We start from the raw sequence: 82,189 nt of genomic DNA, 5'->3' as shown, positions 1-82,189 counted from the left end.
CTACAAAGAAATAGACAAATACCAAATTAAACAACTAACAAATAAAAACGGACTATTAATTTATGCCGTTTTTTTATTTAAAGCAATTAAGCTTGCTTTTTCAACTCATCACGAATTTCACGCAACAATTGAATATCTTCTGGTGTTGGTGCAGGTGCTGCTGGCGCTTCTTCTTCTTTTTTACGCATGCGGTTCATGACTTTCACCATTAAGAACACCACCCACGCTAAAATCAGGAAGTTGATCAAGATCGTAATAAAGTTACCATAAGCAAGAACTGTAAGCCCCGCCTCCTGAGCTTGAGCTAAAGTTGTGATGTTTTCAGGACTTGAACCGAGCACAACAAACTTATTGGTGAAATTCACTTCCCCACCAATAATAAAGTTGATGACAGGCATCAGAACATCTTTCACTAATGAATCAATGATCTTACCAAAAGCGCCACCGATGATTACACCAATCGCCAAATCCATCATATTGCCTTTTACAGCAAACTCTTTAAATTCTTGAATAATACTCATTGTTGACACTCCAGAAAATGAATCGAATTACATTTGTTTTTGTACTTAAATTACAAATGATAGGCATTTAGTTGTATGTAAATAATTTAATATTTTTCTCAAAAAAAGAAAGTTATTTCACACTTTAACAACATATTTTATTTTAATAAAAATATGAACTTATGCATGAAATAGACACTTGTTTTACTCAATAAAAAAACCGCCAAATAAATTTAGCGGTTTTCTTCATTTTTCAATTCAGAAAAATTATTTATCACGATTACGTTTACGTTCGTTTTCAGTTAAGTAACGCTTACGAATACGAATCGATTTAGGTGTTACTTCAACTAATTCATCATCTTCAATGAATTCAAGTGCTTGCTCAAGCGTGTATTCAATTGCAGGTGTTAAAGTCAACGCATCATCAGTACCAGACGCACGAACGTTAGTTAACTGCTTCGCTTTAGTTGGGTTTACCACCATATCGTCTGAACGAGAGTTAATACCCACGATCATACCTTCGTAAACTTCTAACTGTGGTTTAGCAAATAAACGACCACGGTCTTGCAAGCTGAATAGTGCATAGCCCAAGCATGTACCTTGAACCATAGAAATCAACACACCATTTTGACGCTTCGCTACTGAACCTTGTTTCACAGGGCCGTAGTGAGAGAAGCTTGATGTCATGATGCCTGTACCAGAAGTCATAGTTAAGAATTCTGAACGGAAACCAATTAAGCCACGAGAAGGAACAGTTGCTTCAATACGGATACGGCCTTTACCGTCAACTTCCATATTGGTCATTTCGCCTTTACGGTGACCCATTTGTTCCATTACAGAACCTTGGTGCTGCTCTTCAACGTCAAACGTTACGTTTTCGTAAGGCTCTTGTTTTTCACCATCAATTTCTTTGATGATTACTTGTGGACGAGATACGCCCATTTCGAAGCCTTCACGACGCATGTTTTCAATCAATACTGAAAGGTGAAGTTCACCACGACCAGAAACTTTGAAACGGTCTGGACTATCAGTATCTTCAACACGAAGTGCTACGTTGTGAATCAATTCACGGTCAAGACGTTCACGAATATTACGTGAAGTTACGAACTTACCTTCTTTACCAGCAAACGGAGAGTTGTTTACTTGGAATGTCATAGATACAGTTGGTTCATCTACAGACAATGCTGGTAAAGCTTCAACATTTTTCGGATCACAAACTGTGTCAGAAATGTTAAGTGCATCGATACCTGTAATACATACGATATCACCAGCAGATGCTGATTCAACATCTACACGCTCTAAACCATGGTAACCCATGATTTTTAAGATACGGCCATTACGTGTATTGCCATCTTTGTCAATTACAGTAACAGGAGTATTTAATTTTACTGAACCGCGTTGAATACGACCAACACCGATAACACCCACGAAGCTGTTATAGTCAAGTGATGAAATCTGCATTTGGAATGGACCATCAACGTCTACCGCTGGTGGTTCAACGATATCAACGATCGTTTCAAACAACGGTGTCATGTCTTCTGCCAACTCTTCAGGAGCTGGACCAGCAACACCACGTAAGCCAGAAGCATAAACGATTGGGAAGTCTAACTGTTCGTCAGTCGCGCCAAGGTTGTCAAACAAGTCAAATACTTGATCGATTACCCAGTCACAACGCGCGCTTGGTTTATCAACTTTGTTGATAATCACGATAGGCTTCAAACCACGAGCAAATGCTTTTTGAGTTACAAAGCGAGTTTGTGGCATTGGACCTTCTTGTGAGTCAACAAGAAGTAATACACAGTCAACCATCGACATCACACGTTCCACTTCACCACCGAAGTCGGCGTGTCCTGGGGTGTCGACGATGTTGATACGGTATTCAGTATCAGTACGTTTATCTAACCATTTAATTGCCGTGTTTTTTGCAAGAATGGTAATACCACGTTCACTTTCAAGCGCATTCGAGTCCATGACACGCTCAATCTCGCCTGCACGGTCACCCAAAGCACCAGATTGTTGAAGTAATTTATCGACAAGCGTGGTTTTACCGTGGTCGACGTGCGCAATAATTGCGATATTGCGGAGATTCTTAATATCAGACATAGAATTCGATACGCTTAAAATTTGAGGGCAGATTATACAGAAAAACACTACACTTTAGTAGTGACAGTTTATTGACATGTGACTTTTTTTCTGACGAAACGTTACAGAATCGTTGGTAAAGTAGACTAACTCTATTAGAATATTCCACTAATGCTTATCGCTTTTTCAAACTCCCATGTCAAATTCCCAACCTCAGCAACAGCTCGACTTAGTTTACGGACTGAATGATCGACCGAAACCTTTTGTTGCATTTTTAGCTGCACTTCAACATCTCCTCGCGATTTTAGTGCCAATCGTTACCCCAGGATTACTAATCTGTTTAGCACTTGGTGTCTCTCGTGAAGATACCAATATGATCCTTTCAATGTCTTTGATCATTTCAGGGATTGCGACATTTTTACAATGTAAGAAAGTCGGTCATTTCGGAGCAGGTTTACTGATTGTTCAAGGTACAAGCTTCAACTTTATTGGCCCGATCATTGGTATCGGAAGTGCAATGGTTGCTGCGGGAACGCCCGTAGAACAAGTTATGGCTGCTATTTTTGGCGTTGTGATTGCAGGTTCATTCATTGAAATGGGCGTTTCTCGCATTTTGCCTTGGGTAAAAAAGCTGATTACCCCGTTAGTCACAGGAATTGTCGTTCTGCTCATCGGTTTAACGTTGATTAAAGAGGGCTTGATTAGCATGGGTGGTGGTTATACCGCAATGCAAGATAATACTTTTGCCAATGCAGACAACCTGATCATGTCATGTACGGTTCTTGGGATCATCATTCTACTCAATCGTATTCGTATTATTTGGGTGAAAAGTTCAGCAATTTTAATTGCTTTAGTGATTGGCTATATCCTCGCTGGGTTTATGGGACATTTGAACTTTTCAGTCTTGAATGAAGCACCTTTAATTCAAATCCCAACGCCTATGCATTTTGGTTTAAGCTTCTCTTGGAGTTTGTTTATTCCAATGGCATTCATCTATCTCGTTACCTCTTTGGAAGCGATCGGTGATGTGACTGCAACCAGTAAAATTTCAAACCAACCTGTTGATGGTCCTATTTGGATGCAACGTATTAAAGGTGGTGTTTTAGTTAATGGTGCCAACTCGTTCCTTGCTGGTATTTTTAATACTTTCCCAAGCTCTGTGTTTGCACAAAACAATGGTGTGATTCAACTCACAGGCGTAGCTAGTCGTTATGTCGGTATTTGGATCGCCGTGCTATTGGTGATTTTAGGCTTATTCCCGGCTGTTGCTGCTGTGATTCAAGCAGTACCACAAGCAGTATTAGGTGGTGCAGTGATGGTGATGTTTGGCGCAGTTGCTGCATCAGGTATTAATATCCTTTCAAGTATCCACCTAGATCGTCGTGCCTTGCTGATTATTGCAATTTCACTTGCACTTGGCTTAGGTGTTGCGCAGGTTCCTCAGATTCTTGAGCATTTACCTGAATTATTCAAAAATATTTTTAGCTCTGGTGTCGCAACAGGCGGTATTGCAGCTTTGATTTTGAATATTGTTTTACCTGAAACACACAAATAGTCATCTAATAAATGATCATTGCCCAGTTTAGCAACTGGGCTTTGTTTTTGATGAGAGATCAATAATGGATCCACGTAGTGAAGTTGTCTTGAGACAACAAGATTATTTAAACGGGCAAGTTTTACTGATCAATGCCCCAAATGATCAACTCGCCAAAAATTTACCAACTCAAGTACAAGCATCAGTTTGGACTTGGAATTATGCTGATCACCAAAGCTTTTTAAGCTCAGGAATTGATTCAAGCTTTTCAGTGGAATTTCCTCAATCTAACTTTGATCAAGTCGTTATTTTCGTTCCAAAATCAAAAGAACTCCTCAGCTATATTTTGCATGTTGTGGTGAGCCATTTAACCATTGGTCAAAATATTTTTCTTGTCGGCGAGAAAAAAGGGGGCGTGGAACGCGCAGCAAAACAACTGCAACCCTATGGGAAAACACTAAAGTTAGATAGCGCACGTCACTGTCAATTATGGCAATTAAAAATAGAAAAAGCTGAGCAACTTAAACCACTTGAACAATGGTTAAAAACATATACAGTTCAAGTGAACCAAGATCAGTTAGAAATCTGTGCACTACCAGGTGTGTTTAGTCAAGCGCATTTGGATGTCGGAACAGCCGTATTACTTCCTTACCTATCACAAGTAAAATCAGGTAAGATTGCCGACTTTGGTTGCGGCGCTGGTGTTATCAGCAGCTTTTTAGCCAAATTAAATCCAGAGCAACATATTTTTGCGCTTGATGTTGATGCATTTGCATTACGATCAACTGAGATGACTTTCAAACGAAATGGCTTGGATTTAGCTCAGTTACATCTACAAGCTGTCACAGGTTTAAAAGATGCACCTAAAGAGTTGGATGCGATTGTGAGCAATCCTCCATTTCATCAAGGGATTCATACCAATTACGATGCAAGTGAAGAACTCTGTCAGCTTGCAAAATCCCACCTGAAAAGCTCAGGTGAGTTATGGATCGTGGCGAACCGTTTTTTAAACTACCCGCCTCTCATTGAGCAAAGTTTTGGTCAATGTATGATAAAAACCGATCAACAAGGATTTAAGGTACTCTTCGCGAGTGCTAAATAGGGTCAATTGACATGTTCGTCTACCCTACAACCTATGAGAAGTGTCAATAGACCCTTATAAAGTTTAAGGAATTTTTATGAGCGATACATCTGCTCCCCAACACCTTCAGCGCAAGCTCGGGGCTCGCCACCTCAATATGATTGCGATTGGTGGATCGATCGGTACAGGTTTATTCCTTGCATCAGGTTCAACTATTGCGACTGCAGGTCCTGGCGGTGCATTACTCGCCTATGCACTAATTGGTATCATGATTTATTTCTTGATGACTAGCTTGGGTGAACTTGCAACACATAACCCAAGTTCAGGTGCATTCTTTACCTATGGTAGCCGCTATGTTGAAGAAGGCTTTGGCTTCGCCTTAGGATGGAATTACTGGTACAACTGGGCAATTACCGTTGCATTTGAATTAGTTGCAGTTCAATTTATTATGAAATTCTGGTTCCCAGAAATTTCTGGCTTTTATTGGAGTGCGCTGTTCCTTGCCGTGATTTTTGGCATCAATGCAATGACCGTCAAAGGTTTTGGTGAAAGTGAATTCTGGTTCTCGATGATTAAAGTGATCGCGATTATTGTCTTCATTATTATCGGGATCGCCATGATCGCAAAAATCATGCTAACACCAGATGCATCAGTATTTACGAATTGGACTAAAGGTGACGCGCCGTTTGTTGGTGGTTTACAGGCCATGATCGGTGTTGCCATGATTGCTGGGTTCTCATTCCAAGGTACCGAAATGGTTGGGGTTGCAGCAGGTGAATCAAAAGATCCGAAGAAAACGATTCCGCTTGCGATTAAACAAATTTTCTGGCGTATTTTATTATTCTACATCCTGTGTATCTTCATCATTGGCACCTTGATTAGCTATGACAACCCACTGTTGTTACATGCTGCAGAAAGTGAAAATATCGCACTTTCACCTTTCACATTACTTTATGAGAAAGCAGGATTTGCATTTGCTGCTGGCCTAATGAATGCCGTGATTCTAAGCGCAATCTTATCCGCTGGTAATTCAGGCATGTACTCATCAACACGTATGTTATTTGACATGGCAAAAGAAGGCCGAGCACCAAAATGGTTCTCTCAGCTTGATCGTCGTGGTGTACCAATGAATGCACTTTACGCAACGACGGCTGTCGCTGCACTCTGCTTTTTAACCACTTTTATTGGTGAGCAACAAGTGTTTAACTGGTTGCTGAACATGTCAGGTATGTGTGGATTTATCGTTTGGCTTGGTATTGCAATTTCACACTACCGTTTCCGTAAAGGTTATCTTGCTCAGGGTCACAAACTTGATGACCTCGCCTATCGCGCAAAGTTCTTTCCTTTTGCACCGTGGTTTGCATTTATTCTGTGTTCAATCATTATCTTAGGACAAAATTATGAAGCTGTTCTAGGTGGAAAAGTGGATTGGATAGGCTTACTTTCGACCTATATCAGCATTCCATTATTCTTGGTGATATGGCTAGGGTATAAATGGAAACATAAAACCAAACTGATTGCCTACAAAGACATGAATGTTAAAGAAGGCGAATAAAAATCAGGTAAAACTTGACCCAAGTTGAAATATGAGTAAAATTCACGCTCATATTTCAACGGCAAACTTATACATTGTATAAGTATTTAAGAAAACAGGAGGATGACACGATGCTATTACTACAGGAAAACACACTTTAGATTTGGCACCGTCATCTCACGGACAAGTGACAAATCTTACGATCACTTGTCCGAATGCCTACTTAAGCCTAGCATTCGCTAGGTTTTTTTATGCCTATTCGGACAGAAGAATTAAAATGACCGAGATAAGAAAATGGGCATACAAAAAATACTCAATGCAGATGCACAATTTGGTGTACCAGTAAAAATATTCACCAATGACATTGATCGAGAAAGCATTGAACAACTCAAAAAAATGGCACAGCTACAGTTTGTACATTCACATATCGCAGTAATGCCAGATGTACATGTCGGCAAAGGTGCGACTGTTGGTAGTGTCATTCCGACCAAGCATGCGATTATCCCTGCCGCTGTCGGTGTGGATATTGGCTGTGGAATGAACGCAATTCGGCTGAATTTAAAAGCTTTGCAACTACCCGACAATTTAGCGCCATTGAGACATGCAATTGAGCGCAAAGTTCCTGTAGGTTTTGAGTTGCACAAACAAATCAAGGCAAAAGCCTCAAGTGTTATTCCACTGGAAAAGCGATTGCAACCAATCATTAAAAAGCATCCTGGACTTGTTAGAATGCTCAGAAAATTTGATGCTACATGGCAAAAACAACTGGGTACTTTAGGAGGCGGTAATCACTTTATCGAACTCTGTCTGGATGAAAACCAAGATGTCTGGATCATGCTGCATTCTGGTAGTCGTGGTTTAGGGAATGTGATTGGGACTTATTTTATCGAACTTGCAAAGAAAGAAGCGCAGCATCGGTTTGGACATGTTCCAGACAAAGATCTGAGCTACTTTGCTGAAGGTTCAAATAGCTTTGATGATTATGTTGAGGCAGTGGAATGGGCGCAAGAATATGCTTTTGAAAATCGACGTGAAATGATGCGCCTCATTTTAGAAGCGATTCGACCACTCCTGCCGCCATTTCAAATGACCAAAGAAGCAATTAACTGCCATCATAATTATGTCAGTCGTGAACATCATTTTGGTGAAGACTTGCTGATCACACGAAAAGGAGCAATTCGTGCAGGGAGAGATGAGTTAGGAATTATTCCTGGTTCCATGGGAGCTCGCTCTTATATTGTGAAGGGCAAAGCAAATCCAGAGTCTTTTTGCTCATGTTCACATGGTGCAGGAAGAAAAATGAGTCGTAGTAAAGCCAAATTACTCTTTAGCCAAGATGATTTGATTCATCAGACTCAAGGCATTGAATGCCGTAAAGATAGTGGTGTTATTGATGAAATCCCAAGTGCATATAAAGATATTGATCAAGTCATGGCAAACCAATCAGATTTAGTCGAAATCTTGCACACCCTTAAACAAATTTTATGCATTAAAGGTTAATGATATGAAACTTAAAGAGATGCCAAAAATCAAAGCTCGCAACCCTGTTGCAGTATCCCCTTTGTTAAAAAAAGGTGGAATACATGAAAGTGAAAAACCACGAGCACAGCATCGTAGAGATCGACAACAGGCAAAACAACAACTCAACAAAGGTATTTGGTAATTAAAATATTACCTTAAATACATCAATTAAATTAAGGAGAAAGCAAATGAATATATCTTGTCAAACCAACAATATAGCAATAAAAAAAGCGACTCAATTGAGTCGCTTTTTTATGTCATTTAAAACTCAAATTATTGAGCTTATTGACCAGGTTGTACAAGAACAGTACGGCTACCAGTGATCGCAGCGAATACGCGACGGTTCATAGCACGACCTTCTTTAGTTTTGTTGTCAGCAATCGGTTGATCCCAAGCGAAACCTTGAGTAGACAAACGAGAAGCATCAACGTTGTATTCGTTTACAAGAGCTGATTTAACAGAGTTAGCACGAGCTAATGATAAACGTTCGTTTAACTTACGTGGACCAGTGTTATCTGTGTGACCTTCGATACGAGCAGTCGCATTCGGGTACTCAGATAATTTCTCAGCTACTTTAGCAATTTCAGACTTGTACTGTGGCTTGATGTCTGACTTGTTAGTATCAAAGAATACACGAAGTTCCATGTTAAGGTCTTCAGTTAACTCTTGTGGTTGTGGAGCAACTGGAGTTGGTTCAACTGGAGCAACTTCTACTACTGGAGCAGCAGGCTTCAAGTGACCACCAAGAACTACGTTTAAACCAGCAAGAGCTGTATAGTTCCAGAAGTCTTCATCGATGTTATAAGTACCACGAGCTTCAGTACGAAGAGATAAAGCATCATTTAAGCGCCAGAAAGCACCAAAACCTGCATTACCTAAAGTACCTTCTTCTTTCAAGCCACGACCAGCACGACCTAATTGAGCATCAGTAGCATCGCTGAATGTATATTTATAGTGACCAGCACCTAATAAAACATACGGCTTGATTTTGCTGTCGTAGTTTTTAGTGATTAAATCAGAAGTAACATAAAAGTTACCATTGATTTGTTGTTGCTTATATTCAGAGTTCGGAGAAAGACTGTCTACATCACCTTTAACTTGGTTGTATTCAGCTTCAAAACCTAACCAAGGTGTTAATTCAACACCTAACGCAGCGCCAACGAATAAATCGTCTTGTAACTCACCGCCATTTGTTAGATTTTCGGTGCTATTGTTGTGCTTAGAATCTTGAAATGTGTAACCAAGCATTAATGGTGTTACTGTAACACCCGCATTAGCAGCAGCTAAAGGAGCAGCAACAAGCATAGCAAGTGCAATACGACTCAATTTCATGGATATCCTCCAGAGATAACAATTGTTTGTTGTTCAAGCTTAGCCTATGATTTTTGGCCCCATAAACACAGAAGTGTTCACAGTATTATTTTTAAGCTATTCACTTCACTTTGAATCATACAAACACTTGATGAATTTTCCAAGTGCTTGATAACTTTAACCTCGTAAATTATTGACAAAATTTCTTACAATTTCCGTTGTAGTTCAGTAAATTTTGATTCGCAATGAAAATTTGAATAGCTTATTGTTCGCTCACTTCAAGTTTAGCAGCATTTTTTACATGAAGTAATCGTTAGTTTTTCTAATACTAAACTTAATTTAATAAATACAGTAATTACTTAACACTTTGTTAATAAAAAAATTACAGAAATACATATAGGTCATATTATGTTTAAAACTTTAGGTTTCACAATGAGTGAAGCCATCATCACCATTGCCATTATTTCTATAATCGCAGCAATTGGAATACCCTACTTTAACAATATGCTCATCTCAAATGAAGTAAATCAGATCAAGAAAATTCTCACAATTTATATACAAAAAGCTAAATCTGATGCTCAAATTCATCATAAAAATGTGACTTTATGTGCAAGTACAGATCTCATAACATGCAGTAATGATTGGAGTCGAGGTTTTATTGGATTTTTTGATGAGAACCGAAATCGGACACGAGAACGTTCAGAACAAATTTTATATGCCAACACAATACCATCAAAATATGGAACATTAGACTGGAGAGGAACACTAAGGGTTAACTCAGTCACCTTTCAAGGAGATACGGGGTTACCAAGAGGTTCAAATGGTAGCTTTTTCTATTGTATGAATAACTCAAATAATCATTTAAAAGTTATTTTAAGCAATATGGGACAGATCCGCAGTGAAATGGTAACGACCTGCTAAAAACTCTACAGTCCAACCAGAAAAAAACCAAAACTCGTATTTTTGACTATACTGCATAGGTTTTGAACATTCTCTACAAATTATAAATCTGGAGACACATAATGACTGATATCGTAATTGTTAATGGTGCTCGTACTGCAATGGGCGGCTTCCAAGGCGCTTTATCAAGTGCAACAGCACCTGAACTTGGGGCGATCACAATTAAAGAAGCAATTGCACGTGCTGGCCTACAACCAACTGACGTTGAAGAAGTGATCATGGGTTGTGTGTTACCAGCAGGTTTAAAGCAAGGTCCAGCACGTCAAGCAATGCGTAAAGCTGGCTTACCAGATTCAACAGGTGCTGTAACAATTAACAAGCTTTGTGGTTCAGGTATGAAAGCTGTTATGCAAGCGTCAGACATGATCAAAGCAGGTAGTGCTGAAATTGTTGTTGCAGGCGGCATGGAATCAATGACTAATGCTCCTTACGTTTTGCCTAAAGCGCGTGCGGGCTATCGCATGGGTCATGGTGAAATTAAAGATCATATGTTCTTGGATGGTCTTGAAGATGCAGAGACAGGTCGTTTGATGGGTTCATTTGCACAGGATATGGCAAATAAACGTAGCTATACACGTGAGCAAATGGATGATTTTGCTATTCGCTCTTTGCAACGTGCTCAAAAAGCAATTACTGAAGGCTACTTTAAAGATGAAATCGTTCCAGTCACTCTTTCGACACGCAAAGGTGATGTTGTTGTTGATCAAGACGAACAACCTTTGAATGCAAAAATTGATAAAATTCCAAGTTTGAAACCTGCATTTGCAAAAGACGGTACAATTACCGCTGCAAATGCAAGCTCCATTTCTGATGGTGCTTCTGCACTTGTACTTACTTCAGCAGATGTTGCTTCTGCACGTGGCTTACAACCTTTAGCAAAAATCATCGCTACGGCTTCTAACTCTCAACACCCTTCTGAATTCACAATTGCTCCTGTTGGTGCGATTGAGAAAGTATTGAAGAAAGCAGGTTGGGATGCGCAAGAAGTGGATCTTTGGGAAATCAATGAAGCTTTTGCTATGGTTACAATGTGCCCGATTGATGATTTCAAATTAGATGCTGAAAAAGTGAATATCAATGGCGGGGCTTGTGCATTAGGTCACCCTGTCGGATCAACGGGTTCACGCATTATTTTGACACTGATCCATGCACTTAAACGTACAGGTGGTAAGAAAGGTGTTGCTGCGCTTTGTATCGGCGGTGGTGAAGCGACTGCTGTTGCAATCGAATTGATCTAAGATTTATTGTCTTATAAAAAATCCTGCCTTGTGCAGGATTTTTTTATGCTTAATAATTACAAAAAATAATTCACCTATTGTTCAAATAGAGCTACGTTATGCACTGTATAAAAAAAACAACAAGGAGCTTTAAAATGCAACTTAATCACTATCTAAACTTTAAAGGTCAAACAGAACAAGCTTTTATTTTTTATCAATCCGTTTTTGGTGGTGAATTTGCAATGCTTAGTCGTTACGCGGATATGCCACCAGCAGAAGGTGTCACTTTATCAGAAGCCGATAAAAGTTTAATTTTACATGTGTCTTTACCCATTAATGAATATACCGTACTAATGGGCTCTGACGTAACTGATCAATTCTGCGCTCCAAATAGCAGCTTTATTCAAGGAAATAATCACTATATTTCAATTAATATTGAAGATGATGAAATGGAAGCACGCCGCCTATTCAATCAATTATCTGTGGGCGGACATATTGAAATGCAATTAGAAAAAACATTTTGGGGGGCGCTATACGGTGCATTTACAGATCAATTTGGCATCAAATGGATGGTGAATTGTCAATTAGGCTAAAAGATTATAGCTAAATACTCATACGAACTAATAGATAGAAGAAATTCTCATATTAAGTTGAGTTTTTATGATTAGTTATTCTAAATGGTTTGATTTATTTACGACTAGGAAAAATATAGCTCCATAAAAAGCTGAACCTAAGTTCAGCTTTTTATTACAAAAAAATTTCTAAGCGCCTGTTTGGTAGCTTGCTTGCGGTACAGCGGTAGAAGCTTGATAAGGATTGGTAAAGTCCTGAAGCCCAGCAGCAGCCTCTTGAATATCCTTACCCTCTTTCACCACAAAAGTATCAAAGCCAGAACGTTTTAAATAATTTAGAACATCCTTAAAGATATCACCGACAGCACGTAACTCACCTTGATAGCCTTGGCGACGTAACAATGCTGCAAATGAATATCCTCGACCATCATTAAAACCAGCAAATTCGATAAAAATTGCATCAAATGCATCTAATGGAAACTGATGGGTCTCAGGAGAATCATTGACTGTAATATAGAGCGCTTTTTTACCTTGCACATTTGGTAATTGATCAAGCTGTGCTGTTGTTAAAACCACATCACCCGCTGGAACAACACCATCTTCAGCAATCACTTGATAGGTATTATCTGCAATTGTGCCATCTTTAAAAAGCACTTGTAGCGTTGTATTAAGCATAAGCACGCTCCTTAAATGGCTGAATGCCGACACGGCGATAGGTATCAATAAAACGCTCACCTTCATTACGCAAATCAAGGTAAGTATTTAAAATTTCTTCGATCACATCTGGCACAGCATCAGCAGCAAAAGATGGGCCTAAAATATCACCTAAAGACGCATCATGATCCGCATGTCCACCTAAGGTAATTTGATAGAATTCTGCACCTTTTTTATCAACACCAAGAATACCAATATTCCCTACATGGTGATGACCACAAGCATTCATACAGCCTGAAATATTCAGGTCGAGCTCGCCAAGATTATAGATCGTGTCTAAATCATCAAAACGACGGCTAATCGCTTCTGAAATTGGAATTGATTTCGCATTTGCCAATGAACAGAAATCACCGCCCGGACAGCAAATAATATCGGTAATAAAACCAATATGCGCACGCGCCATATTGTGATGTTCAAGCGTTTGCCACAATTCAAATAAATCTTTTTGTGGAACATCCACTAATGAAATATTTTGTTCATGCGTAGTACGGAACTCACCAAAGGTGTATTTATCTGCTAAGTCAGCAATTAAATTCATTTCCTCAGTAGTCATATCCCCTGGCGCAACACCTGCACGTTTCAAAGAAATCGTCACAATACGATAACCTTTAACTTTATGTGCATTGGTATTCACATTAAACCATTGTTTGAATTTAGGATGTTCAGCAAACAAAGTCGTGAAATCTTGATCTTCTAAATCTTGATAATCAAATGGCGTAAATTCTTCATCCAATTTTTTCAAGATTTCTGGTTGAATTTTCAATGCTTCACGTGTGTGTTCAAATTCAGCTTCAACTTTTTGCGCAAATACTTCGGGCGTAAGCGCTTTGACTAAAATCTTGATACGCGCTTTGTATTTATTGTCACGGCGACCATGTAAATTATAGACACGTAAAGTTGCTTCTAAATAAGCAATCAAATCTTCGCGTGGTAAAAATTCACGGATCACACTACCAATGATTGGAGTACGGCCTAGACCACCACCAGCCATGATTTTATAACCGATTTCACCTGCATCATTACGCACGATATAAACACCAATATCATGGAATGCTGTCGCGGCACGATCTTTTTCTTCTAGAGCAGAAACCGCGATTTTGAACTTACGTGGTAAGAAGGCAAATTCAGGGTGGAATGTACTCCACTGACGAATCAGCTCACATGTTGGACGTGGATCAGCAATTTCACCTGCAACCACACCTGCAAACTGGTCAGTGGTTGTATTACGGATACAGTTACCAGACGTCTGTACAGCGTGCATCTGAACCGTTGCTAGCTCGGCAAGGATATCAGGTACATTTTCTAATGCTGGCCAGTTCAACTGAATATTTTGGCGTGTTGAAACGTGCGCATAACCGCGATCATATTCAGTCGCAATCTCAGCAATTTTTCTGAGTTGTTTTGTATTCATTAAGCCATACGGCACAGCGATACGAAGCATCGGCGCGTAACGTTGCACGTATAAACCATTTTGCAAACGTAATGGACGATATTCGTCTTCGGTCAATTTTCCTGCTAAATAGCGTTCTGTTTGATCGCGAAACTGAGCAACACGTTGGTTGATCAGCTGCTGATCGAAGTCAGTATATAAATACATGGCGTATGGCTAGTAAATTCATTATAAAGAGGGCTAGCATAGCGAGCTTTTATTCATCAATAAAATGCTTTTTTTGCATATTTAATAACGGTTTTATTGATAAGCTTATTAAAGGCTATAAAAAGAAAAAGCCCAGATAAATCTGGACTTTTAACCTTCCCTAACCTCTCTTTATAAAAGAGGGGAACTCCTCCCTTTATGAAAGGGAGGTTGGGAGGGATTTAAGGTAAAGCATAAGCGACGAGATAGTCACCCATCTTAGTACCGAATGAGCCATGCCCACCTGCCATGATCACGACATATTGTTTACCATTGGCTTCATAAGTCATTGGTGTTGCTTGTCCACCTGCAGGTAAACGTGCTTCCCATAACTTATCGCCATTTGAAACATTAAATGCACGAATGTAGTTATCTTGGGTTGCACCCACGAACATCACATTACCCGCAGTTGAAATCGATCCACCAAGACCTGGTACACCAATTTTTACAGGTGGCAATTGGAACAATTGTGGCAAGCTGTCTCGAATCGTACCAATACGTTTTTTCCAGACCACTTCATGCGTTTTTAAGTCCACACCAGCAACAAAGCCCCATCCAGGTTGTTTACATGGTAAGCCGAATGGTGAAAGGAATGGACTAATATCAACACCATAAGGTGTACCATACATTGGTTGCATGCCCTGTTCAGTACCTGCACCACGTGCAACTGGCTCACGGTTTGGATCAGCAGGAATCAAACGACTCACGAACGGTAAGCCAATCGGATTCATAACTGCGACCTGACGATCAGCATTCACAGACATACCGCCCCACTCGAACACACCTAAGTTCCCAGGGAACACGAGGGTGCCATTTTCAGAAGGTGGTGTATAAATGCCATCGTAATTCAAACGTTTAAACTTCACCCGACACATTAACTGGTCAAACATTGTGGCACCCCACATGTCTTTATCTGTCAATTTATCTTTAGGCGCTAAGTTAAAATCAGAGAATGGTTGAGTTTTTGAATAGAACTCACCTTTAGTCTGCGGACCCCATTTTACAGTTTGTGGAACTGGCTTCTCAGTAATCGGAACAATTGGCTGGCCATTACGACGGTCTAATACAAAAGCATTCCCCGTTTTGGTTAAGACATAAATCGCTGGAACAGTTTGACCTGATTTATCTTGGACATCTGCTAATGAAGGTTGTGATGGTACATCCATATCCCACAAATCATGATGTGTGGTTTGGAAATGCCAAACAAGCTTACCAGTCGTTGCATTGATCGCTAGCATTGAGTTCGCATAACGTTCTTTTAACTCAGTACGATCTCCACCCCAAATATCTGGTGTACCGACACCTGTTGGAACATAAACGATATCTAGTTTTGAATCATAGGCAAGTGGCGCCCAAGCGTTTGGTGAGTTATGCACAAATGTTGTGTCTTGACCTGGCATTGCATTTGGATCAGCGGCACCAGTATCGAATACCCATAGCAATTTACCAGTATTCACGTCATAACCACGAATCACGCCCGATGGCTCTTTATTCGAATGGTTATCAGTAACCGAACCTGCAATGACCACTGTAGTACCTGATACAACACCCGGAGATGTCGGGTTATAGCCGCCTGGATAAGCATATGGCATGAATTCTTGTAAATTCACTTCACCATTTTGCCCAAAATCAGAACATGCTTTACCTGTATCAGCATTGACCGCAACTAAACGACCATCATTTACAGGAACGAATACTTTGCGTGGACATTCAGCAGAGCTAGACTTTTTCGCTTGTAAACTGGTAGCAAATTCAGTGGTATTCGCCGCATCGTAGTACATCACGCCACGACAAGTTAAATGTTGGAAGGTTTTATCCGTTTTGAGTTTTGGATCAAAACGCCATTTTTCTTTACCTGTCGCAGGATCAAGTGCAATCAAATGTTGATGTGGGGTACACATATACATATTGTTGCCAATCTTGATCGGTGTCACCTGATTGGTTGTTTCGCCTGAATCATTTTCAGTTCGGAAATCACCTGTACGGAATGTCCAAGCCACTTTCAAGTCTTTGACATTTTTGTCATTAATTTGAGTCAATGGAGAATAGCGCTCTCCACCTTGGCTACGACCATAAGCAGGCCAATCTTCTGGCGCAACGCCATCGACTGCTTTTGCTTGTTCAGGTTGAGGCGTTTCGATTACACCATTAATTTCTTGTGGATCATTAAAGATTGAATACACCATCACGACGATCGCAATTGCTAACGTAGATGATAGTGCAACTTTACTTGAACCTAGCTTATCAATACCACGCGTTACAGCAGGTACTAATAACCACAAGCCCAAAACACCTAAAACATCAAGACGCGGAGCAAGTGCCCAGAAGTCCGTTCCAACTTCCCAAACACCCCAAATCACACTCCCTAACATTAACGCGGCATAGACCCATAATGGGCCAGATGCGCGCTTATAAAGTTGTACTGCTACAATCAGTAGCAACACACCAGCAATTACATAATAATAAGACCCGCCAATTGTCGCGAGCCAGACACCGCCAATGAGCAAGAACAATGCAATCAGGCCAATAATAATGACCGTCAATGTTCTAAGCCCAGATTTTGAAGCAGATTGATTCATAAGATCACCTTGCATCTTTTGATTTTAGATCCATTAAAAGGACAAAAACCTTTCAATGGTCGAATTCAATTCATCAAGGAAACTTTGCAGATGTAATCTTATGCATTGACTAAATGTGCAAAGTTTCTCAACTTTTAGTTAGAAAATAGTTTGAAACTTAATCCCACCAACCCACGTTTTATCGCCATTTTTCAATGCACCAACATGATGGACATATTGAATATTTGGACGAATCGTCAGCCAGTTGGTTGCATGGACGCCGTAATACAACTCAGTGTTATATTCTTCATCCAAAAGATTGTTGTTTTTATCATTGGCGTGAATACGAGCCACACCTAGAGCAAGTTCATCTTGCGGGCGTTGATCAAGTAAGCCTTTGTAGACCAAACCAACATTTTGCATGTCTTTAACAGCATTGGTTTTTGAATCATGTACTGTGACATTTATAAAACCAGTTAAACCACGATCAGATTGACCATTATGTTGAGTTAACTGTTGCTTGGCTGAGAACCAACCACCTTGTTTGTGTCCTGTCTTACTTGGATTTTCGATTTCAGTTGCATCAGCTGTACTGTAGTAATAGCCAAAACGATATTCACCTGGGAGAGAAAGTGCGCCTAGTTTTGGAGTCCATACAACTTCAGCAGGAATGATTGCCCCACGAGAACCATCAGTACTCAAGTTAAAACCTTTACCGCGCTGTAAATTTTCAGGGTTGTATTCATAAGCCCCGATTTGTGCATAAAGATCAGGTTGAAGGTTGTACTTAACACGTAATGCCCACTGACTCACAGGCCAGTTATACCATTGATCACCAACCCAGTTCCCGACTTGAGAACCACATAAAGCTAAGTTTTGGAAATCACAGTCAAAACTATTAAAGTCTTCACCTTCACCAAAACGACCCACTTTAATATCTAAGGCTTGATCTAAAAATTTCTTTTTGATCCAGAGATCCGTGAGGCGCCATGTTTGACCACGTCCCCAAACCTCTTGCACTGAACTCAGATGCCCTTGCAGACCATCCGCTGTTTGAGAAAGCGACTGACCATCACGATAGGTAATCGTGATCTGAGCTTCTGTATCTTGCCAACCTAAAATTTTGTTTAGATCAAGATGTGTGCCTAAAGCCAATTGTCCAGTATATTCACTGCCATGACTTGAATGTTGTTTAGAATCTAAAACCCCTGCAAACTCACCCGTGTAATCCGCAGAAAATTTATAACCCTGTTCTTGCAACGCAGTGCGTTGACCGTTCCAATCCCCAAACAGCCATTGACCATTTGGGTCAAAAGCTTCGGCTGCTTGAGTTTGTTGTGCGAAAAGACTCAATGATAGAACGGATAAACAAGAAACAATCAATGATTTAGAGATTGTCATGTTTACGTAACCTTTTATGTTTTTGTATATAAAAGGTTACTCCGATTTTGAAATTACAATTTATTCAAAATGTTAATGATCTGTACAATATGTTAACAATCAGTGATTGAATGCACATATTTTCTACCATTTGCCCTCACCCAAGCCTTGCCCTATAAATGCATAGTTCATTTTCGAACGAGAAAACTTGATTGGACATGCAAGCTGCGGTTCAGTTTGCTCTGCATTTTCAGACAATGGAACATCGACCACCCAGCCACGTTGATCAGCAATTGGCGATACTAATGCCTCGTCAAGGCTGAGTACAGGCTCAACACAAATGTCGAGATTTTGGAATAGCTGTTGCCATGCTGCAAAATCTTGGGTCTTAAATTTCTCCTGCAATGCCTGCTTAACGGCTTGACGATCTTCAGGATCAAAGGATGCACCTTTTGCCAGCAGAATCGGTAAGTCTAATGCTGCTGCTAAACCCGCCATAAATTGCGGCTCTAAACTGCCTACTGAAAAATAGCGACCGTCTTTAGTTTCATAATAATCATAGAAACTCGCACCATTCAACATACCTTGTTCTGGTGCTTGAGGTGTCTGCCCAGCAAGACTGGCAGAAGCAGCCATGCTATTTAAGCTCGCCACACAATCTGTCATCGAAATATCAATATATTGACCCATACCACTACGTTGGCGCTCTACAACTGCTGCCAAAATCCCAATCACGGCATGTAAAGAACCTCCTGCAACATCTGCGATTTGAATCCCTAATGGAGGTGGTCCACTATCCTGACGACCGCTATGCCCAGAGACACCAGCAAGCGCAAGATAATTAATGTCATGCCCTGCCCGATCTTTGTATGCCCCTGTTTGACCATAACCCGTAATCGAGCAATAAATTAATCTCGGATTAATCTCAGCTAAAGTTTCATAATCCAAACCTAAACGGCGCATCACATCTGGTCGGAATTGCTCAACCACAATATCAAATTCAGAGATTTTATTTTTCAGCAACTCAATATTGGCTGCATCTTTAAGATCTAATGCAATCGACTGTTTATTTCTGTTTAAATAACTATGTGCAGTGGCCTGACCATTCGCATAGGGTGGCATAATCCTTACTAAGTCAGGGCGAGTCGGTGACTCAATATGGATAACTTCTGCACCCATGTCTGCTAGATACATACTCGCAAATGGACCAGGTAATAAAGTTGAAAAATCTAGGACTTTCAATCCCTTTAAAGCAGATGGCATAATAATTTTTACTCAATTTGTTCAAATTTTCTTTTATACTAGGTTTGGATAAACACAAAAACAATGTCATGTTCAGCCATTTACCTTGATAGTTTCGGCAATTTAACATGTACAGAATGAGCAATTATTTTTCTTGTCAATTGCCCAATTTGATATTTTAGACGGTTATTTAGGTCAATTATCGTGAACAGTAAAGAAACTGAAGGATTCAATATGAGCCGTGATACGATCAGCATCCACTTCGTGAATGCGGCTTTAACAGGTGTTAAGCGCCTAGGCATGGACGTTGAAACATTACTTTCACATGTCGGTATAGAAGCAGAATTACTGCGCCAACCTAAAGCTCGAATCTCCCCTGAGCAATACACTCGCTTTGTAAAAATGTTATGGATGGTCACTCAAGATGAGCACGTTGGCTTTGATGTCCAACCACGTCGTCTAGGTACATTCGCAATCATGTGTCAGTTGATTATTCATTCTAAGACACTTGGACAAGCACTTGAGCTTTCATCTCAATTCTACAAATTGTTTGGCGACGAATGGTCTGTAAGTTTAGAGCGCGATAAGCATGAAGCTCGTTTGGTTCCTCATATTCCAAAAGCACTCGATCCAGATCATTTCATTACTGAAAGTATGCTGATGATTTGGCATGGTCTTGCTTCATGGTTGATTGAGCGTCGATTACCTTTAGAACGCGTTCATTTTGGCTATGAGCGCCCAAACCACGCCGATGAATATGATGCACTGTTCTTTGCGCCAGTAATGCAATTTGATGCGCCACGCACAGAAATTACCTTTGCTGCAGATTATCTCGACTTACCAATTCGACAAGATGAAAACACTTTAGAAGAGTTTCTCAAAGCTGCACCAGCGCAATTGTTAGTGAAATTCAAAAATACTAATTCATTAACATCGCGTATTCGTGATGTATTGAAAAGTCAAATTGGCGAAGAAATGCCAACACTTAATGATGTTGCATCCATGCTTTATCTTTCACCACAGACTTTACGTCGTCGCTTAGCAGCAGAAGGTAAAAGCTATCAAGGTGTCAAAGATGCCTTGCGTCGTGACGCAGCAATTCACTTATTACTTACACCGAATCTTACGCTTGAAGATGTTGCTCAACAGGTTGGATTTAGTGAAACCAGTACTTTCCACCGTGCATTTAAAAAATGGACAGGTTTAACTCCTGGTTTGTATCGTCAGTTGCACGGACACCATAATTAATGTGTTCTATACAAGTGTTCAACTTTTAAGAGTTGAACACTGCTTCTTGTAATAAATAGCATTAATAATAAGTTTAATTTTTATGTTGTAAACAACCACTGATCAACACCTGTGGGATACACAGCATAATGATTATTTTCTATATCTTCTTTTGTAAACCACTGCGCCAAATAAGTTGATCCGTTCGTTTCATGTCCCGTTATTTGATGAGTTAAATACATCGACTCATCAACAAAATCAGCGCAATAAATAAAAACAACTTCATGCCCTTGCTGACCATCAAAAGTGAATAAGTTTTCTAACACGCCTAAGAGCTTTGGATAAATAATTTGCTTATCAATTTCCTCCATTACTTCACGGCATACAGCCCGTTCAGACAATTCACCATATTCAATCCCGCCACCAATCGGTCTTAAATAATTTTCATTTTTACTAGGATCATATCCTTTTGAAAGTAAGACCTTCTCCTTATAACGGAAAATACAAAGTGCCTTGGTTTTGATCTGATTCATTATTTCGTCTTCGCTAAACATAAATTATAAAATAGCAATTATTACAATGCTTTATAATAAAAAATCTTAAATTCGATAAGCTATCGACACAATCATCTCTTTTTATTTAATCTAAAATCTTAATTTCCCTAAAGACTTTCCGATATCTTATTTGTAGATTCATTCTAAGCAATCTAATATATCTAAAATCAAAACTAGCTCCAAAAAATCCAATTTAGCTTTAATTTTAAATATTTATGGGGAAATCGTATGAAATATTCTATGGTGTTGACTGCCTTATTATTAGCAGTATGTACATATTCATCACAAGCAAAAACGATATCTGCTGAGAAAGCAAAGCAATCAGTCATTCCTCCTGTAATCAACATTTCAGGTCAACAACTTCGCGTCAAAGATACAATTAATAGTGTCACCAAGCGATTTGGAAAACCTGTATCCACAGCAGATTATGGTGATATGTTCCACTATGTATATGCAACTCAAGATGAAAGATACGCCATACATGTTTATAGTGAAGATGGCAAAGTGGTTGATCAATATCGTGTCCAAGGTATCGACTGGGACAAACCTCTGGACCGTTATAAAAAAGACAACGTCAACATGGTATTCGATGGTCGTACTGTCGTATTAGGTGATGATATCCAACATACAGGAAGAACTTTTTCTAATACGTGTCTTGTATTCGGAGCAGATGTTTATATGTTCGCTGATCGTGGTGACTACACCGTAAATGCCACATTTGAGAAAAATAAAAATAGTGGCGGCGATCTCTACACCAATGTACTCGAAATTGGTTCACTCGGTCTTGGTTGGCAAGATGATCCGAACCAATGGTGCATTCCGTTAAAAGACTATAAAGCTGAAAGCTAATACAATTAAATTTAGAGTCTTAGCTGATTAATTAAGATCATCAACTAAGATTCTAAAACCCCCAATTAATATCATTTTATTAGATTGATTTCTAATGAGATAAATCATCTTCACTAAAATCAGAGTAGTTGATTCGAGCTTTTTATTTCTTTCATCTTGCAGCTAAAGAACAATCTGAACAATTGGCGAAAAACATCAAACTTGCCAACGTTTATCATCATTGCACTAGCACTTAAATTGAGTACACTCGATAAACAACAATTTTAAGGTGATACAAGGAAAACCTATGAGCGAGGCCTACATTATTGATGCCATTCGCACGCCACGCGGAAAAGGAAAAAAGACGGCTCACTTCATGAAGTAAAACCAATTACTTTACTGACTTCATTACTGAATGAATTACAACAACGCCATCAACTCGACACATCGAAAGTTGATGACATCGTATTAGGCTGTGTAACACCTGTTGCAGACCAAGGTGGTGATATTGCAAAAACTGCAGCAATTGCCGCGGGTTGGAATGATGATGTTGCAGGGGTACAAATCAATCGATTCTGCGCATCTGGCTTAGAAGCGGTGAACTTGGCAGCACAAAAAGTACGTTCAGGTTGGGAAGACGTTGTCGTTGCTGGTGGCGTAGAGTCAATGTCACGTATTCCAATGGGTTCAGATGGCGGTCCTTGGGCACTTGACCCTGAAACCAATTTAAAATCTTCATTTGTTCCACAAGGCGTTGGCGCAGATCTTATTGCAACGTTGGATGGCTATAGCCGTGCAGATGTCGATGCATTTGCTGTCGGCTCACAACAAAAAGCCGCTGCTGCTCAAGCAAATGGTTATTTCGATAAATCAGTTGTGCCTGTAAAAGATCATTCAGGTGTCATGATTTTAGAAAAAGATGAATTTATTAAAGGCAATACCACTGTTGAAGGCTTAGCAAAGTTAAATGCGAGCTTTGAAATGATGGGACAAATGGGCTTTGATGCAGTTGCATTACAAAAGTACCCTGAAGCTCAAAAAATCAATCATGTGCATCACGCGGGTAACTCGTCAGGTATCGTGGATGGTGCGGCGGTTGTACTACTTGCTTCTGAAAAAGCGGTCAAAGAACAAGGTCTAAAACCACGCGCCAAAGTACTCGCTACAGCATTAGTCGGTACAGATCCATCCATTATGTTAACAGGTCCTGCCCCTGCTGCTCGCAAGGCGTTGGCTAAAGCTGGTTTAACAATTGATGATATTGATCTTTTTGAAGTGAATGAAGCATTTGCTGCTGTAGTCATGCGTTTCATAAATGAACTTAAAGTACCTGCCGAAAAAGTCAATGTGAATGGTGGCGCGATTGCAATGGGTCATCCATTGGGTGCAACTGGTGCCATGATTTTAGGAACTTTACTTGATGAGTTAGAACGTCAAGGTAAAAAACGCGGTCTAGCAACATTATGTGTCGGTGGTGGTATGGGCATCGCTACCATTATCGAGTTGGTGTAAGGAGCACAACATGAGCGCTATTAAATACGAAAAAAACGCTGACAATATTGTAATTCTTACCCTTGATTCATCTGGTCAATCTGCAAATACCATGAATGCAGAGTTCCGTGATTCACTCGATGAAGTCAGTCAAAAATTAAAGGCTGAAACTGAACTGAAAGGTATTATTTTCCGTTCTGCCAAGAAAACCTTTTTTGCAGGCGGTGACTTGGATGAACTGATTCAAGTACAACCTGAACATGCGACTGAGTTCTTCAAAATGATTGAAAAACTCAAAGGTAACTTACGTACGATTGAGACTTTAGGTGTGCCTGTTGTTGCAGCTTTAAACGGTACTGCGCTTGGCGGTGGCTGGGAAATCGCTTTAGGTTGTCATTATCGTATTGCCATCAATGATCCGAAAACCAAATTTGGTTTACCTGAAGTAACTTTAGGCTTGCTTCCAGGCGGTGGTGGTATCGTGCGTATGGTACGTTTGCTTGGTCTACAAAATGCATTTCCCTTCTTGATGGAAGGAAAGCAGTTTGGAGTGGATAAAGCAAAATCGCTTGGTTTAGTACATGACACGGCTGAAAATGAACAAGAGCTTTTAGATAAAGCGATTGCTTGGGTTAAAGCCAATCCGAAATCACAACAACCATTTGATGTGAAAGGCTACAAGATCCCTGATGGCGATCCTAAAACGCCTGCGGTAGCTCAAGTATTAGCAATTGCACCAGCGATGCTACGTGACAAAACCAAAGGTTGCTATCCTGCTCCTGAAGCGATCATGGCTGCCGCGGTTGAAGGTGCGCAAGTCGATGTGGATACCGCTTTACGTATCGAGTCACGCTACTTCACTCAACTGACTGTTGGTCAAGTGTCTAAAAACATGATCGGTACATTCTGGCATGGCCTAAATGCGATTAAATCAGGCGCAAGTCGCCCTACTGATGTTGCAAAATGGCAAGCGAAGAAAGTCGGTGTGCTGGGTGCTGGGATGATGGGTGCAGGTATTGCCTACTCAACCGCAATCAAAGGCATTCCTGTAGTACTCAAAGATGTGTCTGTAGAAAATGCAGAAAAAGGTAAAGCGTATTCACAAAAGCTCCTTGATAAACGCGTTTCGCAAGGTCGAATGTCTGCTGAAAAACGTGATCAAGTCTTAGCACTAATTACTGCAACCGCTGATGCAGCAGATCTGCAAGGCTGTGATTTGATTATTGAAGCGGTATTTGAGAATCAGGAATTAAAAGCCAAAGTGACACAAGAAGCTGAACCGTATTTAGCTGAGGGTGGAATCTTTGCATCGAACACCTCTACTCTGCCAATTACGGGTTTAGCGACAGCAAGTAAAGATGCACAGAATTTTATTGGCCTGCATTTCTTTAGCCCAGTCGACAAAATGCAATTGGTCGAAATCATCAAAGGTAAAGAGACTTCTGCCGAAACATTGGCTAAAGCCTATGACTTTGTACAGCAAATTGCTAAAACGCCAATCGTAGTCAATGACAGCCGTGGCTTCTTCACCAGTCGCGTATTCGGAACCTTTATTCAAGAAGGTATGCGTCTTCTTGCTGAGGGCGTGCATCCAGCGAAAATCGAAATGGCTGCACTCAAAGCAGGTATGCCTGTAGGTCCATTGGCAATTCAAGATGAAGTCTCTTTAACGTTGACCGAGCACGTTGCAGGAGAAACACGAAAAGCACTTCAAGCAGAAGGTAAAGATTTACCAAAAACACCTGTGGATGAAGTGGTTCACACCATGATTCATGAGCTGAATCGTAAAGGTAAAGCCGCAGGTGCTGGTTTCTATGATTATCCTGAAAATGGTAAAAAACATTTATGGGATGGTCTAAGCCGTTGGACAAAAGCCAATGATATTTCTGAACAAGATATGATTGACCGTTTCTTGTTTGTTCAAGCACTCGATACTTTACGCTGCTATGAAGAAGGTGTTTTAGAGTCAGTGATTGATGCCAATGTTGGTTCTATTTTTGGGATCGGTTTTGCACCGTGGACAGGTGGAGCAATTCAGTTCCTCAATCAAAATGGTATTGAGCAATCACTTCAACGCTCAGAAGAGCTTGCTGCTAAATTTGGTGAACGTTTCAATCCACCAAATTTATTAAAAGAGAAAGCACAGCAAAAAACTGTGATTCAATAATCTTGATTCACTAAAGCCCGTTAAGGCCCGTATGGAACTCCTTGTCTGTACGGGCTTTTTATTCTCTCGACAAAATCACAGCAAAACATCTGAGTAATACATTACAATTTATGCTATAACTTTACCCAATTAAGCTTTATTTTTTCGCATCTTTTGGGAATTTTTTATGTCTGAAAAACTCTGTCCTGAAACATCTCCTTGGGGCTGGAAAGCACTCATCATCACTTGTATTTTAAGCTTTTTATTTATGGTGATTTTCTATTTGGCGATCAACAATGAGCCAGATTATATGCCAATGAACCAAAAGAAAGCCGTAACTCCAGCTGAAATGTCACAATCCTCTATGTCAATGGAAATGGACAGCACTGAAGGCCATCAACATAATCACTAAAGTGTTATTGTCGAACATGATAAATCTGTGTTAAACAGGGATTTATCATGTTATTCGAGATTTTCAATGCTTCAACAAAATCGTCAGGCACTGGTCGTTGAAGGTGGTGGAATGCGTGGTGCATTTACCAGCGGTGTCTTAGATGCATTTTTGCAGCAACAGTTTAACCCCTTCGATCTATGTGTCGGAGTTTCTTCTGGTTCAACCAATCTCGCCAATTACTTAGCTGCACAACAAGGTCGCACGCTACAAATCTATTTAGATCACTCGCTTCGTTCCGAATTTATCCAATACGGTCGCTTTTTTAAAGGTGGTGACTTACTGGATTTAAAATGGATGTGGGATGTCGTTGAAAAAGAACATCCGCTAAATCAAAGTCATTTATTTGCCAATCATCCTGAATTCTATATGGTGCTTACTCATGCTATTTCAGGAGAAGCCACCTATATCAAAGCGTCAAAAGACAATATCTTAGACGGTTTAAGAGCATCAAGCTCAATTCCTGTATTGACTCGTCAAGCTGTTGAAGTCTTTGGTGAACCTTATTTTGATGGTGGTGTAGCTGATGCCCTTCCCATCCACTGGACTGCTCAACAAAACAATGTTTCAAAGCTTATGGTGTTACGTACACGACCAAAAAGCTACTTCAAAGCAAGCAGCAAAGGTGATCAATTCTTAGCAAAATATATGTTTAAGCAACAACGAGGATTTGCTCAGAGCCTATTAGTACGGACTCAACGTTATAATGACTCGGTAGAATTTGTACGTTCGTCATCAGAACAGAAAATATTAGAAGTATGTCCTCCTGATCTCAAAAATATGGCGGGACGTCTCTCAAAGAACAAAGCCAAAATCCGTTATAGCTACGATGTTGGAATAGAAACAGGGCTTAAAGCAATTGAGCAGTGGAAACTGCTTTAACAAATAATCAAGCCGTCAACCTGAGCAGTAATGCTGACGGCTTCTAGATCAAATGCTACAAACATTAAGATCAAATCACTTCAATATTTTCAAATCAATCGCTTCAACTCAATCAAAAATATAAATCATGAAAGTGCACTCAAACACAGGATAAAACCATATAATACTTATGGTTTTCTGAGCATTGCTCAGTTTTTTATTTTTGTTATTACAATGCAAAATTTATTTTTGGATATTTTTTTATGAGTGATCGCTCAAATTCTCACAAAGATTCTAACGAAACTGTTTTAGGCTGGAAATTTGTCATCATTGTTGGTGTACTCAGCACCATTTTTTTAAGTTTTTCTATTTAGCAATGACGCAAGAACCCGAGTATATGCCGGGCGCGCAACGTAAAGCACAACAAGAAAAACAAATTGCCCAACATGCATCTGCTGCATCAGAAGTTGTTGAGCAAAATCAGCAAAAATAAGTTGATCGAATAATTCGCTTATAAACTGTGAAGACCAATCGGCATCACCATTTCAATATGTGGGATGCCGCACTCATCATATTCATCGCCTTGTATGCCAAAGCCAAGCTTTTCATAAAATGAAATTGCATGAACTTGTGACGATAGCTGTAAGCTTGGTCGTTTTTGAGCCTGAGCGTAAGCAATAATCTGCAACATAATCAATCGACCTATACCCTGACCACGGTAAGCTTTGAGCACAGCAACACGTCCTACACTATTGTTTGCTAATAACCGAGCCGTCGCAATCGGTTGGTTTTGTTCATAAACGACAAAGTGCTGAGAAATTGCATCTTGATCATCCCACTCATCTTGCTCAGGAATATTTTGTTCACAAATAAAGACCAATTCCCGAATGAGTTTTGCATCCTGCTGTAATTGATCCCACGAACCCTGTTTAACGCTGAACATATTTCTCTCTTAGCATTTACAGCCGATATTCTCGATTGGCATTTGATCTTGCAACAATAGTTCTAAGCTTTGCTTTTGAATGCCATACATTTCCTTTAACGCTTGAATCTGCTGCATAATTTTCGTATCAGGCTGCTGAATATCTTTACGCTTAGTTGCTAAAATCATTTTATTCTTACTGGTGTGTTCTAAAGAAACGAACTCAAAAACTTTGGTTTCATAGCCATAAGCTTTTAACAATAACGCTCTCAACGTATCCGTCAGCATCTCAGCTTGTTGCCCCGCATGGATTCCGAATTGCAACATCGGTTGTAATACTTCTGGGCTTTTCAACTGCGGGCGTAATTCTTTATGACAACATGGCGCACACATAATCATTGAAGCATTTAAACGAATACCTGTATGAATCGCAAAATCAGTTGCAATGTCACAGGCATGTAGTGCAATCATCACATCTAATTTTGCTGGTTGATAACTACGCACATCACCTTCAAAAAAATCAAGATGATTAAATCCAACCTCATCTGCGACCTGCTGACAGAACTCAACTAAGTTAGAACGTAATTCAACACCTGTAATCAACGGCGTTTTATTTTGAGCCTGTAAATAATCATATAAAGCAAAAGTTAAATAACCTTTACCTGAGCCAAAATCTACAATATTCAACGCTTGTTGGGATGCATCGATTTGTTCATAGGCATTTGAAAAGATTTCAATAAACTTATTAATCTGTTTCCATTTACGTGCCATGCTTGGAATTACTTGTCCCTTTTCATCAGTAATACCAAGATGCTTTAAAAATGGACTCTGCTGTTGTACATAACGATGTTTTTCACGATTATGCTGTTGCTCGATTTTAGTTGCTTCTGCTTGTTTTTTTTGTCGACTTAACATCGCTTTCTTTTTATTTTTCTTAAGTTGAACATCTTCATGCAACGTAAAAAGATTGACTTGTTTGGATTGCGATAAAAGTTCAGCAATTTTTTCTAAACCTTCATCAATAGAATAGTTTTTGGTCATGTCTTGTGTCGGATAATGATATAGACAAGATAAAGTAGCTTGACCTTGTAACTCAATTTGACGGAATGTCATTTTCTCTAATTGTGCCAACTCACCTTTATACTGACTCAAGATCAGACGATCAAAGCTTTGATTTTCAATCGATTGCTGGATATCCAAGAAAAACTGCTGTTCTTGTTCAAATGAAAAATTCGGCGCAAACATAATGAAAACCTGACAAATAGAAACTAAATTTTAAAGCGTCTTACTTTAAAAGGGAAATTGCATTACGATACAGTTGTATTTTTATGTAGCCTAATTGCTAGATGAACACAAAAACATTGTTGGACTATGACCCGAAAGAAGAACTACTTAATGCATATAGTCACGGTATAGGTGCTGCACTCGCACTCATTGCATCTGTATGCTTGATTATTAAGGGACATACATTGCCACTCGGACAATGGCTTAGTCTATGGGTCTACGGCTTCAGCCTTGTCTTATTACTGTTTAGTTCAATGATCTATCATTTTGCGCAAGATGAACGTAAACGTTATTGGTATAAAAAACTGGATCACACCGCGATTTATTATTTAATTGCAGGAACTTATACCCCCTTCCTCAGTATCGCAATCCCAACAGCCAAAGCGCATTACTTACTGATTGCACTTTGGGTGATTGCTTTGATTGGCACACTGTTTAAATTAGTTTTTATTCATCGTTTCCAAAAGGTCTCTTTAGCAGCTTATCTTGTTATGGGCTGGTTAGCTGTTTTGGTGATGGATGATATGCAAAAGTATCTCTCACAGGGTGCAATTCAATTACTCATCGCTGGCGGTGTTGCCTATACGGTCGGTACGTTGTTTTATGCTTTAAAAAAGGTAAGATATACCCACGCAATTTGGCATGTTTTTGTGCTAATAGGGGCAGGTTTACACTTTCTAGCAATCTATTGTTATGTACTTTAAGCTTGGTCACTCAACAACTTAAATCTTAACTTTCAGTTTTCTGAGTAAATCCCGCATTCAAAAAGGAATTTCAAGACAGTTTCATTTCTGCTTCTTGAACACAAAAAATGAAGGTCTTGTATGTCGTCAAGTTCTACGACTGTCACCACAGAAGTGGCAACCAATTCAAAAGTAAGGGTATTATTCGCCAGTCTGGTCGGCACAACGATTGAGTTTTTTGACTTTTACATCTACGCCACCGCAGCAGTCCTGATCTTCCCTCATCTATTTTTCCCTGAAAGCAGTGGCAGTGCAGCTATTTTGCAATCATTAGCGACATTTGCGATCGCATTTATTGCACGCCCGATCGGTGCTGCCATTTTTGGACATTTAGGGGATCGAATTGGACGTAAGGCAACACTTGTAGCTGCTCTGTTGACCATGGGTATTTCAACCGTATGTATTGGTCTACTGCCAACTTATGCTCAAATTGGAATCGTTGCACCTTTATTATTGGCCTTGTGTCGTTTAGGTCAAGGGCTTGGTTTAGGTGGTGAATGGAGTGGTGCCGTCCTACTTGCAACTGAAAATGCCCCTGAAGGTAAACGTGCTTGGTATGGAATGTTTCCTCAACTAGGTGCACCGATTGGCTTTATCTTGGCAACAGGTTCCTTCCTATTACTTACTGCATTTATGTCTGAGCAAGCATTTATGACATGGGGATGGCGTATTCCGTTTGTCGCAAGTTCAATTTTAGTGTTAGTGGGTCTCTATATCCGTTTAAAACTGCATGAAACACCTGCATTCCAAAAAGTTCTGAACAAACAGAAAGAGGTCAATGTTCCTTTCAAAGAGGTGATGACCAAACATTTCCCGATGTTAGTCCTCGGCACAATTGCTGCAATCTGTACCTTCGTGGTGTTCTATCTCACTACCGTTTTCGCCTTAACATGGGGAACAACACAGTTGGGATATACACGCAGTGAATTCTTAGAATTACAACTGGTTGCTACCTTATGTTTTGCAGGATTTATTCCTTTGTCTGCAATTTTTGCTGAGAAGTTTGGTCGTAAAAATACATCGATTGCCGTATGTGTATTATCTGCTTTATTTGGTTTGTGCTTTGCCCCTTTACTTGGCTCAGGTAGCCCAATTCTCGTATTCTTGTTCTTATGTATGGGGCTTTCGATCATGGGATTGACCTATGGTCCAATTGGCACGGTGCTGTCTGAAATTTTCCCAATCTCAGTACGCTATACAGGTTCAGCATTGACCTTTAACTTAGCAGGTATTTTTGGCGCTTCATTTGCACCCTATATTGCGACAAAACTTGCTGAAAGCTATGGCTTAGGCGCTGTTGGTTTATATCTCAGCGTTGCGTCAATCTTATCTTTAATTGCATTTTTACTGATTCGTGAAACCAAAAACGATGATGTAAATAATCAAATTTAGTGTTTTATATTAGGCTGAGCATTACTCTGATGCTCAGCCTATCCAATAATGATCTTATAAGTTAATTACATCCATTCTGCCCGTACTATCATCATTCATCTTCTATCGAACAACCACTCATCAGACAGCACAGTTCGTCGCATTATATTGATCAACGCCACACATTCTCGGCAATATTTTTTATGCTAGAATAGCCGCCTCCTATTTTTTAGACGATTGTACTTATGTACGCAGTGATTATCGTTGCCGTATTTTTAGTCAGTTTTTTATACACTTTTTACCGTGGTAAGGAACGATTAAAAGCATCTCGACAATTATTCGACCATTCTACATTCTTAGCACCAGTCAACATGTTTATGACTGGTTTTTCTAAATTACCTAATCAGCCATTCTTTGATGTTGCTCAATTTCCAGAGTTAAAACCATTACAAGATAATTGGCAGGTGATTCGAGAAGAAGCTATTCAGCTACAAAATCAAATTAAAGCAGCTGAAAAAAATAATGATGCAGGTTTTAATACCTTTTTTAAACGTGGTTGGAAGCGTTTCTATTTGAAATGGTACCAAGACAGCCATCCATCTGCACAACAACTTTGCCCTAAAACAGTTGCCTTGCTTGAAAGTATTCCTTCTGTGAAAGCTGCCATGTTTACAGAACTGCCTTCTGGTAGTTATTTAGGTAAACATCGTGACCCTTATGCTGGCTCAGTACGCTATCACTTAGGTCTCGTAACACCAAATAGTGATGATTGCTTTATTGAAGTCGATCAAGAGCGTTATAGCTGGAGAGATGGTGAGGCAACGGTTTTTGATGAAACCTTTGTGCATTGGGCTGAAAACAAAACTGATGAAACCCGTATCATCTTATTCTGTGATATTGAACGCCCAATGAAATGGGGCTGGGCACAAAAGTTCAACCATTGGTTTGGTCGTAATGTCATGTCAGCAGCAAGTTCGCCTAATGATGATCAAGATAAAACAGGTTTTATCAACCGTATTTTTAAATATGGATATGCAGTTCATCACTATGGACGTGGTCTAAAAGCTCGTAACCGTCCACTTTACTATGCTTCGAAGTGGTTATTGTTTGCCATTATTATTGGCTTAATCCTGCTACCAAGTATTCTATAATTCTGATTCATCAATAAAAAAGAGATGCAAAAGCATCTCTTTTTTATTACCTACTCAATCTTATTGAGCAGCTTGCTGTGTCTGAGCACTTGCAGTTTGGGCTGCCGCAGCATCAGCAGCTTGTACAGCCGCTTCACCAATTAAAGCAATCTTGGCTTTTTCTTGGCTTTTTGCAGATAGTGCTGGATTAGACGCAACAATACGATTGATGTTTGCAGAGTTTGCAGGCGCAATTGCCGCAGTTTGCAATACGATTGGGCGATTACCCGTATCACCAAGTGTATAACGGATTCCTGTGCGAGGACTAACGACTGTCGTCACTTCACGTTTCACTTGCGCTTCGGCTGTAGTTGAACCTTTTGCAGCCATCACTTTATCAACAGTCGTCGTTTGCGTCGCCTCATTTGCAAATGCTAAACCAGTTACTGCTGTACTCGCTAAAACTAAAAGTTGTAATGCTTTTTTCATTGTCTTCCCGCTTTTAATGCGAATTCAATCAAGATCTTTAAGTCTATTTATGAAACTACAAAGCCAGTTTTGACTCAAGTTACTTCTCGTAAAAAAGCAGAGACCTATGCTCTGCTTTTTATGTCATTTGATCTAAATTACTTAGATTTTACCGTGACATTGCTTATATTTAAGACCAGACCCACAAGGACATGGCGCATTACGGCTTTCTGGTACAGGGAATGCTTGGTTCAAATCACCTTCAGTTTCCTCTGAAACCGTCACTTCACCAGTTAGACCATCAACCTCATCATGCTCAAATGAAAGACGCATAGATTCAGCTTGACGTTGCTGTTGAACCTCTAACTCAGCCAACTCCTCAGCTGTCGGTACATGCACACGAGACAGATCGGTCACCACATCTGACTTAATAATACCGAGCATGTTAACAAATAAGTTAAATGCTTCTTTTTTGTATTCTTGCTCAGGATTTTTCTGTGCATAGCCACGTAAGTGAATCCCTTGGCGTAGGTAATCCATAGCCGCTAAATGATCTTTCCAGTGACGATCTAGCGAATTCAACATGAAGTGACGTTCAAGCATTGAAGCTGATTCAGCACCCATTTGTTCACGACGTTGACGATAACGTGCTACAACCTCATCAGAGATACGTGCAACTAGACCTTCTTCATCTAAGCGGCGATCTTGTTCTAACCATTGTTGAATAGGAAGATCAACCCCTAAATCCGCGCGTAATGCATTTTCTAAACCTTCAATATCCCACTGATCGTGGATTGACTCAGGTGGAATAAAGTTCGCAATAACACCCTTCATCACCTCATGATGCATTTCTTCGATGTAGTCTTGCAACGTACTTTCAGCTAGGATTTCATCACGTTGAGAGTAAATAATCTTACGCTGTTCGTTATTCACATCATCGTACTTCAATAAGTTCTTACGAATATCAAAGTTACGCGCTTCTACTTTACGTTGTGCATTCTCAATTGAACGGCTCACCATTTTGTGTTCAATCGCTTCGTTCTCTTGTAAACCCATCGCACGCATCATTGCAACAACACGATCACCCGCGAAGATACGCATCAAATCATCTTCAAGAGACAGATAGAAACGTGACACACCTGGATCACCTTGACGGCCAGCACGACCACGCAGCTGGTTATCAATACGACGTGATTCGTGACGTTCAGAACCGATAATATGTAAACCACCTGAACTTAAAACATCTTCGTGATCTTTTTCCCACTGCGCTTGTAAACGAGCTTCATCTTCAGCAGTATGATTTTCGATTTTTGCAAGCTTAGCTTTCCAGTTACCACCAAGCAAAATATCCGTACCACGACCAGCCATGTTAGTTGCAATCGTTACCGCATTTGGGCTACCTGCTTGTGCAATAATATCTGCTTCACGTTCATGCTGTTTCGCGTTCAAAACTTCGTGATGAATACCAGCTTGCAGTAGTTTTGCAGATAAAATCTCACTCGCCTCAATCGTTGCTGTACCAATCAAAATTGGTGCAACACCTTGAGTACGGATATTGGTAATTTCTTCGATGATAGCGTTGTATTTACCATTACGATTTAGATAGATTAAGTCGTTGTGATCTTGACGAACCATTGGACGGTGCGTTGGAATAATCACAACATCTAAGCCATAAATTTCTTTCATTTCCGCTGCTTCAGTATCAGCAGTACCTGTCATACCTGAAAGCTTTTTATAAAGACGGAAATAATTCTGGAAAGTCGTGGTTGCTAAAGTCTGGTTTTCAGGCTGAATTTCCATGTTTTCTTTAGCTTCAACTGCTTGGTGCAAACCTTCTGACCAACGACGACCAGGCATGGTACGACCAGTGCTTTCATCCACAATAATCACTTCTTCTTTCTGTGTTTGTGGATTAATACCAATGATGTAGTGCACGTTCTTTTGATAGAGATAATGCGCACGAATCGCAGCAGTGACATGGTGAACCAAATTTAAATTGGTTGCTGAATAGAGGCTTTCACCTTCAGCTAACAAGCCCATACGAATCAATTCTTGTTCAACAGTCTCATAACCCACTTCAGTCATTTCAACTGAACGCTGTTTCTCGTCCACCCAGAAATGACCGCCATCAGCCACTTTCTCTTCTTTTTGTGGATGTAGTTTTGGTGGAATACTGTTGATTAACTGATAGAGCTGAGATGAATCTTCGCTTTGACCAGAAATGATCAATGGTGTACGCGCTTCATCAATTAAGATCGAATCGACCTCATCAATAATCGCATAGCTTAAACCACGTTGTTTTTTCTCTTGTAGAGAAAACACCATGTTGTCTCGAAGATAATCGAAACCAAACTCGTTGTTCGTACCGTAAGTAATATCAGAAAGATAAGCTTGAGCTTTCTCATCAGGCATTTGCATCGAATAAATCACACCGATGCTCAAACCTAAAAATTCGAATAATGGACGGTTCAACTCAGCATCACGCTGTGCTAAGTAATCATTCACGGTAATCACGTGAACACCTTGACCACTTAATGCATTGAGATAACATGCCAATGTACCCATGAGAGTTTTACCCTCACCAGTACGCATCTCGGCAATTTTACCTTCATGAAGTGTAATACCACCGATAAGCTGAACGTCATAATGACGCATACCCATCACACGTTTTGCAGCTTCACGACAAACAGCAAACGCTTCTGGCAATAATTTATCTAAGCTTTCACCGTTGTTAAATCGTTGTTTGAATTCTGGAGTTTTTGCAGAAAGGTCTGCATCGTTTAGTGCAGATATCGTCGGTTCAAGCGCATTGATTTGCTCAACAATTTTACGCATGCGTTTGAGTTCACGCTCATTTTTAGTACCGAAGATACCTCCGATCAGACTTGCCAACATGAATAAACTCTCTAATCCTGTTTGTTTAAATAGGTAATTTTTTCTTAGCTTTCGAGCTTAAAGCTTTCATCAAAGAAAGCTGAATAAGCCTTATTATGGTGTCAGAAATAAGAACTACAAGGGCTTTGCATCCAAACAGGTAAAAAAATCTGCTAGGCGATTCTGACATCAATCAACTAAAGACGGTTAATGTAGCAAATTTGCATTTAAGTTACATCGACTTGAATGTGAAATTCTGATCAATATTTTAACACCGCTTTTTTGCTTATATCTTAAAAATGGATAACAACATCAAAAAACAATAATTTTCTTTATAAATTGAATGCTGCATATTGAGTTCATACAAGACCATTACACAATATTTTTAGGATTTATTATGACATTACGATTAGGCGATATCGCTCCAAATTTCCAACAAGAATCAAGTGTAGGCCACATTGATTTTTATTCATTCTTGGATGGTCATTGGGGTGTTTTATTTTCACATCCAGCCGACTTTACCCCTGTTTGTACAACTGAATTAGGCTTTACGGCAAAGCTCTCAGAGGAATTTAACAAACGTGGTGTTAAAGCGATTGCTCTTTCAGTTGATGATGTTGAGTCTCATAAAAATTGGATTCAAGACATTAACGAAACTCAAAATACGACCGTTAATTTTCCGATTATTGCAGATAAAGACCGTAAAGTGTCTGAGCTGTACGGATTCATCCATCCAAACGCCAGTGAAACACTAACCGTTCGCTCACTCCTTATTATTGATCCAAATAAAAAAGTTCGTCTGATTATTACCTACCCTGCGTCCACAGGTCGTAATTTTAATGAAATACTTCGTGTGATCGATTCATTGCAATTAACGGATCATCATAAAGTTGCAACACCTGCGAATTGGCAACAAGGTGAAGACGTTGTAATTATTCCATCATTAAAAGATGAAGATGAAATCAAACAACGTTTTCCAAAGGGCTATAAGGCCATCAAACCTTACTTAAGATTTACACCACAGCCTGAGTGAGGATAAAACGAGCAATGCTCGTTCCGAACGCAAGGCGAACAGCTATGCTGTGAGTGAAGAGATTGAAGCCAATTAAAGGCTTCAAGCGAAGCGCAAGACAAACGAAGTGCGTAGCAATAAAGACGTGCAACGCTCGTTCCTGAGAAGCGACTAAAGCTTCGCAAGAAGATGAGCAGCTATGCTGTGAGTTAATAAATTTAAAAACTCCATCGCCTATCTACTCGATAGGCATTTTTTTGAAATAAATATTTGGGTATGCACGCATCAATAGGCTATAAGAATAAGTCAGCTCATTACACAATAAAAACGCTCATGATCTATAACATCCATCATTTACATTGCGGAAGCTTTTGCCCTGTATGCGCGCCATTATTTGGACAGAAAGGTTGGAAAGCACATCTGGTCTGCCATTGCCTCTTAATTGAAACTGATCGAGGCTTAGTGCTGATTGATACGGGATTGGGCTTACAAGATTATTTAAATATGGAAAAGCGCCTTGGTACTTTAGTTAAAAAAGTTGGGCATATCGAATCAAATTTAAAATTAAGTGCCATTCAACAAATTCAACAACTCGGTTTTAGCCAAAATGACGTGAAACATATCTTTGTCACTCATCTCGATTTTGATCATGCAGGCGGCATTTCAGATTTTCCAAATGCAACCGTTCATGTACTTGCAGCGGAGTTTAATGCGACACAATCCTTATCTGTTAAAAATAAACTGCGTTATAAAACAGACCAATTTAAACAACATCGCTATTGGAGCTTTGCTGAACATAATGATGGCGAAGAATGGTTTAATCTTCAAAAAGTCAGAGGATTACCTTTATTTCAAGATGAAATCTTGATGATTCCCCTGCTAGGACATACAGCTGGTCACTGTGGGATTGCAATTAAAAAATCGGATGGTTGGTTACTTTTCTGTGGTGATGCTTATTATTCACATTTAGAGTTAGATCCGAAGAATAAACTTCGTGCACTCGGTATCACTGAACGGTTATTTGCAGAAAATAACCAGCAACGAATACATAACCTCAAGCAGTTACAATATCTCGCTCAACACGAATCAAGTATTGAGTTAATTTGTGCGCACGATCCAGTTGAATTTAACCGTTATCAGTAATATGAAAAGAACTCTTATTGCCACGATTTTAGTTACGACACTGAGTGTCAGCGGATGTATGAAGCACCCGAGTTTAGATGACGAGCAACGCCCCCAAAACTGGGGAACACTCATCTCAAATTCGCACAATTTCTATCAAGTGAGTCAGGATGTATTTCGAAGCGAGCAGCCAAATGCTGAGTTAGCCCAAACATTGAAATCTGAAAAAATTGATACCATCATCAATTTGAGAGCTCGCAATGAAGATGCCATCGTTTTAAAAGATCAGAATTTTAATTTGGTACATATTCCAATTTATACGTGGGCAATTAATCGTTCTGATTTGTTGAAAGCAATGAAAGCGATTCAAACAGCAAAACAGAATAATCATAAAATTTTAGTACATTGTTATCACGGTTCTGACCGTACTGGAGCAACGATTGCCATGTATCGAATTATTTTTGAAAATTGGTCAATTGATGATGCCGTCAAAGAAATGAAAGAAGGCGGCTATGGTTATCATGTGATTTGGAAAAACATTGATCATTTATTTACACCTCAGAATGTAAAATGGATTCAACAGCAACTGTCGAATCCATCTTAAATCAAAGTTTAGACAAGGGTTTCATTTAACGTTGATCAAGTGGAACCCAATCAATCACCCATGCTGACTTCATATTTAAACTATCATCGCTGGTAATCTTCTTACGCGTCGCATCTGCAACATCACGGTCTTTGGCAGGACCGACCATAATACGGATACCTTTAGACGTTGGGCTTGTTGTCACTTTATAGCCTTTAGCACGTAGCTTTGATACAACAGCATCCGCATTAGCTTGATTCGCAGCCAAAGCAACCTGAACCATCCAGTTCTTATCGCCACTTTCCATGATCTCACGCGCTTTATCCGCTTCAGCTTTCTTCTTAGCTTCCTCAGCCTTACGCTTTTTCTCATCAGCAGCTTTTTTATCTGCTTCTGCTTTACGTTTTTCTTCGGCAGCCTTCTTCTCAGCATCAGCTTTACGCTTATCTTCAGCAGCCTTTTTCTCAGCATCAGCTTTACGCTTATCTTCAGTAGCCTTCTTCTCAGCTTCTGCTTTACGCTTATCTTCAGCAGCCTTTTTCTCAGCTTCTGCTTTACGTTTCTCTTCCGTCGCTTTCTTGTCAGCATCAGCTTTTTGCTGATCTACTTTTTGTTGTTCAGCCTTTTTCTTTTCGTCTTGCTTACGTTTCTCTTCTGCCAGACGTTGTGCTTTAGCCTTATCATCTTCAGCAACTTCTGGTGGAATATTGTCTGAACTTTCTTGCTCAGCTGCTCGGCGTGCATTTAACGCTGCATATTCTTCAGCTGCTTTACGTGCTGCTGCCGCTTCTGCCTCTTGTTGCATCTTCAAAAACTCAGCAGCTCTTGCTTCTTGTTCAGCCACTGCTTTTTCACGAGATCTACGCTGTTCTTCTAGTAAACGTTTTTCTGTTTCAACATCAACCGCTAAAGGTTGTAATGAAACCATGTCACTATCTTGTGCAGGTTGTGCTGTTTTTGGAGTTGAGTCTGTTTTGGGAATGGGATGAGTAATCTCAGCTTGCGCTTTATCTTGCTCTATTTCTTCATTACCTTTCAGAAGTAATGCTGCCAATAAAACACCACCACCTAGTAAAACAACGCCACCCATCCAACGTTGTTTGTTATTCATTGACATTCTTCTAAATACTCCCAGACCGCTTCCAAGGTATGAAACGAACCACAGACTAAAATCAATTGATTGTTATTGCTTTGCTTCAGTGCAGTTTCAAACGCTTGCTGAATGCTGCCAAACTCATCGACCTGTTCACCACGAAGCGCATCTGTTAACTGCGGCATAGGCGCGGCTCTAGGCACATCTAAAGTAGCAATAAACCAATTTTTTACTGTTGTTTTTAGTAAATCGGTGACAGATGCAATATCTTTATCTGCCAACATGGAAAATACAGCCACAACTTCTGTGTACTGTTTATTGTATTTTAAGAATTTTCGCAACTGATTCAATAAAAATTCGACGCCATGTGGGTTATGGCCCGCATCAAAGATCACCGTTCTATTTTTAATTTGACGAATTTCAAAACGACCTTGCAATTGAGCATTTAAAATTCCGCTTGCGATTGCAACTTGTGTCACTTCAACGCCGCTCACCAATATCGCTGCGACTGCTGTAGAAATATTATCTAACGCTAATTGACCAACAGGTAATTTTAGGGTTGTACCAGAAGAAGCAAAAGACCATGTCTCGCCATCTTCATTTAATTGGTAAAAATAATCTCGATTCAGCGCATACAACTGTGCTTGAGTGTCAGTGACTTTATCTTGAATCGCTTGAGGGAGCTGTTGTTGACCAGCGAAAATAACAGGAATGTTGGGACGAATAATGCCTGCTTTTTCAAAAGCAATCTTTTCAATGCTATCGCCTAACCAATCAGTATGATCCAATCCAATATTGGTAATAACCGCAATATCAGGATCGATCACATTAACAACATCTAAACGACCACCTAAGCCAACTTCAAGTACCCACACATCACATTGCTGTTGCTTAAAAATAACAAAAGCAGCCAATGTGGTTGCTTCAAAGAAAGATAAGCTTAGATCACATTCACGGCGCGCTTGATCAACTAAAACAAAAGCATCAATCAAATGCTGATCATCAACTTCGATTCCAGTAAGTTTAACGCGTTCATTAAAACGATAAATGTGCGGGGATTGATACAGCCCAACTTTATAACCTTGCGCATTTAAAATAGCAGCTAAAGTTGTTGTGGTTGAACCTTTGCCATTGGTTCCAGCAACCGTAAAAACTTTTGCTTTAGGTCGCATTACCCCTAGCTTTTCAGCGACAGGAATAACACGTTCTAAACCTAAATCAATCCCTGTAACATGAACATGGCTCCAATAATCGAGCCATGTTGTTAATGTATCTGTAGAATGTGGTGCGTGCTGTCTCAAGGTAAGTTCATCAGTTTAGCTACAAGTCTGTATACAGTATCACGTAATGCATGACGATGAACAATTTGATCGACCACACCATGATCAAGCAAATATTCTGCACGTTGGAATGGTTCTTCCAATTTTTCACGTACCGTTTGTTCAATCACTCGCTTACCAGCAAAGCCTATCATAGCCTTCGGTTCAGCAATATGTACATCGCCTAACATGGCTAATGACGCAGTTACACCACCATAAACTGGGTGAGTGAGTACCACTAAATAAGGTACACGTGCTTCTTTCATTTTTTGGATTGCAGCTGCAGTACGCGCCATTTGCATCAAAGACAACATGCCTTCTTGCATACGTGCACCACCAGAAGCTGCGAAACAGATTAATGGTTGATGTAATGCAATCGCACGCTCTGCCGCTTGTACAAAACGATCACCAACTACTGTGCCCATCGACCCAGCCATAAATTCAAAGTCAAACGCACAAGCGATCAAATTTAAACCTTTGAGTGAACCATGCATGACAACCAGACCCTCGGTCTCACCCGTTTTATCTTGTGCCTCACGTATACGATCTGGGTAAGGGCGGCTATCCACAAACTGTAATGGATCTTTTGCACTAAACTCTTGTCCAAGCTCACCATTGACTTGATCAAAGAACCAGTTCAAACGATCACGGGCGCGCATACGTAAATGCTCATCGCACTGAGGGCAAACGTAAGCGTTAAATGACATTGCGGTACGTGTCACAAGTGCATGACATTCAGGGCATTCAATCGTAGGTTCTGTAAACGTCGCTTTGAATGTCTGTTGTTCATCAGCAACTTGAATACCTGGAACTTGACGATCAGTCCAAGGTGTTGAAGGGCTAAGAACCTTCCCTGCTGTTAATTCTTGACTCATACTAACTCATCGAGCGCAGCTCGAAGCTCCTTCACTTTATTCACCGTCTGTTGCACAGCTTCATCTGCTGGCAATGCTGCAAAAGATTTAACGAAAGCACTTCCTACAATCACCGCGTCAGCAACTTGACCCATTGCTTTAGCAGACGCTGCATCACTAATCCCAAAACCAACACCTACAGGAACATTGGTTTTCGATTTAATTTTTGCAATACGCGCCGCAGCTTCTGAGGTATCTAATGTTGCTGCACCTGTCACACCTTTTAGTGACACGTAGTAAACAAAACCGCTGGCTTGATCAACCACGTGTTGAATACGATTGTCGGTTGATGTCGGTGCAAGCAAGAAGATTTGATCCATCTCATTTTGTTTCAAGACTTCACCAAACTGCTTCGACTCTTCAGGTGGTAAATCCACCAAAAGAACACCATCAACACCACAGTCTTTCGCATAAGCGACAAACTTTTCATAACCAATCACTTCAACAGGATTTAAATATCCCATCAAAACAACGGGTGTCGTTTGATCTTTTTCACGAAAGGCTTTAACCATATCCAAAGCATCTAAAGTATTGGTTCCGCCTGCCAAAGCACGCTCAGCAGCTAAAGCAATCACAGGACCATCAGCCATTGGATCTGAAAATGGTAGACCAAGCTCAATCACATCAACACCTGCTTCAACCATTTGATGAAGCAAAGGAACTGTTACTTGTGGATGCGGGTCACCTGCCATTACATAAGAAACAAGCGCTTTACGTTGCTGAGATTTAAGCTGTTCAAAACGAGTGGCAAGACGTGACATAGGATTATGCTTTCCTTGATTTATATAAATTGAGGAGTTGTTTGTAGTCATACAAAAACACTGCATTGTAACGCTATTTTTTGTTCATTGAACAGAGTTTGACGTGATTGCAACTGTGAATATGACGACTTCCAATCCCACTTGCACATTTATCTATATTTTCAATTTTTTCTCAATGATCAAAGCTTCCTAATTTTGAGCGAATATCTCGGCATTTTAGAAATTAGCAAAGCTCCTTTATACTACGCGCAATTTCTAAGTTTTCTTTTTATTTTTATGTCTGCCCACTCTCAGGAAAAAGTGCAAAGCAATGCGCTTGCTTTGTTGCCACTATTGGTATTTTTGATCATCTTTCTCGGGAGTGGTCTATATCATTCAATGATAGGGACTGAATTTGCGTTTTATCAAGTCAAAGCACCTGTAGCAGCGATACCCGCTGTCATTTTGGCATTACTGCTTTATAAACAAAAGTTAAATGCGGCAATTGAAGAGTTTCTACAAGGTGCGAGTCACCCTAATCTCATATTGATGTTTATGGTGTTTATGCTAGCAGGTGCATTTGCAAGCGTATCAGGCGCGATTGGTAGTGTAGATGCCACAGTTCAACTTGGGCTGTCTTTGATTTCAGCCGAATATGTCTTACCGATGCTATTTATCATTGCCGCTTTCATTGCAACCGCAATGGGAACATCAATGGGAACAATTGCAGCCTGTGCGCCCATCGCCTTTGGTTTCTCACAAGCAACAGATATTACCCCACTCTATGCAATCGGTGCTGTGGTTGGTGGTGCAATGTTTGGCGATAACTTGTCTATGATTTCAGACACGACTATTGCAGCAACACGCAGTCAAAATGTTGAATTAAGAGATAAATTTAAAGTCAATGTTTGGATCGCATTGCCAGCGGCGATTATCACACTCGGGGTTTATATTGCACTGAGTCATCAAGCCAATGCGATTGAATCTAAACCTTTTGATATTTGGTTGATTTTGCCTTATCTCGCTGTATTTTTTCTGGCATTTACTCGTCTGCATGTCTTAGCCGTTTTAATGATTGGTGTCGTCTTGTCTGGTGCGATTGGTTTAGTGAGTCTGCCTGAATTTAATCTTGCAAAACTCAATAGCAGTATCTATGACGGTTTTGTTGGCATGTTCGAAGTTGCATTACTTTCTATGCTACTTGGCGGGCTTTCAGCACTGATGCAAAAAGAAGGCGGATTAGAGTGGCTGATTCAACGTATTTATGCGATTACACGGTTATTTAAATTTGGCAAACAACGTGCTGGCGAGTTTGGAATCAGCTTCCTCGTGGTCTTCTCTAACCTATTTGTTGCCAACAATACCGTTGCGATCATTCTTTCAGGTGACATGGCACGAGAAGTTGCTAAAGAATATGGCGTTGATCCTAAACGTAGTGCAGCGTTGCTTGATATTTTCTCGTGTGTGGTGCAAGGAATGATCCCTTACGGCGCTCAACTTCTACTTGCATGTTCAATTGCTAAACTCTCACCAGTTGAGCTCATTGGACATATTTACTATTGTTGGATTTTGGCTATCTTTGCTATTTTCGCAATCGCATTTAATTATCCACGTTTAAAAAACCAATAGAAAATTTGAATTACTGATCAAGCTCTACTCTTAATAACGCTTTAATTTAGACAACAATCTACTATCGTGACAGGCGACATGAATGTCGCCCGTTGGACTTGTCTTGCGCTGCATTTCAAAGCAGTGCTTTAAAATTTGCTCAGGACGAAACGTCAGTCCAACAGAGGATTTTTTACTTTCATCCTTAAAAAATAAGAAAATATCAAACCCATCTGATTATTCATAAATTGAATGACCTTAGTTAAACTCACTTATGAATTAAAAGTTTGATCTAAAATCTATAAAGACTTTAAAAACTGCTTAGGTGTAAGCCCTGTCCAACGCTTAAATGCTCGTCCAAAAGCACTTTGATCCGCATAATTCAAAAGTTCCGCAATTTCAGAAAGTGATTTTCCTTGTTGTAAATACAGCTTACTTTGCTCCAAACGATATTGATCCAGAATATCTTGAAAATTAAGCTGATACACCTTGAGTTGTCGTTGTAAAGTTCTTTCAGAACAATGCAATCGCTTAGCCACATAACTCTGCAACACTTCTTCTTGTTGTACTAAACCTTGCTCAATATAAGTCAAAATCTTTTGTTTGAATTGTTGTTGCTGAATCTCGGTTGAGCTAATCCGACTCAACGACTGCTGCGCTTGTGTCGACAACACCTGATTCAACTGCTGATCCGCCGCAATACTTTTGGCCTTTAAAATCTGGTTGGAAAATCGTATCGCATATTGTCCAGCTTGAACTTGAATAGAACAGCCATAAAAACGCTCGAAATGATATAGCGATGTATGCGGTGCATATCCAAACTGAATCATTTGTGGTGGTGCTAAATGATCTAACACAATCGACTGAGCAATTTTAAAAATCAACGCCAAATTGAGTTCATACATTTCTCGGTAGTCAGGATAAGATGCGCTCCAAACGATTTGAATATATTCAGGTAATTGCTGAACATTGAGTTGTTCTAAATTGGTTTGTTTGAAAACCAGAGAATAGTAACGTTGTAGCAATTGCAAAGCTTGCTGCAGATCAAAACTAGTCGATGCCAAATAACCCATCAATCCTAAATCTTGCAAATTGGCATGTTCAGCTAGAACCAACGTAATCGGCCGTGTGAAATGTGGTTGAGCAGCTTGTAACAATAAAGCATAACGCTCAACGTCAAAGTCTTGTTCATCAGGGTTTTCTAGACAGTTTTGGAAAGCATGCCAAAGCTCAGGCGAAACAACTTTTGACAAATCAATATGTTCTTGTTGTAAAACGCGATTAAATAGCCGCAAATATCCAATTATAATTTTAACTGACATACGCCAATCTCATCCCTGATATGTCGTTATTTGTATAAAACTTGGCTGTAACTGTCAAAACATTTTGTTGAACTTTTTTCATACTGAGTTCATGAAAAAGACAAGGAATAGCAAAGATGAATGCACATGTTTCCTATCAAGTTGATCCAATTGTAAGAACCAAATTAGATTTTCACTTAGATCAAGCACCTCGCTTCTGGTTTGGTGGTGATCCTTTCCGCACACGTATGTTTGATGCATTAAGTCTCACCTTTCCTGATGGTGAACGCTATTTTATTGAGTGCGTGCGTTTATTCCGCGACAAAATTAATGATCCTGAGTTACAGGAACGTGTCGCTGACTTCATTCGTCAGGAAGCGCAGCATGGTATTGCACATGACAAAATGAATCAGATCATGAAAGAACAAGGCATGCCTGTTGATCAGTTCACCACACGTTTGAAAAAGATTTTTAGATTTGAATTAAAAAATCGTTCGGCCCAATACAATATTGCGATGACCGCTGCCGCAGAACACTTAACTGCACTGATGGCAGATACTTTTTATAGTAAAAAAGAAACTTTAGCAGAAGCAGATCCATTTGTTAGAGCACTGTTTGCTTGGCATGCGATTGAAGAAATGGAACATCGTGATGTTGCTTTTGATGTGATGCGTGAAGTCGGTGAAGTCCCAGAAGCTACTCGTCGCTTTGCTTTGGTTTTCACAACAGTGATGATGTTTGGTTTTACTCTATATCGTACAGATGTGATGCTCAAAACCGATGGTTTCAACTTGAGACAACGTTTTGATATGGCACGTAAAGGCTTGCCGTGGTTCTTTGGTCGTAACGGTATTTTGACTGCAAAAAGGTCTCAATATAGTGATTGGTTCAAGAAAGACTTTCATCCAAATCAACATCCTGTTATTCGTCAATATGATGTTTGGATTGATACTTTAGCCAAGACCAATGACCCAATTGCTGCGGGTGAAGCTTTTTGGCAAGCAGGGCTTTAACTTACCTAAAATAAAATTCTCTCTATATCAGTAATACCACTCGGTTAAGCAGTTTAGTTCCTCAATAGTTCCCCTCTTTTTTAAAGAGGGGCTAGAGGAAGTTTTTATTTGTTTACTCACCACTTCGCATAATGCTGTTCTAATAAGCCATATTCATTATCTAATGACACTAACTCCACCTGTTCATGCGCAATCGTACCGCTGACTTTGGCTTGCCATTGATTAAACTGGCTGCCGATCAACCGTAAATTAATATTTTCAAAACGACACCACCCTGTTTCCACCATCAAGTTTAAACATCCGCCTAATGAACGAATCGACCATGTCATTTCACTTTGTTGTTCAAATAGAACATCAGTCAGTGGATACAAACGTCCATTGACCCACAGCGCATTTTCATTACCAAAACTTTCATTCACGCCAGATGCAAGGTTTAAACCAATACGGCGATCATTTTTATCTATAAATTGGCATGACAACCAAAACCAAGCTGTTTCAGGACGAAGAAAACCACAAGTATCATCCAGTGCTGCAAGGCTATGAGCATTAAAATCAATCTGTTGTTGATCTGGGCTAATAAAGAACCCTTCAACCGCCAATGTGGTTTGCTTTTGAGTATAAGTCCAACCATTAATACCTGTCGGGCTACATAAACTTAAGGCATCCGTACCCGCACAAAAAATCCGTGCTTTTAACTGAATTTCACCATGCTTAGTTACTTGAATGTATCGCACGCCATTGGCATGTTGCATATCGAATTGATAGGCTGACTTTTTGAAATAACTTTGACTAAATAATGGTTGTTCATCCAGTTGCGTTTTCATAGCAAGCGGTTGAATTGCATTCCATTCAATTACTTTTTTAGCGAGATGGTCATAGACATAGAAAAAACCATGCCCTGCCCATGATAGATCGACAATCGCGATGCCAATACTGAAATGCTCATGCTGTAAGCCACAAAATTTAAATTTTTTATATTTAAGTTGTTTGCGCCAGCCTTTAAGTATCTGACCATAAGGTGATTTATAAATATAGTCATCTAGATTTATTCGTGATGGTACGTGGTCAAAACGCCCATAACGAGGCTGACCATTGACTTGTATCAAATCCATTTCAAAGCATTCCATGACTGATTGTTTAAATCTTTGCCAATAATAGTCTGTAAATCAGAAGATTAACACCATTAAAAGAATAAAATTTATACAAAATTTGAGCGTGATTCACCATTTCTTCAGACAGCATTCACGAGTAGCTGTCGTCCATTTTTTCATCAAAGATTCATACGAACACTTTATTTTTAAAAACAATCTTATACCAGTTGATAAAATATGACTCTTCAAACAATATTCAAAACAAAAGTATTATGTTTAATGCTTTTAGCTTTAACGGCATGCAACGACAATAACGATGATAGTAACAATCAACCACCTGTTGCTGAACGCCAAAATCAAAGCATTAACATCCTTGCATTCAATGACTTTCATGGAAACTTAGAACCACCGAAACGCTATATTGAAGCAGAAGATCCAACAGATACCAGTAAATCAGTACGAATCCCTGTTGGTGGGGTCAGTTATTTTGCCGATGCAATAAATAAACTCCGTGCTAAGTATCCAAATAATGCTGTCGTTTCTGCTGGTGATTTAATTAGTGCTTCCCCGCTCACCTCATCGCTATTCCTAGACGAGCCAACCATTGAAACCATGAATGATATTCATATTGATTTCAATGCTGTAGGGAATCATGAGTTTGACCGTGGTACAGATGAATTACGTCGTTTACAAAATGGTGGATGTGAGCAATATACCAGTGCTAAACCATGTCAAATCAACCCAAACTTTGAGGGTGCAAAATTCAACTTTTTGGCTGCCAACGTTTCGATGAAGGCAGACCCAAGTAAAACATTATTTCCTGCATATAAAGTCAAAACCTATGGTGGCATTCCAGTTGCCTTTATCGGTATGACCTTAAAAGCAACACCCAGCATCGTCTCTGCTGCGGGTATTAAAGATGTTGATTTTCATGATGAAGCCGATACAGTCAATGCCTTAGTTCCCGAGTTAAAGAAACAAGGTATTGAAGCCATTGTCGTTGTAGTGCATGAAGGGGTTGCGCCAAGTACTAAGTTTAATAGCAAAACCTGTGATGGATTAAGTGGGCCACTATTGGGAATTTTAGATCGCTTAGATCCAGCTGTAGATGTTGTTGTGTCTGGTCACACACATCAGTCTTATATTTGCGATTACGCAACCAAAAATCCGCAAAAACCATTTTTACTCACCTCAGCGGGTCAATACGGCACGGCGATTACCAATATTCAACTGGAATTGGATGGAAAAACAGGGGATGTGATCAAAAAAGATGCCTCTCAAGTTCCTATTCAAAGTGAAGCGTATACCTCTGGTTCAAATACGGTAAATTTGACTAATCTTTATGAAAAATTCAATAAGACGCCGAGCATCGAAGCCATACTTGATAAATATCGCCAAGCAGTAACGACTATCTCTGCTCGCGTTGTTGGTACTGCGAACAGTGTAATTAGCCGTACTGCAACTGAAAGTGGCGAAAGTGCATTAGGGAATCTGATTGCGGATGCACAACAAGCCGCTGCGTTAGCTGCAAGTGATCAAGGTTCTGATTTCACCTTAATGAATCCAGGCGGTGTACGTGCTGATCTACTCATTAACACCAATAATCAAATCACATTCGGCGACGTATTTACGGTACAACCATTTGGTAATTCCTTAGTGACTTTAAGCCTTACGGGCAAACAAATTCGTGATGTATTAGAGCAACAATGGTCTGGCGCAAATGCAGCAACTGTCCGCATCTTGCAACCATCGAAAGAGTTTAGTTATTCATACAACAAAGATAGTTCTGTATCACCGCGTGCAAGTCTTGTCATGGTCGCAGGACAACCACTTATTGATACGAAAGTTTATCGTGTGACTGTAAATAGCTTCCTTGCCGATGGCGGTGATAACTTTACTGTTCTAAAAGATGGTAAGAACCCAATTGGTGGCGGTCAAGATATTGATGCATTGGAAAAATATGTTACTCAAAACTCTCCGCTTACGGTACCAAATACCAATCGAATCAAGTTAGTTCAATAAAATAGTGAGTAAAAAAAGGGAAGCTTTTGCTTCCCTTTTTTATTGAGCTTTTAACCTATGGTGAGATAAGTATTTTCCCAAATGGTCGGGTTAAACTCACCTTGAACCAACTGGATATAGCGACCTGCTACATGATCGATAGGAATACAATCATCTACATCAACGACACGGTCTGTATGCGGTTTATGCCAGTGTTGCTCGATATATTGCTTACCGAGCTGTTTTGCATTTGTTGAATCTGTAGCCACAACAAGATGATAGCTATGTAACTCACCGAAAATATTCGGGACATATCCACCCAAGTTGATCAAATACAATTTTTCATCCGAAACTGACGGCGCTGCATCAGAAAAATGTATTTGGTACTTCACACCTTGCGATTGCACACCTGTAAACTGTGCCCAAGCATCAATATGCAATCCTTTCAACTCACCAAACCAAGCTTGTTTTAACTGTGGCATGATTTCAGGTAGTGTTTCACCTATTGCCATTACTACATCATGAACTTCAGTATTGGCTTTTGCATGTCGGCCACCCAACATCACCATAAACAAACTTGGCATTGTGAAAACTTACATCTCAACCATTTCAACGCCATCAATACGCGCAACTGTCATTAAGTCTTTATCACCACGACCTGAAACGGTTGCAATGATGATTTGATCTTTAGACATGGTTGGCGCAAGTTTAGTGACATAAGCCATGGCATGTGAGCTTTCAAGTGCAGGAATAATCCCTTCAATCTTGGTGAGATCACGGAAACCTTGTAGCGCTTCGTCATCATTGATCGGCACATATTCAACACGTTTCATATCTTTTAAGAAACTATGTTCGGGACCGACACCCGGATAGTCTAGACCTGCAGAAATACTATGTGTTTCAATGATCTGACCCTGTTCATCTGACATCAAGTAGGTACGGTTACCATGTAATACGCCGACATGACCTGCATTTAATGGCGCAGAGTGTTTACCAGTTTCAATGCCGTAACCCGCTGCTTCAACACCATACATTTTCACATCTTGATCATTCAAGAATGGATAGAACAAGCCCATCGCATTTGAACCACCACCAACACAAGCAACCAATGCGTCAGGTAAACGACCTGCTTGCTCTTGAATTTGACGGCGTGCTTCACGACCAATAATTGATTGGAAATCACGAACCAGCTGAGGATATGGGTGTGGTCCAGCAACAGTACCGATCACATAGTAAGTGCTATCAACATTGGTGACCCAATCTCGCATTGCTTCGTTCATGGCATCTTTCAATGTTTTTGAACCACTTTGTACAGGAACAACTGTCGCACCAAGCAAACGCATACGATATACATTCATCGCTTGACGTTTTACGTCTTCAGCGCCCATGTATACCACGCACTCCATACCCAAACGTGCTGCAATGGTTGCTGTCGCCACACCATGCTGACCTGCACCTGTTTCAGCAATGATACGCTTCTTACCTGATAGCTTTGCCAATAATGCCTGACCAATCGTGTTATTCACTTTGTGTGAACCCGTGTGATTCAAGTCTTCACGTTTCAGGTAAATTTGCGCACCGCCGAGGTGCTGAGACCATCGTTCAGCATAATAAAGTGGACTAGGACGACCAACATAGAACGCAAGATCACGATCAAACTCTGCCAAAAACTGAGCATCATTTTTCATACGACCATAAAGATTTTCTAAATCTTCAAGTGCAGCCATTAGCGTTTCTGACACAAAACGTCCACCATGAATACCGAAATGCCCTTGAGCATCTGGAAACTGGGTGTAGTCAATCACGTTATTTTGCTGATCCACGTCGGACTCCTTGCATAAATTTTTCAATGAGTTGTTGGTCTTTTATACCTTTTGCGGACTCTACGCCTCCGCTGACATCCACAGCAAAAGCAGCTGTAGTATCGATAGCTTCACTCACATTTTCAGGTGTTAAGCCACCTGCCAAAATTAGTGGAATTTCAAGTTGAGGAAATTTGTTCCAATCAAAGCGATGGCCTGTTCCACCCTTTAACTCAGGATGCCATGCATCTAACAATACCGCACTGGCACCAGCCACTTGATAGCGTTGAACTTCTGCCACTACATCTAAATCAGATTTCACTTGAATTGCTTTATACCAACGACGTTTACATGATTCTGCGATCTGCTGACATTGTTCAGGTGTTTCATCACCATGTAGTTGTAATACATCCAACGGAACTGAATCAAGCACCGTTTTTATTTCTTCAGCACTAGCATTTACAAACAAGCCCACCAATTGCACATAAGGCGGAATAAGTTTTGCCAACGATTGCGCTTGCTCAATAGTCACATGGCGAGGACTAGGCGGGAAAAATACAAAACCGATTGCATCTGCGCCTGCCTGCACCACAGCTTGAATATCTTGTGCTCGAGTTATTCCACAAATCTTGGCGCGAGTTCGCATTTGAGATTGGCGCATGATGTGTCCAATTTAAAATGAATATTTTGAAACCATCGCATTGTAATGCAATTTGACTCACTTGGGGCAAAGTTCATTTCGAAATGCGATTGTTTAAAAAACGTTAACACTTTATACTTCGCCCAATATCGCAACAAGTCTAAAGCAAATTCTTTTGCTTATAGGGAAGTTGGTGAAAATCCAACACTGCCCTCGCAACGGTAACACCGAATTATTAATCAAGCTCAACGCCAAATCACTGCGTCGGATCGATGTGGGAAGATGATTAATAGCATCATTATTGTGATGATATAGTGAAGTCCGGAGACCTGCTTGTTGTCCATTTCCACATTAACATTCACGATGGGTGAATGTCTGGAGCGACATCATGTCTACAGTTTTTCAACCAACTCGTTTAGTTGGTGCTATCGCTATTGCGATGGGGTTTTCTTCACCTGCTTTTGCTCAAGATCAATCAACAGAAAAACCAGCAACGCTTGATACGATTGTTGTGACAGCATCTCGTAGTGAACAGAAAATCAGCGAAGTTCCAGCGCGTATCAATATTATTGAACCAAAGATTCTTGAACAATCGCCAATTGCTTCTTTACCACAACTATTAGAAACCGATGCTTCAATCAACATGGTACAAAGCGGCGGTTATGGTCAATCAGCTTCTATTTTTTTACGCGGAACTAACTCTAACCATACATTGCTGTTAAGAGATGGGGTTCGTCTTAACTCAAATACATCTGGTGCAGCATCATTACCATTTATTGATACAACTGATATTAAACAAATTGAAGTCTTAAAAGGCCCAGCATCAGTTCTATATGGTGCAGATGCAATTGGTGGTGTAGTACAGCTTATCTCAAAAACTCCAGAAAAAACTTCAGCATTCATAACTGGGGAAATTGGCGAAAATAAAACGTATAAGTCAGTTGTTGGCGCAGATCTCGCTGAAAATGGTTTTTATGCTCAAATTCGTGGACAACGCTTAGAAACTGACGGTACACCAGTCACTGATGCAAAAGACAATAAAAAAGCCAGTTTTGATCAAAAAGGCTATAGCGCAAAAATCGGTGTTGAAAAAGAGCTATTTGCAGCTTCTGTCGATTATAGTGAAAACGAAGGCTATAGTGACTATGACAACTACGGCAACCTCGTTTCTCAAGACTTTAAAAATGAAGTGATCAACGTAAAAGGTCGAGCAAATGTTCTTGATAATCTAGCTATCCATGCTCGTTTATCGCAGTTCAAAGATGATTTAAATCAGAATAACTCTCCAGACTACGTTTATAGTACTACACAAGAAGCTGAGCTTTATACCAAATGGCAAATGACGCCTGCTCAGAATATTTTAGTGGGTTCAACATATAAAGATATCAAAGGTGATGTGTACTCTAAAAATCTTTGGGGTGGCCAAGACGTTAAATATAAAGAATCAGTAGATACGATTGGTTACTTCGCGCAGCACCAATACAAAAGTAATGGTTTAGAAACGCAAGTTGGCGTTCGTGTTGAAGATAATGAAAAGTTTGGTACACATACTGTTGGTCAAGGTGCTATTCGCTATCAAGTTCTACCACTTACAAGCGTTTATGCAAATATTGGCTCTGCATTCCGCGCACCGACTACAAATGACTTATATGCTATTTCATGGGGTGGAAATCCAGACCTTAAGCCTGAAGAAAGCTTTTCTTACGAAATTGGTGTCGATCAAAAGCTAAATTACAATATCAACCTTGGTTTATCTATTTACCGAAATAAAGTTGATAACCTTATCAGCTATCAAGGAAATAAATTAATCAACGTAAATAAAGCGACGTTTACAGGCGGGGAAGCATCCCTCAAATGGCAACAAGATGAACTCTTTTTGAGTACAACTTATGCTTATGTACAAGCAAAAGATGATGAAACCAAAAAAGATCTAAACCGCCGCCCACGCCAAAGCTTAACGCTTACAACAGGTTGGGATGATGGTGAGTATGGTGTTTCAGCTTCTGTAGTTGCTAAATCAAATTCAAAAGACTTTGCTGATTGGCCGTCTACTACACCGACAACCAATCCTGGTTACGTGACAACCAATGTAAATATTTATTGGCAGCCGATTCCGATGATCAAGCTGTTTGCAAATATTGAAAACATTGGGGATGTAAACTATAAAACAGCCTATAACGGTAATGGTGTGTATTACATCAACGGTGGTCGTCAAGCTTCTGCTGGCGTAACTTTCCGTTATTAATCGCGCAAACAAATAACAAAAATATTTTCTTAACTCCATTTTCGGGGTAATGTTTTGACCGACATTATCCCCTTTTTATTTTTAGGAAACCCAATGGGACATCGTTTAAGCAAAATCTATACACGTACAGGTGATTCAGGCACGACTGGTCTTGGAGATGGTTCTCGTGTAGCCAAAGATGATTTGCGTATTACCGCCTTGGGTGACGTTGATGAACTTAATGCAACTATTGGCGTATTAAGAGCACAAATCAGCGCATCTCAAATTGAAAATAAAACCGATTGGGATAAAAGTCTAAGCCTAATTCAACATTGGTTATTTGATCTTGGTGGTGAAGTGTGTATTCCAAACTATCACCTGCTCCAACCTGTATGTATCGAGTTTCTTGAAAAAGAAATCGATCAAATGAATGAATCTTTGCCAATGCTCAAAGAATTTATATTACCGTCAGGAAGCTTAGCTTGTAGTTATGCTCATCAAGCACGTGCCGTATGCCGCCGCGCAGAACGTGCATTAATGTCTGTACAGAATCGAGACCAAAATATTCAAGCAACCGCATTACAATTATTGAATCGTTTATCAGACTGGTTATTTGTTGCTTCGCGTGCTTTACAACGTGCCGAAGGTGGTAGTGAAGTTCTGTGGCAAAAAAATATTAATGACAGCATTGACCTACAATAAGCTAAAAGGCAGATAACGAATGCAAATTATTGGTCATCGTGGTGCACGAGGGGAAGCTCCCGAAAATACGTTAGGTGGCTTTCGTTACCTGCATGATTTAGGCATACGTGCAGTTGAGTTTGATGTACGCCAACTCAAAGATGACCAATTGGTTGTGATTCATGATGATGATTTTGTTCGTACCACGGGCAGATCACAACATGTTGAAAGCTGTAATTTACTTGAAGCACAACAATTCGATCATCGCCATCAATGGCATGCGTGGGCATTGGAAGAATACACCCCTAATCTTCCCCACGTTTTAGATTGCTTAACTGACTTTGAGCATATCGAAGTTGAAGTGAAAGCTGTCTCGGATGAGGCTGCTGCCGAACGCTTAATTCACCAATTACAACAAGACCTCAAAGGCTTTGAAAAAACAGCAACGATTACCAGTTTTGATATCAAAATTTTAGCTGCTCTCGCCCAACAACAAAGCCATTTTAAACGGGGCTTGCTGATCGAAATACCAGTCGGAGAATATGCAATTGAACTTGCACATCAATATGGCTGTTGTCGAATTGGATGGAAAGATCAACTTGCTACAGATGACATCATTCGCCAAACTCAGCAAGCCAATTTAGAGATCAGCGTATGGACTGTGAATGATGTTGATCGAGCCAAACATCTCCAACAACTCGGTATCCAAGGTTTAATTACAGATGTTCCGACAATGATGTTACAACACCTTCAGTTATAAGAAAGGCAGAACAAATTCTGCCTTTCTTTTTACTTTTTACGCTGTGCTTGTATTAATCTCTGCCCTTTAGCATCTAACAAATATAAATTTGTTCCATCAAATTGGAAGCGTGTAACACGTTGTATTGCATCCATAAGATCCGCCTCTTGAGCTAAAGCCTTATTACAACTGTAATGCCCCGCCATGACATCAAAATCAAGCTTTCTTTGAGCAAAGTCATAGGTGTAACGTCCATAAAGGTTATTACATCCCGTATGCCCAGAAACCAATTTTGATACCGAGTTCAGAGAAAAGCTTGGATACTGATTAAAGAACAAAGCACGCTTGTTTTGAATCATGGTAATTTGCCAATCGACATCTTGAACGCCATCAGTACTTTTACGTACTTGCATACTCGGTAACTGAGTTATTCGTTTGGGCTGTAAGGTATTTTTTTGCACTCTTGATGGCTGGCTTTGACAAGCCGCAAGCATCACAACAGTAGATAATATGAAAGTTTTGTTAAAAAATGCCTTCTTGGAGAAAATAGGATTTTTCACGGTAAATTGCTCAGACATTGATTTATTTCACCTTTTAATTCATTGATCAAGCTAACAAATGAATTCTGTTACTGTTCTTTCGATACAACTGTACAATAATACTAGTGCTAATGAATCCGAGCATGCTAATATCAGTGATAACATAGCAATATATCGTCATGATTGGTTTTGCTATCTCGTTTAGTTTTATTATCTTGTGCAAACAAGGATATTAGGAGCGCTGCCGGATATGAATTCCGCCCCACTCAAGAAAGCACCTATTAATTGGATTGCAATTTTTGCCTTGGTATTTCTACCAATTGTTGCACTAATTTCTATTCCAATCTATACCTATCATCATGACTTCAGTATGGGTGCATGGATTAGCATGTTTGTCTTACTGGGTATAAGCAGTTTAGGTATTACTGCAGGCTATCACCGCTTATGGGCACATCGTGCTTATGAAGCCGCTTTACCTCTTAAAATTTTATTGATGATCGCAGGTACATTTGCGGTTCAAAACAGCATTCTGTTTTGGGCTTCTGGTCACCGTACACATCACCGTCATGTTGATGACGTCGACCAAGATCCTTATTCAATTAATAATGGTTTTTGGTACGCGCATATGGGTTGGATGTTACGTAACTACCCAGCCGCTGAACCAAACTATAAAAATGCACCAGACTTGTTAAATGACAAGTTAGTGATGTTCCAAGATAAATATTACGTTCCACTCGTCATTGCGGTTCATGCAGGTATTTTATTACCTATTGGTTGGCTTGTAGGTGACATCTGGGGCGTATTACTTCTAGGTGGTTTGGTTCGCTTATTCATCAGCCATCATGTGACTTTTTTCATCAACTCGCTTTGCCACATGTGGGGCAAACGTCCATATACAGATGAAAATACGGCGCGTGATAACTTTATTCTCGCCATCCTCACCTGGGGCGAGGGTTATCATAATTACCACCACATTTTCCAATACGACTATCGTAATGGGGTAAAATGGTGGCAATATGACCCAACAAAATGGTTGATTTGGACGAGTTCTAAGCTCGGTCTAGCTAAAAACTTACGTCGTATTCCAAGCTTTAATATTAAAAAAGCTGAACTTGCGATGAAGTTTAAATATGCTGAACAAGATTTGGCAATTTATGGGCACGATGTAAATACTGACATCGTTCAAATGAAGCAACGTATTGCGCAAGAATATGAAGCATTTACCCATACCTTAAATGATTGGGCGAAATTGAAAGAGCAAGAAATTCAAGCTAAAAAAGCAGCTGTAGCTGAGAAAATTCATCAAATGGATCATAAACTGAAAGTTGATTTCCAATTACTTGAACACAGACTTGCTCATCATCGTGAGTGCTTAGAAACATTGATGCGCAATATTAAAAAAGCACCTGCTTCTGAATAAACTCAATATAAAAAATGGTCTCACAATGAGGCCTTTTTTTATGTCTACTGATACATATTTGCTATCACGGACTTCATCGCTGCTCAGCTTAAAATTTGTTATAGTCAACACATTCCCCTCCCAAGATATTTCAGTTATGCAATTCAATCCTCGCTACAACGCTCTGAACCCCAAGCTTTATCATCTACAGCAACCCAGCCCTTTGCGCGGTGCAAAAGCAGGTCATTTCAATGAAGCTTTGGCGGATGAGTTGCAATGGAGTGAAGAAGACAAAGCGAACTGGGTTGAAATTTGTAGTGGGCAAAAAACCTTTGCTGAATTTCCACCTTTAGCGATGGTTTATGCAGGACATCAATTTGGGCAATGGGCAGGACAACTGGGCGATGGTCGCGGCCTATTGATTGGACAAATCCTCAATACGCAAGGTCAAACGATTGATCTTCATCTTAAAGGTGCGGGTTCTACTCCCTACTCGCGTATGGGGGATGGGCGTGCTGTACTACGCTCAGTGATTCGTGAATATCTGGCAGGTCATGCACTCAATGCGCTTGGTGTTGCATCAAGTCATGCTATCGGATTTACATCTTCAAGCCAAGGCGTACAGCGTGAAACCTTAGAACTCGGTGCCATGCTATTACGTACTTCGGATTGTCATATTCGCTTAGGTCATTTTGAATGGATTAACCAATATGCACCTGAGCTATTGGCTGAATTTACTCAGAAATGCATCGAATGGCATTATCCAGCATGTTTAGAAGCTGAAAATCCAGTACTTGCATTTGCTCAAGCTGTAATTGAACGGACTGCGATTATGATTGCAAAATGGCAATTGGTCGGTTTTGCACATGGCGTGATGAATACAGATAACTTAAATATTACAGGTTCTACTTTAGATTTTGGCCCATATGGTTTTATGGAACGTTTCCGCCCCAATTGGATCAACAATCATTCAGACTACCAAGGTCGTTATACCTATCAAAATCAGCCAAGTGTTGGCCACTGGAATCTGTGGACTTGGTTAAACAATCTCATTCCTTTGGCTGAAGCTGAACAAAAAGAACAATTCAAACTGGATTTAGCAAAATGTTTAGAACAGTTCGAAGCTATTTTTTTAGAACATTATGGACAAGGTTTATGTCAAAAGATGGGGCTTCCTCATTTTCATAAGGATAGCTTAGATTGCAGTTTTTCATTCTTGCGAATCTTGCAAACAGAACAACTCGACTACACTCAGAGCTTTCTTCGTTTACAAAACCAAGAATATAAAGCACTTCGTGATGATTGCTTAGATTTACGTCAATTTGATGGGTTTATGCATCAATATCAACAGATTCGTGAACATCAAGATACGCTCGCATTAGACCAAGCCATGCAACAAGCCAATCCACACTATATTTTACGTAATCACATGGCGCAAAAAGCAATTGAACAAGCCGAACGTGGGGATTTCAGTGAGGTTGAACGTTTATTCCAGTTGCTTAATCAACCCTATACTCGACAACTTGAATTGGAAACTGAACAGGACACTGTACCCTTACCAAGTGATGTACCTGAAGTTTCTGTAAGTTGCTCATCCTAAGTTACGAGGATCAATATGAAATTAGGGCTTGTTGTTGCAACTATCATCATTGTCATCTTGAGCGGATTTACTTTTTATAAGTATGAAAAGTTTATTCCAACTTTTGCATCGAAACATCAAGCCCTTTCAGCCCAAGAAATAGAAAGCTTAAACAAAAACAAACCAGTCACCACGATTGAGGTATTTAAAGATCAAAGATTATTACAACTGAAACATCAACAAGAAGTTATCCGAAGCTATCCTATTCGCTTAGGCTTTGATCCAATTGGGCACAAACAATTTGAAGGTGATGGTAAAACACCTGAAGGAACGTATACGATTGATTGGCGTAACTCAGAAAGTGCATTCTACAAGTCACTGCATATCTCCTACCCCAACGCAAATGATGCGGCTTATGCCAAACAACATAATCAATCTGCAGGTGGCGATGTGATGATTCATGGCACTGTCCCAAAGCAGGCAACCTCATTTCCAAGTAGCGCTTCATATATGCCGCGCAAGGATTGGACATTAGGCTGTATTGCTGTTACAAATTCGGATATGGATGAAATTTGGCAACTCGTTAAGAACAATACGCCTATCATCATTCATCCATAATCCTAAAGAAATAATATCTGTCTACTGGGGATGAACCGCTTTATTAAACCGTATAAGGCTTATGCAGAGGATAACTTCCAAGGTATGTAGATGTCTTCACCAGCCCCTCTCACCTACCATAAGCTTTTGTAAAGTAATGTAATATTTAAAAATCGACAACTGCTGTTTTTATCTAAAGAGCATAAAAGTAGATAATTTCTACAAAAGTTTTAAGAAACTATCCACATTTTCTGTGGATAACGCTGTGGTTATCCACAGGATAAAACAAAGTTACTTACTCATCAGGATATTCAAAGCGATAACCCACACCATAAACCGCCTGAATCCACTCATGACGGTTACCCGTATCTGCCGCTTCAGAGATCTTACGACGAAGGTTTTTGATATGACTATCAATCACGCGATCCGCAACATCAAAACTGTCAGGATTAATATGGTCGAGTAACTGTGCACGCGAATACACTTGTCCCAAATGCTCTAAGAACAATTCTAGAATGCGAAATTCTGTTGGCGTCAATGTCAGTGCTTTTTGTTGATACCAAATACGTTGTTGCGCTTTATCAATACGGAATAAGTCATTTTGCTCAGGTTCAGCTTTACGCTCTAAACGGCGTAAAACGGCTTGCACTCGAGCAACCAACTCTTTAGGGCTAAATGGTTTACAGATATAGTCATCGGCTCCCATATTTAGACCTAAAACACGATCAATTTCTTCAGTACGTGCAGTCACCATAATGATCGGTAGATCAGACTGCTCTCGTACTTTACGGCAAATGGTCAAGCCATCCATACGAGGCACCATCAAGTCCAGAATCATTAAACTTGGTTTGCGTTGCTGAAATTGGGTATACGCATCTTGCCCATCATGAAACATACTGACTTCAAAACCAGCCGCTTCTAAATAATCACGAACCAACTGTGCCAGTTCAACTTCATCTTCAACCAACATAATATGTTTCATGGTGTTCTTCCTATTTATCATCCTCAACACTAGAGGATCTATCAATATTTAATTTGCTTTTGGAAAAGTCAATACACAACGCAATCCACCCAGTGGTGAATGATCAAAGCTCAGTGAACCACCTAAGGCTTGCGCTAATTTACATGACAATGCTAAACCTAAACCTGTACCGCCTGTGCTACGTGTACGAGAATCATCGACACGATAGAAACGTTCACCTAAACGTGTCAGTTGCTCATCACTCAGACCATATGGACTATCATCAACATACAGTATCCATTGTTGATCATTTTGTTGAGTGTGAATCTGTATTTTTCCACCTTGCTCAGTGTAACGAACACAGTTACCTAACAAATTGACAATAATCTGCTTCAAACGATCTCGATCTAATGAAAGTTTGGCACCCTCACCTGATAAAGAAACCTCTAATTGGTGCTGTTCAAAGGTTGATCTAAAGTTTTCAACCTCTTGTACAACGACATCCCACGGGTCAACTTCTGAGAAATAACACTTCAATTGTTGAGCATCTGCTTGCGCCAAATCAGCAAGGTCTTGTGTCAACTTCTTCAAACTGCTTACTTGACGCATCATTGCATCCAAATGCTCAGGTGTCGCTTTACGAATCCCATCTTGCATCGCCTCAATTTGAGCTTGCAGTACTGCCAATGGTGTTTTTAACTCATGTGAAGTATCCGCCACCCACTGACGGCGAGACTCTTCATGCTGATGTAGAATATCAGCTAAATGATTCAGTTGATTTGATAAATCACCTAACTCATCATTTCGTTTAATCACAACTTGATGTTGATAGTTACCTCGAGTTAATTCCAAAGTTGCTTTGAGCAGACGCTGAATTGGCTTTTTGAAATAAGTTGCCATCAGCAAAGCTGCAACCAAACTTGAAAGTACAGTTAAGGCATACACAAGCAATAAATAGCGCTTTTGATTACTAAAGAAATTAATACTGGATGCATCTTCCTGATCAAGCACAGGCTTCAAGCCTAAGTAGCCCACAATTTCTTGACCAACCATAATAGGTCGATAAGAAATTTGATCGGTTGTAGGCTCCCCCACGATAAACTGATGTCTATTATCATATAAAGAAAGACGCGAGCTTAAGCCCAATCGATCAGGAATAGCGACAAACTGCTTTTTCCCGTGTTCATTATTCTGATTGAGTTGACTCGTTTGTTTGTTATTCTCTTTTGTATCTTTCTTTAAACGAAATTGGCTTTGACTTAAAGGAAAGCGCAAGCCTTCAAAAGGTTGATATTCCGAAGGCAAATTTTGCTTGAGAATTCTGAGTTCTTCTTCATTAAAAATCTGACGGCTTTTTATTTCTGTACTGTTTTGCGCTAATGTTGGAGATAAGCTGAGTAAGGTATGATCATTAAAATAACGTTGTTGTAATGCAATATCATACTGTCGACGTAACCACCACTGAGACAAGCGATCATAGTCATCTGCCGCCGCAGTTCCTTCAATTTGTAAAATCTGTGCCTGAATCGCATTGCCCCAGTCATGATAAACAGAGTAAACATTGCCTAAATTGGCAATTAAACGGTCTAGCTTCTGCATTTCCACATCTGCGACATAACGAGCAAAGTTCTTTTGCATCGTCCAATGCAATATACCTAAGCTAATCGTTGCGATCAGCAAAGTTGTCAGCAGTACCGTTAAAAATAAGCGTAGGGCGATAGGGACACGACGAACATTCAAAAGCGGAGTCTCAATATTGTTCTATTTATGGATTGTAACCAACATGGTCGAAAAAAACTCTCCATTGTTTCTTCATCTTTATTATCTAATCTTTAACCATCGAATCACAACTGATCACGCTGGATAAAACAATGAATAAGACAAAACTTGTATTAATGACCACTCTACTCGGTTCTGCTCTAGGTTTAGCTGCTTGTCAATCGACAACGCCAGCAGAACAGTCAATGAATCGCGATCATCACCGCCATAATATGCAACGTGCACCGCTTACACCAGAGCAACGTGCTGAGTGGCAAGAAAAACGTGAACAACGATTGGAACAACGCGAACAAATGCGTCAAGAACATCAAGCCCAACGCGCACAGATCGAAAAGGCTTGTCAGGGTAAACGCATTGGTGAACGTGTGAATGTTCAGTGGAAAAATCGTGTAATCGAAGGTACATGTGAAGTTCATTTTACGCCAGATAAATCGCAATTTAAACGTCAGCCAAACGCTACAACCTAATATTCATCTTCCTCACAGGCGCTTTTTAGCGCCTTTTTTTATTTACACAGCTGCTTACGATTTTCAACAAGCTGTTTAAGTAAATTAGAAAAAAAACACCTACAATCTAGGAGCTTAAACAGGTTAAATCACAAACTTTGACTTCGCAGTCACTAAGAAATGACCTGCAAAAGCTTGTACCGAACTATAACTTGTTGCACGATTAGCGGTACAAAATGGTGCCAATTGGGCACATTTATCATTGACTAAGATTTTAACTCTGGTTTCACCAGTATTGAGGAACCCGCTATGCCACAATACAAAGCACCCTTACGTGATATGCAGTTCGTATTGCACGAATTATTAAATGCTGAAGCACATTACGCAAAACTTCCTGCATTTCAAGGCACCGTAAGCCGTGAATTGGTTGATCAATATTTAGAAGCAGCGGCAGATTTCTGTGAGAATGAACTTTCTCCTTTAAACCAAGTGGGTGACCGTGAAGGTTGTACTTGGAATGACGGTGTTGTAACTACGCCTACAGGTTTCAAAGAAGCGTATCAAAAATATATCGAACTAGGCTTCCCTTCTCTTTCTGCTGATGAAGAGTTTGGCGGTCAAGCATTACCGAACTCTTTAGGGATCACGATCTCTGAAATGGTTGGTACTGCAAACTGGTCATGGGGTATGTACCCTGGTCTTTCTCACGGTGCTGTTCGTACGCTTGAACATCACGGTTCTGATGAGCAAAAAGCAACTTATCTTCCAAATCTTGTTTCAGGTGTTTGGACAGGTACGATGTGTTTAACAGAATCTCACGCTGGTTCTGACCTTGGTATTATCCGTACTAAAGCTGAACCAAATGCTGATGGTAGTTATGCAATCTCTGGCGAGAAAATCTTTATCTCTGCTGGTGAGCATGACATGGCTGACAATATCATCCATATCGTTCTTGCACGTTTACCAGGTGCACCTAAAGGCACTAAAGGTATTTCTCTTTTCATCGTACCTAAGTTCCATGTAAATGCTGACGGTTCTGTTGGCGAGCGCAACTCAGTACGTTGTGGTTCTATCGAACACAAAATGGGTATCCACGGTAATGCAACTTGCGTGATCAACTTTGACCAAGCAAAAGGTTACTTAATTGGACCTGAAAACCGTGGCTTAAACTGCATGTTCACATTCATGAACACTGCACGTATTGGTACGGCTGTACAAGGTCTTGCCGCATCTGAAGGTTCTTTCCAAGGCGCGTTAGCGTATGCAAAAGACCGTTTAGCGATGCGTTCACTTTCTGGTCCTAAAGCACCTGAAAAAGAAGCAGATCCAATTATTGTTCACCCAGCTGTTCGCAACATGCTTTTAACTCAAAAGTCATTTGCTGAAGGTGGTCGTGCACTAGTTTACTTACTTGCTCAATATGCAGATATCGTTGAAAAAGGCGAAACTGAAGAAGAGCGTAAGTTTGCAGACAACATCTTGTCATTGTTAACACCAATTGCGAAAGCATTCTTAACTGAAACTGGTTCTGAATCTGCTAAACACGGTGTTCAAGTATTTGGTGGTCACGGCTTTATTTCTGAACACGGTATGGAGCAAATCGTACGTGATACACGTATTGCTTGCTTATACGAAGGTACAACTGAAATCCAAGCACTTGACTTGTTAGGTCGTAAAGTATTGCAAACTCAAGGTGCAATGCTGAAAGACTTTACCAAGATCATCCATAAATTTGTTGAAGCAAACAAAGACAATGCTGCTATGCAAGAGTTCATCGCGCCATTGGCTGCTGCTAACAAAGAATGGGGCGACATCACGATGCAAATCGGTATGCGTGCAATGCAAAACCCTGATGAGGTTGGTGCAGCTGCGGTTGACTACTTATACTTCGCTGGTTATGTAACGCTTGCTTACCTATGGGCTCGTATGGCACTTGTTGCTCAAGAAAAATTAGCTGAAGGTTCAACTGAAGTTGACTTCTACAATGCGAAAATCACAACAGCTCGCTTCTACTTCAAGAAGATCTTGCCACGTGTTCGCTCTCACGTAGACGTACTTTCAACTGGCGTAGCGCCATTGTTTGAACTTGATGCGGAACACTTCGCTTTCTAAACATAGTTTAGAATGAGATGCAACGTTCATCACAGAAAAAGGACTGGTCAGTTTTGACCGTCCTTTTTTTGTTTAATCAATGCTAAATTTACACTATTCATTTATTTGTTCGTTTTATTTGATCACTTTGCACATGACATGTGCGTAGAAGGGAACGATTATGCCAATTTACAATGCTCCTTTAGCAGACATGAAATTCATCTTAAATGATGTATTTAAAGCAGAACAATTTTGGCAGTCTAATGAGAAACTTGCTCATGTAGATGCTGCAACTGCTGAAGCTATTTTAGAAGAAATGGCGAAATTCGCTCAAAACGTGACGCACCCGTTAAACCGTACGGGTGATGAAGAAGGCGCACGTTGGGAAAATGGTGAAGTATTCACTCCAGCTGGTTTCAAAGAAGCTTTCCGTCAATATGCTGAAGGCGGCTGGATCGGCTTAGGTGCTGATGCAGAATGGGGCGGTCAAGAAATGCCAAAAATGCTGACGGTACTTTCTGACGAAATGTTATTTGCGACAAACCCATCATTCATGCTCTACCCGCTTCTTTCAGTTGGTGCTGGTATGGCTTTAAATAGCTATGCCTCACAAGAGCAAAAAGAAACCTATTTACCTAAAATCTACTCTGGTGAATGGTCAGGTACGATGTGCTTAACAGAACCTCATGCGGGTACTGATCTAGGTATTATTAAAACTAAAGCTGAACGCAACGAAGATGGTACTTATAACATCACTGGTACTAAAATCTTCATCACTGGTGGTGACAACGATTTAGCTGAAAATATCATTCATCTCGTATTGGCAAAAACACCTGATGCACCTGCGGGTTCTCGTGGTATTTCTTTATTCATCGTACCGAAGTACCTTGTAAATGAAGATGGCTCTTTAGGTGAACGCAATCCTGTTGGTCCTGGTTCAATTGAACACAAAATGGGGATCAAAGCGTCTGCAACTTGCGTAATGAACTTTGATGGTGCAAAAGGCTACCTCGTTGGTAAAGAAAACGAAGGTCTTGCTGCGATGTTCGTGATGATGAACTACGAACGTTTATCAATGGGTATCCAAGGTCTTGGTGCTTCTGAGTTTGCTTATCAAAATGCAGCTCAATATGCGACTGATCGTTTACAAGGTCGTAGTGCTTCTGGCGTTCAATCACCAAACAAACCAGCAGATAGCATCTTAGTCCATGGTGATGTACGTCGTATGTTGCTTAATGTTCGTGCGAACAATGAAGCATCTCGTGCATTTGCGGTGTATGTTGGTCAACAGCTCGACATCACGAAGTTCTCAACTGATGCTGAAGCTGTGAAGAAAGCCAATGACCGCGTTGCGCTATTAACACCAATTGCAAAAGCGTACCTTACTGATACAGCATTCCAAGCAACTTTAGATGCTCAGATGGTATTTGGTGGTCACGGTTATATTCGTGAATGGGGTATGGAACAATGTATTCGTGATCTTCGTATTGCTCAAATCTATGAAGGAACGAACGGTGTTCAATCACAAGACTTAATCGGTCGTAAAGTGATTAAGAATGGTGGTGCTTTCATCGCTGAATACATCGCTGAAATTCGTGATTTTGCAAATACATTAGATGCTGATTTGAACTTCATCAAAGATGCAACTTTAGATGCTGCAACTGAAGTTGAAGCTGTTACTCAATTCATCATTGAGCAAGCTGCTGAAAATATTGAGTTCCCGAACTCAGCTGCTGTTGATTACTTACATGCAGTTGGTTTACTCAGCTTTAGCTATATGTTCGCAAAAATTGCTGCTGCTGCGAAAGACAAATCTGGTGACTTCTATCAAAACAAACTTGCATTGGCACAGTACTTCGTTACTCGTATCTTGCCAGAATTAGAAGCCCGCATTAAGAAAGTTGAAGCTGGTTCTGACCTCATCATGAACTTCAGCGAAGACTACTTTACAAATCAAGCTTAAATCTAAGCTCTGAATTGAAAACGGTCTAAATCAAACGATTTAGGCCGTTTTTTATTACTGCAACAAATTCAGCATAAAATTTGCATAACAAACTCATATACCTATATTGAGTAGCCTAATCTTTATGTCGAACTCGAAAGAAAAACTTGAAAATTTAGAGCGTTTATTGGATCGCTTTGGTCACTATGCCGTTGAAGCTTTTCATTATCTCGCGCTGTTTATCATTGGCTGTATGATTGCATGGTCAGCCGTTCATACTGTCATCGAGATTCTAACCATTAAACAGTACGCAACGATTGATGACATCTTATTGTTATTTATCTATCTTGAACTCGGTGCAATGGTCGGGATTTATTTTAAAACCAATCATATGCCCGTTCGTTTCTTGATTTATGTTGCAATTACAGCACTTACTCGTTTATTGATTGCAGATATTCAGCACAATCACAAAGCTTCGATGGACTTGGTCATTATTACAGGATCAATCTTAATTTTGGCTTTGGCAATTCTTGTTGTTCGTTTTGCTTCATGGCACTACCCTTCGGTGATTCGTGGTAAAAAGCATGAACAGCAACTTCCTGCGAATAAAACACCACAGCCTCAAGATGATGAATTGGCCTAAATAAAAAAGCAGGCTTGAATGCCTGCTTTTGATTATGCGTATTATGCAACGCGATAGACACGATATTTCGAATCCACCAATACATATTTACCTTGAACTTGCATCCAGTTATATCCACGAGGTGGCGTGTATAAGCGGTGATAACGGTAATTCGACACGATAAAACGTTTGTTGCGATATTCTGACGGTAAACGCTCTCCACGTTTAAAATTAATACGTTGACCATAATGATTACCACGATCACCATTTGACCAACGTGGTTGATCTCGATGCTCGTATCGATCATAACGTTGATCATAGCGGTGCTTGTAATCATGGTGATTATCCCAACGATTTGAATCCGCCATAGCAGATGCTGACACACCTAACATTAAAGTTGATACGAGTAAAACGACTGCCTTTTTCATTGTTTGATCCTCAGTTTTGATCTGAAATCAGATTAAGAGAAACTCAAGGAGAAACCATGAATAAAACCAATGACATTGCAAAGCTTTGTAATAAAATCCAAGAAAATATGGAGAACCTATTTTCAACCAAGAAATGAAAATTACCTGAAAATCAGCGAATAATTTCAATTCTAAAATTATCATCAGTCACCAAAAGATAACGACCGTCAATCATCACCCAATGGCGACCTCTTGGCGATTCACGCAAAGAATAGCTATCCCAATCCCGAATCACATATCGCTCACTACGAAACTCGCTCGGTAATTCATTACCAACAACAAAAGACTCTCTACGATAGCTGTGCTCATATTGCGTATCTGGATAATATTCAATCCGAACACCAGGTCGTTGATGCGGATAGGGATAATAATTATTTTGATTAGGCTGATAATAGTAGCCTTTCGGTGGTGCAGTCGGTGTATAGCGCTGATTTGAAAATGCAAACGGATCTTGTGCAGGTTGCTGATACGTTGGTGTTTGAGGATATGAACGTCTTTCCGAACCTGTGTATCCCCCCCAATTATTTGCATAAGCTAAAATAGGAAGATAACTCAAGATACCAACCAAACTATAGATATGAAATTTAGATTGTTTCATCTGCATCTCCCTAAAAATCAGAGTATCCTTTTATTTTAGAATAAAAAAGCAGCATATCTGTTGTAATAATATTTTTTCAGATTAAGTGCCCTATTCAATGGATTAGCTGTACTGACTTCATCAGAGATCGAGATATGTTAAGATCGTTTTTTTGGTTTTGAGGCAATGTCTGTGTCTGAAATGAATTTTGATCGTCTCTATCAATTTTTCTGCAAAGTTCCGAGTGTGCAAGAATCTCGAATTGTGGCACATGGTGCAGATGGTCAACATGCGTGGTGGTTCAAATTCAATATTGATGTCGAACATCCACTGGCATGGCAAACAGTTCAAGAGCTTGGGCATGTGCTGAATTACTTATCTACAAACGAACGTTTACCGACACTATTTTTTCCAGTATCTCCACCACCTTATATGAATGGTGAAGCCAAAGACTTCTTGGCATGGGTGATCCAGTGTAATCATCCTGAATTTAATCCAGATGTTGTTTGTGACTGGTTAGAGGCACGTCTCCCCACCCCAGTTGAAGATGAAAGCCAGTGGAAAATCAAAACTGATTTAAGTGGACTGGATCAGATGGCTGATAAAGATTTGGATGAACTTATTCCACCAAATCCACAATAAAAAAAGAGGCTTAACGCCTCTTTTCTTTTAGAAGGTCGACAATCCTGACCATTCCATAAAACGATAGATCCAGTATTTGGTTTTCGATTCATCTGCATATTTTGAATAATCAACCGTCACCTGACGACCATTGGCATTTGTCCATGCTGCATCAAAATACTGCCCTGCATCTTTAAATACTTGTGCTTGCACTGAGCCAACCACGCGAAAATCTGTTTCAAGATTATAATTTTTCAGGTTACGTGCAGTAAGGTTTGCAGAACCCAAAATCAGCTCAGCTTGCTGGTTATTGTATTTGACCAACATTTTGCTATGGCACTGTTCGCCATGCGTATCACACCAGCGAATTGGAATTCCTGCTGCATTGAGTTCCGAAGCGACTTGACGATTTGGAATACCATTTTTTTGGCGGCCAAATGCGTCTTTATTCGGATCAAGTAGGACTCGGATGTTCACACCACGTTGCTGGGCCTGCTTTAAAGCATCAATAATATGACGTTCAGATAAATAGAACATTGCCATATCGATATACTCTTTACTTTTCGCTGTCTCAATCATTTTTAAAACAGCATCATAAATCGCTTTCTCAGTCAGGACTTGAACTTGAGGTAAACTTTTATCTTCTGTTAATCCACCCATAATCACAAAAGGACTTGAACCTTTCGACATATTGGCAACAGTTTGTTCAGTTTGCAGGACATCAATCGCGGTTGCACCATCAACAACTAAAGCCACATTACTATGATGAGAACTACCATCATGGGGGTTAGCAGAAGTGACTAAACTTTTCCAACCTTGGGCAGTATCCACAACCAACGTTTTCCGATGATTCGCCTTGAAGTTAAATAATTCTAAATAACTGCGTAAAGTAATCTTTTCATTACCAAAAGGATTGCTTAACCATCCCCCCTCAGGATTATTCCCCAAGTTTTGGCAACAGATATACCAAAGACCTGACCAAAGTGGATTTGAAGCACGTAATGGTTTTAAATCGGTTTCAATGACATCAACACCCGCTTGACGTAACTGAGCATAATGCTTAGGTGTCATCCCACCATAGACAGAATTGATTGGGTCAGTGATGACCACAATTTCAATCGCAGGATTTAATTTGCGTTTCACAATCAATGCATCAGTCAGCTCTTGCATTAATGGAAATTGTTTAACTTTCGAGTCCCCAACCTCTTGATTGAACAAAAACATATCTAAGACGATGGTTGTTTGTGCTTGATCAATTAACTGAAACACTTCTTTAAATATATGTTGATCAACTTGTTGCTGACCTTGCGCATCCATATAAGTCTGATCAGCCAAGAACTTTACATTGGCATGACGTAGTTGCCCCGTAAAATCCAAGCCTTTCGGGAGCGGTTTTACAGTGTGATAAATCGCCGAAGCAATGTACCCAATCGCAAAAATACTCAATATGACTGCCATGTAACGTCGACCTGACCAGTTTAATTTTCGATGGATTCGTTGGAAGATACGCATATAAACAAAAAAAGCCCTAGCCTAATGGTTTAAGGCTAGAGCTTATACTTTGATTTTTCAATAAGATTTAAGTGAAAAATTAGAAGCTAAAATTAACACCGACGGTAAAGTTACGTCCCACTTGTGGAATCGTCGAAAGGAACGAAGCATGTTGATAAACTTGGTCATCTAACAGATTGTTCGCATTTAGGAACACGCGATAATCTCCAACATTGCTGTATTGCCCAGAATACGCTACACCAAGATTAAGCATGTTATAGCTTTGTGTATCTGTCTCATATGCAGCAATCTTATCTTGTTGGAAGACATGATAATACTCAGCAGAACCACTAAAGCCATCACCAAAGTCTGCATTGACTTTCGTACCTAAGCGACCAGCTGGAACACGAGGAGCATTTTCATTATCAATCTTACCGCGAACATAATCACCAAATACGCCAAGCTTATAGATTGAAGAAACTTGATAATTCGCCTCTGCTTCAGCACCATAGAAACGTGCTTTATCTTGGGTATATTGCACTAAGCGGAAGTCTTTATAACGATCTAAGGTTTGTGCATAGATATAATCATCAAACCAGTTATGATAGACATGAACATGATAATCAAATTTGTCATTATCAAAATGGAAACCAAGCTCCACATTATTTGATTTTTCTTTACCAAGTTGATCATTGCCTAATTCATAGGTATTGGTTGCGAAGTGACCACCATCTGCATAAAGCTCTTGAGCCAGTGGCAAACGTTCTTGATGAGATGCCACAAAAGATAATTTATAGTCTGGTGCGAACTCCCAATTTGCGGCACCTGAAACAGAAAAGGCTGAACCGTCAAAATTCTTTTTACTCGAATCTTCAATATCAATTTTTTGCTGATCTGCACGTGCAGCTAACTCAATATGTACATCATTAAATTGCGCATGCTCTAAACCAAACACACTCCATTTTTTTGTTGTGTTCGGAGCTAAGAATGCTTCTTCGCCCGTTAATTCTAATTTTTGTTGATTATATTGCGTACCTATCACCCCTTCCCAAGGTCCAATTGGATTGTGTACTAACTCTAAACGCCCATCGTAACCTTTATTTTTAAAGCGTGTTGCAATGGTATCTTCTTCGATTTCATCATGTTGATAATCAGTATAGCTTGCTTGAGCACGTAACTTTTTAAAGCCCGCAAATGGATCATCTAGCTCGGTACGGAAATCATATCGTTCAGACTTCAAATCAATCCAAGGCCCTGCATCATGTGCATGTTCTTCATGGTCATGATCATCCTCATCACCATGATCATGGTCTCCACAATGTAGACTTAGACCATGTAAATGACAGCTCTCATACTCATGACTATGCCCTGGCAGACCGTATTTATCTTGACGGTTGCTATATGAAATGCCTGTAAAGCCTCGATCATAAATCCAAGACAAACCAACATTCACTGTTTGCCCTTCGGCAAAGGTATTGTCGACACGACGCTCTTTTTCACCTTCATGGAAATAATTTGGGGCAATATAATCATTTGCCTCACGCTTTAAGCCTTCAACACGTAAAGCAACTTGATCACCTAAACCAACAGTAACACCCGCAGTTGCTAATTTTTCATCACTTCCAGTGTTGTAACGTAAACCAACGTTACCTTCATAGCCTTTTTCTGGCATTTGTGTTGGGAGTTTACTGTCATTGACATTGACCAAGCCACCCACAGTGCCTGCACCAAACAATAATGTCGATGGACCACGAATCACTTCAACTTGCTTTGCAAGTGCTGGATCAACCGTAACCGCATGGTCAGGTGATAAAGTAGAAACATCAATATTTTCAGAAGAATTCTGCAAGATTTTTACGCGTGGTCCATCTTGACCACGAATCACAGGTCGACTAGAACCCGCACCAAACTGATTGGATGCAATTCCAGTCTCACCACTAAGTGCCTCACCAATCGTAACAGCACCTTGAGCAAGGCGCTTTTGATCCACAACAGTATCTGCAACTGCAAAATCTTTCGATGTTTGCTCTAGTGGGTGCGCTTTAATTCGTATTGTTTCTAAAGTTTGAACTTCTTCATTTTCAGCAGCGAAAGTCGGTAAAGCGACAACAGCTAAAATAGATAAGGTCAAAATATTCTGTGGAAATGACATACCATGTCTCGAATCAGTTTATCGATATTTTTGTTATATTATAACATTTCATTTATTTTGCAATAAAAAACATAGTTGCAAATTACATTTGCTACACTGCTTCTCCACGATTTTATGAAGGCTCGTTTTCAAACGATATGCCATTTACCCTTTCACATGCCGTTTTAGCACCACCTTTATCCAAATTTAGCAAAGGTCAGCTCCCCATTGCTGCTCTCGCAATTGGTTGTATGGCGCCAGATTTATATCGCCTTTTCACAACTGAAACGATTGCACTTACACATCAATGGTCAGGTTTGTTATTTCCGAATCTGCCAATTGGATTATTTTTTTGTTTATTGTGGTATCTGCTGTACCGTCCTGTGATCTATCGTGTTTTAGCTATACAGCATTCTCTCAATATCCATTGTTTTGATCAGTTTGTTGCCTTTAGTTTGATGAGCTGTGTTTCAATTGTGATCGGTGCAGCGACGCATTTGATTTGGGATGGGCTTACCCATCTTGATTTCCGTACATTTGCATTTAAAAAAGCACTTGCCCAAGAAGTTTCTTTGTGGGGTCTGAATTATCCTTTACATTTTATTTTGCAAATTGTCTCATCCGTCTTGACCTTACCGATCTTGCTATGGATGTGCCTTAACTATTATCAAAGCCACAAACAGCACATTCACATACCAATTCAACTAAGATTATTTTTTCTATTAAGTTTACTCGTATCTATAACCGCGGGGCTTTGCGCTGTATGGAATTTACACGTGCAAATTCCAGCTGAGCGTTGGAACAGTGAACGCTATTTTTATATCGGTAGGTCTATAAATGAATTCTCTCAAACTGGACTTATTCTCATGAGTATTACTTGTTTATTGTTGTTATTTTTTGATCGTAGAAGCCGTTTGGGTTAGTTTTCCAACATTGTATTGTTTGGAAAATATTAAGACTTGAGACAATACGTTCAACAAGGCATAATCTCTCCTTCATTGGTGGTGCGCTGTTTACGCATTCACCTTCTACAGCCAATATAGTTTGGATATATAATTCAATATGATGCGCACTCATTACTGCGGCTCTCTTACTGAAGCCCAAATCGATCAAACAGTAACTTTATGCGGATGGGTTCACCGTCGCCGTGACCACGGTGGTGTGATTTTCCTTGATATGCGTGACCGTGATGGTTTAGTTCAAGTCGTTATCGACCCTGATACCCCAGAAGCATTCGCAACAGCTGATAAAGCACGCTCTGAATTTGTTTTGAAAATTACAGGTCGCGTTCGTCGCCGTTATGAAGGTACTGAAAATGCCAACATGGTGAGTGGTCAAATTGAAGTTTTAGGTAAAGAGATCGAAGTTCTTGCAGCTTCTGATACTCCGCCATTCCCATTGAATGACGAAAATACCAATATTTCTGAAGAAATTCGTTTGAAATATCGTTTCTTGGACATCCGTCGTCCTGAAATGTTAGAGCGTTTACGTTTCCGCTCTAAAGTAACTAATCTTATTCGTAACTATTTCGAAGATCACGGTTTCTTAGACGTTGAAACACCAATTTTAACACGTGCGACACCAGAAGGTGCGCGTGACTACTTAGTCCCAAGCCGTGTTTCAAATGGTAGCTTCTATGCGCTTCCACAATCACCACAGTTGTTCAAACAGTTGTTAATGGTGGGTGGTATTGATCGTTATTACCAAATAGCTAAATGTTTCCGTGACGAAGATTTACGTGCGGATCGTCAGCCTGAATTTACCCAAATCGACGTTGAAACATCGTTCATGAGTGACGATGACATCATGGATTTAATGGAAGGCTTAACGGTTAAAATGTTCAATGAATTATTGAATGTAAAATTCGATAAATTTGAACGTATGACATATGCAGACGCAATGCGTGACTATGCATCTGACAAACCAGATATGCGTATTCCATTGAAATTAATTGACGTTGCAGATTTGATGCAAGACGTTGAATTCAAAGTATTCGCTGGTCCTGCAAAAGATCCTAAAGGTCGTATCGTTGCTTTACGTGTACCTGGCGCAGGTTCACTGCCACGTAGTGCAATCGATGAATACACTAAATTCGTTGGCATCTATGGTGCGAAAGGCTTGGCTTACATCAAAGTCAACGAACTTGAAAAAGGTATCGAAGGTCTTCAATCTCCAATCGTTAAATTCATCGAGCCAATCGTGCTTGATCTATTAAAACGAGTTGGTGCTGAAAATGGCGACATCGTATTCTTCGGTGCGGATAAAGCCAAAGTTGTAAACGATGCGATGGGCGCACTTCGTGTGAAAATCGGTCATGACTTGAATCTTTCAACTTGTGAATGGGCTCCTCTTTGGGTAGTCGACTTCCCAATGTTCGAAGAAACTGATGATGGCAAATGGACATCTGTTCACCATCCATTCACACTACCAAAATCAAGTGTTGAAGAAGTTAAGAACAATCCAGGTGAAGCACTTTCTGTAGCCTACGACATGGTACTTAACGGTACTGAAATCGGTGGTGGTTCACTGCGTATCTATACTTTAGAAATGCAAAAAGCGATTTTTGAAGCTTTAGGTATCGGCGAAGAAGAAGCAGAAGAGAAATTCAGTTTCTTATTGAACGCATTGCGTTATGGTGCGCCTCCACACGGTGGTTTGGCATTCGGTCTTGACCGTTTGATCATGCTCATGACAGGTGCATCGTCTATTCGTGATGTGATTGCATTCCCGAAAACTAAGACAGCTGAATGTCCATTGACTCAAGCCCCAGCTCCAGTTGAAGCAAATCAATTGCGTGACTTAGGTATTCGTTTACGTGAAAAACCAAAAGCTGAAGAAAAATAATTTTCTCAGTTTGTATAAAACCCTGCGCTATGCAGGGTTTTTTTTATATTACATGGTTTTACTTTGCGAACATGCTTGCTAGTGGCATAATAAGCTGCTTTTTATTGAGAGGTCGGTCCTATGGCGATGCGTTCTGATGTGCGTCGACACGCAATTGTGCTTATTGTGTTTTCTTTGGCACAGTGGTTTTTCATGCGCTATATCTTAGCAAATGAACTTTTCAATATGGACACCAATCAACGTATCTTATACTTCTGCGTAAGTAGTCTTGTCGGTGCACTACTCATTTTTGTCGCATTGATTTATATGGTTCTCAAAGGCAACGCAGATAAACAAGACTAGGCACGATGTCCTTTTACGTAACTCTCCTTCGCATTTTACCTTTAACATTTTTGCGTAGTATCGCAAAAGTGGTAGCTTATTTTATCAACCAAAATCCTGATAAAAGCATGCTGTGGAAAACTAGAGTCAATCTTGGCTTAGCTTACCCAGAATTAAGCATAGAAAAAAAGAGCAGCTTGCTCGAGAGAGTGTGACCAAGCAATGTCTGAGTTATATCGAGTCTGGGAAATGTTGGGCAATGCCTCCTGAATGGAGCATCCAACAGATTCATACCGTGCATCACTTGGAAGTACTGACAAATGCTCTTAGCGACCCTCGTGGTGCACTGATCATCACCCCCCATCTAGGCACTTGGGAAATGATGAATGCATGGGTGAATCAATATGGTACTCCCACGATCATGTATAAACCAATGAAAGATAGTGGTTTTAATGCATTTGCTTTACATGCTCGACAACGACTGAATGCCACCTTAGTACCTACTGATGCTTCGGGTGTCAAAGCGCTATTTAAGAATCTAAAACAAGGTGGTTTCAGTGTGATTCTGCCTGACCATGTTCCCGATCCTTCTGGCGGTGTCGTGGTGCCCTTTTTCAGAATCCCCTGCCTCACCAGTACACTTGCCAGTAAAATGGCGCAAAAAACTCAATGTCGTCTGGTGGGATTAAGCTGTTTCCGTCGTGAGGATGGTGAAGGTTTTGATGTCTACTGTGATGATCTCAATGATCCTGAACTTTATGATCGCGATATTGAAATTGCAACAACAGCATTGAATAGAACCGTTGAGCAAATGATTAATCGCTTTCCTACTGAATATATGTGGGGCTATAAAAGGTTCAGAGGTGATTTAGAAAATAAAGATTATTATAAATAAACTTTATTTTTCATGCATACCCTTATTTTTAAATAGTATTTATATTCAAACTGGTCCTCATAAAGTGCTATATTTCATTAATTTTCAAAACTTTTATTTATTATGATTCCTAAGATTATTCATTATTGTTGGTTTGGTGGAAAACCGATACCAGACCATCTACAAAAATATATCAGTGATTGGAGTCAAAAATGTCCAGACTGGGAAATAAAACTTTGGAATGAAGAAAGCTTTGATGTCGATCAGCATATTTTCACTCAAACTGCGTACCAACAACGTAAATATGCTTTCGTATCTGATTATGTTCGTGCTTGGGCATTACATGAGTTTGGTGGTGTCTATCTAGATACAGATGTAGAACTTAAGCATCCTCTTGACGATTTTCTAGCATGTGAAGCCTTTAGTGGATTTGAGTCAATTAATCTTCCCTTTACTGCGGTGTGGGGAGCTATTCCATACCACAGCTTAAGCAAGGAGATTCTCTCCTATTACCACAATAAAACTTACTCAGATCAAGAACCGCCAAATACCTCTTTTATATCTGATATTATTTCCGAAAAATTTAAAATTGATAGAACTAAAGACATCAATCAAAGTGGTTCTAATGGACATCACACACTACATATTTATGCATCACATTATTTTTGTTTAGACCTTCCGGTTAATTATGCAACCCATCATTTTATTGGCTCATGGTTGCAAGATAAAAATGGAAAGAAACCTTACAAACAACAATTACATAATAAATATTACCTATCAAAATTAGAAGATGATTTTTTATTAGAGAAAAGACAGCTAAAAGACTTAGCTAAAAAAATCAATTTTTCTCAGCTTTTTCTCATTATTCGATATTTTGTACGATCTATTATTAAAAAAATAAGTAATAAAAAGGCTCTATAAATATAGAGCCTTTTTATTCATTGACACATTTAAATCAAATCATCAATGGTAAGACGAATATCAATACCAAGGCTTTCTGCTCGATTATTGACAACATTATGGCGCCCAACAATCTTTCTGGTACTTTTTAATAAATAAGGGATTCGCATCAACCATTGATGGAAACTATTTCTACGCTGGTACTTATCAATCCAACGCTTGTCACGACTTGCTTGAAGTTGTTCAATGATTGGCTCAACGCTATCACCATAAGTACGTCTTGATGTATCGAAGATAAAGGTATAATTGGGTGGCAATTTATTCAGCGTAATTCGCTTCTCTTCAACCCACTCATCAACAAGTTCTTGTAGCACCACTTGATCCCAACGATCCGGTTGATTTAACTGTCTACGCTCCCATTCATCCATCAATAATCGAGCATTTGGCGTATCATTAATAAATACTGTACTACTAATCAAACGTGTACCATTGATATAGTGCACTGCGATATCTTCTTGAAGCGATTCAAAAAAAGGACGAATATCCTTAAGAATAATAGCGTCAGCATCTACAAATAGAATAGGACCTTTTAGGTCTCGTCTCTTACCTGCAATGAATGTTGGTTTAAAGGCGATGATCTTTTGCCAGTCATCTTTTGAAAACTCACTGAACTGAACATTGATATCAAATTTTTCAGCTGAACGTTGCAAAATTTGGGCATGCTTTCTATATAATTTGTCATCGGTATGAAAGCCAAAAATTGTTAGCATAAAAGCCCTATGCACTATGAAAAAATAAAAGATAATCTTAATTTCTCACAGTGCCTTAGTCAACATCACCAGTCTTTAAGATCAAATAAAACCTATATAAATCAAACAGTAAATTACTTAAATTTAATCTTAACAATTGACTCTGCTTTTACAAAGCGAATCAATTGAGCAGACAGTCGGACAAACTCTCTCGTAATTTTGTCTTTAAACATCAATTTATGATTTACTCGAATATTATTCCCTTTTCGTAACTTACGGTCTTGAGATAAATAACTCGGGAAATTTGTCTTATCTCGCATCAAAATAAAGTCTTGAATACAAACAGCAGGAGACATCTGATAAACATCATATTTACCCTGTCGCAAATAATCTTTAAACATAATGTGGTCAATAGGAATCAATTTCTTATAGCTTTGAATAAATGCCAATAACGCTTTAGCCCCCTGATTTGATAAAATATACCCTCCAGTCCCCATATGTTTTGACTTAAGTGGCATCAACTTACGATTGATACATTTAATTTGTTTTAGCTTTATTGAGGTTGTTACCTTTGGATAAAATGCTTCAACTTTTATAATATGTCCATCTTCAGGAATCCACTCAGTTCTCGAAAGAACCTTCGCTGCTTGTTCGCCCAAATAAATATCATCTTCAAAAATACCAATGAAATCTAAATTCTGATCAACGACTGTTTTCCACAAAACCACATGGCTTAATAAACAAGCAATTTCCCCAGGTCTTAAATCTGTTGTTTTAATATCTAATAATAAATCTGCAGCAACTTGGTTAATTCGGTCAGGCGTAATTGCATCAAAGAAATCAAATGCAACCTGATGTTTTCCAAACTCCGATACGATATGTTTGCGACGCTCTTGAGCATTAGCAAGACTAATAACAAAATTTTTCATAATTTCATCTAAAGATAGTTTCTCTTAAATAGAGAAAGAGCTTAAAAATTATTTTACCGTTATGTATAAAATATATGTTTAATATTATTACATTTTAAAAATAATTAAATATAAATATTTTTCCATTTAAATAAAAATCTGTATATTTTTACGTCTTTTTGTAGTACTTAAAGTTAAAACGTTAATTTTTGTCTTTTTTGGCAGTCATTGATTTAAGCTTTTGATTTTATTTAGATGTTATATATAAGCTTGATAGCATCAGCACTAGAAAATTTAGGAGGCAATTATTACAATAGGGAGTAGAGTCGTTGCTGTACCGTTCTCTAAGTAACGGGATCTCTTTTTTGTTGTATTGATTCTTATAATTTATGAAAAGTGTGTAAATATGAATAGCGAAGCAATTAAAATTTTTGTGGGTTGCGACCCTAACAACTGTGATCTTGAACAGATGATGGTATTAGATTATAGCGTTCGTAAACACACGCAACACCCAGTTGAAATTATATGGATGCAACTCAGCCATGATCCCGAAAGCCCGTGGTATACCAATCAAGCAACTGGCGAAGGATGGCATACAGAAAAATGGGCAACACCTTTTTCAGGTTTTCGTTGGGCGATTCCAGAATCATGTAACTTTCAAGGGCGTGCAATCTACATGGATGCCGATGTCGTCGTTTTATGTGATATCGTGGAGTTGTGGGCGCATCCAAAAGCTGAAGATGCGATCGTGATTGCCAAAGGAGGCAAAAATTCAGCTCGCCTATGTACATGTGTTTGGGACTGCGAGAAAGCTAAGCAATATTTACCTGCTTTAAAAGACATTCAAGCTGATCCTGATGGCCACAAAAAGCTAATGCAACTTTTGAAAGATAAGCCTGAGCTAGTTCAACCTTACCAAGACTCTTATAATAATATTGATGGTGAAGGTCTCGCTGCTGAGCAGATTAAAATTCTGCACTATTCAGACATGGGTACACAGTTTAGTCACAAATATTCCCTACCACGCTTAGAGGCATCAGGACAAAAACATTGGTTTGATGGAAAAATCATGCCACATCCAAGACAAGATCTCACGGAGCTATTTGATCAGTATTACAACGAAGCTTTAGCGGCAGGTTATCGCCCAGAGAGTTATAAAGTAGAACCTTTTGGGGACTTTTCTAAAGCGACACAAATCAATTATCACGGCAATAAAGTGACTCGTCCAGAAGATGAAAAGAGCTGGTTCACTCGCTCTATCGATAGTCTTAAATCAAAGTTCAAGAAGAAAAGCTTCTCTCTTGATGATTAATAGATATTAGGGAGATTGTCATAGTACAATCTCCCTCTCCATACTTTTCTAGTCCTGACTGTTTTTACGATAATAAACAGATTTTTAGCTTAATCATTGCTGAGTTTTTAAATGCTTCCATCTCTTTCAGATACTTTATTACGAAACATTTATAAATTCATTTATAAGATTTTTTACCCAAAAACATATAAACACAATCGTCGTTTCTGGCCGCTTTATCGTGTACAACGTAATGAACATGGTCGTTTAGAAAAAGTTTATTTTAAGAACCAGCTCGTTTCAGATAATTTGATGATTCAACCCTCAACAACTTCAAAGTGCATGTTGATTGCAACAGGGCCTTCTATCCAGCAGCTTCCAAATGAAGTTTTTCAAAAAACAGATATAGACTATATCGGCGTGAATGGTGCGATTGCTTTGGACAATATCCATTACAACAGCTATATCATCATTGACCATAATTTTGTGGATGCTCGCTTTGATTTGGTAGAGAAAGTACTGCAAAGCAATTGTACTTTTTACACCACACCTCGTTGTCTAGATATGATTCTTAGACGAATTAAATTTACAGATATTCAATGTAGTATCAAAACTATCGAAACAATCACTAGAGACCTCATGGAAGTGTTTCTTGATGAAGAAATGCTCGTGAATAAAACGGCAGAACACTTTTTCATTCACGATGATTTTGGTTTCTCAAAAGACATTTTTAACGGCACATTTGATTACTTTACCGTTGCCTATGTCGCCCTACAAATTGTTAACTCGCTCAACTACACAGAAATTTTTATTGCTGGCTTAGATATGAGCAATTTTTCTAAACCACGCTTCTATGAAACAACTGATGATAAGCAGCCAACGTTACTCGACATACATAGCGAGACTGTATTACGTGCGTTTGATACGGCTGCATTATTTTTTAAAGAACATCAAATCAACGTTTACAATCTTTCTCCAAACAGTG

General features: G+C 39.7%; 71 protein-coding genes, 3 pseudogenes and 1 riboswitch. Of the genes and pseudogenes, 42 read left to right on the top strand and 32 right to left on the bottom strand.

What is annotated here, in order from left to right; genetic code table 11:
* Positions 1-86 precede the first annotated feature (86 nt).
* Together mscL and typA are read right to left on the bottom strand one after the other, a co-directional pair.
* Complete coding sequence (mscL, locus tag ACT4_RS12045; RefSeq protein ID WP_004877192.1) at positions 87-521, bottom strand: large conductance mechanosensitive channel protein MscL; 435 nt, start codon at positions 519-521, stop codon at positions 87-89.
* Positions 522-767: 246 nt separating this feature from the next.
* On the bottom strand, positions 768-2,603 hold the full coding sequence (typA, locus tag ACT4_RS12040; RefSeq protein WP_004877193.1) for a translational GTPase TypA: 1,836 nt from the start codon (positions 2,601-2,603) through the stop codon (positions 768-770).
* Positions 2,604-2,778: 175 nt separating this feature from the next.
* On the opposite strand from typA, the gene ACT4_RS12035 reads away from it, so the two are divergent.
* The 5 genes from ACT4_RS12035 (at position 2,779) to ACT4_RS17330 (ending at position 8,394) form a co-directional block, all read left to right on the top strand.
* Positions 2,779-4,137 (top strand): uracil-xanthine permease family protein, encoded by a 1,359-nt coding sequence (locus tag ACT4_RS12035; protein WP_007482585.1) that lies wholly within the window; start codon positions 2,779-2,781, stop codon positions 4,135-4,137.
* 64 nt (positions 4,138-4,201) lie between these two features.
* Positions 4,202-5,218, top strand: a complete 1,017-nt coding sequence (locus tag ACT4_RS12030) for a methyltransferase (RefSeq protein WP_007482583.1) — start codon at positions 4,202-4,204, stop codon at positions 5,216-5,218.
* A gap of 76 nt (positions 5,219-5,294) precedes the next feature.
* Complete coding sequence (locus ACT4_RS12025; protein WP_004877196.1) at positions 5,295-6,752, top strand: amino acid permease; 1,458 nt, start codon at positions 5,295-5,297, stop codon at positions 6,750-6,752.
* A 273-nt stretch (positions 6,753-7,025) separates the two neighbouring features.
* Positions 7,026-8,231 (top strand): RtcB family protein, encoded by a 1,206-nt coding sequence (locus ACT4_RS12020; protein WP_007482581.1) that lies wholly within the window; start codon positions 7,026-7,028, stop codon positions 8,229-8,231.
* Between the two features lie 4 nt (positions 8,232-8,235).
* A complete protein-coding gene (locus tag ACT4_RS17330) occupies positions 8,236-8,394 on the top strand; it encodes a hypothetical protein (protein WP_004877198.1) in 159 nt (52 codons plus the stop codon).
* Positions 8,395-8,534: 140 nt separating this feature from the next.
* On the opposite strand, the gene omp38 is transcribed toward ACT4_RS17330, so the two are convergent.
* Positions 8,535-9,584, bottom strand: a complete 1,050-nt coding sequence (omp38, locus tag ACT4_RS12015; RefSeq protein ID WP_007482578.1) for an outer membrane protein Omp38 — start codon at positions 9,582-9,584, stop codon at positions 8,535-8,537.
* A 387-nt stretch (positions 9,585-9,971) separates the two neighbouring features.
* Here omp38 and ACT4_RS12010 point away from each other — a divergent pair, with 387 nt between their 5' ends.
* From ACT4_RS12010 to ACT4_RS12000, 3 genes are all read left to right on the top strand, one after another.
* Positions 9,972-10,484: a GspH/FimT family protein gene (locus ACT4_RS12010; RefSeq protein ID WP_007482577.1), complete on the top strand. Its 513-nt coding sequence runs from the start codon at positions 9,972-9,974 to the stop codon at positions 10,482-10,484.
* A 101-nt stretch (positions 10,485-10,585) separates the two neighbouring features.
* On the top strand, positions 10,586-11,761 hold the full coding sequence (locus ACT4_RS12005) for a thiolase family protein (protein WP_004877202.1): 1,176 nt from the start codon (positions 10,586-10,588) through the stop codon (positions 11,759-11,761).
* Positions 11,762-11,895: 134 nt separating this feature from the next.
* On the top strand, positions 11,896-12,333 hold the full coding sequence (locus ACT4_RS12000) for a VOC family protein (RefSeq protein ID WP_007482575.1): 438 nt from the start codon (positions 11,896-11,898) through the stop codon (positions 12,331-12,333).
* 168 nt (positions 12,334-12,501) lie between these two features.
* Here the strand turns inward: ACT4_RS12000 and ACT4_RS11995 are convergent, their stop codons facing one another.
* The 5 genes from ACT4_RS11995 to ACT4_RS11975 form a co-directional block, all read right to left on the bottom strand.
* Complete coding sequence (locus ACT4_RS11995; RefSeq protein ID WP_007482573.1) at positions 12,502-12,987, bottom strand: DUF934 domain-containing protein; 486 nt, start codon at positions 12,985-12,987, stop codon at positions 12,502-12,504.
* Positions 12,980-14,623: a nitrite/sulfite reductase gene (locus ACT4_RS11990; RefSeq protein ID WP_007482572.1), complete on the bottom strand. Its 1,644-nt coding sequence runs from the start codon at positions 14,621-14,623 to the stop codon at positions 12,980-12,982. Before ACT4_RS11990 ends, ACT4_RS11995 begins: the two co-directional genes overlap by 8 nt.
* A 221-nt stretch (positions 14,624-14,844) precedes the next feature.
* Positions 14,845-17,241: a glucose/quinate/shikimate family membrane-bound PQQ-dependent dehydrogenase gene (locus ACT4_RS11985; RefSeq protein ID WP_034605102.1), complete on the bottom strand. Its 2,397-nt coding sequence runs from the start codon at positions 17,239-17,241 to the stop codon at positions 14,845-14,847.
* Positions 17,242-17,379: 138 nt separating this feature from the next.
* Positions 17,380-18,600, bottom strand: coding sequence for a carbohydrate porin (locus ACT4_RS11980; protein ID WP_171054818.1), 1,221 nt, complete (start codon positions 18,598-18,600; stop codon positions 17,380-17,382).
* A gap of 144 nt (positions 18,601-18,744) precedes the next feature.
* Complete coding sequence (locus tag ACT4_RS11975; protein ID WP_007482567.1) at positions 18,745-19,863, bottom strand: CaiB/BaiF CoA-transferase family protein; 1,119 nt, start codon at positions 19,861-19,863, stop codon at positions 18,745-18,747.
* Positions 19,864-20,076: 213 nt separating this feature from the next.
* Here ACT4_RS11975 and ACT4_RS11970 point away from each other — a divergent pair, with 213 nt between their 5' ends.
* Positions 20,077-21,090 carry an AraC family transcriptional regulator gene (locus ACT4_RS11970; protein WP_007482565.1) on the top strand — a complete coding sequence of 338 codons (1,014 nt, stop codon included), beginning with the start codon at positions 20,077-20,079 and terminating at the stop codon, positions 21,088-21,090.
* Positions 21,091-21,170: 80 nt separating this feature from the next.
* Here ACT4_RS11970 and ACT4_RS11965 read toward each other — a convergent pair whose 3' ends face one another.
* A complete protein-coding gene (locus tag ACT4_RS11965) occupies positions 21,171-21,602 on the bottom strand; it encodes an NUDIX hydrolase (protein WP_017196700.1) in 432 nt (143 codons plus the stop codon).
* A 249-nt stretch (positions 21,603-21,851) separates the two neighbouring features.
* On the opposite strand from ACT4_RS11965, the gene ACT4_RS11960 reads away from it, so the two are divergent.
* The 6 genes and pseudogenes from ACT4_RS11960 to ACT4_RS11930 all read left to right on the top strand — a co-directional run bounded on the left by ACT4_RS11960 (position 21,852) and on the right by ACT4_RS11930 (position 27,893).
* Positions 21,852-22,472, top strand: a complete 621-nt coding sequence (locus ACT4_RS11960; protein ID WP_007482564.1) for a hypothetical protein — start codon at positions 21,852-21,854, stop codon at positions 22,470-22,472.
* Between the two features lie 286 nt (positions 22,473-22,758).
* Positions 22,759-23,963 (top strand): annotated as a pseudogene (locus tag ACT4_RS11955) (acetyl-CoA C-acetyltransferase).
* 10 nt (positions 23,964-23,973) lie between these two features.
* Positions 23,974-26,109, top strand: a complete 2,136-nt coding sequence (locus tag ACT4_RS11950) for a 3-hydroxyacyl-CoA dehydrogenase NAD-binding domain-containing protein (RefSeq protein WP_007482559.1) — start codon at positions 23,974-23,976, stop codon at positions 26,107-26,109.
* Between the two features lie 166 nt (positions 26,110-26,275).
* Positions 26,276-26,500, top strand: a complete 225-nt coding sequence (locus ACT4_RS11945; RefSeq protein WP_007482557.1) for a hypothetical protein — start codon at positions 26,276-26,278, stop codon at positions 26,498-26,500.
* Between the two features lie 66 nt (positions 26,501-26,566).
* On the top strand, positions 26,567-27,421 hold the full coding sequence (locus ACT4_RS11940) for a patatin family protein (protein ID WP_007482555.1): 855 nt from the start codon (positions 26,567-26,569) through the stop codon (positions 27,419-27,421).
* A gap of 242 nt (positions 27,422-27,663) precedes the next feature.
* A pseudogene (locus ACT4_RS11930) lies at positions 27,664-27,893 on the top strand (hypothetical protein).
* 18 nt (positions 27,894-27,911) lie between these two features.
* Here ACT4_RS11930 and ACT4_RS11925 read toward each other — a convergent pair.
* Both ACT4_RS11925 and ACT4_RS11920 read right to left on the bottom strand, forming a co-directional pair.
* Entirely contained in the window at positions 27,912-28,343 is a 432-nt protein-coding gene (locus ACT4_RS11925) for a GNAT family N-acetyltransferase (protein ID WP_007482553.1), read from the bottom strand.
* Between the two features lie 9 nt (positions 28,344-28,352).
* Positions 28,353-29,567, bottom strand: a complete 1,215-nt coding sequence (locus ACT4_RS11920; protein ID WP_007482552.1) for an SAM-dependent methyltransferase — start codon at positions 29,565-29,567, stop codon at positions 28,353-28,355.
* A gap of 101 nt (positions 29,568-29,668) precedes the next feature.
* Here ACT4_RS11920 and ACT4_RS11915 point away from each other — a divergent pair, with 101 nt between their 5' ends.
* The 3 genes from ACT4_RS11915 (at position 29,669) to lpxO (ending at position 32,871) form a co-directional block, all read left to right on the top strand.
* Complete coding sequence (locus tag ACT4_RS11915; protein ID WP_007482550.1) at positions 29,669-30,310, top strand: hemolysin III family protein; 642 nt, start codon at positions 29,669-29,671, stop codon at positions 30,308-30,310.
* Between the two features lie 120 nt (positions 30,311-30,430).
* Positions 30,431-31,741: an MFS transporter gene (locus ACT4_RS11910; protein WP_007482548.1), complete on the top strand. Its 1,311-nt coding sequence runs from the start codon at positions 30,431-30,433 to the stop codon at positions 31,739-31,741.
* A gap of 224 nt (positions 31,742-31,965) precedes the next feature.
* Positions 31,966-32,871 carry a lipid A hydroxylase LpxO gene (gene lpxO, locus ACT4_RS11905; protein WP_004877237.1) on the top strand — a complete coding sequence of 302 codons (906 nt, stop codon included), beginning with the start codon at positions 31,966-31,968 and terminating at the stop codon, positions 32,869-32,871.
* A 60-nt stretch (positions 32,872-32,931) separates the two neighbouring features.
* Here the strand turns inward: lpxO and ACT4_RS11900 are convergent, their stop codons facing one another.
* Complete coding sequence (locus ACT4_RS11900) at positions 32,932-33,339, bottom strand: hypothetical protein (RefSeq protein WP_007482545.1); 408 nt, start codon at positions 33,337-33,339, stop codon at positions 32,932-32,934.
* Between the two features lie 141 nt (positions 33,340-33,480).
* A complete protein-coding gene (secA, locus tag ACT4_RS11895) occupies positions 33,481-36,213 on the bottom strand; it encodes a preprotein translocase subunit SecA (protein WP_007482543.1) in 2,733 nt (910 codons plus the stop codon).
* A 376-nt stretch (positions 36,214-36,589) separates the two neighbouring features.
* Here secA and ACT4_RS11890 point away from each other — a divergent pair, with 376 nt between their 5' ends.
* The 3 genes from ACT4_RS11890 (at position 36,590) to ACT4_RS11880 (ending at position 38,930) form a co-directional block, all read left to right on the top strand.
* A complete protein-coding gene (locus ACT4_RS11890; protein WP_007482541.1) occupies positions 36,590-37,225 on the top strand; it encodes a peroxiredoxin in 636 nt (211 codons plus the stop codon).
* 312 nt (positions 37,226-37,537) lie between these two features.
* Positions 37,538-38,347, top strand: coding sequence for an MBL fold metallo-hydrolase (locus tag ACT4_RS11885; RefSeq protein WP_007482539.1), 810 nt, complete (start codon positions 37,538-37,540; stop codon positions 38,345-38,347).
* A gap of 1 nt (position 38,348) precedes the next feature.
* Positions 38,349-38,930, top strand: a complete 582-nt coding sequence (locus ACT4_RS11880) for a dual specificity protein phosphatase family protein (RefSeq protein WP_007482537.1) — start codon at positions 38,349-38,351, stop codon at positions 38,928-38,930.
* A 25-nt stretch (positions 38,931-38,955) separates the two neighbouring features.
* On the opposite strand, the gene ACT4_RS11875 is transcribed toward ACT4_RS11880, so the two are convergent.
* Genes ACT4_RS11875 through trpA form a run of 4 tightly spaced genes read right to left on the bottom strand, consistent with a single transcriptional unit; the run spans position 38,956 to position 42,996 of the window.
* Positions 38,956-40,026, bottom strand: a complete 1,071-nt coding sequence (locus tag ACT4_RS11875; RefSeq protein WP_004877249.1) for an SPOR domain-containing protein — start codon at positions 40,024-40,026, stop codon at positions 38,956-38,958.
* Complete coding sequence (gene folC / locus ACT4_RS11870) at positions 40,017-41,303, bottom strand: bifunctional tetrahydrofolate synthase/dihydrofolate synthase (protein WP_007482534.1); 1,287 nt, start codon at positions 41,301-41,303, stop codon at positions 40,017-40,019. The genes ACT4_RS11875 and folC overlap by 10 nt, the downstream gene beginning before the upstream one ends.
* A complete protein-coding gene (gene accD, locus ACT4_RS11865) occupies positions 41,300-42,196 on the bottom strand; it encodes an acetyl-CoA carboxylase, carboxyltransferase subunit beta (RefSeq protein ID WP_007482532.1) in 897 nt (298 codons plus the stop codon). Before accD ends, folC begins: the two co-directional genes overlap by 4 nt.
* Positions 42,193-42,996 (bottom strand): tryptophan synthase subunit alpha, encoded by an 804-nt coding sequence (gene trpA, locus ACT4_RS11860; RefSeq protein ID WP_004877253.1) that lies wholly within the window; start codon positions 42,994-42,996, stop codon positions 42,193-42,195. Before trpA ends, accD begins: the two co-directional genes overlap by 4 nt.
* A 276-nt stretch (positions 42,997-43,272) precedes the next feature.
* On the opposite strand from trpA, the gene ACT4_RS11855 reads away from it, so the two are divergent.
* Positions 43,273-44,604: a Na+/H+ antiporter NhaC family protein gene (locus ACT4_RS11855; protein ID WP_034605099.1), complete on the top strand. Its 1,332-nt coding sequence runs from the start codon at positions 43,273-43,275 to the stop codon at positions 44,602-44,604.
* Between the two features lie 278 nt (positions 44,605-44,882).
* On the opposite strand, the gene ACT4_RS11850 is transcribed toward ACT4_RS11855, so the two are convergent.
* Positions 44,883-45,905 (bottom strand): AraC family transcriptional regulator, encoded by a 1,023-nt coding sequence (locus ACT4_RS11850; RefSeq protein ID WP_007482528.1) that lies wholly within the window; start codon positions 45,903-45,905, stop codon positions 44,883-44,885.
* Between the two features lie 116 nt (positions 45,906-46,021).
* On the opposite strand from ACT4_RS11850, the gene ACT4_RS11845 reads away from it, so the two are divergent.
* Positions 46,022-46,897: a metal-dependent hydrolase gene (locus ACT4_RS11845; RefSeq protein ID WP_007482526.1), complete on the top strand. Its 876-nt coding sequence runs from the start codon at positions 46,022-46,024 to the stop codon at positions 46,895-46,897.
* A 116-nt stretch (positions 46,898-47,013) separates the two neighbouring features.
* On the opposite strand, the gene ACT4_RS11840 is transcribed toward ACT4_RS11845, so the two are convergent.
* Complete coding sequence (locus ACT4_RS11840; protein ID WP_034605081.1) at positions 47,014-48,009, bottom strand: DUF2804 domain-containing protein; 996 nt, start codon at positions 48,007-48,009, stop codon at positions 47,014-47,016.
* A gap of 216 nt (positions 48,010-48,225) precedes the next feature.
* Between ACT4_RS11840 and ACT4_RS11835 the strand changes: the two genes are divergently transcribed.
* A complete protein-coding gene (locus ACT4_RS11835; protein WP_034605077.1) occupies positions 48,226-50,010 on the top strand; it encodes a bifunctional UDP-sugar hydrolase/5'-nucleotidase in 1,785 nt (594 codons plus the stop codon).
* 50 nt (positions 50,011-50,060) lie between these two features.
* Here the strand turns inward: ACT4_RS11835 and ACT4_RS11830 are convergent, their stop codons facing one another.
* The 3 genes from ACT4_RS11830 to ACT4_RS11820 are packed head-to-tail and all read right to left on the bottom strand — an operon-like array spanning position 50,061 to position 52,452.
* Complete coding sequence (locus tag ACT4_RS11830) at positions 50,061-50,573, bottom strand: DUF1543 domain-containing protein (RefSeq protein ID WP_007482522.1); 513 nt, start codon at positions 50,571-50,573, stop codon at positions 50,061-50,063.
* A gap of 9 nt (positions 50,574-50,582) precedes the next feature.
* Positions 50,583-51,812, bottom strand: a complete 1,230-nt coding sequence (gene trpB / locus ACT4_RS11825) for a tryptophan synthase subunit beta (RefSeq protein WP_004877265.1) — start codon at positions 51,810-51,812, stop codon at positions 50,583-50,585.
* Positions 51,796-52,452 (bottom strand): phosphoribosylanthranilate isomerase, encoded by a 657-nt coding sequence (locus ACT4_RS11820; protein WP_007482520.1) that lies wholly within the window; start codon positions 52,450-52,452, stop codon positions 51,796-51,798. The genes trpB and ACT4_RS11820 overlap by 17 nt, the downstream gene beginning before the upstream one ends.
* A gap of 118 nt (positions 52,453-52,570) precedes the next feature.
* A riboswitch (cobalamin riboswitch) is annotated at positions 52,571-52,783 on the top strand.
* A gap of 36 nt (positions 52,784-52,819) precedes the next feature.
* On the opposite strand from ACT4_RS11820, the gene ACT4_RS11815 reads away from it, so the two are divergent.
* The 3 genes from ACT4_RS11815 (at position 52,820) to ACT4_RS11805 (ending at position 56,096) form a co-directional block, all read left to right on the top strand.
* The gene (locus tag ACT4_RS11815) at positions 52,820-54,676 is read left to right on the top strand and encodes a TonB-dependent siderophore receptor (protein WP_007482518.1); all 1,857 of its coding nucleotides are present in this window, start codon (positions 52,820-52,822) and stop codon (positions 54,674-54,676) included.
* Between the two features lie 93 nt (positions 54,677-54,769).
* On the top strand, positions 54,770-55,357 hold the full coding sequence (locus ACT4_RS11810; RefSeq protein WP_007482516.1) for a cob(I)yrinic acid a,c-diamide adenosyltransferase: 588 nt from the start codon (positions 54,770-54,772) through the stop codon (positions 55,355-55,357).
* A gap of 19 nt (positions 55,358-55,376) precedes the next feature.
* Entirely contained in the window at positions 55,377-56,096 is a 720-nt protein-coding gene (locus tag ACT4_RS11805; protein WP_007482515.1) for a glycerophosphodiester phosphodiesterase, read from the top strand.
* Between the two features lie 29 nt (positions 56,097-56,125).
* Here the strand turns inward: ACT4_RS11805 and ACT4_RS11800 are convergent, their stop codons facing one another.
* Entirely contained in the window at positions 56,126-56,653 is a 528-nt protein-coding gene (locus ACT4_RS11800; RefSeq protein ID WP_007482513.1) for an META domain-containing protein, read from the bottom strand.
* A gap of 211 nt (positions 56,654-56,864) precedes the next feature.
* On the opposite strand from ACT4_RS11800, the gene ACT4_RS11795 reads away from it, so the two are divergent.
* From ACT4_RS11795 to ACT4_RS11785, 3 genes are all read left to right on the top strand, one after another.
* A complete protein-coding gene (locus ACT4_RS11795) occupies positions 56,865-58,034 on the top strand; it encodes an acyl-CoA desaturase (protein ID WP_007482511.1) in 1,170 nt (389 codons plus the stop codon).
* Between the two features lie 136 nt (positions 58,035-58,170).
* Positions 58,171-59,613: a YdiU family protein gene (locus ACT4_RS11790; protein WP_034605074.1), complete on the top strand. Its 1,443-nt coding sequence runs from the start codon at positions 58,171-58,173 to the stop codon at positions 59,611-59,613.
* A gap of 15 nt (positions 59,614-59,628) precedes the next feature.
* Positions 59,629-60,210, top strand: a complete 582-nt coding sequence (locus ACT4_RS11785) for a murein L,D-transpeptidase family protein (RefSeq protein WP_007482508.1) — start codon at positions 59,629-59,631, stop codon at positions 60,208-60,210.
* Positions 60,211-60,484: 274 nt separating this feature from the next.
* Here ACT4_RS11785 and ACT4_RS11780 read toward each other — a convergent pair whose 3' ends face one another.
* Positions 60,485-61,171, bottom strand: coding sequence for a response regulator (locus ACT4_RS11780; RefSeq protein WP_004877282.1), 687 nt, complete (start codon positions 61,169-61,171; stop codon positions 60,485-60,487).
* Positions 61,172-61,219: 48 nt separating this feature from the next.
* On the bottom strand, positions 61,220-62,890 hold the full coding sequence (gene baeS / locus ACT4_RS11775; RefSeq protein WP_007482506.1) for a sensor histidine kinase efflux regulator BaeS: 1,671 nt from the start codon (positions 62,888-62,890) through the stop codon (positions 61,220-61,222).
* A gap of 131 nt (positions 62,891-63,021) precedes the next feature.
* Between baeS and ACT4_RS11770 the strand changes: the two genes are divergently transcribed.
* Positions 63,022-63,396: a hypothetical protein gene (locus ACT4_RS11770; protein ID WP_007482504.1), complete on the top strand. Its 375-nt coding sequence runs from the start codon at positions 63,022-63,024 to the stop codon at positions 63,394-63,396.
* Positions 63,397-63,519: 123 nt separating this feature from the next.
* Here ACT4_RS11770 and ACT4_RS17325 read toward each other — a convergent pair whose 3' ends face one another.
* On the bottom strand, positions 63,520-63,693 hold the full coding sequence (locus tag ACT4_RS17325; protein WP_155598339.1) for a hypothetical protein: 174 nt from the start codon (positions 63,691-63,693) through the stop codon (positions 63,520-63,522).
* Here ACT4_RS17325 and ACT4_RS11765 point away from each other — a divergent pair.
* The 3 genes from ACT4_RS11765 (at position 63,685) to ACT4_RS11755 (ending at position 68,051) form a co-directional block, all read left to right on the top strand.
* On the top strand, positions 63,685-65,487 hold the full coding sequence (locus ACT4_RS11765; protein WP_004877288.1) for an acyl-CoA dehydrogenase C-terminal domain-containing protein: 1,803 nt from the start codon (positions 63,685-63,687) through the stop codon (positions 65,485-65,487). The two genes, ACT4_RS17325 and ACT4_RS11765, sit on opposite strands and share 9 nt — an antisense overlap.
* Before the next feature lie 160 nt (positions 65,488-65,647).
* Positions 65,648-67,429, top strand: coding sequence for an acyl-CoA dehydrogenase C-terminal domain-containing protein (locus ACT4_RS11760; protein ID WP_004877291.1), 1,782 nt, complete (start codon positions 65,648-65,650; stop codon positions 67,427-67,429).
* 124 nt (positions 67,430-67,553) lie between these two features.
* Positions 67,554-68,051, top strand: coding sequence for a phosphate-starvation-inducible protein PsiE (locus ACT4_RS11755; RefSeq protein WP_004877295.1), 498 nt, complete (start codon positions 67,554-67,556; stop codon positions 68,049-68,051).
* 41 nt (positions 68,052-68,092) lie between these two features.
* On the opposite strand, the gene ACT4_RS11750 is transcribed toward ACT4_RS11755, so the two are convergent.
* Together ACT4_RS11750 and ACT4_RS11745 are read right to left on the bottom strand one after the other, a co-directional pair.
* Positions 68,093-68,458 carry an RcnB family protein gene (locus tag ACT4_RS11750; RefSeq protein WP_004877296.1) on the bottom strand — a complete coding sequence of 122 codons (366 nt, stop codon included), beginning with the start codon at positions 68,456-68,458 and terminating at the stop codon, positions 68,093-68,095.
* Positions 68,459-68,609: 151 nt separating this feature from the next.
* Positions 68,610-69,095: an RcnB family protein gene (locus ACT4_RS11745; RefSeq protein ID WP_007482500.1), complete on the bottom strand. Its 486-nt coding sequence runs from the start codon at positions 69,093-69,095 to the stop codon at positions 68,610-68,612.
* A gap of 171 nt (positions 69,096-69,266) precedes the next feature.
* Here ACT4_RS11745 and ACT4_RS11740 point away from each other — a divergent pair, with 171 nt between their 5' ends.
* Positions 69,267-69,716 carry a hypothetical protein gene (locus tag ACT4_RS11740; RefSeq protein ID WP_171054815.1) on the top strand — a complete coding sequence of 150 codons (450 nt, stop codon included), beginning with the start codon at positions 69,267-69,269 and terminating at the stop codon, positions 69,714-69,716.
* Between the two features lie 27 nt (positions 69,717-69,743).
* On the opposite strand, the gene ACT4_RS11735 is transcribed toward ACT4_RS11740, so the two are convergent.
* Together ACT4_RS11735 and znuD are read right to left on the bottom strand one after the other, a co-directional pair.
* Positions 69,744-71,207, bottom strand: a complete 1,464-nt coding sequence (locus ACT4_RS11735) for a phospholipase D family protein (RefSeq protein ID WP_007482496.1) — start codon at positions 71,205-71,207, stop codon at positions 69,744-69,746.
* A gap of 79 nt (positions 71,208-71,286) precedes the next feature.
* Positions 71,287-73,338, bottom strand: coding sequence for a zinc piracy TonB-dependent receptor ZnuD (gene znuD, locus ACT4_RS11730; protein ID WP_007482494.1), 2,052 nt, complete (start codon positions 73,336-73,338; stop codon positions 71,287-71,289).
* A gap of 137 nt (positions 73,339-73,475) precedes the next feature.
* Here znuD and ACT4_RS11725 point away from each other — a divergent pair, with 137 nt between their 5' ends.
* The 5 genes and pseudogenes from ACT4_RS11725 (at position 73,476) to ACT4_RS11705 (ending at position 78,277) form a co-directional block, all read left to right on the top strand.
* Positions 73,476-74,240: a DUF4184 family protein gene (locus ACT4_RS11725; RefSeq protein ID WP_007482492.1), complete on the top strand. Its 765-nt coding sequence runs from the start codon at positions 73,476-73,478 to the stop codon at positions 74,238-74,240.
* 139 nt (positions 74,241-74,379) lie between these two features.
* Positions 74,380-76,161 (top strand): aspartate--tRNA ligase, encoded by a 1,782-nt coding sequence (gene aspS / locus ACT4_RS11720; RefSeq protein ID WP_004877310.1) that lies wholly within the window; start codon positions 74,380-74,382, stop codon positions 76,159-76,161.
* Between the two features lie 120 nt (positions 76,162-76,281).
* The gene (locus ACT4_RS11715) at positions 76,282-76,503 is read left to right on the top strand and encodes a hypothetical protein (RefSeq protein ID WP_004877311.1); all 222 of its coding nucleotides are present in this window, start codon (positions 76,282-76,284) and stop codon (positions 76,501-76,503) included.
* Between the two features lie 5 nt (positions 76,504-76,508).
* Positions 76,509-77,377, top strand: a pseudogene (locus ACT4_RS11710) (lysophospholipid acyltransferase family protein).
* Between the two features lie 102 nt (positions 77,378-77,479).
* Complete coding sequence (locus tag ACT4_RS11705; RefSeq protein ID WP_007482487.1) at positions 77,480-78,277, top strand: glycosyltransferase family 32 protein; 798 nt, start codon at positions 77,480-77,482, stop codon at positions 78,275-78,277.
* Between the two features lie 29 nt (positions 78,278-78,306).
* Here the strand turns inward: ACT4_RS11705 and ACT4_RS11700 are convergent, their stop codons facing one another.
* Positions 78,307-79,026 carry a putative nucleotide-diphospho-sugar transferase gene (locus ACT4_RS11700; protein ID WP_007482485.1) on the bottom strand — a complete coding sequence of 240 codons (720 nt, stop codon included), beginning with the start codon at positions 79,024-79,026 and terminating at the stop codon, positions 78,307-78,309.
* A 113-nt stretch (positions 79,027-79,139) separates the two neighbouring features.
* Positions 79,140-79,934, bottom strand: coding sequence for a glycosyltransferase family 25 protein (locus ACT4_RS11695; protein WP_007482482.1), 795 nt, complete (start codon positions 79,932-79,934; stop codon positions 79,140-79,142).
* 385 nt (positions 79,935-80,319) lie between these two features.
* Between ACT4_RS11695 and ACT4_RS11690 the strand changes: the two genes are divergently transcribed.
* Together ACT4_RS11690 and ACT4_RS11685 are read left to right on the top strand one after the other, a co-directional pair.
* Complete coding sequence (locus ACT4_RS11690) at positions 80,320-81,225, top strand: hypothetical protein (protein ID WP_007482480.1); 906 nt, start codon at positions 80,320-80,322, stop codon at positions 81,223-81,225.
* 111 nt (positions 81,226-81,336) lie between these two features.
* The coding region (locus ACT4_RS11685) for a hypothetical protein (protein WP_007482478.1) at positions 81,337-82,189 on the top strand (853 nt) is incomplete at its 3' end.

This window comes from Acinetobacter sp. NBRC 100985 (assembly GCF_000241225.1).
GTDB lineage: Bacteria > Pseudomonadota > Gammaproteobacteria > Pseudomonadales > Moraxellaceae > Acinetobacter > Acinetobacter venetianus.
This window is presented reverse-complemented; position numbering and strand designations above follow the sequence as displayed.

Bases quoted from the DNA above. Each gene is read 5' to 3' on its own strand.
- mscL (WP_004877192.1), bottom strand. From the start codon at position 521: ATGAGTATTATTCAAGAATTTAAAGAGTTTGCTGTAAAAGGCAATATG.
- typA (WP_004877193.1), bottom strand. From the start codon at position 2,603: ATGTCTGATATTAAGAATCTCCGCAATATCGCAATTATTGCGCACGTC.
- ACT4_RS12035 (WP_007482585.1), top strand. From the start codon at position 2,779: ATGTCAAATTCCCAACCTCAGCAACAGCTCGACTTAGTTTACGGACTG.
- ACT4_RS12030 (WP_007482583.1), top strand. From the start codon at position 4,202: ATGGATCCACGTAGTGAAGTTGTCTTGAGACAACAAGATTATTTAAAC.
- ACT4_RS12025 (WP_004877196.1), top strand. From the start codon at position 5,295: ATGAGCGATACATCTGCTCCCCAACACCTTCAGCGCAAGCTCGGGGCT.
- ACT4_RS12020 (WP_007482581.1), top strand. From the start codon at position 7,026: ATGGGCATACAAAAAATACTCAATGCAGATGCACAATTTGGTGTACCA.
- ACT4_RS17330 (WP_004877198.1), top strand. From the start codon at position 8,236: ATGAAACTTAAAGAGATGCCAAAAATCAAAGCTCGCAACCCTGTTGCA.
- omp38 (WP_007482578.1), bottom strand. From the start codon at position 9,584: ATGAAATTGAGTCGTATTGCACTTGCTATGCTTGTTGCTGCTCCTTTA.
- ACT4_RS12010 (WP_007482577.1), top strand. From the start codon at position 9,972: ATGTTTAAAACTTTAGGTTTCACAATGAGTGAAGCCATCATCACCATT.
- ACT4_RS12005 (WP_004877202.1), top strand. From the start codon at position 10,586: ATGACTGATATCGTAATTGTTAATGGTGCTCGTACTGCAATGGGCGGC.
- ACT4_RS12000 (WP_007482575.1), top strand. From the start codon at position 11,896: ATGCAACTTAATCACTATCTAAACTTTAAAGGTCAAACAGAACAAGCT.
- ACT4_RS11995 (WP_007482573.1), bottom strand. From the start codon at position 12,987: ATGCTTAATACAACGCTACAAGTGCTTTTTAAAGATGGCACAATTGCA.
- ACT4_RS11990 (WP_007482572.1), bottom strand. From the start codon at position 14,623: ATGTATTTATATACTGACTTCGATCAGCAGCTGATCAACCAACGTGTT.
- ACT4_RS11985 (WP_034605102.1), bottom strand. From the start codon at position 17,241: ATGAATCAATCTGCTTCAAAATCTGGGCTTAGAACATTGACGGTCATT.
- ACT4_RS11975 (WP_007482567.1), bottom strand. From the start codon at position 19,863: ATGCCATCTGCTTTAAAGGGATTGAAAGTCCTAGATTTTTCAACTTTA.
- ACT4_RS11970 (WP_007482565.1), top strand. From the start codon at position 20,077: ATGAGCCGTGATACGATCAGCATCCACTTCGTGAATGCGGCTTTAACA.
- ACT4_RS11965 (WP_017196700.1), bottom strand. From the start codon at position 21,602: ATGAATCAGATCAAAACCAAGGCACTTTGTATTTTCCGTTATAAGGAG.
- ACT4_RS11960 (WP_007482564.1), top strand. From the start codon at position 21,852: ATGAAATATTCTATGGTGTTGACTGCCTTATTATTAGCAGTATGTACA.
- ACT4_RS11950 (WP_007482559.1), top strand. From the start codon at position 23,974: ATGAGCGCTATTAAATACGAAAAAAACGCTGACAATATTGTAATTCTT.
- ACT4_RS11945 (WP_007482557.1), top strand. From the start codon at position 26,276: ATGTCTGAAAAACTCTGTCCTGAAACATCTCCTTGGGGCTGGAAAGCA.
- ACT4_RS11940 (WP_007482555.1), top strand. From the start codon at position 26,567: ATGCTTCAACAAAATCGTCAGGCACTGGTCGTTGAAGGTGGTGGAATG.
- ACT4_RS11925 (WP_007482553.1), bottom strand. From the start codon at position 28,343: ATGTTCAGCGTTAAACAGGGTTCGTGGGATCAATTACAGCAGGATGCA.
- ACT4_RS11920 (WP_007482552.1), bottom strand. From the start codon at position 29,567: ATGTTTGCGCCGAATTTTTCATTTGAACAAGAACAGCAGTTTTTCTTG.
- ACT4_RS11915 (WP_007482550.1), top strand. From the start codon at position 29,669: ATGAACACAAAAACATTGTTGGACTATGACCCGAAAGAAGAACTACTT.
- ACT4_RS11910 (WP_007482548.1), top strand. From the start codon at position 30,431: ATGTCGTCAAGTTCTACGACTGTCACCACAGAAGTGGCAACCAATTCA.
- lpxO (WP_004877237.1), top strand. From the start codon at position 31,966: ATGTACGCAGTGATTATCGTTGCCGTATTTTTAGTCAGTTTTTTATAC.
- ACT4_RS11900 (WP_007482545.1), bottom strand. From the start codon at position 33,339: ATGAAAAAAGCATTACAACTTTTAGTTTTAGCGAGTACAGCAGTAACT.
- secA (WP_007482543.1), bottom strand. From the start codon at position 36,213: ATGTTGGCAAGTCTGATCGGAGGTATCTTCGGTACTAAAAATGAGCGT.
- ACT4_RS11890 (WP_007482541.1), top strand. From the start codon at position 36,590: ATGACATTACGATTAGGCGATATCGCTCCAAATTTCCAACAAGAATCA.
- ACT4_RS11885 (WP_007482539.1), top strand. From the start codon at position 37,538: ATGATCTATAACATCCATCATTTACATTGCGGAAGCTTTTGCCCTGTA.
- ACT4_RS11880 (WP_007482537.1), top strand. From the start codon at position 38,349: ATGAAAAGAACTCTTATTGCCACGATTTTAGTTACGACACTGAGTGTC.
- ACT4_RS11875 (WP_004877249.1), bottom strand. From the start codon at position 40,026: ATGTCAATGAATAACAAACAACGTTGGATGGGTGGCGTTGTTTTACTA.
- accD (WP_007482532.1), bottom strand. From the start codon at position 42,196: ATGAGTCAAGAATTAACAGCAGGGAAGGTTCTTAGCCCTTCAACACCT.
- trpA (WP_004877253.1), bottom strand. From the start codon at position 42,996: ATGTCACGTCTTGCCACTCGTTTTGAACAGCTTAAATCTCAGCAACGT.
- ACT4_RS11855 (WP_034605099.1), top strand. From the start codon at position 43,273: ATGTCTGCCCACTCTCAGGAAAAAGTGCAAAGCAATGCGCTTGCTTTG.
- ACT4_RS11850 (WP_007482528.1), bottom strand. From the start codon at position 45,905: ATGTCAGTTAAAATTATAATTGGATATTTGCGGCTATTTAATCGCGTT.
- ACT4_RS11845 (WP_007482526.1), top strand. From the start codon at position 46,022: ATGAATGCACATGTTTCCTATCAAGTTGATCCAATTGTAAGAACCAAA.
- ACT4_RS11840 (WP_034605081.1), bottom strand. From the start codon at position 48,009: ATGGATTTGATACAAGTCAATGGTCAGCCTCGTTATGGGCGTTTTGAC.
- ACT4_RS11835 (WP_034605077.1), top strand. From the start codon at position 48,226: ATGACTCTTCAAACAATATTCAAAACAAAAGTATTATGTTTAATGCTT.
- ACT4_RS11830 (WP_007482522.1), bottom strand. From the start codon at position 50,573: ATGCCAAGTTTGTTTATGGTGATGTTGGGTGGCCGACATGCAAAAGCC.
- ACT4_RS11820 (WP_007482520.1), bottom strand. From the start codon at position 52,452: ATGCGCCAATCTCAAATGCGAACTCGCGCCAAGATTTGTGGAATAACT.
- ACT4_RS11815 (WP_007482518.1), top strand. From the start codon at position 52,820: ATGTCTACAGTTTTTCAACCAACTCGTTTAGTTGGTGCTATCGCTATT.
- ACT4_RS11810 (WP_007482516.1), top strand. From the start codon at position 54,770: ATGGGACATCGTTTAAGCAAAATCTATACACGTACAGGTGATTCAGGC.
- ACT4_RS11805 (WP_007482515.1), top strand. From the start codon at position 55,377: ATGCAAATTATTGGTCATCGTGGTGCACGAGGGGAAGCTCCCGAAAAT.
- ACT4_RS11800 (WP_007482513.1), bottom strand. From the start codon at position 56,653: ATGTCTGAGCAATTTACCGTGAAAAATCCTATTTTCTCCAAGAAGGCA.
- ACT4_RS11795 (WP_007482511.1), top strand. From the start codon at position 56,865: ATGAATTCCGCCCCACTCAAGAAAGCACCTATTAATTGGATTGCAATT.
- ACT4_RS11790 (WP_034605074.1), top strand. From the start codon at position 58,171: ATGCAATTCAATCCTCGCTACAACGCTCTGAACCCCAAGCTTTATCAT.
- ACT4_RS11785 (WP_007482508.1), top strand. From the start codon at position 59,629: ATGAAATTAGGGCTTGTTGTTGCAACTATCATCATTGTCATCTTGAGC.
- ACT4_RS11780 (WP_004877282.1), bottom strand. From the start codon at position 61,171: ATGAAACATATTATGTTGGTTGAAGATGAAGTTGAACTGGCACAGTTG.
- ACT4_RS11770 (WP_007482504.1), top strand. From the start codon at position 63,022: ATGAATAAGACAAAACTTGTATTAATGACCACTCTACTCGGTTCTGCT.
- ACT4_RS11765 (WP_004877288.1), top strand. From the start codon at position 63,685: ATGCCACAATACAAAGCACCCTTACGTGATATGCAGTTCGTATTGCAC.
- ACT4_RS11760 (WP_004877291.1), top strand. From the start codon at position 65,648: ATGCCAATTTACAATGCTCCTTTAGCAGACATGAAATTCATCTTAAAT.
- ACT4_RS11755 (WP_004877295.1), top strand. From the start codon at position 67,554: ATGTCGAACTCGAAAGAAAAACTTGAAAATTTAGAGCGTTTATTGGAT.
- ACT4_RS11750 (WP_004877296.1), bottom strand. From the start codon at position 68,458: ATGAAAAAGGCAGTCGTTTTACTCGTATCAACTTTAATGTTAGGTGTG.
- ACT4_RS11745 (WP_007482500.1), bottom strand. From the start codon at position 69,095: ATGAAACAATCTAAATTTCATATCTATAGTTTGGTTGGTATCTTGAGT.
- ACT4_RS11735 (WP_007482496.1), bottom strand. From the start codon at position 71,207: ATGCGTATCTTCCAACGAATCCATCGAAAATTAAACTGGTCAGGTCGA.
- znuD (WP_007482494.1), bottom strand. From the start codon at position 73,338: ATGTCATTTCCACAGAATATTTTGACCTTATCTATTTTAGCTGTTGTC.
- ACT4_RS11725 (WP_007482492.1), top strand. From the start codon at position 73,476: ATGCCATTTACCCTTTCACATGCCGTTTTAGCACCACCTTTATCCAAA.
- aspS (WP_004877310.1), top strand. From the start codon at position 74,380: ATGATGCGCACTCATTACTGCGGCTCTCTTACTGAAGCCCAAATCGAT.
- ACT4_RS11715 (WP_004877311.1), top strand. From the start codon at position 76,282: ATGGCGATGCGTTCTGATGTGCGTCGACACGCAATTGTGCTTATTGTG.
- ACT4_RS11705 (WP_007482487.1), top strand. From the start codon at position 77,480: ATGATTCCTAAGATTATTCATTATTGTTGGTTTGGTGGAAAACCGATA.
- ACT4_RS11700 (WP_007482485.1), bottom strand. From the start codon at position 79,026: ATGCTAACAATTTTTGGCTTTCATACCGATGACAAATTATATAGAAAG.
- ACT4_RS11695 (WP_007482482.1), bottom strand. From the start codon at position 79,934: ATGAAAAATTTTGTTATTAGTCTTGCTAATGCTCAAGAGCGTCGCAAA.
- ACT4_RS11690 (WP_007482480.1), top strand. From the start codon at position 80,320: ATGAATAGCGAAGCAATTAAAATTTTTGTGGGTTGCGACCCTAACAAC.